We start from the raw sequence: 105,051 nt of genomic DNA, 5'->3' as shown, positions 1-105,051 counted from the left end.
CATTTCCGCATGCAACCCACGAGCCCGTTACCAGACCCGCAGTTTTGGACGGGGATAGTTTTTGCGTCTAAACCAGTGGCGTAAGCCACACTATATAAAAGCGACTTCTTGTCGCACCATAATGAATTTTATCAGAAGCAAAGGGTGTAGAATTAAAAACTCTACACTCTTAATTATTTGTACATTAAATTAGTAATAACTACAAAGATAATTCCCATTGTTCTTCAATAAGTTCTTTATTTGATAAAATTAGATTCCTGGTTTCAATTAATCGAAACCCTTTATTCTCATAAATTCGCCTTGCAGCAACAAGCTCGCTATTGGTCCAGAGAACAACTTTTTTATAGTTTCTCTCCTTACAAAAATCTATAGCCGTTTGAACTAATTGTTTACCTAACCCAGTTCCTCTTAAACTAGGATCGACAAGAAACAGGCCTAATTGAGCTACATCTTCACTGACACTTTTTATACTTATTGATCCTTTTGGGCATCCATCAATATCTAAAATCCAAATATTCTCTAATGAGTTATTTGCCTTTTTAATATATTGATTCACACTATTAGAGACAAACTTTTTAAATGATAAATCGTAACTATACTCTTTATTGTAGATTTTGTAGTGAGAATCGATTATATAATCCTTATCATTTTCCTTAAAATTTCTTATCATATCTTCACCTTTTTAATTCAAGTCTACCTAATATAGACCTAAAAATATATGTATACCACATACAAAGTTAGTTAACGTAATGTGATTTACCGGAAATCACATGTAAAAAAGCCCTTTTATTAAGGGCTTTCACTTGTTTACTCTTATATATTTAATGTTACATTTTGGGAGCTTCCATACCAAAATTCGCCCATTCTTCTTTTGATGGTCCATAAATACCTGGAACGGGTAATCCTGCCTGTCTCATAAGAACGGTCATTTGTCCCCGGTGGTGGGCTTGATGTTGTATTAAAAACATTAAAAGTAACCCATTTGGTATTTTTTGACCCAAAAAGTCTATTCGTTCTTCTAACGTTTTGTCGATCCATTGAGTTTTTAATGCTTGTACAAATGCATCACTTGCTTGCTGATAGCTGTCTGCTATAAACTGAGCCGTAGTAGGAACAGGCCAATCTTCAGACGGTGCCTCAAACGTTAAGTTAGTATTTGAAGCAATTATGTGAATGGCAGCTACTGTATGCCAAGCAATACGTCCTAGAGTCCAATTCTGTGAAGTGATTTCCTGTTTAAGAGACCCATCAGTTAAATTTTTTAGTAGTCTCTGGGTAGCATTTGCTTCATATTCCCAAGATTTCAAAAAACTATCTAAACTTTGAAACATAAAAATCCCCCTTTTGTTTATCCTTTTAATTCCATTTTAACAATAGTTGTATTATAAAACATTATGTATAAGACGTTCATTCCTAGTTTACATAAAACGTATTATGTATAAGTTATTTATCTAAAAACAGAAAAAAAGCATATCAGAATAGTAGAGGAATGTCTTTTTTATTATAAAAAATATACGATTAGAGCACTACTACATATTCTGCTTGTGACTCTTTTTGACCCATATATTCTACATAAGAAACTTTTTGTCCTACTTTTAAAGAGTTGGTGTTATGAATAGAACTAAAATAAACAAATAGGTCTTCACCACCATTATCAGGTGAAATAAATCCAAAACCTTTTTCATCATCAAAATATTTTACTGTGCCTGTTTTACTTTCCAATATAAATAATCTCCTAAAAATTTTATTTAGCAATTAATTATATATGAACACAAAAATAAAATGCTTTATGTAACTAAAAAAAGCCCCATACGCCAAGGGTTTTTTCTATTTTGATGATGAATACCCTATACATTTTTAGTTACCATAATACTAATTATCGGAAATTACATGCTGAAAACCTTTTTTTGTTAAGAAAAAATTCATATCTATTAATAAGTTAGTAAATATTATCCAAGAGGTGATAATGTGGATAAGAATAAGTTAAAACTCACATCTTCTGAAATAGGGACACTATGGGGAGAGTATGTAAACGGAACAATGACGGATGTAGTAAATCGATATATGTTCTCTATTATTGAGGATGAGTCAATAAAGACCATTTTTGAAGATGCTATCAAGACCTTCGTAAACCAAAAAAAACAAATTGTAGCTTTTATAGAAAACGAAGGGTTTCCAGTTCCAATTGGATTTACTGAGTCTGATCTTAATAAAGGTACCAAGAGATTGTTCACGGACATATTCTGCTTAAATTATTTACATATCATGACGTTACATGGCTTGCTAGGACATACAACCTCATTAGGTGTTTCTGTCAGAGAAGACTTACGCCACTTCTACGATTCATGTGATAATGATGCTAAAAGGATGTATCATCAAACGATTGAATTATTACTTGAAAAAGGGGAGTTTCAGAGGGACCCTTATTTTTATCCTGCTACGAACCCTGAATATATTTCTAGCCAGGATTTTACGGATGGGTTTTTCGGGAAAGGCAGACGGTTAACGGCATTAGAAATTATAAGTATTTCTTTCAACCTTAAAAAAAGCATTATGGCTAAAACTCTTTCTATTGGATTTAGCCAGGTCTCTCAATCAAAAGAAGTAAGAAAATTTTTAGAGGATTCGGAGAAAACAGCTGATGATCAAATACAAGTCTTTTCAAAAATAATGCACGCAGATAATTTACCAGTTCCTAAATCGTGGGAGACAGAAGTAACAACTTCAACAGACTCTCCTTTTTCTGATAAATTAATGATGTATCATATTGGTTTCTTATTCCAAGCTGCACAAGCGTATCACGGAACAGGTTTAGCATCAGCCATGCGAATAGATCTTGTAGCTGCTTACGAAAGTGTTATTCTAAAGAATTTAATGGTAACAAAAAAATGGTTTGATATTATGGTGAAAAATAAATGGTTAGAACAGCCACCACTTGCTCCTAACAGAAAAGAAATAGCAAAAGAAAAATAATAAAATCTAATATTTTGAGCGAACTACTCAAGAAGCTGTAAAATTTCCATCCTTTAATGAAATTAATATAGCAGAAAAAACTCCCTTCCGCCTGTGGAGTTTTTTCTGTTTTTAACCTTATATGCTATACATGTTTAGTTAACGTAATCACAGTTATCGGAAACAAAAAGCTTCTAAGAAGGACCTTCTTAGAAGCTTTTTATTACTTACACTTTGAATTTCTTGATAAACCCATTCTAGTAGCATACTTGGATTTTTTTGTTGTAATGCTAACTAAACAAACAGCAGCCACTATTGTGAGTAAAGAAAAACTTGCAATTAAAGTGACTAATCCATTCCAACCGAAGTTACTATAGACGAACCCACTGGTCGTTCCATTAATACTTGATCCACTGTAATAAAAAAATAGATATAGCGATGAAGCTTGTGCCTTGTCATGTGTAGATACTTTACCAACCCACCCACTTGCAATAGAGTGTGATGCAAAAAAACCAAAGGTAAAAACAGCAATCCCTAAAATTTTGATCCACATAGTTGTGTTTAATGTGATACAACTACCCATTAACAAAATAATAAGAGAAATATATAATATTTTCCCTTTTCCATGTTTATCTGAAAGAGATCCCATCCATGTAGAACTAAAGGTACCGACGATATAAACAATAAATATAAATCCAACTAGTGTCTGACTCAAATTATAAGGTGGTTTAATAAGTTCAAAACCAATATAGTTGTACAAAGATGCAAAAATACTACTTACTAAAAAACCAATGATAAAGATGCAAATAAGGGCTGGTTTTTTAAGGTGGTTAAGTAGTGATTTTATAAGTTGTGTGAACACGAATTCTTTAGGTGTAAAATTGGTGGAACGGGGAAGCAATAACCAAAAGATAAGACTAGATATTAATGTAATAGCCCCAATACCAATTAGACCTGCATGCCAATTGATATAATCTGTTAATGTCCCAGCAATAATACGCCCTGACATCCCCCCAATTGAATTTCCACTTATATATAAACCCATTGCCATTCCGAGACTTTTAGGCTCAATCTCTTCACCTAAATAAGCCATTGCAACAGCTGGAAGTCCTGCTAACACAATACCTTGTAATATCCTTGTTAAAATCAACAAATGAAAATCAGGTGATAGTGCCGTTAATATAGAAAGAATAGAAGACAATGCTAAAGATAATGTCATAATGGGCTTGCGTCCAAACACCTCCGATAAAGAACCAGAGATCAACATACTGACTGCTAAAGCAATTGTTGTCGAGGAAAGCACTAAACTTGAAGTAGCTGGTGAAACCTGAAACTCTCTTGATATTTCAGGTAGTAAGGGTTGTGTTCCCCATAGTATAGCAAAGGTACTGAAACCACCTGCGAATAAAGCTAAATTGACTTTCTTAAAAGCAGTGGTTCCACGTTCAATATAACTCATTTTTATACAAACCTCTCATTTTATATATAAATTTCTATCATATCTTATCTAATAACAGCAAGTAGGATAAATTAGTAGTGGGATTTTCAAAATAGAGAAGGCTGTAAAGCTTTTTTTCAAAATCGCTTTACAGCCCGATGACTCCCTCATTTACTTAAATAACAGTTAATTTATTGTATCGTATCGTTAATCAAATCCTGTTAGGTTAACAGGATTTTTATTTAGAGAATTTTTTAATACCAGGTTTTATAAAGTTACGTTGTTTGATGCTACTATGGCATCTTTAATTTTAGTTGCAAGACCGTACATTTGTTCAGATGGAACAGAACATGCAGCGATACGAATTCCCATCGAAAGTGGTGCTACAAATATCTTTTGATCAATTAACCGATCGCTCACGTCTTCTGGCTTTTTGCAGGGGATTGTAATAAAAAAGCCAGAATAATAAGGTAATACTTCAAGGGCCACTTCCTTAGCTTCGTGAAGAAAAATATCAGCCCGTTCTTTAATTAACATATTATATTTTTCTCGTTCAGAGTTAACTTTAGTTAAAAGAAAATCATCGTTATAAATAGTAGCAAGCAAGGACATACAGCCACGGTTTACATTTGACCATCTGGCACGACTTGTTACTAAAGTCACGTTTTCAAACTCTTCAATTGCAGCTTTATCTGATGATACGCCAATTAATGCACCAGTTCGTTGACCATATGCAGTAAATCCTTTAGACATGCTAAAAGCAAACGTTACAAGTATGTTGGAAGGGAGGTTACCAAACTTTTTCATAAACGAACGTGCTTGAATAGGATTCGATGTATAATCAATGTACGCAATATCAACAACTAATGTAATAGTTTTCGTAGTATTGTGAGATTCCTGTACAATAACTTCAAGAATCTCCTCCCATTCTGTGTTAGAAATACTGTACCCCGTAGGGTTATGGTTAGGTGAATTTAAAATAACGACTAGATAATCCTGTTCTAAGAGTAAATTTTTAATTGACGTAGAGAATGATACTAAATTAAACTTCATTTGGTCATTTAATAATTCGAATGTTTGTAGAAACCTTCCAGTTTCCTTACATATAGTTGTATATGGAGTCCAATACCAATCATGAGTTAATATCGTATCACCAACGTTTGAATAATTCCAAATAGCGTTAGAGATGGCTCCAGCGCCTCCGGCACTAGCAACTGCACGTATATATGCATCTGGTGTATACTCGCCAAATGTATGTTTAATGGCAGCGTCTAAAAAAGTTGGAATACCAGCAACCGGACTATAGCTAATCATCTCTTGAATCGGCATTGTACGAAATTGCTCTTCTACAGTTGGTAGGCAAATTAATGTTCCAGTATCATCTGTAATAGCACCCATTGAAGCATCTACTACATTTTCCTTACCGTATTCAATGCTTGCTTGTTTAGCAGCCATACCTGTACCAAACAGTTTATCAACATACACTTTTCCTTGAGCATGAGGGGCAACTCTAGTTTCCATCACACAATCTCCTTCTATTTTTTTGATTGTTGGATACTAAAAGATCTATAACTAGTTAATCCAAGATTTCGCATCCTTTTTTATGGAGCATTTCATCTATCCACGTTCTATCCCAAGTTCCATTTTTAATATCAGCCATGACCTGTTCTTCTTTCGCTACTGTTTCAAGTCCTCTCTCTAGAACCTTCGGCGCATCCTTAGGATTAATAACTACAATTCCATCTTGGTCACCAACTAGAATATCTCCGGGATGAACAGTTACACCTCCACAAGATATGGGTGTATTAATTTCACCTGGTCCATCTTTATATGGCCCAGCTGGCGTTACACCTGCTGCATACACAGGAATAGTCATGTTTCTAATATGATTCACATCTCGAATAGCTCCATCGATTACAAATCCTGAAATTCCTCGTTTTTGAGCCCAGGTAATCATCAATTCTCCAATTAAAGCATTACTTGTATCACCTTTTGCTTCAACTACGATTACGTCTCCTGGAGAAGCCATATCAATTGCTTTATTCAGCATTAAATTATCTCCAGTTCGAGTTTTTACTGTAAAGGCCGTTCCAACAAGTGATGCTGAGTTATAAGCTCTAATCTTATCTCCCATACAAAATGTACGATTCATCGTATCCGCAATATTAGATACGGGAATGTTGGTAAAAGAATCAATTAAATGTTTAGACGGACGAGAGATATGTTGATAAATTCTAAATCCGACATTGCTCATGGTATCCTTTTACTCTCCTTTTGTTTGTAGGCTGTGATAATTGAAATAAGATCGTGCTTCTTTTAAGCTCATCCCTTTTTCTGTTGCTAAACGAATTTGATGTTCTGCTCCCTCAATTTCAATTGCAACTGCAAGCACTTTTTCTTCTATCTCTTGAGGTATAACTACAACACCATCAGCATCACCAACTATAATGTCGCCAGGACGAACACGAATATTAGCAATAGATACTGCTTCCCCTATAGAATCTACTTGTACTCGGTCTTTACCCGTTCGCATATAACGGCTAGAACTAAACACTGGATAATCTAATTCAAGAATGCGATTAGTGTCTCTGCAAACGCCATCTATGACGGTACCTGTGATTCCTTTATGTTTTGCTACTCCTGTCATAATATCTCCCCAAACTGTACAGTCGAGGCGACCTTGATTATCAATAACAACTATCTGGCCTGGTTTTACATCATCAATAAAATCTCCTACAGTTCCTTTTTCAATAGATACTGGACCATATTTTACAGTGAAAGCTCGTCCAGCAATTTTCCATGAAACAGAATTAGACTGAATACCAAAGCATTGGCCGTCAATCCCTAACTTATCTAATGCATCAGAAATCGTTGAAGTATCTATTTTGGTGAAAGATTCAATAATAGGTTCCATAAAATTAATTCTCCTCTTTTACTGGTAGCTAACACATTTTTTATGTGGGGTGAAATTTCATTTTTCTCGTTTTATATTAGAATATAAGGGGAATTCATCTCAAAAATTGTTATTTAAGCATTTTTTCATAGTTATATTTTGTATCTACTTCTAGCATAGACGCACCATTTCTAATTTCTTTTATCATGTCTTCTTCTTTTTGAAAAAGTACTTCTGCTCTTTGTAGAACCTCTTCTGTTTTCTCTTGAGGGACCACTACAACGCCACTTCTATCAGCCATTACAATATCTTTAGGGCGAACTTGAACTCCTCCAAATTGGACCATTATATTTGTTGCTTCTTCTATCACTCTTCCTCGAGCTGTTGCGACAACAGGACCTCTTGCATACACACTGAAGTCAGCTTTAACATAATCATCTAAGTCACGGCAGGCTCCATCGATGACAACGCCAGAAACTCCTTTTGCTTTAGCTCCGTTTGCCAAAATGCCTCCCCAACATGAAACATCCAATCGTCCACTGTTGTCAACGAGAATAATATCTCCTTCTTTTGCAGCTTCAATAGCATGTACGCCTAAGTGGTTAGGACTTTTAGTAAGGCCTGCAGAAACTAGTTTTACCGTAACTGCCTCTCCAACGATTTTCTTGCACCCTTCCCACGTCGGGCTAATTCCATAAGTAGATCCCTGTAAACCTAGAGCATCTAGTGCATCGGATACATTAGTAGTTGATAATTTTCTAAACCTTGCGCGGTACTCTGCATTCATGTTTTCACCTTCCAACTAATTTTTATAATTTATTTAATAAGCAAAAGCACTCTACAAATAAGAAAATAATTTTGCTTATATAAATAGTTCTTTTATAAAGTTACTGCCGAATTCAGCATATTAGGTTAATTTATTTTCATCATCTAAGTGAACATGTTTTTCTGATAATGTTGAATTCTATTTCTCTGCGTTCTCTTGAAAGTTAGCAATTGCATTCCACATTAACGAAGGATTGGAATACATAGGGAAATGACCGCAGTTAGGGATTTCTTCTAAACGAACACCTTCTGATTGAATATGATTAAGATATGTTAAATGATTATTTTGTTCACCGTACATAAACATTTTAGGAAAAGGGAGACCAAGGAACTTGCTCATTAAATCAGCATGATCAGATAGATGAACCATGGATTCAAAAATCCCTCTTACAGCTCCTGCTCGAACCTTATGTCTGAGGCTTGAAGCATATAAAGCACTTGAATATGCTGGTGTATGGCGTGTGCGTTCAATAAAATGTTCAAAGAATTCTTCTGCATCATCATAAGGGTATTGAATAATCTGTCTGCTAAGAAAACAGTCTTCTGGTGCAATATTACCTTCAATATTAGTAAAGCTTACTACTCTATCTGGGTATTTATGGGCAATCATTAAAGCTGTAAGTCCACCCATCGAATGGCCTACAAGGTGAAAACGTTTGAAATTAACGCGTTTGATTACTTTCAACGCAACGTTTTCTAGAAAAGGAATAGATATCTGAGACAAATCTGAACAATAGCTTTCTCCACACCCTGGTGCATCATATGCAAGAAATGGATGATTAGAAAAAGACGAATACCGAACAATGTCAGCATAGTCTTCTTTAGTTGACCCGAAACCATGTAGGAAAACAATCGGACAAAGTTCACCACTACGATGAATAGCTGAAATACGTAAATCAGTGCCATCTAGATTAAATGAAAATTGAGAATGACTAAATTCTTGTTGCATAGAGATGCTCCTTTACTTCTAAATTCAAACTTTTAAAACGTAAGTATTTTATTTATAAAGTTGCTATAAAAAGAGGATATACAAGCTCTTAAAAGTAATTTCCCCCTTTGAAAATAAGTTTATCAGGGTATAATATATATGAAAAATACTTATTTCATGTAATATATATACGATTTATATATAAATGAACGGAAGTGTCTTGTATGGATATAAAACAATTGATTTACTTTTTGACGATAGCTGAGGAAGGTAATATTAGTAAAGCAGCAGAGAGACTTCACATGGCTCAGCCACCTTTAAGCCAACAACTAAAATTATTAGAAGAAGAGCTTGGGGTTATACTATTCGAAAGAAATACTCGCAGAATGAAAATTACAGATGCAGGACAACTCCTACAGAGTAGGGCTCAGCAAATTATTGAACTTATGGAAAAAACATCAAAGGAATTGAATGATTTAAAAGAGGGATCCCAAGGAGTACTTTCTATAGGCACAATTTCTTCAGCAGGTGAAACCTTAGTTCCTATAGTAGTGCAAGACTTTCATAAAGCCTATCCTGGTGTTGATTTTCGTATTAAGGAAAGTAGTACATTTGAAATTCTTGAATTAGTTAAACGGGGAGTAGTGGAAGTTGGGGTTATTAGAACACCATTTAATTTAGAAACATTTGATTATATTAGTCTTCCAGAGGAACCGATGATGGCAGCTACAATGGATTCATTGTTAGACATGAATAAAACATCTATGAATTTAGATGAATTAAAAGGAAAACCATTACTTTTTCATAATAGGTATGCAAATAATATAGAAGAAGCATGCAAAAAATCAGGATTTGAACCCAAAGTGAAGTGTAGGATAGACGATACAAGGACAATGCTCAAGTGGGCAAGTAATGGGATGGGAATAGCCTTAATCCCTCGAGATATGATGGACTTGATACCAGATAGTAACCTTCGTTTTATTGAAATTAAAGAAGAGGCTCTTGCAACAAAGATAATTATAATATGGAAAAAAAATCATTACCTCTCTACACCAGCTAGGCATTTTTTAGAGTTCTTCAAGTCAAAAAAACTTATTTAGATAATTAGTTCTTTATTAATTAATTTACTTCTATATTCATAAACAGACTTTTCTTTATCAAGAAAAGAGTGAGTGCACAGCACATAAGTATGAAATTGAAAGGTGAAAAAAGAGCGTAAACCCAATAAATAATGCAGGGTTTACGCTCTTTTTTCTAATATTTTTTATATAAATTAGCATTTCTACTTACATATACAAAGATATTCTTCAGCTTAAAATTAATATTATGTTTATTAGGTTTGTATCACATACCAATAAGTATTAATACCTAAAGATAAAAAAGATTGTTATAAGTAATAAACTTAATTTGGTAATCATTTCGCCTATAATTAAAATAAGTTAAAATAAATGTATGATGTGTTAAGAGAAAAGAGGGAAAGGGAATGAAACCAACAATATATGATGTAGCAAAGGAAGCTGGAGTATCAATTTCAACCGTTTCTAAAGTATTAAATAATACAGGGAGTATTGCAGAGAAAACTCGAAAAAAGGTTAGGGATACCATGCATAAGTTAGACTATCAACCTAGTGTGGTAGCATCCGTCAAAAAGCGTATTCAAACTATTGGGCTTTTGATACCTAATATTGCAAATCCTTTCATGTCAGAGATAGCAAGAGGTATTGAAAATCATGTTAAAAAATTCGGTTTTAGTTTGATGATTTGTAGTACGGACAATAATTTAAAAAATGAAATCGAATACATTTCTATATTAAAGCAAAAGTACATAGATGGTATTATAATTGCTACAGGATTAAAAGAGGATAAAGCTATTAAGGAGCTCCTTAAGGCTGAGATTCCGGTTGCATTACTTTCGAGAGATGTATCTTCGCTTGCTGTGGATGCAGTGTTAGTAGATGATTTTCTAGGAGGGTATGAGGCTACAGAATACTTGATAAGCTTAGGACATAAAAGAATTGCAATGATTACTGAAGACATTAAGTTTCCGACGATAGGAGCAAGATTTGAGGGATATAAGCAAGCGCTTGAGAAAGCAGGATTGCCATATGATGAAAGTTTAGTGTCTCTCAATAATACTTCACTTGATGAAGGAAAACAGTCTACACGTGAACTTCTACATTTGTCTGTTCCCCCGACAGCTATTTTTGCCTCAACCGAATTTCTTGCGATTGGAGCAATACAAGGTGCGCGTGAACTTAAGATAAAAGTTCCGCAAGATCTATCAATTATTGGGTTTGACGACACTGTCCTATCGACAATTTGTGATCCTCCTTTAACTACAATAGCTCAACCTATTCATGAAATGAGTAAGAAGGTTGTTGAACTATTAATAGAGGAGATTGAAGATTCAAAGGAGACGAAGCAACGAATCGTTTTATCTCCAAAATTAGTGGTTCGTGCATCTACTTCTTATAATAAAACGACTACATGAATGTAAATAAAATAATTAAACCTTGCAGTAATTAATACTGTTATCAAAGTTTAAAGTTAGATATTTATGTATTGAATAATCAATTTTTAGGAGTAAAAAAGGCTACACAGCTTGCTTTGAAGCTGTGTAGCCTTTTTTGCTATCTTTTTTAAAAAGAAAAAAATCAATAATATTAAATCATAAGAACATTCATATATATCTTCCAAAATATCTATAGCGAATTTAGCTTATTTGAGATGGTCTTGTGCTTCATTACCCCAACTAACGACGTATTAATCTATTCGCTATATGTCTTTACACTTCTCTAAAATCTTCGTTTGATATAGGTAAAATATTGCTAATTATTCTATGTAATAAAATTTATTTTACTCAAAAGATATAGTTATTTATGGACAATCCATTTAAAGCTTTCCTCTTAATTTTATTAATTTGTCGTGATAACTACTTATTGACTTTAAGGAAACTTCAAAAGGAAAGAGCTTTCCTTATTTTTAAGAGTGTCTGAATTTAGTTTACTAATACTTATAAAAAACATACAATTGTTTTACTATTGTTAAGGTGCTTAGAAAGGACGTTTAATCTGGAAATCCAGTTATAAGGTATAAGTTCGTGTTATTATCTAAATTTTTAAAAAAATATTGACAATAAAAAAACTAGAGGATAAACTCATTATCAAGGAAAGTACTTTCCTTACTTGTTAGCCTACTAATCATAAAAGGGTTGGTTAAACCAAAATATGAAAGCGCTACAAAAAAGAATAGCAAGAGGAAGGTAACTTTATTTAATCTTAAGGGGGAAGAAAGATGAAAGAAGTTAGAATTGGTCTGGTTGGTGCAGGACGTATGGGAAGTTTTCATGGAAGAACGGTTGCTCGTAAAATCTATGGGGCAAAGCTTAACGCGATTGCTGATCCAGTTTCGGGAGCTGCTGAAAGACTTGCGAAAGAACTCGGAGTACCAAAGGCATATACAGATCCAATGGAAATGTTCCAAGATCCACATATTGACGCAGTAGTTATTGCAGCTCCTGCTCGTTCACATGCTGATCTTGTTGTTGCTGCTGCTAATGCAGGGAAAGCAGTTTTCTGTGAAAAACCAATGGCAATTACCTTAAAAGAAGCAGATAAGGCCATATTGGCAGCCGAGGAAGCAAACGTTCCCTTACAAGTAGGCTTTAATCGTCGTTTTGCTTCAGATTTTAGAGCTGCTTATAACGATATTGTGGAAGGGAAAATAGGAACTCCACAATTATTGAGATCATTGACACGTGATCCAGGTTTAGGGGATCCTACTCCAATTCCAGAATGGACGATATTCTTAGAAACGTTAATTCATGATTTTGATGCTCTGCTCTATTTAAATCCAGGTGCAGAACCAATTGAAGTTTATGCAGTAGCTGATGCACTTGTACGTCCAGATTTTAAAGATAAAGGTCTCCTTGACACTGCTGTTGTTAACATCCGTTTTGATAATGGGGCAATTGCAACAGCTGAAGCAAATTTCCAAGCAGTTTATGGATATGATGTTCGCGGTGAAGTATTTGGTTCAGCTGGAATGGTGACAGCTGGATGTGTTCAACAAACAAATATGATTCGCTACACTGCAGAAGGAATAAGTAGCGATACATACCGAAGAGACACTGAATTATTACATGATGCTTACGTATCAGAACTCACTTCTTTTGTAGAATGTGTGCGTAATGAGAGTACTCCTTATGTAACAGGTAAAGATGCTCGCAGAGCTCTTTCAATTGCACTTGCTTGTATTGAATCTGTTAAGACAAATGCACCAGTGAAAATTAAGGAAAGTGTACAGTTGATTTAATTAAACTATCTTAATTACAAAATTACTATTTTATCTGACCTAAAAAGAAAGCGATATCATTAGGGGTTTGATTCTTCTTTTTAGGTTTAGATTTCTGAAATACATCACTTCCAAAATAAATTAAATGTGTAAAAAGGAGAATAGAAATGAAATTTTCAATTTGTAGTTGGACTTTTGGAGATATTCCTTTAGAAAAGACAATGGAGTTTGTTGCAAAAACTGGGTATGACGCAATAGAAATTAGAGCTGCAGTAGATGACTATAACTGGTGCGATATTAAAAAATTAGCGAAAAATTTAAATCTAGAAATAAGTGGTTTGACAGGCGACACTGGTTGGCCAAACGAAGAACAAGATTTAGCTAATCGAAGCGAAGATAACCGAAAAAAAGCAGTCGCATACTTTGAAAGGCAAATTGAAGCTGTTAAAGAGGTAGGAGCAGAATATTTAGTTGTTTGTCCTTCTGCGGTTGGAAAAACAGCTCCAATGGGCAACAATGGAGAGGATTGGAAATGGGCCATTGACTCTGTACAAAGATTAACGAAAAAAGCAGAGGAATTAAATATTACTCTTGTAATAGAGCCTTTAAACAGATATGAGAGTTGTATTGTTAATACAGGAGCCGATGCTACAAAATTTGTGAAAGAAGTTAACCACCCTAAAGTGAAAATGTTACTAGATTCCTATCATATGAACATTGAAGAACGAGACCTTGAATTTCCTTTTTTAGATGCACAGGACAACCTGCATATTCTTCATGTAGCTGATAGCAATCGAAGAGGCATGGGGCGTGGACTCCTTGACTTTAGACCATTTATTTCTGGAATACAAAAGATAAACTTTGATGGATATGTTGTAGTAGAAGCAACAGCTCCTGGTCCAAATCCTTTTCAAGCGAATAAAGGAGCTAACATGAATATGATTTATACATTCGCTGAAGAAAGTTTATCGTTCTTACAAAATAACTTCAAGCCTGTGAAACAACTCTAAATAGTATTTCTTTACTAAAAAAGATTCAACTAAAGGGGCGGATGGGTGGACCATGAATAAACAAAAAATGTATAGGTGGGTAATTTATTGTTTTGGTGCTTTAGGTGGGCTTTTATTTGGTTATGATACAGGAGTTATTTCAGGTGCTCTTCTTTTTATAAAAAAAGACATGGGGCTAACACCTTTCCTTGAAGGGTTAGTTGTAAGTGGAGTTTTAATTGGTGCCCTTATCGGTGCGGCTTTTAGTGGACCTGTAGCCGATAAATATGGAAGAAAGAAAACAATTATTATGTTAGGTGTACTATTTACAATTGGCGCAATTGGAACAGCTATTTCTCCTAATGTACATACTTTAATTGCGTTTCGTATCGAACTGGGAATAGCAGTTGGAGGAGCTTCAGGTATTGTCCCTCTCTATTTAGCTGAAATGGCTCCAGCAAATATTCGTGGTAAGGTTTCTTCATTAAACACGATTATGAATGCTCTGGGTATTTTTATGGCCTATCTCGTAAATTACATGTTTGCAGCTTCAGAAAATTGGCATTGGATGCTGGGGTTAGCCGTTGTTCCTTCTGTTTTATTGATGTTAGGGATGTTTTTTATGCCTGAAAGTCCAAGATGGCTTTGGCAGAATGTAAGTGAAAATGAAGCACGCAGAGTATTATCTCTGACAAGATATTCACACCAAGTAGAAGAAGAAATAAGAAGTATAATGCAGATAAAGACTGAGAAAAAGGTCAATTTAAAACTACTTTTTGCACCTGGCTTACGTTCTGTTTTATTTATTGGGATCGGCATTGCTATATTTCAACAGATCATTGGAACCAATACAATTATCTACTATACACCAACGATTCTAAGTACAGCTGGATTCGGTTCCACAGCAGCGATTGCTGGAACAATAGGTATTGGAGTTTTTAATATTTTGTTTACGATTCTTGGAATGCTCCTTATTGATAAAATTGGGCGCAAAAAGCTATTGTTAATTGGAAACATCGGTATGACAATTGCTCTTGGTACACTTGGAGTTGGTATGGTATGGGTGGAAGTGCCGGTGTGGCTGTTACTTACTTGCCTTTCTTTATTTATTGTTGCGTATTCAGCGAGTTGGGGTATGGTCGTATGGGTCATTCTTGGTGAAATCTTCCCTATGAATGTGCGTGGCGTGGCAATGGGGGTAGCAAGTACAGCTTTATGGCTTTCAAACATCGTCATCTCGATGTCATTCCCAGTACTTGTAGAGGCTGTTGGGGTAGGAGTTCTATTCTTAACATATGCAGTTATTGGCGTTTTCGCTTTCCTCTTTGTTATGAAATATGTTCCTGAAACAAAAGGTCGAACGCTAGAAGAAATTGAATTAGAGATAGCATTTAAAAATAAACAAGCTGTTAGCTAATATAGGTTGATTGCCTACCAGAAATAGATTCAAAAATTAATAAGAGAATTTAAATTCTGAGTGAAAATGAGTCACGCCTTGTTATAAGATGTGACTTATTTTTGTATTTATAGAATCCATTATGGCAACTAATTTTGCATCGAATGATCAGTTATATGGAAAACGAAAGTTAATTTCCACAGAGAGCATTTCCCTGCGTATTAAATGCAGGTGTTTGATGTTTTTCTACCTTTATTTAATAACTTTAAAGAGGCAAATTTATTAATAATTATCTATGCAACTACCTTTTAATAAAACCATTTTTAAATAAATCGTACCATTCTTCTAATTCTTTACCTTTTAGAACACCTAATTTATTTAATATGTCTCTTGAAAATTCTAGTGCACCACTTCCATTAGCCGTAATTAGACAGCCATCGCTAACAGATTGCTCTTCTATATAGTTTTTATCCCCTCGATAATTAGGTGCCCCTTCTTTTAAATATGGTAATGAATTTCCTGTATGTTTATGTTGTTCAAGAAATCCATACTTCCCTAAAAAGGTAGTTGCATCGCAAATCGCTGCAACCGGAATATTATTTTCAAGACAAAAACTTACAAGCTTCTTTACCTGATGATTTTTCTCTTCTCTCCATCCAGTGCCACCAGGAATGATTAGCATTACGAATTCCAAGTTAAAAGAAAAGTCTTGTAAGCTGTAATCCGGAAGAACAGTTAATCCTCCCATTGAAACTTTAGGATTGTTGTCAATCGCAATTGTCTGAAGTTGAAATCCTGTTCCCGGTTTATTTAACTCGGCGGTCACATAACTGGCTTCCCAATCCGCAAACCCATCTGTAATGAAGACCAATACTTTTTTCATTTATATATCCTCCCTAATTCTTAATTAGAGATATAACCAATTACATTATCAATCTCCTAATTTAATTTACCACATTCTTCATATTCCATAAAATAGAAAACTCACCTTCCGTAAAAGTATACCTTTACGAACCCTACTATTTTCCATTAGTTCATGAATTAAAATATGTTTTAAGTATAAAAACTTAACTATCTAAACCCTAGAACCCTCATTCTATGCTCTTAATTGGATATTACAGGAACAATTATTGTTATATGGTGAAAATCCAGTTAATGTTAAATGAAGACTTAGCAACTTAGAGGGATAGGTCACTACATAATTGCAAAGATATAGATATAACAGTACTTTAAGAAAGGCTTTACTTGTGGATATAGAGGCAGCGAGAGAACGTATGATTAGAGTAGGGTTAGAAGAAGGATTTACTAGCCATAATACAATTGTAATCAGTCAATTAGTTGATAAATTATTGAATGAATTAGAGAAGATTACTTCAGCTGATTAGTTTTGTTCTTAATATAAAAAAGTAAAAGCAACCTCAGCTCTAATGGCAATTCGAGTGAGGTTGCTTTTTAAGGTAACTCTATAACCGTAGATAAATAATAACATATTTTTGCCATAACGACTATCTTTTCCAGAACGAGCATATATATAAAAGGCGGACTTTTTATATATTCTTTTTTCACTTATCCTTCTGAGAAAGCCTTTCATATCAAGGATGTATAGAAAGCTGCATACTCGTAAAAAAGAACCCTTAGCTGAACCCTACAGCAAGGGTTCTTTTTTACGGTTGGTTCCTAGAGGCAGTATTACGCTAACTAACTTAGTATATGGTATACAACTAAAAAACAGAAAAGGTGTTTATTGAAGGAGAAACCTACTCTTGAGTAGTTTTTATTCTTAAAAACGTAAGACTCTTTTTTAAAGTTTTCAAACACTACCTATACGACATCAATATCCAATAAGTATGTTAAAAAAGGATGAGAGCCTAACTATCCCTGAGCTTGTGCTTTTCTTTATAATACCTTGCATATAGAATGACTATTGTAAGCCAAAATCCACTAATAAGGTATCCGCCAATAACATCACTTGGATGGTGTACACCTAGATAAATACGACTTAACCCCATCACTAAAATTACAGTGATTACCATTGAAGTCAATAGAACTTTCATTTTTTTATTTTTTACATGCATCCACAAAATGAATAAAATTAAACCGTAGAGAACCAAAGTATTCATAGCATGCTGGCTTGGAAAGCTGTGTCCATCGACCTCTACTAAATGCCGCCCGTTTGGTCGTGAACGACTTAGTAGGGGTTTTATTCCTTCTCCAAGTAATCGCTCCCCTAGCATAGTAACAATAAATAAAACAGACATAAGACGATCTTTCATCACAAAATAAAGGTAAAATAACACTAACAGCGATACACCAATAATAAAGTAGGTTGATCCAATAAAATCAAGAAACTTCATTACTTTTGTTAAGAAAGAAGAGTGATTTTTATGAACGGTGGATAATAACCACTGATCAAATTTATCCATTTTTTCTAGTCTAACTAATATGGAAATCATAACGAAGCTGCTAAGTAATATTAGCGCCATAATTATAGATAACTTGAATCTAACTAAAGTTCTCATGTCAGCACCTTCGGATCTATGTTAGTAATAACAATGTGTCGGATAAGAATGTTTGTTCTCGTATGTCTTAAATAAAAGATATTCATTCCACTTCTATGTAATTAAGTCATTGATGTTTATTCTTTTTGATTATTAAAAGCTTTATGTAGTAAAAACTACAATATCGTACCATAGAGAAATTAACACAAAAATAGTTATAAAAAAGAAAGAAGTAAGTTGGGTATATATAATTTATACACTTTATTATAAGAAATGCTGATTTAGTTGAACTCTTCTTTAGTTAATAAACTTTCTTCTGCGAACGTTGACACCCCTAATCTTTCTGTATATAAGTCAATATCAACCGCATAAGGAGGTCTCTTTTTTACTTCTATAAATATCTTTCCAATATATTCTCCCACCACCCCAATACTTATTAACTGTATGGAACCTAACAGCCAAATAGAGATAATTAGAGAGGTCCATCCTATACTCGTATGACCTAATAACTTTTGAGTAAACGCATAACAACCTGTCATCACACTTATAAAAAATAATAAGCAACCTAAAAGAGTAAAGGCTCGAATAGGAACCACACTAAATGAGGTAAGACCATTAAATGCGAATGAAACCATCTTTTTCAAAGGATATTTGGTTTCACCGGCTAAACGTTTTTTTCGACTATATGTCACTTTTGAGGACTTAAATCCAATTAAGGGGACAATTCCTCTTAGAAACAAACCTGCTTCTTTATAACGCGAAAGTTCTTCAATAGCTCGCTTGCTCATTAAACGATAATCTGCATGGTTATAAATAAGGTTGATATTCAACTTTTGCATAAGACGATAAAAACATAAAGCAGTATTTCGTTTGAAAAAAGTATCTGTTTCTCTGCTATCGCGTACACCATATACAATTTCATCCCCCTCATGATACTTTAAGAGGAAACTTCGAATCACAGAAATATCATCTTGCAGATCCGCATCAATCGAAATTACACAGTCCGATTTAGCTTTAGCTTTTTCGAGTCCGGCAAGAAGTGCTTTCTGATGCCCTACATTGCATGATAGCTTTAGTCCTGTTACATAGTTATTAATTGTGCTCTCCATCGCAATTAATGACCATGTACGATCTTTACTACCGTCATCTACAAATAATATCTTGCTATTAGCTGAAATTAACTTTTCTTTTCTTAAATCATCTAAAACAGAGGATAGTTGCGTAATGGTGTCTTTTAATACTTCTTGTTCGTTGTAACATGGCACCACTATTGTTACTAAGGGCAGCGTTGGCTTCAATTTTTATACCTCCTATATTACTTGATACAAGTAAATCTTCCACGCAGATTCTTTATGATTAAATTCTTTCAAGAGCGCAAGGTTATTATCTTTCGCGTTCAAAATAGGAACCGATGAAAAGATATAACGACCACCCATTTCTTTAAATTGATTTGTGTTTAGCTGCAAATGACGCACTTCTATATTTTGATCTTTTGTGAACTCGTATGTTTTACCGAGTTCATTAACAAAGATGTAACAGCGACTTCCCCATTCATCATAATATTTTCTTAGTTGCTTATTTTTTTCTAACTCTTTTGCTATTATCTTTCGAAATTTATACTTGTATTCAAGGGGATATACATTGTTATAGGTATCTAGTGTGTAAAATCCATTGTATTGCGAAATAGCTGGATGGAGCCCAATACTTGCTACTCGGTACGAATCTTGAGGATCCCCTATATATTCTTTTATATCTTTGAACTGTTTTGTAGCATAAAACTCCTTAAAAGAAGGAGAATGAAAATAATGGCCATAAAGAAGTTCTTCGTTAAAAAGGAGAAGTGTTATGATTTGGCTTATAATTGCTATAGTAGCCAATTGCCTCCAAAACTTTCCTAGTGACCATAGAATATAACAGGCTAAGCTGAAACTAAGGTAAATAACAATAATTCGTAAGAAGTGAAACCTCGCAAAGTTAAATGTATTTAGAAAGCTGATCTTTTCTTTGAGAGGAATCCATAAATTATTAAACCAAAAAGCGTACCATATCGATAAAGCAACATTTAAAAGAAATAAAAAAATAAATATTTTGTTATGTTTTATCTTCCTCTTAAAAGCTAATAAAATAAGCGTCAAAAATAATATTGGAAGAATAACATGGGTATGGACAGTCATAACATGTGTATGCCCTATGACAAAGTTTTTAAGTGAAAGGCGCATAGAATGCCAAAAATCATGTCGTGAGGATATAAATTCTATTCTATGATTTGGCTGTTCTGAGATAATCATTGAATAGACAAGGCGATACTCAATTAAAAGGTAGAGGGAGGTCATAAACATAAGGCTGAATAGAAATGGCCAATTCCACCTTTTTTTTCTAATCAAGTCGTAAATCCATAAAAAAGAAATCGCTACTAAAAAGAAGAAAAAGCCAAGTACAAAGCTTGAATAAAAGGGTAAAAGGAAAAGAGCGACCCATTCTTTCCATGAAAAATCTCCAGAACGGATATTCAAAAATGCCCATAAAGCAAGAGGGTATCCTAATGTACTTAACATGCCTGAAGGCCAAAAGGGGGTAAGTGCAAATGCAAGTGAAACACCAATACGAACAAAGTGGGCATCTTCATGCTTAATAAAGTGCTTCTTCAATAGTAAATACATTCCACCAAAAGCAGCTAACCGAGTAATCGTTTGGCTTAAAGCGTAAGCAGTCATAGAAGGAAAGAGAGCATGAAGCCAAACGATCCCACTGAATGCCGTCCCGAACGCATCACGTGGTAATCCATTGATAATCTGAGGGATTGTAGAGTGAAGGCCACCAAATATCTCACCACTTTCAGCTAGCACCTTATACCAAGCAATATTAGAATCTAAATTATCATGAACACGTATGTGAGCATTTTCTCCTAATACATACATAGGAAGAAAATAAAGAAAAAGCAATACAAGTGCACTGATGATATAAATTTTCTCTTTTCTCTTTCCTGTTGTAGTCACTGACATCTATTACACATCCATTGAATTATTTTTAAAGCATATTGATTCTTTTTGGCGATTCTACTCATCCAAAATATTTGTTTGTTAATATTCCCATCCTTATAACGAAAATGTATTTGAGAGAAAGATTTTGAAATCAACATGAGACCATACGAATAAAACTCCTTAATCATTAAGGAGTTTGACCATATGCACAGAATATTTGACTGCTAGTTAACTTTAATTAGACCTTTTTATCTTTGTGCGCCATCCTGCCCATGCTCCTACAAGAAGGCCCCCTAAAGTATCTGCAATTAAATCAATCATTGTATCTTTATTTCCACCGCCCTGTAAAGTCATTCCGAAAAGTTGATCTGAGCTAAATTCGTAAATTTCCCATATCACGCCTCCAAGTGCAGCAAAGGAAAAGGTAAATAAAAAAACAAACCATGCTGATATATACTCTCCTGCACTTCTGTGTATTAATCGTTCATATAAAGCGATTCCTGCAAAAGCAAGGATAGCTCCACTTATTAAGTGTAAAAATGTATCCCACCATCCTAAACCATACCAACCTAAAATTGAACCTAGGTACTGTGAACAAAATAAAAAAATTAAGTAGGAAATGATGATAGGCAAGTTAAATTTAAGCTTAGTAAAAAAAGCTAATAAAAGTGGAATTAATCCGCATGCAAAACCACCTAGTGCAACCAGGGTCTTAAAGGATTCATCGCTTACATAGTAAAATACTGCTAAACATCCCATGAAAATGACGTAAATCAAACTAAATAATATAACCAGCTTACGTTTCATTTCAACACCCCTTATATTATTTATAGTTTTTCTCGTCGTTTCATAGAATAAATAGCAGTTAAAAGACCTGATATCATACCTATAATCATGTCATACATAGTATCTGTATTTCCTCCTGATTGCATAGTGTGAGTAAAAGTTAAATCACCCAAAAATTCGTAAACTTCCCATAAAACTGTAGCGTTTACTGAGATTGAAAGCACAAATAAGAAAATAACCCATTTGGAAATTCTATTTTGTATGCGTGTAGCTATAAACAGCTTATAAAGAGAAACCCCAACAAATCCCATGAAGATTCCTTTATAAAAGTGTAGAACAGCATCCCACCATTTAAAGCGATTATAAAAATCTTCAATTGACCCTAGAAATAGTGAGCAAAAAAGAAAAAGATAATACCCCACTATAATAGGAATAGGGAAGAGATTAACCTTCTTAAACAACAACAAAATTGGTAATGCACTTGCCATCACGCCTCCCAATGCTACCTGCCAACGAGAAGAATCTCCTTTGCTTAGATAAAAAAAGAGTAAAACAAGCATAAATATAATAAAAGATATACTAAGAATTAGGATTATTTTTGATTTCAAATTTTCGCCCCATTTGTCAAAAAAGTTCTTCTAATAAAAACTATATAGCTAGTTCTTAAGCTCCAAGGAATCAAGTTTTCTCTATATTTTTTGATAAATAATAAAGGGATATACTCTTATTGACAAAATTTCGAAATTTGTACTGGAATGTGTAGAGAACAAAAAAGAATTCTTTATGTCAAAAGTGAAAATATGAGTATTTTTAGGTACTGAAAAAATCCCTGATGTTAATTAAAGAAGGTTTATTATCTTTTTAAGATATATATGGAAGAAAGAGGGTGGGGGACCGTCGGTAATTTTGTTTAAATATGAACTTCCTTTTCTTATAGACGTTATCCACTAGTTTGTTTTAGACATCATTTGTAGCTCTATGCGGGCTTGAATAAAACACTGTTAGATCAATGATGTCTAAAATTCTATGTAAGGGAAAAATGATAAGGCGAGCGAGCCCTTGTGTTTCAAGGGTTATTTTTTGTGATGTGTTACGGAAAGAGTGATTATGTTAACTACACTCGTATACGATATACAATTCAAAAAGGAGAAAAAACTATCTTGGTTGGAAGATAGTTTTCTCTAGGTACAATATAGTTGTTGTTAGGACGATGTTTTGTGACATTATTAGTAGTTTACTTAATATAGTCAGTAACTATACATATTAAAAAAGAAAGTCTACTTTTTAGTTCATTTATAAAACCATAAAGTTAATTTGGATAGCTTTATATTTATTAGTTTTACTACTAATTTACAGTGTATATCTTTTTAAAAAAAGAACACAATAAATCTCTAGAATGGGGATTATATTTGAGAAAGGATTTATTTATAAATGAGCAAAAAAACCTCTGAATATGTCATATTCCTTTTGTGGTTTATTTTTCTGTTTACTCTATGGGCACTTGTAACGTTGTTAGAAGGTACAAATGGACAATGGTGGTCTATTCTTCGGTTAAATCCAGAAGTACCTGAACCATTTGCTCTGGAATTTTCGTATCTGAAAATAATCATTGCAGCTATTTTGTCTTTCATGCTGGCTTATTTTATAGTTTTATTGCTAAGAAAGAAATAAAGGCTCTATTTATCGTATAGAAGCTGTATAGAAGCCTAGCGAAGACAGTAATAGTATTGCTGAAATTGTGTGCAGCATCTACTTTATTGGAATGAAACGTTGGAAATTAGGTATCAAAAATCTCATGTCAATACTGTACCTTCTATAGAAAATAATCAGACCTTTATTGTACTAGAGAATCAAACATTTAATGACTTAAAAATCGATTATTAGGGGGCTTGTTACAATGGTCAAGTCTATTAACTAAAGAAAAAGCTCTAAGTAGCGTAAATGGTTTTTTTGAAAATGTAAATTTAAGGGGAATAACGGTAAATATCTCTACTCATAATGCATATCACATTGGACAAATAATTTATATTAGAAAACCGAAAAATAGCTGGAAAGTAAAGGGCGGGAAAGAAAAATCAAAAGCAGCCAATATAATATATGGCTGGCTTTTTTATTATGTTTTTTTAACAGAGAAAGATTTTATTACTTATTAACATTAAACTTTTTGGTGTGAAAAAAAGATAATTGATGATATATGCTTTTCATAAGATGATGAAACATAATAATGCCTAATAGAAATCTGGTCTATGTCTGTACATTGTTCTTAATTATGTTCTAAGCTGACGTTTTCTTTAATGACTTATTGCTTGGGGCAAACCAACCGAATAGAGCTATGCCAACTAATACTCCATAGAAGATTAGTGTCCAGATAGTACTATGTGGAAAATGAGGGTCTAGAACACCTATATCTTTATGAGCAAGAGTAATAACAGCAAGTTTGACACCTACCCAGGCAACGATAGCATAGGCTGTGGTTTCTAACGCAGGTCGCTTCTCAAGGAGTTGCACAAACCAGGTCGCTGCAAACTTAATTAAGATAAGTCCCGCAATCCCTCCAAGAACCACAACTGCAAACTGTCCACCATCCATACCGCCGATGTCACCAAGTTCGGAATCCGGAAGACCAAGGGCTAGAGCAACCGCAGCTAAAATGGAGTCCACTGCAAAAGCGAGGTCAGCTAACGCAATTTTTCCTACTGTAGGCCAGAAACCTTTTACAGCAGACTTTTTTACATCATCGTTATGAATATTCTCATTATCTTTCCCAAACCGGGCCTTAATCACATGCTTTAAACCTAAATACAGAAGATAAGCTGCTCCTACTGCCTGTATCCACCAGACGTTTGCGATAAATGAAATGGCAAAAAGAGCTGCAAATCGAAAGATAAAGGCCATAAGAATTCCGTAATTAATCGCTCTTTTTTTCTGATCGTCGGGTAAATGTTTGGCTATAATTGCTAGTACAAGAGCATTGTCAGCCGATAATAATCCTTCTAAGCCGATTAGAATTAACAATGCCCACGCGTATTCGAGCCAAATAGATTCCATCCACCTTCCCCCTTTCTAAACCTAAATCTTTTATGCTAAATGTTTACAATTATCAATACGATTTATCCAAACATATGAGAATTATCCTTTCAGATTTAAGTGGTCACTTTTCTTTGCAAATCTCCTCGAAACCACATCACAATCAACATAAAGATGAACACATAACGAACCTTTTGTGAAATTAATATCATCATCATACCTAATACAGAATAACGACTAGCTAGCTGATTGATTATCCTGAATATTTTATAATCTACCTGGATTTTCTCCTTCATTTTTAGATAGACATACTCTTCTCTCCTAACGAAGAACCCATTACATGATCAATGCTCTTATGATAGTAAGAAAGGAATCAAAAATAACTATTAAGTCATTTCGTATAATGGAGAGATAAACATATATGAAACCTCCTTAATCTATAAGGAGGCCTCTCTTTTTAAAACATAAAAAATTGCTTTGTTATTTCTCATCATTTTTCTTTAACGATTGTTAGGGAATACTCTTCGAACGGTTTCAGTAAAGTCTTCAAATAGACCATTTCTTGTCGCATCTTCATTAATTCGGTTTCCGTATCCTTCCATACGATTTACGAAATCAGGATCAGATGACACATACACATTTCGAATATCTCGATCTGTAGCTTTTACTTGATCTGAAACCTTCTTTTTTAAAGGGTCGTTTACTTCTCCGTTTGCTCCATTCTTTAAAACAACAGCCACGTATGCATTTCGGTTTGTAACAATCACATTCGCAGTCTCTACTTCATTTAATTTAGCAATACGATCCGCAGCTTTATCAGCTACCTCTAATCGTGTCTGATTATTATTATCTACATTATTATTCTGAACACCGTCAGGTTGAAATCCCACGTCTCGTAAATCATTGTTGTCACGAGTGTTTTGTGCTTTTTGTTCAGACGGTTCCTCAGTTGGATCAGGCTCAGCTTCATCCTTTTTATCATTACAACCAAAAAGAAATCCTACTGATAAAATAGCTGATAAGAGTCCCAATACATATTTTTTTGTCTTCATTCTTTCTTCACTCCTTCTTATATACGTATGTGTATTAAGATTTACATTGTTTTTTAAAATAATTACAGGAAATACCTTGAAAATTCAAGGAGGAATAAACTTTTGTATATTGAGCAAACTACTCGTGATAGTAAAGTTTCACTCTTGAAAGTTTGACACGTAATAGAAAAAACCACTGACTAGGCTCAGTGGTTTTTTCTGTTTTTTAATTGAATTTTTTTAGGAGACGGTTATGTAGCTTTGAAAGGATAAGTAAAGCAAGAATTGTACCAACTAAGGTAAGGAACATATCCCATTGTGCATCCCACATGTCTCCTTGCATACCTAAAAAGCTTTTAGTTATTTTTCCTTTCCTTGTTATTTTAGAAGATAACCATTCGATGATTTCGTACAAGGAGGCGATCGCAAGTGAAATACTTGTAGAGATGACCAATAACCAATAACCTTTGGTCATTGGTGTTTTCCGTAATAATATTTCTCTTATTACAATTACAAACAAGCCTTTTAGAAAATGTCCAAAACGATCGTAGTGATTTCGATTAAAATGAAAAATATCTTTTGCCCAATTAAAAAGAGGTACTTTTGAATATGTATAATGACCGCCAACGAACATGATAAGGGCTAGAATTGTAATAATGATATAAGAGAGAGTAGTGAGGCGAAATTTATTGTATGTTGCAAGGACAATCATTAGTCCGATAACGGCAGGGCTAACCTCCAATATCCATATCAAGTACCCTGCAGGCTTGATAACTGACCAAATAAAAACTGCAGTAACAATCAATAGTAAAAATAGATGAAGTGTTCTATTTTTGTCTCTTCTCAATTTTTTCACTCCTACAGAGAGAGTTTTTACTTACAGTATTTGAAAAAAATAATTCTATATACAGAGTACTTAGAGCTATTTTCCTTAGAGATGTAGCGACATTACCTCTAATAATGAAATTACCACCTCTGACAATATGTTCATCTTTTACATTGTATTTAATTTTACCTGGTTGCAACTTAAAAGGATTTCCTCTCCTTCATTTTATAAGAGAGAAAATCCTTTTATATTGTATAATCCTTTATTTTACGTAAAAGGATAGAAACAAATACTGAAATTTAGTTATTGCCCATTTGTTGTCGATTGAGAGCTTTGGCTCTTCATATCTTGATTACCCATACCAGAGAGAGGAATCATATTTTGAAGTTGTCCACCACGCCCTGTCATCATACTATAAGCAGCAGCACCGATCCCGATAGAAGCGACAATAGGCAATACTTGTATGTTATTTTTCATAATCCAATCACCTACTTTCATTAAATTACACGTATGCGCATCTATAGGTTCTCTGCTTTTACCTTTTTTCACACTAGCAAATCATTCATGCTTTTGCACCAATTAATTCCTTGTAAAAAATTAATACAATTTGTCTTCAAAAGTCATACTATCATTGTGTTTAAAGCATAGTAGTATATGCTCATTGATTTAGAAGGCCAGAAAATTCATTATCATCGGAGTAATAATGATCATTACAAAAGAACACTGTAAAAATCATTACATAAGCCCCCATCAGAGAAATGGACACTTTCGATAAAGTGTTACTTGAACTCATTGCTTCTACGAACCCGACTTTAAATATGTTCATTACAAACAACACATGCCATACTTAATGCTAACATCAAAATAATCAGTGTTACTTGTACCAATATCGTCAACTCCTGTTTTAATCTACGGGTGAACGCTTATTTACTTTCGATTATTACTTAACAGTTATTTCTTTTGCTGCAACTTTCGTGTTTCTAAAAAGGTATACTTTTACGGACTTAATTATCGGAAAATCCCTCAGCATCAAAATGAAAAGTTTTTAAATATATATAAAGCAGTTGGAAACTAATACTTCTTACTGCTTCGCATATTAGAGGGTTGATACACTCTTACCTCTTTTGGGAAAATTAATCACCTTATTCTCACTAATAAATGTCGATCCTAAAAGAAGTGCGCCACCTAGTATTTAAACAATTGTCATATGTTCTCTTAGGATAACTGCAGAAATCAATATGGCTACAAATGGATCTACGTAGCTTATAGCTATACTTTGGACCTTTAACTTCTCCATACCTGAAAAAAACAACCAAAATCCACTACCAGTGTTTACAATTCCTAAAATGATTATAAAAGGGACGGACGATCTGGATACTCCAAAGATACCGAATCCTTCCGTCAAAAATACATATAGCAAGAGCAGTAAAGCTGTTATTCCAAGTTGGATGATTGTAATCTCTAACCTACCCATGAAGCGAATAAATTTATTTAGTAACATCAATGCAGCTGCGAGTAATCCTAAAAAAATCCCAAGTAAATCTTCCGTTCCAGAGGCACTTACACCGTTTCCAACAATCATTAACATACCTATTATCGCTATACCGATACACATAACTTTTTTGAGAGGTAATTGTTCTTTAAGGATAAATGGTGAAAGGATCATGACGAAAACGTCATTTTATTAATTAAATTTTCTTGACATAAAGTTCAGTTTAATAAATAATAAAAGCAATCCGACGACTATGTCGTCGGATTGCTTTTATTATTTATTGGGTGGTGCTAATTATGAAAGTGACAATTTTGACGTTAGGTAGTAGAGGAGATGTACAGCCTTATATTGCACTTGCTCGAGAAATGATTAAGAATGGACATGAAGTAGTCATTTGTACAGGTGCGACGTTTCAACATTTTATTGAAGAAAATAAGGTTTCTTTTCATCCAGCTTCAGCTGATTTGATGGCAATAATAGAGAGCGAGGAAGGAAGAGATATACTTAATGGTAAAAGGCTTTCACCTTTTAAAATAATAAAATTTTCAAAAGAAAAAATTGCTCCATCCTACAGAAAAAGTATGGATGATTTTTATCAGGCTTCACAAGGAGCAGATCTAATCATTTATCACCCTAAAGCTCTTGGTGGTGTTGATATTGCTCTACACTGTAATATTCCTTGTATTTGCTTACCGCCAGTTCCAATTATGTACCCAATTACGGAGTTTCCAAATTTCTCTTTATCGTCAAAAAAAAGCTTTGGTCCTACATTAAATAGATTGTCTTACAAGGTAGTGAAGTTTAGTGAGTTACCTTTTATGAAAGAAATCAACGATTTTAGAGAAAAAACGTTAAAATTACCAAAAAGAAAAGCCGGACTTTACACTTATGACATAAACGGATCACCTATTCCTATACTCTATCCAATTAGTCCTTTTCTTTTTAAAGAAGTAGATAGCTGGAAAGATTCTGTCTTTCTCTCAGGCTTCTTCTTTTTAGATTCAAAAGAAGAGACGCTACCGAATGAGATAGAAAACTTTCTGGAAAAAGGCAAGAAACCTATTGTAGTATCATTTAGTTCTATGCCTTTAAAGAATCCATCAATTTTTAAACAAAAGTTGTTTCAAGCATTAAAAGAGACGAACAATCGTGCAATAGTGTTAACAGGAACAAGTGGTATGAGGTTTAATCAAGAAGAGAATATACTCGCCGTTGAAAAAGCACCTCATAGGCTTTTATTTAAACGTGCTAAAGGTATTATTCATCATGGAGGTGTGGGAACAATGTCTGAAGCCTTATTGAGTGGTGTCCCACAAATTATCATTCCGTTTACAGTGGATCAACCGTTTTGGGCAAATCTCCTCTATAAAAAAGGGTATTCCATAAAACCTCTACAAGAAAAAAATCTCGAAGTGTTTGAATTGGTCCAAGCGTTAGAACAAGTAGAAAATAAAAAGTATATTGAAAATGCTCAAAAAATAAAGAGCATCATTCAATTGGAAAATGGTATACATCGATCAGTTAAATATATAGAAAGCGTAGTAGACAACATAAAAAAGGAGTAAAATATGCCTAAATTAACATTTTTTAAACTTACAGAGGAAAAGCAGAAAAATCTTATAGATGCGGCCATCTATGCATTCTCTAATTATTCGTTTAATGAGGTCAAAATATCAACAATTATAAAGGAAGCAAACATTCCAAGAAGTAGTTTTTACGATTACTTTATCAATAAAGAAGATTTATTCATGCATCTTTTATCTATTATTAAAGAAACAAAGCAAACTTATATGGCTCCATACTTACAGAATACCTCTTCCTCTTTTTTCGATAATTTTTATAATCTATTGAAAGCAGGAGCAATATTTGCAGCCCGGCATCCTGAGTATGAAAAACTATTATATAAATTATATGAAGATAAACAGCTTATGCATAATTTATTAGAAGAAAATCAACAAAGTGTTGTTAGCGTTTATGAAGAAATGATTAACAGTGGAATCAATTCAGGAGAGTTAAGAAAAGATCTTGATGCGAAGTTTGTCTCTAAGTGTATCTATCATTTATCAATAAATTTATTTGTAAACGAATTTAATGAAAGTAAGGAGGAAAGCCTAAAGGGTTATTTTGATGAACAAGCTGGAAAATTACTTTCTTTATTGAAAGATGGTATGAGCCTTTTATAAGACAAGGATCCAGACAATTTATCCATTAATTTATAGGAAAATATAAAAACTCCTTCTAAAGCAAATACATTAAGTCTAGAGACAAGTAAAGTTTAGACTTATTTAAGTATTATCTTATAAAGTTTTGAAATATCATTAAGTACAAAGTCCGTAAAAGTATACTTTATTGAACACTCCTTGAGCACCAATGCACACATTTTGTGTTAGTTTTTGCTGAGAGAAAGAGTAACTTTAGGGTTGCTCTTTTTTTTGTTAAATGTTATAATTTCCAAAATATAAAAATTCTACATGGTTTTAGTTTTGTAAGATAAAACTTATCGGAGAACCGCCTTACTTTTGTAGGGCGGTTTTTTCGTGCTATTTTTTTGGATGGTATCCGAGGTTTGCATTTACTTTTCCAGTTAGTCCATCGTTTTCAGCAGGAATTTTATTTCCGACAGATTGGGGTACATCTACTGGTTGGATACTTCCACCGTTTGTATCATAACTATTGCTATGATTGTTATTATCATGTGTTTGATTGAAACGGTGTTCTGGCATAAAAACACCTCCTAGTTGTATTACTTGATTGCGCTTTTTATTATTCTGATGGTTCTGATTTATATATGCGACCACAAGCTATCTTTGCTACAGCGATGCCACCGTCAGCCATTATTCCTTCAATTCCAGCACCATCAAAAATACTACTATCGTTAGCACATTCAACAGAAACTACAGCAACACAATTAGAATAGTTTTTATTTTCTCTTTCACTTTCACTATAATTTTTAGCTCTCTGATTTGCAATAGCGTTAACCTGTTCGCGTGCGTGCTTTCTAGGGTTAAATCCTCCAATAAGACCATCCTCAAACATCCCAGCAAAGGGGAGCATAAAAATCACTTCTTCCATTTTATTATTCACAAGGTCCAGAAGCATAAATTCGTCCACAAGCTATCCTTGCTGCAGGAAAGCCGCCTAAGGCACCTAGCCCTGCTCCTGCAGGTCCCCTAAGAGCAGCACCAGCTACCGCAAATCCAGCAGCTAACGCAACTACACAATCACAGTAATTTTTATTTTCTCTTTCACTATTACTGTATTCTTTAGCTTTCCCATCAGCATTATCTGTTACTGATTTAAAATCATCTGGATTTAAGTCTACTCCAAAATATTCTCCTGTAGAAACTTCTCCGGTTAAAACCTTGCTTGGATCAAGAGACCTAGCTGCTCTACGAACTGATCGAGGAGGTCTAAGTCTATCTCTTAATGACATTTAATTGACCTCCTAAACGTATTATTTGATTTGTGTTGAAGAAAATAAGAGGTAGTATGAGGAAATTACTAATACAACTACTCACGAAAAGACTTTTAATTTTGCGTATGAGTTCGCTAGCAACACGATTTTAGGCAAAAAAAGAGCAACTGTGATTATTTCGGCTGCTTTTAGTAGAGCTCATACATATTTGATGTATGAAATAAGCTATTTTCATCATATTTTTCGCATATAGGCAATTTTTTATAGGAGTTAACATATGTATAAAAGACAGCTTTTTTATACATTCTTTCTTTATCTATACCTCTGAGAAAGCCTTTCATATCAAGGGTGTATAAAAAGCTGCATAATTCGTAATAGGAATCTTTTTGAAACCCTTACTCCCATGAGGGTTCTTTTTGGTTTGTATTCCGGAAAGTCACATTATGTTAACTAAAGATGTATAGAGCATTCATCTCTAAAAACAAAATGCGTAAACAAATGTAAAGTATTATTTTTTTGTAAGGAGATGTATTATATGTCTAATTATAGAAAAAGGATGTTCCGAGGAGCAAAAATCGAAGATTGTATTTTAGATTTTATTGATATGGAAAAAGAGCTCACCAGGTCTATAAAGGTAACTGCAGGCGATGAGAGATTATTATTATCTGGCATGAGTAAAGCTTACCGTATGATTGTAAATCGTTTAGTAAGAGAATTCGATTATTCTAAGGGGGGAGTCGCTATGGATATAAAATTAACAGAGTTAATAGAGTCATTAGAAAAAAGAGCCTTAGATGCAAAAGAAAAAAGTAATTTTAACGAAATCAATATTTTAAAGGGTGGATTTTATGATGAAATTCCTGATGAGGCAAAAGAAGAAATAAAAAAAATACCTCTAGAATTACAAAAAGGTCTTTTTGAAGGTATGTCTATTGCATATGAAAAAATAAAAATTGATCTAGGATTGATTATTAAATCAGAAGACGTTGATAAGTTGAGCCATACAGAGAGGTTATCCGTAAATTATCAAAGAATGGCGGACATGCTTAAAGAAAAATTTGAGCTTGATAAGACTGATTATAGAAGTGGATATTTGCAAGGTGAAGCTTCTGCTTATCAAATGGTTGGAGAAGAGATACAGATGATTTTTCACATGGACGAATAGGAAGAAATTAGTTTATACCTAAGGAGGAGCGAGCCTATGCACTTTTTAAGTTGGTATGACTGGATTACTCCAACAAACCCTTATGCTGCACTATTGTTAGGGCTGATTTTTATAGCCCTTTTAGCTTTTATTATTTGGTTTCAGACTAAAAGTTGGAGCACACTCTTTATAAGCTTAACAACAGGTGTACTAGTAGTTCTTATAGGAGTAATAATACTCAATAGCATAGGATGGTATAATTAATTTGATAAAAATATATAAAAACACCTAATGATTTAGTTAGGTGTTTTTGTTTTTTTCAATAATTAGGATTATGTAAATTTAATTCGAGAATAATGTAACATATATATTGAATTATGTAACATATATGTTACACTTAAATCGGGAAGGAATTGGTTTATATTGAAAAACAACGTAAAAATATTTCGTGTACAGGCTGATTTAACTCAGCATCAATTAGCTGAAAAAGTTGGTGTTACTCGTCAAACCATTAGTTTAATTGAAAAAGGAAAATATAATCCTACATTAAAACTTTGCTTAGAAATATGCTATGCAGTCAATAAAACCTTAGATGAGATTTTTTGGGTTGATCAGGAGGAGATTTAAATGAAAGTAATAACAGATGAAAGACTTGTTATCAAAAACTTAAAAAATATTCGTTTTGCGTTTGCTTTTCAAACTTTGGCACTTGTGGGAATTATGATATACGACGGGATTACGAAAGGATTCAATAATATTACCAACAATCCTATATGGCTAGTCTTGATACTTACTAGTGTTATATTAGGTTATTTGAACTTAAGTATTTCTGTTGACTCATATGAAAATGAGAAACAAACTAGAAAAATGCCTTATTACTTATTAGTATTATGTTGTTTAGTTGTCGGAGTTATTTTTGGCTTACTAACAAAGATAACATCTGATAATAGCTTGGCTGATAGTATAATAATTGGTTCAGTTATATTTTTATGTTTTTTAGGAACTTTTTCATTTGGTTATTTTTTAATAAAAAAACGTTCTAAAGATGATGAAGAATAAACATAAACACTTCCTAAAATTTGTTTTATGTTAACTAATTCTACATGTTGTATAAAGATTATCCACTTCTTATTTTGAGTCTCTTAACTGTTAAGAAATAGGTGATAACTGGATTATTTGCCCTAAAACTTGAGAAGTAGAACTATTAGGATAAAAATTAGTATCGTATAGTATTAACCACTCAAGGGTACAAAATTTTACTCTTTGCTTACAATACGCTGTTAGTAATTTGTTGGGAGTTATTTAACAAAAAAGCTTCTAATAGTAAGAGCTTTTCATCCTTTTGTTCACCTCTTTGACTGCATGTGAGTCAACCTGATATGCCGATAAATAGTGCTCTCTATAATACTATTTATCATGTCTCTAAATCTTCTATGTATAAGGAAATATATAGTTCCATAAAAATCTCAGCAGAAGCAATTAAAGAACTCAACAGTATCGAATTATAAAACTGCAAATTGTTTTCTTATATAAGAAAGTGGTATTATTAGATAAGAAAATAAAAAAGTCTACCTATAGGAAGGGTGGCAAGGTTTTTTATGTTAGATGAAAAAAATCATCCAAGAGAAGGAAAAAGAGGACGTCCTCTTGATTTGTCGCGTAATAAAGTAATACTTGAAACAACTTTAGACCTATTAGCGGAAAATGGATATGACTCCTTAACAATAGATGCAGTTGCTATCAAAGCAAAAGTGGGAAAAGGGACCATTTATAGACGTTGGTCTTCTAAAATGGACCTTGTCATTGACGCTGCCACTTTAATGAGCCCTTTCGAGATATCAGTAAAAGAACTGAATACAAATCAAGACTTGAGAGGACAGCTAATTGATTTACTCACGCTATTCTTTCAGCAAGATAATGAAAAATATCAGAAAGCCACTAGTGCGATTTGTAATGCTGTTAACGAACAATTAGAACAAGGTATACGCGAGGCTTTTTACTGGCGTTACAGAAGTGCGATTGAATCGATTCTCGAGCCTTATATAAAGGAAAATTCAATTACTGATGATGATTTAGAACTCATGGCAGATATTGGCCCTGCACTACTTATGTATAAAATTCAATTTAAAAACCAATCTAATGATTCTCATTACATCGAACGAGTTGTTGATAAATTAATGATGCCTCTTGTATCATTGAAAAAAGTTTAAACAATTCCATATAGAAGAAAATTATAAAACCGAGCACATATATGATATGTGCTCGGTTTTATAATTATTAGTACTCGATTCCATCAAATATCTCTAAATGACTTCTTTCAAAACGTCCAAGTTTATGAAAAAACTGTATAGAGTTAAAAATCATATCGTACATACTTATAAAATTAAGATTTACTACCATTTAGTCCCATAATTCATTTTGCCGTGATTCTTTTGGGGGAACCTATCTGTTTAACTAAACAGAGTCGTTGTTTTTATTAATAATCTTATTTTTCGAAAAATCTTTCTATTAATTCTTCTACTGTTGGTATGTCTTTTATGATGTCGATACCATTATTTACAGAGATTATCCCTTCATCGAATTTCCCTTCTAACATTCCAGTCCTAAAACCACCTGTGATGTCCGAAGATGTATCTTCATTATTCTCATGTTTTTTGAGAATTATTTCTGCCTTTTTGGTTAGTATTGAGCGCAATGTTTTTACGATAAATGCCATATCCTCATGGCCTGAATCTAGGATTGCTTGTTTCGTTTCTATTGCTGATGGCGCTTCTTGTGTCGCAATAAATCTTGTCCCAATATAAACGCCTTCTGCTCCCAACGCAAAGGCTGCTTTTACTCCACGCGAATCGTTGATTCCACCTGCTGCTAACACTGGAATATTTACTGAATCAACCATCGTAGGTACCACTGTAAAGGTACCGACAGATTTTACTGGTAAACCTCCTCCTTCATCATATCCCGTAGCAACTAATAAATCTGCGCCCATTTTCTCTGCTACTTTCATTATTTCGGGTGTTGGGGTTATTGGTCTGTATATGATTACTCCATTATGTTCTTTTATTTTATCGAACAGTACTTTATTTGCTTCTCCTACAATTGCAAAATATTTTATGTTTTCCTCGAATGCTACTCTCAATAATTCATTATAGAAAGGATTATCTTTATCTCTTTCTTCTCCACTTGAAATAATATTTAATCCAAATGAACTACTTGTTAATTCTCTTGTTTTTCTTATTTCATTTCTCATTCTTTCTGCGGTTTCTTTTGGATCACTCGTTAATGTTTTTTGTCCAGCATTTGGCCCTAATATTCCTAATCCTCCTGCATTTGCTACTGCGGCTACTAATTGTGCATCTGTATTCCATGACATAGGGGCTTGTATTAATGGATATTTTGTATTTAATATTTCCGATACTCTATTTTTCATGTTGTTTTTCACTCTCCAAATTCTTGATTTATAGAACTAAGAAGTTCTATAAATAAATCTTAGCAAAGAAAATTACGGTACGCAACATTATCGTATTTAAATTTTTTGTTTATTAATCAAATCATAGATTTTCTTATCTAGGTTTCAATAATTGATTTCATTACTTTGTAATATGCCATTATTTAGAGTTAACAAATGACCTATAAGACGTGAAAAGAGCCTGAATTCCTTAGAAACAGGCTCTTTTTGGCTTAAATATATACTTTTTTTGCTTCTACGTTTAAAGGCAAAATATAAGCTTCCTTCATAAGACTTATCTATCTCTGGTTAAATCTACTGCCTTCTTCCTTTAAGTCTCACGATTCCTTCAATTTTGCTAAGCTGGTGTTTTTTAAAAAGGTGAAGTATTTAAAAGGTTATTTATAACTATCTATAGTCTGTATATGATTAGAATTTTTGAGGAGTTTCCTTCTAGTATTGATGTTTAGTTAAGTAAGCTATGAATAAGAATGCCATAATTTATAAAGCCGATTACATAATAAGATATGTAATCGGCTTCAAAATTCGGTTCACTATTTCAGTAATTACACTTGTTTTAATAGGATTGGCATCATTAATTTATCAACAACTCGTTCGATGTAATGAGAATTAGTAGACTGATTTCTAGAGTAAATATTATACATAACTAAAGCAGGGCCAATATCTGTAATGAGCTCTATATCGTCATCGGTAATATGATTTTCTTTTACATAAGGATCAAGCATTGATTCAATAACGTTCCTGTAGCGCGAGTAAAAAGCATCACGCAGCCCTTTTTCTAATTCTTCATTACAAGAAACACAATTACAAATTGCATTCATCGCTTTCTGATAATTTTTATTATCTTCCAGGAGTAACAGAGAAAGCAGCTCAATCAATTGTCCTCTCAGATCTTGATTTTTATTCAATTTCTCTTTTGCTATTTCGAAACGACTCATCGAAATAGCAGCGTCAAGGACAAGGTCCATTTTAGAAGACCACCGCCTATAGATTGTTCCCTTTCCCACTTTTGCCTTTGAAGCAACCGCGTCTAATGTTAAGGAGTCATACCCGTTTTCTGCTAGCAAATCTATAGTTGTTTCAAGAATTACCCTATTGCGTGATAAATCTAGAGGGCGCCCTCTTTTTATTTCTGTTTGTTGCTGTTGTTCATATATCATAAAATTCTCGACACCTTTCCTCTAGGTTAACGTTCTCATTTACATACATAATTATAGCATTTTTATCATACATTACGATAATGTTGCGTTCCGTAATTATCTATGCTATGATTTTACGGAACTTTAAAGTTCCATATATAAAAGATGCGGGGGAATCACATATGTCAACATCGTCCAGTAATAATTTTACAAAACGAAATATGGTAGCGAGAGTATTGGTTATCGGCGCAACTGGAAATGTGGGGTCACAAGTAGTCAAAGAGTTTGACAAAAATGATGAGGGTGTCGTCATTCGACTTGTGACAAGTCGTCCAGAAGTTGCTAAAAAGTGGCGGGCAGAGGGCCGTGATGCCGCCGTACTTGACCTTAATTGACCTGATACCTTCGCTGCAGCTCTAGAGGACGTGGACCGGGTATTTTTGCTAACTGGTTATACTTCTGACATGTTGTATCAAAGTAAAAAATTTGTTGATCCATCGGTCAATGCGAGAGTGACTCATATCGTCCATCTGGGTGTATTCACTTCGCGTCAGGATTTTATACCGCATTTTAATTGGCATGACCTTGTAGAAACCTATATTGAAGCAAGTGGAATCGCTTGGACACATCTTCACCCCAACGTGATTGCTGATACAATCTTTGCTTTTGCTTCAATAACCGAAACACATTCTTTTCCAGTCTACTGGAGTGACATGCCGCAAGGCTGGGTATTCGCACAAGATATTGCTGCTATTGCTGCTGCCGTGTTACGAGAGGGTCCCAAGAAGCACGGAAATGCTAATTACTGGTTGAGCACGGAGGTGCTGACAGGTCCTGAGGTCGCTGATATTCTAACTGAGGCATCAGGAAAAGAGATTAAATTGTATTACACTTGATTCTGCGGACTCGGAAGCGTATGCTGCTCAGATTACAACTGTTCCTGAGCGCGCCTATATGGAGAGCGCTGCTATAACCATGAAATTAGCTGCAGCTGGTCAAATGACCCTTCAGACTGTTGTTCACGATGACGTCTTAACAGTTCTAGGTCGTCGTGGGATTACCATGGCAGAATGGGGACGTCAGAACCTTTAAATAACGCTTTTAAAACGTGACGATGAGACAATTGCCCTATCTTTAAGAAGACCGCATATTTTGATTCAGCGTATCAACCATGAATATCAACCAACCTATATCTTATAAAGTATAGGTTGGTTGATGAGATATATACCGTATAAAAAAGGAGATAGGATTAATATGAACAAACAACAAAAAGGTATGGAAAGTTCTCGTATAAAGACTATACCCATTATTACATCATTTCTGATTGCCGGATTTATTGGTTTGTTTAGTGAAACAGCTTTAAATATGGCATTAAAAGATTTAATTTCTGGCTTTGGTATTCATGAAACTACTGCCCAGTGGCTGACAACAGGATACCTATTAACATTAGGAATTCTGGTACCTATTTCAGGTTTTATTCTTCAACGATTTACGACTAGACAGCTTTTCATAACGTCTCTTATTTCTTCCATCATAGGAACGTTTATTGCAGCTATCGCACCAACGTTTGGTGTACTAATGGTTGCTCGTGTAGTACAGGCAATTGGAACAGCTATACTTTTACCACTTATGTTTAATACTATCCTTGTTATCATTCCACCTCATAAACGTGGAAAATCAATGGGGATTATTGGGTTAGTCATTATGTTTGCCCCGGCTGTTGGGCCAACCGTAACAGGTTTAATTTTAAAAACATTAACATGGCACTGGATCTTCTGGATTTCGCTTCCATTATTAGTGGTTGCTTTAGTGTTTGGAGCTTTTTTTGTGCAGAACGTTACTACACCGACAAAGCCAAAAATCGATATAGTTTCGGTTGTTCTTTCAACGATAGGTTTTGGCGGAATTGTATTTGGATTTAGCAGCGCTGGTGAAGGTGGAGGCTGGGGAAGCTTACAAGTTATTCTATCTATTGTCATTGGAACTATCGCATTAATTGCGTTTTCTGTCCGTCAAACGAAGATGAAAGAGCCAATGCTAGACCTTAAAGCCTTTAAATATCCAATGTTTACAATTGGTCTTCTATTAATCTTAGTCTGTATGCTGATTATGCTTTCTGCAATGATGATTTTACCGTTGTATTTACAAACATCATTAGCTTTATCAACCTTTACAGCTGGTCTTATGCTTCTTCCTGGAGGAATTATTAATGGCATCCTTTCACCAGTTATGGGTGGACTGTTTGACCGTTTCGGCCCTAAATGGTTAGTTATCCCTGGACTTGTGATTGTAGCCGGCACAATGTATGGTTTTTCAACGATAACGCCGGAAACTTCAACAGGGTTTATTGTTGCTTTACACATTGCGCTTATGATATCTATTTCGATGATTATGATGCCAGCTCAAACGAATGGTTTAAACCAACTTCCATCTGAACTGTATCCTCATGGAACTGCTATCATGAACACCTTGCAGCAGGTTGCTGGTGCAGTTGGAACAGCTGTTGGTATTTCTATTCTTTCATCGGGTTCAAGAAGATTCCTTGAAAATGTATCAGATAAAATGGATCCGTTAAATCAAGTTCTTGCTTTTAACAACGGTGTTCAAAATTCTTTCATCTTTGCAGTTGTTGTCGCCATTGTTGGATTAGTGATTTCATTTTTCATTAAAAGAGTTAAGCTCAAAGAGGAAGCTAATTAACTATACACAATTGATTCTGTACAATAGCTAAAAAAAAGACTTCACAACTAGTGGAGTCTTTTTTTTAAACAATTAGTTTTTTAGTAAATCTATTACTCCTGTTTCTGTGATTTGACTATTCTTCATCATTCAACACTTGAAGGGTAATACTTACAGGTGTCCCACATAATAAAACGCGAATAAATAGTGTATACATTTACTCAGTTGAAAGCCTCACGAATATATAATTGTTCATTCTAAGCAACCGTATTTATTATAAGAAGTCATACCATTTTTATAAAATCAATTCGGTAATATTGAGTTCTATAATAAATCCTGTTATACTATTTACGGAACTGATTGGTTCTATATGTAAATATAGAGGCTTATTATAAAGAAATATTAGCCTAATAGGAGGAACTGAAGTATGTTAAATGAAAAAACTGAGAAGAGCAGAGAGATAGCCAAAAAGTTTCTGGAAACTTTATTTAAGGGTGACGTTGTAGGAATTGGAAACATGTTTGAAGGAAGTGATGCCGGATGGAAAGTATTAGGTGATAACCAAGGGTTTCCTGTTGCTCGTAAGTACGGTCCTAATGAAATCGGTGACTTGATCAAGGCGGTTAGCCCAGCCGCAGCACGAGGCGGTAACGTTGACGTACTGGGTGTGTTCGCAGATGGCGATAGAGCCTTTGTCGAAATTCATGTAAAAGGGACAAGTTTTTCAGGAAAGTCCTATGATAATCGAGTGCTTTTCTCGATTCATACGGGAGAAACAGGCATATTACTAATTGAAGAATATCTGGATACCCGTCATCTTCATGAATTGCTTTTCGATACGAATGCTGAATAAATAGGCTTCTCATATGGCGTAAGACAGAAATTCCCTACAGCTTTCCTTAAAGTGATTGAAAAGCTTGAATAAGCGTAAGGAATAGTAAACCGAAACTAGAAACCGAGCACCTAATATATGTGCTCGGTTTTTAAATGTTTAATAGTAATATGCGTTAAGTACTTAACTTAATTAATAATAAAGAAAGAATTCAAGCGTGAAGATCTTAATTCAAAGTACTTTACAACGCTAGCTAAGCTAAGTGGAGATTATTTAAAGATAAATAGCATCAATTCACAAAAAAAGAAAATCAATATTAGCGATTTAGAAGCATCTTTCACATAGAAAGATTTCCCTCATAATAACCGTCTTTTTAGACTAATAACGGCTTACCTCGTGATTTTAAAATGCAGAGAACTATTCTCTGACGAAATTAATTTTTATTTCTCGTATAACTAACTCTTTCGATACAAATTTTATTATTTTAAAACTACAGAAAAAAGACCAATTACAGAAGAGAAATATTAATTATTGTTTAGTGTTTTTGGAATTAAGCACTTTCTAATTTATTTCATGATTTTGTATAGCATATAGTAGAAATATCTAGATCTTTCTATTGCGTAATGACATATTATCTTATACTAATACAAAATTACAAATAGATATTATTTATATCTTATATGTAAATATTACAACTAACTTATATAAAATAATGTTTTATCTTTTACTCTAACTGACGACAAATTACGTATTTTTCTAATCATGAGATATAGATCATATAGTTATATAAAAAATGAGGTAAATTTAAAAGATATAATTTCTTTTATATAAAAATAATTATATTTTATCAATAAAAGTAATAGTTAACGTATTTTCTTAAAAATAGTGTTAGTCGTTACATATGTTGTAGAAAAAGCCTATATTTGTCGTCACTAAGTGTAAATAGTACAACTAATGATTTTAACGAAATACTTTATCATTTACTTAACTTAATGTGGTTAATTCTATCGGTATCAATAAAGTCTATATATTTTCTATATAGACTTTACCAATTCATTCTTATACTGAAGCTGAAACCTTTTGTTTTTTTCGTAAGCGTAAAAAGCCAGAAGCTGTTAAAACACCTAAAATAACTAAACATGTACCTATCACTTGAGGTAATGTAATAAGAGCACCGGTTAAAATAGAAAGGATCATGGTGACTACTGGAACTAAATTAAAAAATAAAGACGTATTACTCGCGCCAATCGTAGCCATTCCCTTATTCCACCACAGATAGCCTAATACACTTGTAAATAGAGCCATAAAGAGAATAGCTCCCCAAGCTGACCATATAACGTGAGACAAAGGCTGAGGGCTTGGTAAAAAAACTGTTAAGATTACAAGACAAAGAGAACCAATGATCATTGTATAAGTAGTGGTCTCCATTGAAGAACTACCCTTCAAATATTTTCTTCCTAATACACCATATAAAGCCCAACATAGGTTCCCTGCTAAGATAAGTAAATCACCTTTAGAGATGGATAGTGTTTGAATAATTTCCAACGAACCTTGCGTAAGTACAAGGATAACGCCTACTAAAGCAAAAGAGATACCCAGCAGCTGTTGTTTTGTGATTGGGTTCTTTAAAATAAAATAAGCAAAAAGTGCAGTTACCAGAGGATTAGTTCCCATAATTAGGGCCCCGTTTAAAGGGGACGTGTATTGCATTCCTAAAAAGAAAAAAGCATTGAACCCAAAAATTCCTACGATGCCGAGTAAGATATACATTTTCCAATGAACCCTAATGACTTTTAACTTCATTTGTTTTTGTAATCCTAATATAAGAACCATAACGAGTGCAGCAATCCCAAACCGCCATGCTGCAGCACTTGCAGGGGAGAAATACTGAACGGCATACTTAGCTAGGTTGAACGTAGCACCTGTAAATATAGCGAAGCCTATCAACATAAGGTATATTCTACTTTTCATCTTTCAAGTCTCCAATCATTGTTTCGTACGCCTCTAATTTCTCTCTTGTCACCTTCATAACAGTTTCAATCTCTTGTTTTTGCTTCTCTAAAAGAAGTAAGTGTTTGTTTAAAATATCCGCCCTCGTTTGAATCTTTTTTAATTGAATGGCTGCAGAATCAATATTTTCCAGGAGACATCCGTCTTTTAAAAATTCCTGGATATCTTCCAAAGACATCCCTGTTTGTTTTAACATTTTCATAAATTTGAGAAGGCGAATTTCACCTTCCGTATATCTTCTTTTTCCACCTTTTCTTAATGGTGAAGTTAATAACCCAATCTTTTCATAATAACGTAACGTATGAGCTGTGAACCCTGTTTTCGTAGCAACTTCAGATATACTATACATTTCCATTTCCTCCTTTCTTTACATGTTACAACTTAGAGTTAGCTCTAAGTCAACGATTAATTTGTAAACAATAAAAAAAGCCCAGATTTTTTCTGAGCCTCTTCGTTTAATTAACATAATGTAATTTATCGGCCACTAAACATTCAGTTTTCTAATTCATGTCATTCTTTATAGAATCGATAAAGTTAAATGCAATATTGGAAAGTTCATCTTTTTCTCTTGTACATAACGAAATAGGATTTTTTAAATTAACTTCTTCTACATGTACAATTGCTACTTGCTCTTGAGCTAAATGCTCATTCGCTTCAAGCGAGGACACAAAAGTAACTCCATATCCTGCAATCACTGTTCTGATTGTTTCATTCAATCCATTAATTTGTAATCCGATAATTGGCTTATTGACGTTGTAGACCTTGCAGAGAGAAAATAATTTTTCTCTTGAAGAACTGCCTTCTTCACGAAATACAAAAGGTTCCCTTACAATTTCAGATAATGTAACTTTCTTCCCAGCAAATTTATGATTTTTATGTACGATAAACAACATTTGATCTTCAAACAGTTCATTACTGGTGATTAATGAATTAAATTCCCTTCTACCGCCTATCAAAGCAATTTCAGCTTGGTAATTAATCAAATAATCAATTGCTTTACTAGAATTAGTAGTTGTTAATTCTACCTCTACTTTGGGGTATTGCTGTTTGTAGAGTCCAATCCATTTAGGCAGTAAAAAGTTCGCAGGAAGATATGTTGCGACAATACGTAGCTTTCCAGCTGTACCATCTCTGTATTGTTTAATAGAAGATTCAATCTCACATTCAAGAGAGAATAATCTTTTAGCGTGCTTAGCAAGTTGTTCACCAGCAGGAGTTAAAAAAATTCCTCTCCCTTTAGGAGATACTAAAGTTAAATCAATTTCTTGCTCTAATTTTTTTATCTGAGCTGTCACTGCCGGTTGGCTTATATTCAATTCTTCAGCAGCACGGGTTACACTTCTTTTTTCGGCTACCGTGTAAAATAATCTTAAAGCATGAAGATTCATATTTCGCTCCTTTAATCATAAATAAAAGTTATTAATACTAAATAAATATATATTAGATTTATAAAACTTCTTCCTTTATTCTAAAACTATAAAATGTAGTACTCAAGAATATTTCTTAATAAAGAGGTGAGAAGGGGATAGAGACTTCCCTTATAAAAATGAAATTAGTATGCATTGAATGCAGTAAATCAATTTCTTATGATCATTTTAGTTATCACTGTGAATGTGGTGGATTGTTTGATATCGTTCAGGACTTTCACAACTACGATGCAGAGCGATTAAAACGCTTATTTAATGAGCGTCTCTCAGAATGTATGACTCCTTATGCTAGTGGCGTATGGAGATATAAAGAATTAATCTTTCCTGAGTTACCTGAAGAATGTATTGTGACAAAATATGAAGGAAACACAGGGTTATATACGCATCCACTAATTCAAGATTATATCGGTATGAGAAAAATCTACTTAAAAGCACAGAGCGAAAACCCTAGTGGCTCATTTAAAGATAATGGAATGACCGTAGCTGTTTCTCATGGAAAATCCCTAGGGTATAAAAAATTCACTTGTACTTCAACTGGAAATACCTCTTCATCCTTAGCTATGTATGCTTCCATAGGAAATTCAGATTCTTACATTTTTGTCCCTAATAAGGATATATCGATGAACAAAGTACTACAAACGATCGCATATGGTGCTCATGTATTTAGTATTCCTGGAACGTATGATGATGGGATTGAATTTTTAGAGAAATATAGTGAAGATTTAGGTTTATATGTTTGTAATTCAATTAATCCGTTTAGAATAGAAGGTCAAAAAAGCATTATTTATGAGATTGCTCACTACCTAAATTGGAACCTACCAGATTGGATTGTTGTACCTGGTGGAGCTTTAAGTAACGCAACGGCATTAGGTAAAGGACTACATGATTTATTTACACTTGGATTGATAGATAAACTTCCGAGGATTGCAATTATACAGGCAGAAGGGGCGAGCCCATTTCACCAAATGATAGATCAGAAAATGAAAGAACTTATGCCTGATGTATCTCCATACACCAGAGCTTCTGCATTGAATATTGGAAATCCACCAAGCTGGAAGAAGGCAAAACATGCTCTAAAAGAAACAAATGGAATTACAGCTTCCGTATCGGACACCGAAATTCTTAATGCAAAAGCTATTATAGATAGCAGTGGGATTGGATGTGAGCCAGCCTCTGCAGCTACAGTTGCCGGATTGAAAAAATTAGTAGATCAGCAGAAGATTGATAAGGATGAGACCGCATTATGCATTCTAACAGGAAATATTTTAAAAGATACAGATGCTTTAAAGGAATATCATTCTGAAGATAATATGGTTGCAACTTTTAAAAATACACTACAAGCAACTTCCTTAGATTACAAAACTATTCAAAACTATATATAAATCCTTGTAATGATTCAGAAACCTCCTGTTACTTTCTCAGGAGGTTTCTGTGTACTGCATACCATATAATATAATCTTAGTTAAGTCGGGTAAGCGAGGGGCATCACTGCCCCTGACTCCCCTAAGAACCGTACGTGAGCCTTTCAACTCATACGGCTCAAGCCTCCCATTGCAGGTCCATTTGTTGTCGTATCCTCATCACACACCATATCGGTAAGTAAAACGTACGCCGACGCTCCAAGTGGAGGTATACATAACAGTACGTTTCTTTCGTCAGAAGATAGCCACAACCTTATGTTCCTACGAGAGACCAATGAGAAGTCAGCTCCCTTTCGGGCCTATCATGGGCTTGTCCGTAAGGACGATAGTATCCATCCAGTTATACAGTTTCCTGCTTTCCTGTTCTCTTTCGAGATAATGGCATTTGCTTTCTCTCATATCCTTTACCCTCTGCCACATTGTTTGACTTTACAGTCATCCTACTGTTTACACAGATGGCAAAGGGCTTACCAAGTTTCGCATCTTATAGATACGACGAGGTTAGGTGGGTTCTTTACTCCGGGCAAGATACGGGACGCGTCACAGCAGCTTTATGAATCTGCTTTTCCTCTTGCCAATACCCAGGCAAATCTGTGCACGATCCTGAGCTAATCCTGACGAAGCTTACAAACCTTCACTAATGTTCACCATACTCATCTTCCCCTAGCAGTGTTCCGAGTCGTGCACTGACTCTCTGTTTCCGCATTTCCGCATGCAACCCACGAGCCCGTTACCAGGCCCGCAGTTTTGGACGGGGATAGTTTTTGCGTCTAAACCAGTGGCGTAAGCCACACTATATAAAAGCGACTTCTTGTCGCACCATAAAACGGATTATCGGAAACCTTAAAACATAGGGTCTTTGAATTATAATTCAAAGACCCTATGTTTAATAAGAAGATACATAATACCAGTTCTTATGTACTTTTTCTATTTGTTTAAAATCCCCATCAAAATCGCTTTTTGAAGGTTTATTATCATTTGGGTCATATACAAATCCTGAGAAGTTGTCTAGCATCCCACGGTATGTAAAGAAAAGAATTGAGTTAGTCTTTCCCTTAGTTTCTAATACGATGTCGCCCCCACCTTTAGACAATTGAGTATACTCTTTAGGTAATTGAATAAGTGATGGGCTATCAGATACATTTGGTTTAATGACACCATTTTCTATTTTAGTTGCAACCTCTTCTCTCTTATCTTGATGTATTTTAAAGTTCATATCTAGGTTGACTTGAGTAAAGGGAAAGAAAACCCATAATGCGATAGTAATGAGCTGAATAACAAATGGCTGCCAATTTCTATTTTTAAAAAGATGAATTAATGCCCATACAGTCATTATGATAAAGAATGCATATACAAATAACCAAATAGGTAACATTAAAAATTCGGTTATAATATCAACCAGATCCCACTGGAAAAAAGACACTAGAATAACTAACAAACTACTAAATAACGATAAAAGCAACAATCGACTAAGTTTCACACATTTTCCTCTTCCTGAAATAATTCTTTTTTAACCTTAATTATATATCAAAATCCCTATAAAAACGTATGTATACTTCATACATAATTAGTTATCGTAATGTGAGTTATAGGAACAAAAAAGAGCTTAGGATATAAAATCCTAAGAAACATAAAACTCTCACTTTTCCCTCAGAATAGAAATAATGTGTTGATCAGGTCTTACAACTACAAACAGAAATTTCATATCATTTATCCTATATAATGATTTTTCATCAAGAAGCACTAACTTAGCATTCAGAGGAACGTTTAGGGAATACAGAAGTTGTTGAAACAGTTCTTCTTCTTTCTCCTTATAGCTCTTTCCTATAGAAAAGATCGTATATTCTAATCCTGTAAGTGCTAATGGGTTAAAATTCGATTGATTAATTATGTAGGGAATTCTTTGGCCAAGTATCCAACCTTTTGCCCTTTTTTGTTCAATCCATCCATTTGGAATATGACGATCCGTTGCGGAGATAACAGGCAAAGATTGACGTAAAAGAGCCTCTTTTTCCAAAGCAGCCTTTCCAATTTCAGCTACTTTAGACAGGACATTTTTTAGCAAAAAAGAACGTCCTGTAGCTATTATGGGATTTCTCATAGACATATTTTTGAAAATTATCGCATTATTATCTTGAATCTCGTTTGCTGCCGCATATTGCTCGTTAGAATAGTCTTGAAGAAAAAGAAAGGATTGTGGGTGATTTTTCATGGCAAGGGCTAAACGCCAGCCTAAACGCCAAGCACCTAATATGCCAACCATCATTCCAGCTCCAGCTGATGGCCCCATTGCATGAGCAGCATCACCTGCTAAAAGCCAACGGCCTTCCCAGTAAGTTTCTGATTGACCCTGCCCTAATCGAAAAGAGCTTGCCCATAGAAAACGATAAATAGCAGCATTGGGGAGTTTTTCCTTCAAAAGCTTAGAGGCAAATTCTTTAGAAGTCACTTCTTCTCGATCTTCCCCTTCGTTGATTCTATAAATAAGACGCCAACATCCCGGGGCAAAGTAGAAAAATCCATATGGTCTCTTTGGATCAAGCACTATATTAGATAATTCTTTATCGAGATCACAATCCATCTCAAAATCTGCTACAGCAGAGTATGTTCCATAATCTCGCCAATGTTTTTTAATATTTAATTCTTCACGAATTTTACTTTTAGAGCCGTCACACCCTACTCCCCAAGGCGCACAAAGGTCATATACTTGATTATTATGAGTTATCGATACAAAAACTTGGTTAGAATTTTGATTTACTTTAGTAACTTTATGTCCTCGACGAATATCCACAAGTCCTGTTGCTCGAGCTTTCTCTTCTAAAATAACCTCGGTTTTATGCTGGGGAATTTGAAGAGAATATGAATATGGACTTTTTATATTTTTGAAGGACCAGGTTAAAAGCATCTGTTTGGTACTTTCGAATTGATGATAATACCGAATAACACCTTCTCTTAAAAAATCTTGTTCGATACCTAACCAACTTAGAAATTCCAGCCCCCTAGGCATCCATGTAATTGCCCTGGATTCATTTAAAACAGTAGGTTCTACCCTTTCTTCTACTATTACTGAAGAAATTTTATATTTTGCTAGAACAAGTGAAAGAGATAATCCTACAGGTCCCCCTCCTACGATAAGAACACTATCTTTTAAAACTTCCATCTTGAGACTCCCTACTAGCTAATATTAAAAGCAGAAAGATTCTATTGTGCATATCCACTCTTCTTTATTAGCTCTTTTTATTTTCATTATATTTCCATTTTAACAAAAATTCCATTCTAAATCAGGCTATGTATGATATACATCTTTAGTTAAGTAGGGTAAGCGAGGGGCATCACTGCCCCTGACTCCCCTAAGAACCGTACGTGAGCCTTTAACTCATATGGCTCAATCCCCTCATTGCAGGTCCATTTACTGTCGTACCCTTATCACACACCATAACGGTAAGTAAAACGTACGCCGACGCTCCAAGTGGAGGTATACATAATAGTACGTTTCTTTCGTCAAAAGATAGCCACGACCTTATGTGCCTACGAGAGACCAACGAGAAGTCAGCTCCCTTTCGGTCCTAGCATGGGTTTGTCCGTAAGGACGATAGTATCCATCCAGTTATACAGTGTCCTGCTTTCCTGGTCTCTTTCGAGACAATGGCATTCGCTTTCTCTCGTATCCTTTACCCTCTGTCACATCGTTTGATCTTACGATCTTCCTACTGTATATCACAGATGACAAAGGGCTTACCAAGTTCCGCATCTTATAGATACGACGAGGTTAGGTGGGTTCTTCACTCCGGGCAAGATACGGGACGCGTCACAGCAGCATTATGAATCTGCTTTTCCTCTTACCAATACCCAGGCAAATCTGTGCACTATCCTGAGCTAAAATTTACGAAGCTTACAAACCTTCACTAATGTTCACCATACTCATCTTCCCCTAGCAGTGTTCCGAGTCGTGCACTGACTCTCTGTTTCCGCATTTCCGCATGCAACCCACGAGCCCGTTACCAGGCCCGCAGTTTTGGACGGGGATAGTTTTTGCGTCTAAACCAGTGGTGTAAGCCACACTATATAAAAGCGACTTCTTGTCGCACCATAATGTTTTTTATAGGTAGTGCCAAAATATACGATCTGTTGTATCTCTATTTCATCTATTTAGTAAGTTCATTTTCAATTCCACTAATCATCTCAAATGCTCCGTCAGACTTATTAGAGCAAACCACGATTTTGAGGTCATTGTTGGGATAAAATACAGCTCGAAAGTTAACGCCTGGATCATATCCCATTAAGACATACTTTAGCACCTTTTCTTTGTCCACTTTTATCCATACGCCATATCCATAACAAGTCGTATCATCGATTTGAATTTGAGGAGTGAGCAAATACTTTGTCATCTCTTCATTGAGTAATTCATATCTCGTTAAAGATTCCCATAACTGAACCATATCTTTCGCAGTTACGTATGCTCCGCCATCTGATCCACCTTTTGCTGGAATAGAATATATATTTGTTTTCCATGTATTATTTAAGTCTTCAATATATCCAAGAGCTACTCTTCCTGGTAGCAAGTCCATCTCAAAATAACCCGCATCCATGGAGGCTCGTTTAAATATATGCTTTTCGACGTAGCTGCTAAAGGTTTGTTTACTTGCTTGTTCAATAATTAAGCCTAACAAAATATATCCAGCATTATTATAATGAAATTTACTCCCAACAGAATGCTTCATAGGTTTCTCTTTAAAAAGTGGCAAGAAGTCCTCTAACTCTCTTACTTTGTACATTGGACTTTTAATCCACAGTTCCTCATAATTGTCCATGATTTCTTCATCAAAGTAATCTGATATTCCAGAAGTATGAGTTAGTAAATGATGAACAGTAATTGTAAGATCAAGATGAGGAATATCTATATTAAGACAATCCTTTACACGAGAATGTAAGGAAAGTTTTCCTGCCTGAACAAGCTGACAGATGGCAATAGCAGTGAAAATTTTACTCCCTGAAGCAATACTGTATCGAGTATCTGACTGGTTTTTTATTTTTTCCGAACGATTGGCAAATCCGTAACTTACATTAGCTAAAACTTCTTTTTCTTGTTGAACGTATATGGAACCTGAAAAATTATTTGTCTTATGAATATCTGAAATTTTCTCTGTTAAATGACTATTCATTATAGTTCCTCCTCAAAATATAAAGAAAGTACGACTCCACATAGCAAAACAATTCCTTTTTATACCATATTATAGATAATAGGAAGTTAAATTACTATGTATATGTTACTTATTACTAGTTTACCCAATTCAATTTTTAAGAATTTACCAAAAGGAAACTATGTCTAACAAGGATTCACTTTTATTAGAGATAGAATAAATAGATATAACTTACAAGAATATACAAATTACTAGATTTGCATATAATTTCCAATTAAACTATGAATGAAGTCATTATACAGGGAGGAAACTATGAAGAATCAAAAAGTGAAATGGTGTTTTCTAAGTTTTATAGTAATGTGTTTTCTATTTTGTACTTTAACGCCCCCGACATTTGCAGACACAAACGAAAAAGATGTGGAAAAGTGGAAACAATGGATTAAAACCAATTCTTATCCCTTAGAGACTACTAAAAATTCGAGGAAAGACCATTTAAAGTTCTTAAAGAAAGTGCTAAAAGGGAAACGTATTGTCCAATTAGGTGAAACTACACATGGATCAAATGAAATGAGCGCCACAAAAGTGGAACTCATTAAATACCTCCACGAAGAATTAGGGTATGATGTTCTAGCCTTTGAATCTGGCTTTGCAGAGACTAACAGTGCATACCGTCAATTACATGATTTATCTTCTACAGAGCTTATGAAACGCTCTATTTTTGGTGTGTGGTATACACAAGAGGTAGCAGATCTATTTAAATATCTCCAAGAACAAGAAAAAAAAGGAGACCCCCTTACATTAACAGGGTTTGATATTCAGGTAATGGGCAACCTTTTTACGAAGTCGACCTATGACTGGATCAAACAAGTGGACTCTTCAAAGGCTGATTTGTTTAAACAAGCTGAAGAAGGAATGATGAAATTACAAGATCAAAAAACAGAAGACGATTTTGTTGAGAAACAAGCTATAATTAATGAACAGTACAGCAAATTAGAGCGTTTTGTTAAAGACCATAGAAGGGAATTAGCATCTTTAAGCCCCCAACGAGAACAGGATGTAGATATCTTGCAACAATCTTTAAAATTAAGAAAAGAGACACTTATGAGATATGCATTACCTAATTGGAACGTTGCCCATAGCATACCTATTTATGATGCGGAGAAACATCCAATGGTGGTACGGGATCAAATGATGGCTGAAAACCTTGAATACCTTGCAGAAAAAATGTACCCAACAGAAAAAATAATTGTATGGGGACATAATTATCATGTACGAAAAAATAACTCTAAAGTGAAATATGCGGAATATGGGCAAAACTTCCTCAATAATATGGGTGATTACTTACCTGACAGCTTTAAAAGACAAACCTATACCATTGGTATTTATGCTTATTCTGGAGCAAGTTTAGATAGTTTCGATAATAAAACGGTTAAACCTGTAAACGAAGAGAAAGACCCCACTGGCTTAGAAGCGCTGCTTAAGTATGGGAATCACTCTTCCCTATTCGTTGACTTTCTTCATGCCCCATATAATAAAAGAACATCCTGGATATACACGCCTCGCATTGCCCTTTATTGGGGGTATTTAAAGGAGGAAATGATATTGAAAGAACAGTACGACGGAATTATTTGGATTGAACATATCACGCCAGCTAAAATCATTTAAGTTTTTAAGGTGATAGTTGTTCGTATAGACTCCTTCGTTTAGTAGAACAAACAAGCGAAGGAGTCTAATTTGTGTTAGCAGTAACTTATTTATGTCTATATAACTTTTTTAATAAGCTTATATGGGCTTGGTGATACCGACTATGATCTGCTATATGCCATATACCCCAACGAATGGTTGCTGTTTGTCCATTTTCGTATGAAATGATCTTGGTTAAATCTTTTTCCGATAACTTGATACACTCTAAACGAAACATCATTTGAACTTTTTCATAACTATTTATTAAATCGACAATTGTTGTGTCTTGTACATGAGGAAGTTGGCCTGTCCGATCAATCAAAGGACCATATTCTTTTTGAACACCTAATGGTACAGACTGATTCCTAAATCGATAAACCCAATGTAAGTCAACAACGGCTAAATGTCTTAGTAATTGTGCAATACTATTCATCTCATTGTTTGCTCCTTTAAAGAATAATTCTTCTTGATCCACATCCATTACTAACAGCTTTAATCGCTTATAAGTATCAGCCACGGTTGCATATAAAAGAGCTACTGAAGGTTCCATTTCATCATCTAACTGTAGGTCCATTAACAAATTAATTGCTCCCTTCTTTATTCAATTTCTTTATGATTAAACTTTAACACACATAAAAAAATTGAAGTAACTACTACATACATTTATAGTTACTATATTGGATTTTATCGGTAGTTAAGGTATCTATAATCCTCCATACTTTATATTCTTGTTGTATGAGTCATAAAAAAATATATATGCGTGCGTCAACTCTAGCTTCTGGTGAGAGCCTAAAAAATTATGACATCTTTGTTAACAACAAGGTCTTTCTTTTCTTTATCTCGAAATAACCTAATTGTAGAAAAAAATGGTAAAGGAGACAAAGTCTTATGCAAAAAATAAAATCCTCTCTTATAGATCACCTACGTGGTTATACAAAGGAAATGATGAAAGATCTAAATGTGCCAGGGGCAGCAGTCGCAATCATAAAAGATGGAGAAATTATTCTTTCTGAAGGATTTGGATACCGTGACATTGAAAATAAAAAACCTGTTACAACAAATACGCTATTTGCAATTGGTTCATCTACAAAAGCTTTTGGGACGCTTTCCCTAAGTTTACTTGCCCAGCAACAAAAATTTAATTGGGATAAACCTGTTCAAACTTATATTCCTACTTTTTCACTTCATGATCCTCTAGTAAGCTCACAAACTACATCTCGTGATTTGGCCTCTCATCGTTCTGGTGTTAGTCGTCATGAACTGCTATGGTATGGATCATCATTAACACGAAAAGACATCGCGGGAAAAATTCAATATTTGGAGCTAGATGCACCATTTCGTACAAGCTTTTTATATAATAATTTAATGTATGCAACGATTAGCTATATGGTAGAAGAAATTACAAATCAGACATGGGAACAGTATGTAACGGAACATATTCTGCAACCTCTTCATATGGAAGATACAAATTTCTCGGTTACTACTTCACAAGAAAAAGATGATTACGCACTTCCATACATTGAAAAAAACGAAGATATAGTCAAAGTCCCATTTCGTAACATCGATACAGTTGGTGCTGCGGGCTGCATAAACTCAAATATAGAAGATATGGCCAAATGGGTGCTATTCCACTTAAATCAAGGGAGAGTGGGCGAACATGAACTTATTACATCTGATATGTTACAGCAGATGTATCAACCGCATATTCCAATTCCAGATGAACCACTTTTATCTACATCAGAAACAACACTAAATTGCTATGGACTTGGCTGGTTTATTAGTGCATATCGGGGTTATAGAGTAATCCATCATGGTGGGAATATTGATGGATTTTCAGCACTCGTATCTTTTATACCAGAGGAAAATGTCGGACTTGTTATATTAACAAACACTGGTACAACATTATTACCATCTTACCTTGCAAATCAAATTTATGATGAGCTTCTGGAGCTAGATGCAATTGACTGGCATAAAAGAGCTGTAGAGGATACAGCTAAATTTAAAGAAATGATGAAAGAATTAGATAAGCCTCTTCCACAAGTAAAAGAGACAACCTTTACACATACAGTAGAAGAATATACAGGGATATTTGAGCATCCTGCATATGGGAAAATTGAAGTGTATAAACAAAATGATACATTATATTTAAAATGGGAATCGGTTGATCTAGAGATGAAACATCATCATTACAACACGTACACAACGAAGTGGAATCTTTCTCATACAGAAATGAATGTATTAATTGCCTATGAGATGGACATAGAAGGAAAGTTATCACAGTTTAAAATGCATTTACCATCCATGTTGAGTACAAAACCGATTGTGTTTAGTAGAATTGCAGATAAAAATTCATAAAATTAAATATAAAACTTACGATATATCAGTTTTAATGAAAAGAAAGTATGAGCCAGGACGTAAATCTAGCTCAATACTTTCTTTTTACTTTCTTATACGGATATAGAACTAAACAGTAGTATTCAACATGATTTTTCAGAAATCATTGCTTTAGTAGATAGTTAAGTCGGGTAAGCGAGGGGCATCACTGCCCCTGACTCCCTTAAGAACCGTACGTGAGCCTTTCAACTCATACGGCTCAAGCCTCCCATTGCAGGTCCATTTGCTATCGTATCCTCATCACACACCATAATGGTAAGTAAAACATACGCCGACGCTCCGAGTGGAGGTATACATAACAGTACGTTTCTTTCGTCAGAAGATAGCCACAACCTTATGTTCCTACGAGAGACCAACGAGAAGTAGGCTCCCTTTCGGGCCTATCATAGGATTATCCGTAAGGACGATAGTATCCGTCCAGTTATACAGTTTCCTGCTTTCCTGTTCCCTTTCGAGACAACGGCATTCGCTTTCTCTCGTATCCTTTACCCTCTGTCACATCGTTTGATCTTACGATCTCCCTACTGTATATACAGATGACAAAGGGCTTACCAAGTTCCGCATCTTATAGATACGACGAGGTTAGGTGGGTTCTTTACTCCGGGCAAGATACGGGACGCGTCACAGCAACATTATGAATCTGCTTTTCCTCTTACCAATACCCAGGCAAATCTGTGCACTATCCCGAGCTGAAATTTACGAAGCTTACAAACCTTCACTAATGTTCACCATACTCATCTTCCCCTAGCAGTGTTCCGAGTCGTGCACTGACTCTCTGTTTCCGCATTTCCGCATGCAACCCACGAGCCCGTTACCAGACCCGCAGTTTTGGACGGGGATAGTTTTTGCGTCTAAACCAGTGGCGTAAGCCACACTATATAAAAGCGACTTCTTGTCGCACCATAAAACATTTTATAGGTATCTACAAAAATAAAAAAGAAATTTATTGTAATCGACCTTGTATGTAATTAGGGATCTATATTGAGCTCATTAAATGAAAAAAGTATTCGGACTTCTGAGTTTTATTTAAGCTATACCATGAATCTAATGTATTTGGTGCAAATACATCTAATTTTTTTAATACGTCCCTCGCGAATTCTAGAGGTGCTACTCCTGAAGCAGTAATCATGTTATCATAGGATACTACAGGTCCAACCTCATACAATTTCTCCCCTTTATAGTTGGGACAGACCATTTTTGTATATTCTAAGTTATTAAGCGTATGCTTTCTAGAATCTAAGTATCCACTATTTGCAAGGGCATCAGTAGCACCACAAATTGCAGCTACAATAGTACCAAGCTCTAAAACTTCCCCAACTTTTTTCAATATAGGTTGATGAATCTCCTCACTCCATGTATTTCCTCCCGGTAGAATTAAAAGATCTTTATCCAAAAGAGTGCACTCATCAAGAGACATATCCGGCTGTATACTCAGCCCTCCCATTGTTTTAATAATTTCTTTATTAACTCCTACCGTCATTATTTTTAAAGGGGCTAAACCTTGTCTGAAATATCTTCCTGAATTTAGTTCGGCAATTAAATATCCATATTCCCAATCTGACATTGTGTTAAATACATAAATATAAACTTTTTTTATTTGCATATTAAGCCTCCAGAACTGACGTTCTCTATATTATACCATTTTAAATACATATATTTATAAAAAATGTTAAAATATGTAGAAAACACTTAAGGAGAATTACATATGAGAAAAGATTTTAGCAATACAGCGTTAATTGTCATTGATGTTCAAAGAGCTTTTGAAGATGAGAAATGGGGCACAAGAAATAACCTTAACGCTGAGGAGAATATCCAAATTCTTTTAGAGATATGGCGAGAAAAAGAATACCCAATTATACATGTCCAGCACTTATCTGATAACGATCAATCCATTTTCCATCCCAGTAAACAAAGTTCAGATTTCAAAGGTATTGCAGTTCCAGTTAAAAACGAAACAATATTTAGAAAGAAAGTAAATAGTGCTTTTATAGGAACTGGACTTGAGGATCATTTAAAAGAAAACAAAATAGTAAAAGTAGTAATAGTAGGATTAACAACTCCACATTGTGTATCAACTACTACTCGAATGAGTGGTAATTTAGGGTTTGAAACGTATCTAGTATCAGATGCAACAGCTGCATTTGCAATAAAAGGAGCAGATAATACATATTATTCAGCTGAACAAATACATAATGTGTCATTAGCAACTTTAGATGGTGAGTTTGCCAAAGTTTTAACAACTGAAGAATTGATCAGAAAGTTAACTTTGACTGAAGCAATACAATCATAAGAACTTTATTTTACTGTATATCTAATACAAAATTAGTTACCATAATGTGGGTTATCGGCAATGAAAAAAGGCTATAGATTTTTCTATAGCCTTTTTACTCATTTGGTACGTATTCTAACTTATCATTTCATTTCGGATGATCTTAAAATCGTTTTCACTTATCTCTAAATGACCCAATCGAAAAGAATAACCCCAATACCTTTTATTTTTAATGAAAGAGAGCTGCGGAATTAAAGGATGAATGGATGTTTCTGTACAATTCATAAACTCTATGTTTCTTCGAAAGGGGATAAAACCATCTTCCATATCAAATTGAAAAATATAATCATCAACCACTCGTCCTAAGGCTGTAAATTTTTGATGAGGAGCACTTTGCTTAAACCATATCTTTGGAGAATAATAAATGATCCAATCGCCTTTCTTCATCTTTTTTAAAGGGGCTTCCTTGCCATGGCACAGTTGAGCAAAATCACCATCAACACTCTTCATCACATGATCTCGAGAAGCCACTCCAATCCAATACCTTATGTTGTTTTGCATGTACATCAACACCCACAATGATTGGATGAATGCTTATCTAGATTTAATGTTGAAACAGGAAAGTTCATCTCCTGCCATGCCGCAATCCCTCCCGTTAACTCTTTTACTTGATATCCTTGTTCCAATAAAAACTTGGCTACTTTAGCAGCCGTATTGCACCAAACATCCCAACAATAAACGATAATCTCCTTGTCTTTTGGAATCTCACCTAAACGATTGACTATTTCTTGTTCAGGTATGATATAGGCATCCTTAATGGTTACACTTCTTATCTGCATAGGACCATTTCTAACATCGAGTAAAAAGTATGTATCTGGATTCATTTTCTTCAATTTCATATAATCCATAGGGCTTATTGTTGCTTGAAGACGTGCATTAAAATAATCAAGTGCATTCAACTTGTATAACCTCCTGTTTTCTACAGTGACTTCCAAATTCTAATCAAAAAATCTTTTAATAATTGTCTTTCTTGCTGGTCTAGAGGGGCTAATACCTCTGATTCGATATGGGTTAGAAACTCCCAACGTGAATTCAATACTTCTTTACCTTTTTCCGTAATCAACAGACTGTAGGACCTTCTATCATTAGGATTCTTGGTTCTCTCCACCAATCCCAACGTTTCCAAATGATCAATATGACTGACCATAGTTGTTCGATCAATTTGTAGGTTTTCAGAAATATCTTTTTGTGATGAATAGGGATTTTCCTCAATGAATAAAAGAACCCCATATTGTCTGGAATTGATGTTGAAGGGGAGCAATCCTTCAGAAAATTTATTTTCCATTTGTTGAAGAGCCTTCCCAAGTAAAAAACCATAAGATTGATTCCATTTGTTCAATTATTTCTTCACCTCTTTATATTATCAGTAAAATATATAATCAGTATAACTGACTATATTTTAGAAAACAAGCATTAATTATTTATAATGGCAACAGTGAACCATATTAAAAGTAATAGTATGTAGTTTACATAAAGTCCCTTCTAGAAACAAAATAGCCTATACGACTCTATATATTACCTTGTCTAATTCCAATGAGATAGGTATCTATAAATAGTTGTCGAACTAATTAATACTCCCCTTAAAAAAGAGCCAAAGTGAAAAAAATATAGTAAACGGAGGAATTAGTTTGCAAACTATGTTTCATTATAACTGGTTGGTTAGAGAAGAATGGTATCAATGGTGTGAGAATATTCCCCTAGAGGAATTGCTTCGGAAACGAACAGGAGGAGTAGGAGGAATATTGCATACTCTCTTTCACATTGTTGATGTAGAGTGGAGTTGGATTCGTGTTCTTCAGGGAAAAGATGATTTCCAGGAGAATTTTGAGGAATATCAAAGCTTAGAAAAAGTTCGCCAGCTAGATACAAACTTTCAGTTTGAGGTAAGAGAGTTTGTTAGGTCTTGGAATGCAGAAAAAGAAACGAATATTCTTTATGATCCACAACCAGACGGAAGTATAGCAACTGACACTTGGGGAGAAGTTATGCGTCACGTGATTGCTCATGAAATACATCATATTGGACAATTGTCGGTATGGGCTAGGGAGATAGGGAAGAAACCAGTTTCAGCCAATCTTATTGGTAAAGAACTTAGTCATACATTGCCCAAAATTTAAATTAATGAACTTTATTGATAAAACTCATGCTTGTAACTAAGAAAGTATGAGATTTCAATTTTCGGCATATTCTAGTATATATAATAAGTTTCACTAGTTAAGGCAGGAAGGCATTCTTAAGAATGCCTTCCTGCCTTAACTACACTAAAAATTCGTATGATATGCCCCACTAATTTGTCTTTTTTAGTTTCCATAAAACCAATTATCGGTACTCAATAATATTGAAAAACAAATAAGCCATATAGAAATATGGCCTATCTCTAACCAATTGTTTATTTATCCAGGTAGCTATTTATAAGAATGTGTCTCATATCGGTTTACGGAAAGAATAGCACCATTTATTATAATCAAGTTTTTCCTCATAAAATCTGTGTGCATTGGTTCGTTGAATTCCTGACTCTAGGGCAACAAATTCAGCTCCGTTTGCCTTAGCCCATTTTTCTATATGGCTTAATAGTTTATAACCATAACCTTTGGAACGGTGTTCTTCACCTGTTACTAGATCATATACAAAGACATATTTTTTATTATAAAAGTTTACTTGTAAGCCCACTCCCGTTAATGCCACAATTCTGTTTTCATTATATAGAGCAAAAAGCTTGTATCCATTTTGTTTCATCTGTTTTAGAAGTTCTAAATAACCTTCTTCTGTTAAATCTGTACGTAATTGCTTTAATATCGGGAATGCTTCTAAATATTGATCATGGTCAATTAACTCTATAATTTTTTCTGTTGAAGCTATCATAGGTTATCCCCCTCATTACCTAAACTATAATTTTTTAAGTACATATATATAGCTTAAAGTATTGCTGATACCTAGGGTAGGGTCAGATTTAATATAATTTATACTGTCACTTTCTAGTTACCATAATCAACATTATAAGAAGCAAAAAACCTGTATTTAAAAATACAGGTTTTTTCATATTACTCTTCAAAATATCTATTTAAAACTCATTATTTTAAAAAAATCATTCATTTCCTACCTCTATAATACCACATTTTTGTATTTTTTTCCAGTCTAGTATTTAAATCTTTTTTCAATAAAATACAGAATAGGATTGGTATTTATATAAAAGAAATGGGGGAAGAATTTGAAGGTAGCTAGTGGAGTAGAAGTTATAGAATTAAAAATTGAAGCTCTTGGTAACCAGATTGTATTAAACCCTACGTTAGTTTGGGATAACAAGATGTCCATTTTGATTGATACTGGAGTACCTGGACAGTTAAATCAAATAAAAGAAGCCATAGCTAAAGCTGATGTTCGTTTTGATACACTCAAGGCAATTATTTTAACACACCAGGATATTGACCACATAGGGGGCGTTCCTGAACTTTTAAAGGAATCAAATAATCAGATTATAGTATATGCACATGTGGATGATAAACCCTATATTGAAGGAGATTTGCCACTCATAAAAACCGATACTAGCCGGATGAGTAAAGAAGAATTAGCATCCCTTCCGAAAGAAGTTAAACATTTATATGACAATTCCCCAAAAGTTAAGGTAGATGAATTATTAGAAAATAAACAAAACCTTCCTTACTGTGGGGGAATTGAAGTTATCTATACTCCTGGACATTCCCCAGGCCATATTAGTTTATATTTGAAACATTCAAAAACACTAGTTGCTGGAGATGCTATGGTGATAATCGATAATCGACTTCATGGACCAGTTAAACAGACTACTCTTGATATCAAAACAGCTACAGAATCTTTAAAAAAGTTCTTAGACTATGACATCGATACAGTAATTTGCTACCATGGAGGAGTTTTTAAAGGGGACCCAAGGCCACATATTTTAAAAATATTGAACGAACAACTAGCATAAGTGCTAATAAATTCCTATGCAAACTGGTCCTATATATAGGACCAGTTTATATGGTGTAGCTTATCGGAATAAAAAAAGAAAGAAATATTATAATCAAATATTTCTTTTTTAGAATAGGCCAGAACCTTTTATAATCTCTTTTGTAGAAAGAAGCGATGCTTCATAAATATTACTGCCAGTATTTTTTAAAAACGCTTGAACAACTTCATAACCTACAGCATATCCAGCACAAAAGGATAAGCCTACTGGTTGATATCCTTCCTGTTTAGCAATTTCATCACCAAACATATAGCTACTAACTTCTGCAAAACCTTTTGTGTTTAAGGCTTCTCCAATCACGTAAATAGAGTATTCTAGGTCTTCCTTGTCCATGCTCGTAACCCAAGGACCTAACTGCTCTACACCATATAACTCTTTTGCAAAGGAATCAGCTAAACCTTCTATTACTAAATAATCACCTACTGTTACATTTCCATGATCCCAATCAAAATAAGAAAAACGAATATTATGATGAAACTCATGCGCAATAACAGCCGGAAGTTTAGGTATATTATAGCTATTTGGATAGACAGTTATCGTAATATATCCTGGTATGCCACCGAATCCAGAATATCCTTTATGAAGGTGTAGCTTTATTGGATCTGCAACATATAGACCTACTCTTATTTTTTCTGCCTTTATTTTTAAATTATTTTCTTCAATCTTGTCTATACAATTCTTCATCGTATCATGTACAATACTGGAAACTTCATGCTTTTTTAAACCAGTTAACGCTGCATCAATTTGACTATCATTAGATAAATCCGCGTATCCGAGCATTTTAGTAGCCATAATGACATCATATCCATTTTCTTCTCTTGCTTTTAAAGGGACATTTATCAAACTCCACATGGGTTCGAAAGGCCTCATCATTGTGTAACGAAAATAATCCTCTTTCCTGTCGACATCAGAAATCATTTGTAATTTCTCGTATTGCTTTAGTGTATCCACTACCTCAAAATACATTTTCATAAGCTCATTACCTCTCTCTCAAATATCTATCTATATATGCTCTTACTTATAATGTAAGCTATGACGTAGCGTGAGAGTCAAAGAGTAGTATATGAATCTAATTTATATAACAGAAATTATAGGTAGTGAAAAATAAAGATAAGACTGAATTTACGCCTTATCAACTTCAATAAAGTACTTTTTATTACACAAATCGTGAGAAAACGAAATGAACTTTCTACACTCCATGGCTCTTTTCAATCTAGACGGATAGAAAGAAGTTGATTGAGGATTATTACGTAGACGTAATCCTTCTTTTAATAACAAATGCCATCTTTGTGGAAGAATTTCTTCAGCTTTTCTTGCTCCCTCCATCTTAGTGAAGATTTTCTTAGCTTCTAGTGTGCTCAAAATTCTACTAATGGTTAAGATACAAAATTCAACCATGTCATCAAATATAAAGATAAATCTGTTCTTAGCTTTATTTATCCAATAGGTATTCATGTTGTACTCCATATTCTTAACTACTTTAATCCAGTTTGATTGAAAATTTAGTTCGGATATTTCTTTTCCATATACTTTTATTCCGTATTGCTCAACCATCCACCACGTAACGGCATTTATATCCCAATACCCTCTTTTAATTTTTCCATTTGAACAGTAAAGATAAGGAGGTAACTCTTCATTAGTTTTACCTATCCCTTTCATTGGGATATAGACCCCATCCATTCTTTTTCCTAAAGAATTTATATTTAACTCTTTATGTATAGCTTTTAAGTTGTTGCTTTCTTCTTGAGTTAAATTCCTTTTTAATACAGTTACAAAATCTATATCACTTTTCTTTTTATCAAATCCATTTAGTGAGATAGAACCGTATAAATAGATCCCTACTATAATATCATTTGAAAATTTGCGTTCCATATGCTTTATATAATTATTTAAACAAGGCCTTATTGTTTCAGGTATTTTATCCAATATTCTTAACCCCTCTCCTATATTCATAGCTCTTAATTTAAGTAAATAGAAATGGTTAAACCTATAGTACAATTTAAGCTATCATAAACAGTGTAATTTACATTTTTTTGTATTTTATTGGATATTTTTATATATTATTTATAAATTGAAAAAGAAACATTAAATAGAATTAAGGTAGGGATGAAAAATGAGTTTATTAATAGTAGCTGCTATTATCATTTTATCTGTCATTGCAGATTATTTTATTTTTGACTACGACAATAAGAGATGGGGCTGGCTAAAAGGGTATTCTAAACCTGTAAGAATAAGTATTATTAGTTGTTACTTAATCATGTCATTTATTATTTATTGTGCTTTGAGCCTTAAATATATCTCTTAAGGTTTAAGGCTTTTTTTATAAATGTGATGTACATTTCTTATTTACGTAATCACAGTTATCGGAAATAAAAGGACTTTAACTTTTAAAGTCCTTTTATTTAGTGACTTATAGAAAGTTATAATAATTATTTCTTTTCTCGGTAAGCTGAACAGTGTTCATCAGAAATACGATAATTCTCTTTACCTGTTGAAGCTGCTACTTCAACTAATTTATGCCCTAATCTGTCCCATACCGCAAGTGTATTTAAAGATACCCATGTTAAATCTCCCCTAGCAAGACGAAAAGAATTATACTCATTTTCTGTAGTTACTAATACCTTTTTATAAGAAAAATGCTTCTTCTTTAGATTCTTAATTTCTAAAATAAAATCTAACATGTTTTCTTCTCTAGGTACTTGAATAATCCGAGCTATAAATGTTCCATTCGGATTTTTTTTAGTTTTATAAACTTTTTCTGTTTCTATTTTTAATTCTGGCCGTCCCCTCATATTTGCTCCCCCATATACTAATCAAAAAAAAGGTAATCTAATTTTAGCATAGGAGCTGTATACGATATACAAAGGTAGTTAACATAATCACGATTATCGGTAGTAATAAAGTCTATATATTTTATATATAGACCTTATCAATTCATTCTTATAATGAAGCTGGAACCTTTTGTTTTTTTCGCATGCGTAAAAAGCCAGAAGCTGTTAAAACGCCCAAAATAACTAAACACGTACCTATTACTTGAGGTAATGTAATAAGTGCACCAGTTAAAATAGAAAGGATCATGGTAACGACTGGAACTAAATTAAAAAATAAAGATGTATTACTTGCACCGATTGTAGCCATTCCTTTATTCCACCATAGATAGCCTAATACACTTGTAAATAGAGCCATAAAGAGAATAGCTCCCCAAGCTGACCATGTAACGTGAGACAAAGGCTGAGGGCTTGGTGAAAAAACTGTTAAGATGACAAGACAAAGAGAACCAACAATCATTGTATAAGTAGTTGTCTCCATTGAAGAACTACCATTCAAATATTTTCTCCCTAATACACCATATAAGGCCCAACATAAGTTCCCTGCTAATATTAGTAAATCACCTTTAGAAATAGATAGTGTTTGAATAATTTCTAACGAACCTTGCGTAAGGACAAGAATAACGCCTACTAAGGCAAAAGATATACCCAGCATCTGTTGTTTTGTAATAGGATTTTTTAAAATAAAATAAGAAAAAAGTGCAGTTACTAGAGGGTTAGTTCCCATGATGAGAGCTCCGTTTAAAGGTGAAGTGTATTGCATTCCTAAAAAGAAAAAGGCATTGAACCCAAAAATTCCTATGATGCCAAGTAAGATATACATTTTCCAATGGGTCTTAATGGTTTTTGATTTTATTTGTTTTTGCAATCCTAATATAAGAACCATAACAAGTGCAGCAATCCCAAATCGCCATGCGGCAGCACTTGCAGGCGAGAAATAGTGAACAGCATACTTAGCCAAATTGAACGTAGCACCTGTGAAGATAGCAAAACCTATTAACATAAGGTATATTCTACTTTTCATCTTTCAAATCTCCAATCATTGTTTCATACGTCTCTAATTTCTCTTTTGTCACATTCATAACTGTTTCAATCTCTTGTTTTTGCTTTTCTAGAAGAAGTAAGTGTTTGTTTAAAATATCCGCCCTCGTTTGAATCTTTTTTAATTGAATGGCGGCAGAATCAATATTTTCTAGGAGACATCCATCCTTTAAAAATTCCTGGATATCCTCTAAAGACATCCCTGTTTGTTTTAACATTTTCATAAATTTGAGAAGGCGAATTTCACCTTCTGTATATCTTCTTTTTCCACCTTTTCTTAATGGTGAAGACAATAACCCAATCTTTTCATAATAACGTAACGTATGAGCTGTAAACCCTGTTTTCATAGCAACTTCGGATATACTATACATTTCCATTTCCTCCTTTCTTTACATGTTACAACTTAGAGTTAGCTCTAAGTCAACGATTAATTTGTAAACAATAAAAAAAGCCCAGATTTTTTCTGAGCCTCTTCGTTTAATTTACATAGTGTGCGTTCTAGGTAGCAAAATAAAGGCACTTAATATAAGTGTCTTTATTTATTATCGCTTTTATTCCTTATAACTCAAAATGTAAATTAAATGGTTCATCCGGAAGTTTTGCACTATATTCTTCATTTGTGGTTGGAATTGAATCTCCAACGGTATCAAATACGATACCATCAACCCAGACTTTTCCTTTTCCATATAGTAATATTCCAAATGATATGACTGTACTTTCCTCTGGTACATCTAATACAATCGAGTATTGGTTCCAGTTTGTTGTACCTTTAAGTGGACGATCTTGCATGTTATCAAAAGATAAGACTTCTTCATATTCCCCATCAATTCGCATCCACAACCCAGCCCAATTTACTACGTCTTCTGTTTTAATAAACCCTGATAAGCGTAGTCTCTCTCCTTTATACATTGTTGCTTTAAACACTTGCATCATCGTTGCAAAACCTCTTGCATCGTCCTTTTTAGACATAATATAACCAGATGCTTTACCTTGATGAGCAGTTTTATAATCAACACCCATCTCATAATCTTGTGGATCAGTACCAGATGGCATCCAACCTTTTGGTAATAATGAATTTTCCATAACTACTTCCTCCTCAAATAAGAATACTTTTTTTGCATATTTTCGATATTTGGCAGGGGGCATTTGATAAAGTTTTTGAAAAGATCTTGTAAATGCCTCTTGAGACGAAAAGTGATAGTGAAATGCAATATCTAATATTCGTTGATTTGTGTTAACCAAGTCACTTGCTGCATGTGCCATCCTTCTTACTTTTATATAATTAGCAATGCTCATACCCGTAATTGATCGGAAAATTCGATCGAAATGAAAAGGAGAATAGCCTATATACTTAGAAATGTCTATTACTTCTAACGGTTCGCTTAAATTCTCTTCAATATAATCAATCGCTTTTTGTACAAGTTCTACATAGTTTTTATACACTGTTCTCTCCTCTCTGTGACCTATTACCATTAATTTACTATATATTACTTGCTATTTTTTGATTATTTTTGCGTTCTTTAATTTATAGGCATTTGAAAAATCTGTATTTAGTATTAAGTAAACTGAAAGTATGAGCTTAAGAAAGTTAGCATATTAGCAGTGATTAGCACTAAAAAGATCTTATAGATATCTATAAGATCCTTTAATTCCTTTCTTCCAATTGCTGTTTTAATATTTTTTTGAACTCCTGAGGATTATCTACACGGATTGCCACTTGTTCATATTTCTTTTTGATACCCATAAATAGGGTTGCTTCCATTGGAGACTTTAATTTTAAAATGATATCAGGATAAACTTTTTCGAAGTCACGTGCTATAAACTCAATTGTTGTTTTAGAAATTTTTTGCTCTAACGTCTCAGTATCTACTATTAATTCTTCGATATCCTTAAATCCTATCTCCATACGTTTTGCTAAACCAAGAGAAAGATAGATACGATTATGTTGTATACGTAAAGGATTAAACCTTAATGCTTGAATATCGCCTAAAAAGAAAACAATTGAATAGATATTAAGTACCAATAAAATTAACGATAAGATAATTGATTTACTATGTAATAACCAATGGATACCTAATGTTTCAATTACAACAGCATGAATAATCATGATTTGAAACGTAATAAGACTTGAGCGTTTGTAAATAGTAAAAGTATTAGTTTTAGAATTCGGTTGTTTCTTCCATGTGCCAAAGGCATAATAAAACATCATCATTTCTGAACAAATGATTTGTATAATAGGTTTTTTAGGGAATCTTTCGTTTATAACATAAGAGAAAGAAAATAAAAGTGGTAAGGAGCTTGTCTTTACCTTTTCAATCATGTCAGGTAAATTTTTAGCTAGCATGAACAATAATGAAATTTCAAGTAGAATTAATAAAGCTTCTACTCCAATACCTAACCACATAACTCCCTTAAAAGAAGATAAATATTCGATTGGAATTATAAACCGTGTAGCCATAAGGCCGGTTGCCATTAACACAATAAAATACTTCCAGCTGAACTTACGCTGCCAAGCTAGAAATAGTAAGGGAACAACAAGACTTAAATCCAAAATAGAACCTAATACTACTCCATTGAAATTAGAAGACGAGGAATGAATTTCAAAAGGAGAATGATATAACAAATAATTTGAGCTTAATACTAACAGTAACAAGAAAAGGGATAATACAGACACTGAATTTTTCTTAAGTAACAAACAATTCACCTCATTTTTTAGTTCTTCAAATATATTAATTTCCTGTTAATTCCATTTTATCAATGATGTTGATTTAAATCACTAGGTATGTGTTATTCATTTTTAGCTAACATAATCACAGTTATCGATAGAAATATTGTTTAACTAAGAAAAGAAATTAACTCTTTCTTAACTCACATTAAATCCGAAATAGTCTCCCATAAAGACAATTACAAATAATAATTCTCCCATGAGTACAATAAAATCCAATCTTCGAGACTCTTGAATTTTTTCTAAACTAAAATATGAAATATAAAGGCGCAAACCTCCAAGTATAATGGAAACAATAATAACAAAAAGATTTTCAGTAATAGCTATTGCAATGAGATAAATGAGCCATTTAAATATAAAGACTCCTACTATCCTTAACATAAATAAACGCCATTTGCTTAACTGAATAATATCCCTTACTTCAATAGTTTGAAGGCCTTTTCGTATCTTTTTAAATTCAAATAATGCCTCTAGATTATTCCACAATAAAAACAACCCGAAAATTAGCAGATATAAATCGTTAATGCTTAAATTAAAAAGACTCAAATCCATTCCCCCATCTAAATAGCAAAGTCCTTTTTATTCTCAAGGGCTTGTTAATACTTAAATAAATCTGTGGATTAGCTTTACCCAACCTAAGTAAGAGATTCCTAAAATAAAAGCCCAAAGAAATGCTATACGAATACTTCTAGGTATAAAAATCCATAGCTTTAACATGTTCCAAAGTAAGTCATCTTTATCAGATTTTTTCATTCCCTTCACCTCAATTATGTTATATCGTTTATTTTTTACATTTTGATAAATACTTCCAATATCTATTAAATCATAATTTTTACCTTTTATTCCATCAAAAGGTAAAGTATCGTATGGAAGAAAATGAATATTATATGCATTTATAGTTAACATAATCACTCTTCAAGGAACCAAGAAAGCAAAAGAACCCTTACAGGAAAAGGGTTCTCTCGTGGGTGCCTTTAATCGGATATGCAGCTTTTTATACATCCTTGATATGAAAGGCTTTCTCAGAGGAATAGATAAAGAAAGAATGTATAAAAAGACTGTCTTTTATACATATGCTTGTATGGAAAAATATAGTCTATATAGAAAAAATATATTATTATGTATCTGCACATACATTTTATAGTAAAAAGCCACTTGTCCTGCAAATACCGGGTGGCTTTTTATTTTGCTTTTTTAATAGAAGTTAAGTTACCTATAGAGTATAATTATGTAATATTTTTATAGATTTAGGAGAGTGTACGGTATTGAATTCTTGGAGAGTAACAAAGTATAACCCTTTACATAGAAACGACGAGGGAAGTTACCTTTATGATGATTGGACTTCTTTTCATGAAGTAGGAAACAAGGTTAGCTTATCCAATTATTTAACAATAGAAGAAGCTTATATTCACGCGATTGTAGCTTTTATGAACGATATGAACATTAATACAGTTTATATACATGCTTTAGAGCTTTCCTCAGATGAAATACAAAACCAACATGTATCTGACTTTACGTCAAACCTATGGATTGGAAAAGGGATTTCAATTGAAGAAGTTAAAGAATTAGCTAAACTAACCCTAAGGGAGGCAGTTTGGTGTAAATTAGGGATTAAAAATCTATTTTTTATTCATTTCGGATACGACTATTACATGTATATAGGGGCAAATAGCAATTGCTATGAAGCTCGTGAAAGCGTTGAATCATTTGGATTATATGTAGAAAAATTCGAATCACCTTATTAAAATAATTTATATCTATATTCGACACTTTGTTTGTTAAGTGGGCCAAAGCAAGTTGTAGTCAGTTAGTTATTTTAGGAGCTCAAAGCTGATAGTGAAGTAATAAGTTAAATGAAAAATAGCTAAAAATAAAGGAGATACTTCATGTCTGAGTATAGAGTTAAATTAAAGTGCATTCCATTTTTTGTGTTTATTATTTTGTTCCTGCAAGGCTGCGAAGACTCATTAAATAAAAAAAGTAGTCGTGAACAAGAAGAAACTACCTTAATAGAAGATATAGAGGAAGAGGAAGAGGCCATGACAACCGTCTATGATAAAGCTAAATAGCATTATGAAGGAGATTTCCCGAGTAACTTGAGTGAAAAGCAGGCATTCATTCATACTGGAATGTATCTCGGTTGGATTATTGAAGAAAACTTATATAGCAAAGAATTTGAAGAAGAAGCTGCGCAGGAGATTATAAAGTTTAAACAAAAGAACATGACCGGAACTGAAATATATATGGAATGGGATGGCGTCTTTGCCAGCGATATGCTGAATGCGGAAGGAAGGGCCTTTACAAAAGATTATTTTGATTTTGATAAAGGAACTTATTTATATGATTATGAAGCTATATTTCCTCATATAAAATCCCTTTATGAGGTAGAAGATACGTGGAATAATTATGAGGCTATTAATACAAAGATTAATGAGCGTTTTGATACTTGGCAGCATACAAACGAAGAAAATAAAGGTGATAAGTTATTTACGGTTGATTCATATATAGGTTCATTAAAGAAAACACTTGAACAAAATGAAGATAAGTTAATTAACAATATCGAAAAAGTACATACTTTTCATTATTATAAGGGCATTGATTTACTGGACTTTGAAATCTTCATTCAGCCATTTGATTTGTCTATTATGATGTTTTCTATGGACAATGAAGCGAACGAAGTTTTCTATGAAGGAAACAATCGTGCCATTTTTTCAGGTAGTTATGAGCTACTTGAAGAGTTTGAATACTATGAGCTAGCCGACGAGCATTCAGATGAGTTTTGGGATTTTTATGAACAAAATGAAGAAGAAATATCTGCTGCTGAGAAAGAATTGATTTCAAACTGGTTTATTTCTTGTTGGAATAAAGCTGACGATAATAGAATAAAGCTGCCTGTTTATCTAGACTTTCATGATGATATAGAGTCTTTTGATTTAAATAAGAACAAATGGATCGATAGTGAAGACAAATGGTCTGACGAAAATAGTAACTAACTTCATTGTACAGGTGAAAAGAAGCCAAACTACTGTAGTGGCTTCTTTTTAATATACATAATCACATTCTAAAAAATGAAAAATTATATGTTCGTAAACTTATACATTTTTAGCTACCATAATATTGTTTAAGAATAGAATTTAATTATCTACATTATTAGCATTAAATGTATCTTTTTTAACATTTAATATATGGCCACTAATATTAACTGTTTTGTTATTTACCCATTTAACTTTGGCGGTTTCTTGAGGATAATTCCAATAGATATTTTTCCTTTTATTAAAAACCTTCTTTGTATAAGTCACTTCTCCTCTAATAGCAAAAGGTGTAGTCGCTCCACCACTTGAACGATAAATCTTTACTATGTAATCACCGTTAGGAGATGTACTTTGAGAAATATATTCTCCCTTTGGAGCAAATTGTAGATAACTAGGAGCAAAAAGAAACCACCAAACAAATCCTATAACTAGAAGAGGGCTTAATGTAGCCAAACATACTATATAACGCTTTTTCAATTTCTAACCTCTATTCAGATGAACTAAATTATAATTTCGTTTCTATCTGATTATATATCAGAATTGACTTAAAAAATCATGAATATAATATACATTCGTAGTTAACATAATGTGCGTTATTGATATAAAAAAAGGAACACTCTATGATGGGCGTTCCTTTTCTCTAATCTCAATTTTATTTAAAATACTTGTCCATTCTTTGCTTTAAATCTTCATAATTTTCATCGGTGGCTCGTTCGAGACCATATGTAAGAACATCTTTCGCTTTCTTTTTCTCATTAGCCATTAGGTAAAAATCACATACTCTTTCATAAAATACATCTTCCTCATTCAAAGCCATCTCAGCTGCTGTATTCCAATCTATAATCTGTTCATAATGAGGAATACCTATATTTATTACATTTTGAACAAATTTACTAAACTCTTTTTTATCTGACTTTTTATTGTGAAGTGTAAAGTGTTCTTCATTACCTTCTAACCAGTTAGGAATATTCCAATCTGTGCTGGCAACAATTACATTATTAGCTAACTGAGTATCCCAAGTTTGCTCATACCATTTCCTATATTCATTTGACGATACATCCCACATAGTCCAAAAAAGCATTCATCTTGGGAACTATACTGACTAATACAAAAAGATAAACTTAAATTGAAATGCCCTGTCTTTCTAGAGAATTTAGGTGTGCTTTTGGCATATTTAAAGCCTAAAGGCTCTAAGAGAGGAAGGAGATCAGTTTTAATATAAAAATTAAGTAAGTCTTTTGGTTTCATAATTTCTCCTCGATTAGATGCTAAAGTTGATTTCCATTGGGTAGCAGCATGTAGCTAAAATATTCTTGAAAAACACCCGTTCCTTTGAGGCTATTCTTAACAGTGGTAGAATGCTTTTCTACTGCGTTACTATAAGCCGAATTTCTGGATGGAGTTCGTCCGGAAAGGTAAATAAGTTCTATAAATGGATCTTCTTTGTTCAAATTGAAGGATTTATTAATCAGTGATTCACCGAACTCTTTCGTTTTATCGTAATCTTCTCCAAAGTATTCTGGAAACAACTCAATCATAAAACCAAAAACAGCATTAAAAAATGCATCTTCTTTAAAATGGATGATTCCATAATGATAAAGTTCCTGCAGCAATTCTTCATAGTCATCATAATCACTTTCTTGTACTTTACTCGTGTTTTCTACACCCCATTCTACAACTAAATACCAACACAAAAAGCTAAGTTTGAGAAAAACCTTTAAGTCCTGAGGGTTTTCTTTCCAATTATGATATAACTTATCCCTTGCTGCATTCCAATCAGATTCTTTTTCCAACTGATCAGTATCTTTCAGTTCCCAGTTTTTCATAGATTACCTCCAATTTTCTTTTAGTCTCCTACTATAGATATTTTTTGGATTTCATAATTACTCAATATTCTTATTAATTCGCTCAATGCTGGATGATAATCTCCAGGGATAAATATTTTTATGTTCTCTAAATCCTTTATAAATTTATCAATTTCGTCTCGATCAAATTCTACGTTAGTCAAATAGTAATCTCTAATTTTTCTCAGATACAAATAACTTCCCCAGTTATTATTTGTGTGAAATAGAGCATCATGTAATGACTCTTCAATTTCTTTAAAATCAAGATACCGATCTTCTTTACCGTACATCTCAATATCAAGTCCCATGTGCTTCCCTCGCTTTCTAATTAATTTATCCAACTAAAGTAATTATATCGCTTTATAAATAAGTATCCTCTAATTAAATTTAATAAGGATAGCCATGATAAAAAAGTTCGCAAAAGTATACCTTTACGAACTTTTATTTTATATAAGAAATCTATCATTTTTATCGTTCGTTTAAGTTTTAAAATAAATTACGAACGTACGCTTAAATACAATCATTTTTACGAACGATTTTTGTAGAATAAGAAAGAGCCATACAGAATGAATGTAAAAATGAAAATTATTAGTACCCAAATGAGGCTGCCATGTAAATAATAAAAAAATTCATACCTGTTAGAGGTATGAACCTTTTAAACATATAATTAGTTACCAATGGGGATTTTTTATAATAGAATTAATCCAGCTATTAATAAGACAGCGCCAAGCATAATACGGAATCCTGAAGAAGATACTGGATCAGTTACTATATCAGATGCTACTGCTAAAAAAACTAAAGTTTTTTTAGTCTTTCCCTTTGTGTTTTTATCTTTTACAATTATTAAAATTCCTGAGATTAATAGATACAAACCAACTAGTAAAACTAATATAGGTATAAAAATTATTTCCACCTTCTTTTATGTATTATAGTGTATTTATTTTCTATGCTTTTTATAACGTAAATAGCCCTTTGTGTATGTACAAACAAACCTTTAGAAAACATCTAATATTGCTCCAATAATAATTGCTATTAAAAAATATATTAGGAGACTAAATGATAGTAAATATTCTCTAGTTTCTTTGTTATATCTCCACTCCATAAAGATTCGGAAACCTAGATAACATAAACAGAAAATAATTAACATGACCCACATAGGAACTTGATCAAAAGCAATAAAGAGTATAATAAAAACAACATAAAAACTGTTTTCTACCCATTTATGCCACTTGTTTACGTAATTTTTTTCGGTGTCGCGGTCATCTTTAACATTTAATTTTATAGCAAGGTACTTTGTAAGAAGGGACGCTACTAACAATAGTATTAATAGGTATAAAAATGTTTTTAGCAATAATATTCAACTCCTGTTTAAAATACATTTAATAGAGTGCCAACTCCTATAGAAGCTAAATAAAAGAAGAAGAAAATAACGGCTAAAAGGTGTTCCTTCGTTTCTCTTGCAAATTTCCATTCCATAAATATATTAAATCCCTGATAAACAATACAAAAAGCAACTAAAATAATCCACATAGGGACTTGATTATAATAGCTTAGGAAAAATAAAAATATTATATATAGTACAACTTCTATTCTTCAGTGCCACTTGTTTACTTTTTTTCTGTAAATCTCTGGATTGGTTTCTAAGCGCATCTTTTTCCTTAAGTATTTTTCAACATAATGAGACATATAAAACGCTACTATAATAAAAATCAAAAATTTGTACATAAATACCTCCTAATATCCAATAATATCATTTTTTTCTATTTTAATTAAATTAATCCACTTGCTATAGAATTAATTATATGACTTAAGACATGTTTCATTGAACAGTAAGAGGAGGCCTCACTCGTGAATAAAGATATAGTAGCAATCGAAAGTGATAAAATTGCGTTTTACAAAGATTTAAAATATATGTTACTGGGGGAAATGATAGAATAACAAAATTAACTGTTTAATAATAATGTGGAAAGCGAACGAGCTCTTATGTATCAAGAACTTGCGTTTTTTTAGGGTTCCGATAATTCAAACTTATGTAAACTCGAAAAGAAGAAGCCTGTATCTAAGGAGATACAGGCTTCTTCCCATACTGTTTAGGAATTTGTTCATTTGTCCTTACGAGGCCCTTTCGTTACGTATATCGGTTCATAACCAAAGTGCCTTGTGTAAGATACGAATATCTACTTTCAATTTGAGGCAATACGTTTGTCGAAGTCGCTGTTAATTCTTTCAAAACTAATCAGTCCCTTCTTAAAATAAGTATTTACCTTTTTACAACAGCCAATAATCTTAATGACGTTGTACTATATGTCTACCACATGTTTTAAAGTTAAAACGTTAATCCAACAAATTTTATGTGGATTTTCCCTTCATAATAAAACGGTTCGTTTGCGTTAAAGAGCAGCAGGTACGGATACGAATTAGTATTTTCGAACTTTTTTATTGATACTATCTTCTGTATTATTCATAATAGATTCGCCTTCAACATCAATAGTCGGTAGGGATTTATCAAGCCATTTAGGTAAATACCATGCAGACTTTCCTAAAAGCGTCATAACTGCAGGCACAAGTGTCATTCTCACCACGAATGCATCGAATAACACTCCAAAAGCCATTGATAAACCTGTTGATTTTATTGTTGAATCCTCTGCAAAAATAAAGCTAGCAAAAACTGAAATCATAATTAGACCAGCCGCCGTTACTACTGGACCACTATGTTTCAGACTCGAAAGAATGGATTTCTTTGCGTCTCTCAGATGTGTATAATCTTCACGCATGCGACTCACAAGAAATACTTCATAGTCCATTGCTAAACCAAATAAAATACCTGTCGTTAAAACTGGCATGAAATTTAATAACGGACCAGCTTCAGGAATACCAAAGAAATCAATAAAATGACCATCTTGTAATACAAAAACAGAAAATCCTAAAGTAGCGATTAAAGTCATTAAAAATCCTAATACAGCTTTGATAGGTACAAGAATGGAACGAAAGACAACTAAAAGTAATAGTAGAGCAAAGATAACAATTAAAGCTGCAAATTGAGGTAAAGCTTCTGAAAGTTTATCAGAGATATCAATGTTAACAGCAGTTGATCCTGTAACCATTAATTTTACTTTTTCATCTTTTTTTGTATTTTTTTCCTTTTCTCGAATATCATTAACTAGATCTTTCGTTTTAGAGTCATTAGGTCCCGTTTTAGGTAAAACAGTTACCATTGCAAATTTGCCAGATTGATTTGGAGTAGGGAGAGATACACTAGATACATTTGGCAAGTCACTTAGCTCTTTTGCCACCTTTGTAAAGGATACTTGTGTATCTTGACTTTTAGATCCATCTAGTACAACGACAAGAGGTCCATTTATTCCGTCTCCAAAGCCTTCTGCCATTAAATCGTACGCACGTCTTTCAATAGTTTCTTTTGATTTCATTCCATTATCAGGTAAACCTAGTTCCATATGAAGAACTGGAGAACTAATAATACCCGTGACAATTAAACATACTAGGACGATTTGTACAGGATAACGAGTAACAAACCGTCCCCATTTATTTGAATCCTTATTTTTTTTAACTACAAGAGACTTTTTAGAATCCACTTGTTTTTTTCGTTTAGGACTGAGGCGATGACCAAACATTCCTAATAGGGCAGGAACCAATGTAATGGAGACTAACATGACAATTAACACCGTAAAAGCTGCCGATAATCCCATTGATGTTAAGAATGGAATACCTACTACAGATAATCCACACAGGGCGACAATAACAGTTAATCCTGCAAATAATACTGCACTACCAGCAGTCGCAGTAGCACGAGCAATGGATTCTCTTACATTAAGCCCCTGGGCGAGCTGTTGGCGATGTCTTGAGATAATAAATAGTGCATAGTCAATTCCAACTGCTAAACCAATCATACTCGCAAGTGACAAACTTGTGGCTTGGACAGAGAAGAAATTTGAACTGATTAGAATTCCCATAGCACCGATACCTAGGCCTATAATAGCCGTAATAATTGGTAATCCTGCTGCAAGGAAAGATGCGAAAGTAAAAACTAAAATACCAAAAGCGATAACGATACCTACTAGTTCAGATGTACCGCCAATTTTGACGTGTGAGAAAGCAACTGTACCACCTATCTCCGTTTGAACACCATTTTTCTCAGCTAATTTTGCAATACCTTTTATCTTATCTTTTGAAGCATCCGTTACTTTATCTGCACTTACCTTATACATAATCGTTGCATAACCGATCTTTTTATTTTTACTGATTGTTCCTGCTTGGTAAGGATTTGCGATAGATTCAACGGCTTTGTCGTTAAGAGCAAGATCTAATGTATCTTGTATTTTTTTATGCGTAGAAGGTGATTCTAAGTTTTTCCCCTTGGGTGCTTTAAAGATAAGTTTGATTTGTCCACCATTATCATCACTATGTGGAAATTCCTTATTTAATACGTCCATTGCTTTTTCTGCTTTTGTTCCAGGAATCGACATATCATCATTAAATGTTATGCCCATAGTTCCTACTCCAATTGCTGCAACTATTAGGATGGCTATCCATCCAAAAAAGACTTGGCGGCGTTTTCGAGAAGCCCATTCACCTAATTTATAAAGATACTTTGCCATACAATCTCCTTTCATTCTTCAATTCAATATAGTAAAACATGATGTAAACAACCTTATTCCTTAAAATAAAAGGAGGTTGTTGTGAATACTTTTTTATTCTAATAAAAAAGTAAACAAAAAAAATCGTACATAAGGGCAACCTCCCTATGTACGTTTGGGCAACTCTCTATGTACTTTTCTAATTTTAAGTTAACGATGAAGGATTCCTTGGTCAATTGCAACTGCTACAGCCTCTGACCTTGAAGCTACCCCCAACTTTGTATAAATGCTTGTCAGGTGGGCTTTAACGGTGCGCTCTGCAATTCCTAAATCCAGTGCAATCTTTTTACTCGTCGCTCCACTTGCTACCGTTTGCAGTATACTTAGTTCTCTTTCTGTAAGAATGGACTCTCTAACAGTTGGTGAAGGTGATAAATTAGGTCGCTTTTCTTTATAAGCAAAGATTCTTGATGTAATTTCTGGTTGTAAAAGCGTTTCTCCTCTGATGGCAGATTCAATTGTTCTGAATAAATTTTCTCGACTTGTATCTTTTAATAAATATCCCTTTGCACCTAGGCTTAATCCTCGAATCATTAATTCATCCTCATTGTACGTTGTGAGAATAATAATAGGGATAGTTGAATTTTGTTCTTTTAGCCTTTCAATAGCTTCAAGACCACTCATTTTTGGCATGTTTAAGTCCATGAGAATCACATCTGGTTGCAAATTCTCAATAAGATTCAGTGCTATAGCTCCGTCTTCTGCCTCCGCGACTACTTCATAGGTATCACTGGTTTCTAAAATTAACTTTAAGCCTTCCCTCACAACAAAATGATCATCTACAATTAAAACTTTATATTTCACATTTATTCTCCTTTTGGTATCAGTACTTCTATCTGAATTATAGTTCCTTCTTGAGTTTTACTTTGAATATCTATGGTTCCTTTAAGTATACGAACACGTTCTTGCATACCAATTAATCCATAGTGACCTACTTGTTTACCGATTTTCTCTGAATCAAAACCTATGCCGTCATCTTTTATCTCTAGATATAAAATACCTTGTATTTTTTCTTCTATCGTTATCCATGCATGTTGAGCTTGAGAATGACGTGCAATATTTGTTAACCCCTCACTTATAATATGTTTGGCATGTTCCACAAACATTGAAGGCAAAGGCATTATAGCACCTGCCTTTAGTACAGAGTTTATTCCAGTTGTTGACCTAAAACGCTGAACTTCTTCCTCCACACTTTCTATAAACCCTATTTCCTCAACTGACTGTGTACGCAAGTCATCTATTGCACTGCGAGCATCGGCTAATGCCACACGTGCTCTTTCCATTGCTTGCTGTACAATCTCCTGGCCTCTTTTAACATTGTCATTACTCAAATGCGCATTAATCGCTTCTAGTTGCATAATGAGACCTGCCAAACCTTGAGCTAATGTATCATGTAAATCACGCGCCATTCGTTGACGTTCATTTGTAAGAGTCAACTGCTCTACTTTTTGATGGGCAAGCTCTAGCTCATGAAGAGATGTTTGAATACGAACTCTAGCCTGTACTTGCCTAAAAAACATAACAGCATATCCTACTATACTTATTATGAGAGGAATCATAATCATTAGATAAATAACTAACAAATGCAAATGTCCCATTAGAATAGTAGTAAGACACATTAAAAGAATACAAAACAAAGAAACCATTATTACTTTGCTTATTTGATAATAAATTCCTACGCTTTGTCCTATCAAAAGTGAATATAGTCCAATAAGTGCTGGTTGAAAACCATCAGGCATTGTAAGACCACAAAGAAAGGCTAAGCTTCCTTGAACAACGATATAAACCCAGGGTCTAAACATTTTAAAAACTTTAATAAAAGAATTTAATACAAAATATAAAGAAAAAAGAAACGTAAATAACAAGCTGTTTAACAACATGGGATGAGCTAATGTTTGAAGGATCATCGTAGCCGAATACGTTAATAGCAACCATGTAAAAATGGGTAGTCTACCTGCAAGAGACTGTTGTGAATCATAAGGAATCTTAGATATGGGCGGAGTATGTAGAGGATCCATCTTTCCCATTACTTAACCCCCTTTTCATTTGTTTAAATTAGGATTTCCTTTTGATATATACAGTTACACTTCTCTAATAGTAAATGTCAATTAATTTTAATGCAATTTTGTATCACAAAACTTCTATACTGATTAATCAAAAGTTGTTATTGAAGAAAGGGAAATTAGAGAATTTATTTTTCATCAATAACATAGCAATAATCGGGAAAACTTTAGAGTTTTTATTGAATATATGAAATCGTTCTTCGCTTCGATTAAGGTTATATGAAGGAATTCTCCTCTTATGTTCTCTTTAGACGTATAGACATAGACAACTTAGAGCCTCTAGTCCATTTCATGAAAAAGGTAACCAACTGGGACAACCTACAGCATATAACAACCCCTTACTTCTTACATAATCAGCTACCCCTTACCTACTGAGGTAAGGGGTCTTTTGTATTTTTCGATTGGACAGGCAAGCTTAATGCAGTAGCTTCATAGTATCTAAGGAATCACTACTTCACTTATTAATCAGTATCTATTTATATAATGTTACCGCATTGATAGTAGATTTTTATTTTTCTATACAAAGATTGCTCTGAGTCTCTTTATTCTGTTTTCGTTTAGATAGAACGTTGTCACCAACAATTACTACGACAGAAATGGCAAGGGCAAAAGCCCCAATCCAAGGAATATAATTCAACAAACCATTTTTGACAGCAATACCACCAATACCAGCTCCAGCTGCCATTCCAAGTTGTCCAGAAGCACTGTGTAAGCTAAGCACAATACTTGCTGCAGCAGGAGCAAGGTTTATAAGCTGAAATTGTATTGGCGTGCCGGAAGACCAAGCTGAAAGCGCCCAGAAAATAAGCAATACATAGAAAAGAAAAGCAAATTGACCGATAAACGGGAATAGCAATAGTGCAATAGCATGGAGTAAAATTCCTCCAGTTAATGTGCGGAATGATCCCCACTTATCTGTACTAAAACCTCCTAATTTGGATCCAATAGCGCTAGCAATACCAAATATAAAGAGAGCTGTAGTTACCCCTTGATTGCTCATTCCGAATGTATTTAAGAAATACGGTGAAATGTACGTAAATACAACGGAATATGAACCTAACCATAGAAACGTGATGAGCAAGTATGCTGAGATACGTGGTTTCATAAGAAATTTAAACTGCTCACGCAAAGGTACAGGTTCTTCAGCAACTGTTTTTGGTATAGTAAATAACGTTAAGGCGGATAAAAGTAATCCTACTACACCAAGCCCAATGAATATTACATTCCAATCATAATGCGAAGCCACAACTCTTCCTATAGGTACCCCTACAACCAAAGCAGTACTATTCCCCATAACAACTGTAGCAATCGCACCTCCCTGCTTTCCTGGAGCTGCTAAAACTGCAGCAAGGGTTAGAAGCGTAACTTGAATAATGCCGGCACTAAGGGCAGAGATGATTCTAGCTGCCATTAGCATTTCATAACCTGTTATAATCGCAATAAGAATATTAATGACAGAAAAAACGGTTAAAGCATAGACAAGAAGTTTTTTTCGTTCCAGTCGAGCAGTCATAGCAATTAGAAAAGGTGTCCCTGCACCAAAAGCTATTGAGAACACAGTAATTAGCTGTCCTGCAGATGAAGCTGAAATGTTATTGGCCTCAGCAATTCTGTCTAAGATTCCGGCAATAACATATTCTGATGTACCATTAAGAAAACTAATGATAGCTAACAAATAAATTTTCCACATATTTGACAAAATAAATCACACCTTTCGTTTTTGTATTTCTGTATTTCCGGAAATATAGATTTAAGTTCATAAATTAACCGAGCGTTTGAAAAATTAACTGTAAAGAGCTGATTTTTGTACATAGACAAAGTGACCTTTACAGTTTCTTAAAAAATATTTTATAAAGGTGACATACCATGAATTTAACGCGCTTATGATAACGATAGGTGATTTGCTTTAGCCTTTTTGTCTAAAGTACTAGTAATGGATATACTCAGAATTTAGATGAGGATACCTATCAAGCAACTTAGCCATAATCCAGACAAGAAAGATCATACCTCTTATTTCTATATTTCTATAAGTACAGAAATATAGAAATAAGAGAAATTACTCCATCACATATGGAGCATACTTTCCAATCAACTCACGGTCTAGGCTGTAGTATATATATGTGCCTTCTTTATAAGTACTCAGAAGTCCGCAATCAGTTAATTGTTTTAAGTGATGGGATAAAGTTGATCCAGCAATTGATTCAAGTTTTATCCCAATATCCGAACAACATAAATTTGCTTCATTAGCAAGCAAACGAGCAATTTTTAATCGGGTTGGTTCACCGAGTGCTTTATATATTTTTGTCGCCTGCTGTAACTTCGAGTTATCCTCCATTGTTATCACCTCCTTTCCTGAATCAATTAGACACATCATATGAGTACAAGCTAACCTTATAGTTGCAAGAATAGGTTTATTTCACAGATAACCCCTCTTCTTTAGCATGAGCTGGCTTAGTGATTTTCCATCCCAATAACATAACAATGAAACCTAAAAGTATAAGAAGATATAATGTCGGAACGAAGCTTCCTAGACAATCATGAAGAAAGCCGATTATAAATGGGCCCACTGCACCAATCATATATCCAATTGCTTGAGTCATTGCTGACCAAGTACTTGCTTCCATAGGGGACGATGCCTTATCTATTGGTAATAATAAAGTTAGCGAGACAAGACCACCACTACCAACCCCTAAACATATACTTGAAACAATAGGTGTCACGTTTGTAAAACATAAAAGGGATAAGCCAGTCATTACACTGAGGGTAAAGATTGTAATCCAAAGTCTTCTACTTGGTAGCACCCTCAAGAGACTAGGCAATAAAAGAGTAGCTGGCAACTGTGCAATCATAGCTATTGTACCTACAAGACCACCAAATGCTGACGTCCATCCTTTTTCCTCTACGATGGCTGGTAGCCAAGCTGCAAAACAATAAAACATAAGAGTTACAAGCCCTACAAAAGAGGTCAATAACCACGCCTTTTTATTTTTTAATGGTAAGGAGGCATTTCTTTTTTGTGCTGCTGTATGTGTATGAGAATGTTTAATTACCATAAACCAAAGTGGAACAGCGAATAGAGCAAGAATACTCCAGAATGCTAATCCGTTTTTCCATGAATTATTGAGCCAGTGTTGAAGTGGTGTCGTTAGCCCAATAGAAATGGATGCTCCCACTACCATTGAAGTAGAATATATACCTATCATGGATGCTGCCTTCTCCGGAAAGTGACTTTTAATGAAACCAGAGAGTAAAGGACTTACAATCCCAATTCCCGCGCCAATCAATAAAGCCGTTATCAATAGATAGATTGACGAATTTGTAAAGACACGCAAAAACGTTACAATACCTATAAAAGCGATAAAGAATGTGATTGTTTTCTCTGATTGATAGCGATTTGCTAGACGACCAGCGAATAACGAACAAAAACCAAAACATAATAAAGGAATAGATGTAAGTAGACTAGCCGAAGCAGAACTCATACCTAATTCCTTTGTTACTCCGTGCAAAACTGGACTAACTGAAGTTATACCAGGCCTAAGATTAAATGCTGCTAGTATGAGTGCAAATAGAAATAATTTATTGCGGTTGATCACTCTAATTACCTCCGATTAATTTCTTGAAGTTTAATTCTTTCTCATGGTACATTAGGTTCTAACATAAATGAAATGCATATTAATTATATGGGAGATAACAAAATAGTTATGAACAAATCGCAAATTGAACTTATTGTTCGAATATCAGAAACAGGAAGTTTTACAAAAGCTGGGGAAGAGCTACATATGACACAACCTGCGGTAAGTCGTACCGTAGCAACAATTGAATCGCAACTAGGAACAAAGTTAATTGAAAGAGATAAGAAAAATGGGTTATTTTTTACAGATGTAGGAGAGCGTGTATTAGTTATTTTCAGAAAGGTTCTGAGTGAATTACAAAAAGTAGATGAATTAGTTGCAGCTGAACAAGGGTTAGAAATTGGGAAGGTACACATTGGAGCTTACCGAACTGCTTGTACTAGATTTATTCCTAAAATCATACGTGCAATGGAGAATCAATATCCTGGTCTAGAAATCAAACTTTCGGAAGGGAGTGTAGATCAAGTTAAAGAGTGGTTACGTTCTAAATGCATTGATGTAGGAATTATTATTCCTCCTGATAAAGATTTCGATACCGTACCTTTAATGAAAGATCAACTGATTGTACTTATGCACTCAAGCCATCCTTTATATCAGAAAGAAACAATAGGTATTCCCGACTTACAAGGTGAAGATCTACTAATTGGAAAAGGGGGTTATGAGGTACAGGTTCATGCTTTATTCAAAGAGTATAACTTGACTCCTAAAGTACGGTTTGAAATGGATTATATAGAGACAGGATTAAGTATGATACAAGAAGGGTTAGGAATTACCATTACAACTAAAAAAAATATTTGGTCGTTGCCAGACCAAGTCGTTTTTCGTGAATTAAAACCAGATACGTTCAGAGATATCAATATAGCAGTGCTAGATATTAAAGATATATCCAAAGCAACAGATGCCTTTATTCAAACAGCTCTTACTCTTTTTGCTAACAAAGATGTTTAAATTCTAAAACAGCAAATTTATAGGACATCCTTTGCGGGATAGTCCTATAATCCAACTAATATTTTACGGCTGTTAGTCATTTTCAAGCGCTGAAATCACATCGGCAACCAGATGGTCGGCACCAGCGATAAGACCGTCTGGATGATGTGACAGGCCCAATCGTACCACGACTAAGTGCTGTGATGGAACGATTACAACATGCTGTCCCATATTACCCATGGCGAAAAATGCATCACGCGGCACATCCGGCATCCCCCATGGAAGACCATACGGCGCGTTGCCACTAGTTGCACGGTTAATCCAAAATCCAGCTCCATATCCGGTATTAAGTGTCTGTGAGGACGAGTATTTAACCCATCCATTCGGCAGGATGCGATCAGTGCCTGCTATACCATCATTAAGGTACAAGAGCCCAAAACGAGCCCAATCACGTGCTGTTGCTAACATAGACATTGCACCGTTTGGAGTGCCGGTCGCATCAAACTCCAGCGTCAACTTTTTCATACCAATCGGTCCAAAAAGTTGACGCTGCGCAAACTGTCGTACATCCGAGGCCCGACCACCAACGGTGTCGCGGATGATGCGTGAGAGAAGGATATAATTGCCGTCGGTGTAAGCCCATTGGCTTCCAGGCGTAGCAACTAGTTTTGTATTCTCAGCGAAACCCGCCATGTCTCGTTCCATAAAGATCATTCTAGATGCAGGATCAAAGCCTGAACTAGTCTGTTTAAGAGCGAGACCACTTGTTTGGCGTAACAATTGATCTATCGTGATCTTGTGGCGCGGATCCTGTTTATTTTGCCATGCTGAAATTGGTGCAGATTGATCGACATTCAGTTTTCCTTCTTTGACCAAAATGCCAATAAGTGCGTTGGTTACCGATTTGGTCGCCGAAAATCCCAACAATTGAGTATTCATTCCTATGCCAGGAGCATAACGCTCGGCAACGACCTTACCGTCTTTGACCACGACGATTGCTTGGGTGCGGATATAGGGTGGTTGCTCATGATCTGCAAAAGCTCGGTCGAGTGCGGCGCGCAGTTGCTCGTTCCTAGGCTCAACAACTTCGGACCCAGCTATCTCGGGAGCCTGTGAATTCAAAGGGCCAAAAGGGGAATTAAAATCAGGGGTTGCAGCCAGATTTACATCCTCAGGTTTATGAACCAACATGCAACCTATTCCCTCACCGTACACCGCCTGAGTTTTGTAAAGTCCCGCAATTGTCGTTGTTACTTCGTGTTTCTCACGGTTAACGTTGAAGCGAATTAAACGACTAATATACTTAATAGCACCTTGGGGCTTGACCATATCCGTGTAAACTCGATTGGGATTAAGACCCGATACAAACGCTCCAGAACAGATTTCCTTGCTGGCAAAACCCGAAGCAACCATCAACGGTTGATAAAGCACAACTCCTAAGCAAGTGGATAATGCCAACACGATTACGATAGCAAGCAACAATAATCTACGTTTAATTTTAATTTTAGAATGAATCGACAAAGGATTAATTTTCCTGAGTTTTATAAATGTTTCGAACAAGACCTCACACTCCATGTATACACCGTATACAAAATATTGTATGGATCGCTCCCCTATATACGTCGAGTAGCTTCCTATTTTCAGTATATAAAAGATGAATGGATAATTTAACCTTTTAAAAGTAATTTGATATAAAATTCAGAAATTTTTTTAGTTATAAGTTAAAGAGTAAAAGATGATTTTCAGTTATATATCTTAAGACACACCTTTCTATACAAACAAACGTTCAAACAAAAATATTAAATGATAAATAAGAAATATTTATTTGTAAAAAAATATTATAAAATTATTTTTATACATTAAGTAACAGTAACTTTTATCTTATAGATAATAGAAAAGAGTGATCAACCTGGAAGAAATAAAGGAGCAAGAAATCGATCTTGATAAAGTGTATGACTATACTGAATTTCCGGATAAGGTTAGTGGCCGGTGCGATAACTGCAACTCAGCTTACTTCAAAAGTTCTGTAAAAGGTGGCGTTTTCTTACGTGAATGTAGAGAATGCGGAATGAAGAAGAGTATATAAAATAAAAATGTGTAGTTTCAATATATAGTATCTGGTCCCTTAAGAACTCAAAGGGGCCTATATCTGTTTTTATTAAGTTTTACTAATAGGTGTTTGAGTTGAAGTGAGGAGGTTAAGAGCATTCAGATATTATGGTTTAGGCTCAATGTAAGAAGGAAACTCAGAAGGATGATGTGTGTCTATTACAAGTAATATATAAATAAACATAATCAATATAATACTTATCGCAATTAATGCAATGAAACGGAGAACCTTCTTGATTTTTTTATGTCTGCGGAATTGATAAAGATCAATAATATTATTCATATGAATCCTCCTACTCTTATTTATTTTAAAAACATATAATAAAAAAGGAAGATAAAACCTCCTCACTTATAACTCATAAGGTAGTTTTATCTCCCACTATACCATCATTTCACCTTTATTATACTCATAATTTAAAATTATCTGTTAATTTAAGCGTTAGTAACATAGTATACAACCTGGAAAATTAGATAATCTAATCATTATTATCTAATTTAAAAATTCATATGATATCCATCTTAAAAACAGAAAAACTACTGTTCCTCTTTAAAGGTATACTTTATCTTAATTGGGGTATGGAGGATTAAGGTCTTTCGAGGATAGATAGGAAATACTTAACATAATCTAAGACCATTACTCGTGCAGAATGGAGATGAAGGGTATGTGGAATACAAATAAAATACCTCGAGAAGAAGGAATAGATCACAGTTTGAGCCTTATAAGAGAAGGATATAGGTATATATTAAACAGACGTCAGAGTTTTAATTCTGATATTTTTGAGACCCGATTGCTTGGAAAGAAAGCAATCTGTATGGGAGGAAAGGAAGCAGCAGAAGTTTTTTATGACACTGAAAAGTTCCAAAGAAAAGACGCAGCACCAAATCGACTCGTCCAAACATTGTTTGGCAAGAATGGTGTTCAGGCTTTAGACGGAGAGGCTCATAAACATCGTAAGGAAATGTTTATGTCGATTATGTCGCCTGATGGAATTAAAAGCCTAATCAACATTACAAAAAAGCAGTGGGAGATAGCTATAGATAAATGGATACAGATGGATGAGGTTATTCTCTATAAAGAAGCAAAGGAAATTATGTGCAGGATAGCCTGTGAATGGGCTGGTGTACCGGTACAAGAAAAAGAAATTAGGGAACTGACAAAAGATTTGGGAGCGATGTTTGAATCGCCAGCTACAATCGGTCCAAACCATTGGCTCGGGAGAAATGCGCGAAATCGAGTGGAAAAGTGGATGGGAGAACTAATTGATGAGGTTCGTAGTGAAAATACGAATGTCTCCCCTAATACCATATTATACAGATTTGCGCAGTATCGTGATTTAGAAGGGAATCTTCTGGACACTAATACTGCTGCCGTAGAAGTAATAAACATCTTGAGACCAATTGTAGCGATTTCTATCTTTATTAATTTTATTACCCTGTCATTACACCATTTTCCTGAGGAGAAGGAAAAACTTAAATCTAGAGATAAAGAGTATGCACATATATTTATACAGGAAGTTCGTCGCTTTTATCCATTTTTCCCGTTTGTCACGGCATTGGTAAAAAAGGATTTCACTTGGAATAACTACAAATTTGAGAAAGGTACATTAACTTTGCTAGATCTTTACGGTACAAATCACGATCCTAAGATTTGGGACAATCCTGATGTATTCAATCCTGATCGGTTTACAGGATGGGAAGGAAGCCCATTCAGTTTCATTCCACAGGGTGGTGGTGATTACTTTATGGGACATCGTTGTGCAGGTGAGTGGGTCACTCTTGAAGTCATGAAAGTGAGTCTTGATTATCTAGTACATCGAATAGAGTATGAGATTCCTGACCAAGATTTAAGTTTTAGCATGGTCGATATGCCCTCTATTCCTCATAGTAAAATCATGATTAAAAGTATTAAAAAAACGCTTTAATTTAATAAAAAGAGGAGCCACTTTTGGCTCCTTTTACTTTTTTAATGAAAATCCACATCAATTTTTTTCGTGTTATCTTTTGCTAGTTTAGGCATTCTAACCTGTAGAACACTATTTTTGTAAGATGCATATGTTCTTGTTTTACCTCATTTGTTCGAGTAGTGGATCTACTAATACTTAGTATAGCTTTTACCTGCTATTTATAAAGGGTAGAGGATTTTTCTATGTGAATCATTCATCATCATTAAGATTAAACATTGCGCTATTATCTATATTGTTTAGAATGGTTTTTTTATCTAATTCATTAGGTGTAGTTTCGGATATTTCGTTACCTCTTTCTGCAATTCGAGAATTACCATTCTTACTTGGTATTTTCTCTTTTTCAGGAGCTTGATCTGACATAACAGTCACTTCCTACATATATTATTTGAATTGAAATATAAGAAGTATGAGGAAAGATAAAGAAGTAAAAATCAGTGCTAAAATAAATGTTCAGTTAGTTCTATTTACTAAAAGGGACCATCGCTTATTAATGTTCCTAATTGTTAGGTTTAACAATTCCCTACATGTTGAGTTACCGATGCCCCAATACTTCCACCATGGTTTGCATAATTATGTGCATCTGCTAAGGATTGAGCTTCTGTTCTAGTTGCATAACATCTAGACCTCCAATGTGGTGCACAAGAAGTACAATATGCTACAAATGAAGTTAATACTCTAGGTTCAACTACAGTTGATTGTTCAATTTGTTCATTTGAATTATTTATTTCCATGCTAATACACCTCCCAATTATATTGTGTGACTTTATGCATATAAAATAACAGGTAGTATGTGTGAATCACTAACATTCTGTAAAGTTGATATAAAGCTTTGTCTATTATCGCAACCCATTAGTTCAGAACCATCTTAACAATTTTTAGCCCTAGCACCACCATTAAAAGTCATAGTAAGACTCTTACATGTTCCAGATAGTATTTCTCGTCAAGCAAGTCATGTTGTTCCATTGTATACGTAACGACTAATTATTTATTCGTTTCTGCACATCTGCATAACTCCAAGATAAACTTCTGATTATCTTTTGAATTTTTTGCTCATATTTTTAAATATTAATCCTTCTTAAAAGGTCCCTTTATTAAGAAGGTAACTTTTTTGGATTTCTACCGATGAGAGACATGATTTTAATTAAGGTTGAACAGATAAATACGGATTAAACTTACCTATATCATTTTTTGTTATTACTTACTCTAACAAGAAGAACAGATATTTTTTACAAGCTGTATAAATAAGGAGGTTTTAGTGAGTACTGCCTCTCATAAAGTGTTTTTTTTATCCTATACTAAATAGGCACGAACTTTTAAAAGGGGTGTTAGGTAAATGGCAAAACGTACAAAAAAGAACGATGCTGATCAAAAAAATAAAAAAGGTTTTGATTCAGCAGTAATTAATTCTGAGTTCAGCCATGAATTCGGAAGTGCTGCAGCAAATAAAATCCATAAGGATAAAGCCAAGAAAGAAAGAGCTTCTAAAAATAGTGGACAGTGTAGAGGCGGTCTATAAAATAAAATTCCAATCAAGAGAAGGCATTAGCCTTCTCTTTCTTAGTTTAATCTTGCTCTAATACTTGAGAGATGCAACTTACAATACTGTTACCACTTACTCTTAATACTTTATATCCCTGTTTTTTCAAATAGGCATTTAGATTAACAGCATAAAGTAGCAATTCTTTAGGAATTCCGTTAGTTTTTAATTTAAATATTATTTGCATTAGAAAACAATATTTAAATACCAAAAATAGTTAATTTCATAGATGTTGACTTCCACGAAATTATGAAGTAAGATAGTTTTTGTAGCTAGTAAAACCAAAATGAATCACTTAATTGCTAGCACCATTTTCACACGCGGGTGTGGCGGAATTGGCAGACGCGCTAGACTTAGGATCTAGTGTCTTATGACGTGGGGGTTCAAGTCCCTTCACCCGCATTTTTCATTTCATATATGTGCGGAAGTAGTTCAGTGGTAGAACACCACCTTGCCAAGGTGGGGGTCGCGAGTTCGAACCTCGTCTTCCGCTCCATAATTATTGGCGGCATAGCCAAGTGGTAAGGCCAAGGTCTGCAAAACCTTTATCACCGGTTCAAATCCGGTTGCCGCCTCCACATTCTAATCGAGAACTTAGAAAGGACCTTTAGCTCAGCTGGTTAGAGCAGACGGCTCATAACCGTCCGGTCGTAGGTTCGAGTCCTACAAGGTCCACCATTGAACCTGAAATACGGAGGAATACCCAAGTCTGGCTGAAGGGATCGGTCTTGAAAACCGACAGGGGTGTCAAAGCCCGCGGGGGTTCGAATCCCTCTTCCTCTTCCATTATATCTTTATTATTATCGCGGGGTGGAGCAGTCTGGTAGCTCGTCGGGCTCATAACCCGAAGGTCGCAGGTTCAAATCCTGTCCCCGCAACCATTTTTATTGGGCTATAGCCAAGTGGTAAGGCAACGGACTTTGACTCCGTCATTCGTTGGTTCGAATCCAGCTAGCCCAGTCATTCATGTTAACTAAGAAAAGGCTCTACCATTTTTAAGTGGTAGAGCTTTTTTGTATATATTTCGATTTCATTTTACTCTTTATACAATTTGCAACATACGATTCATTATGATATTGCTCCTGATCCTTATTAACTTCTACTTTGTTAATCGAGCATATTTTTATCTCTTGTCCATTTCATGAAAAAGATAAGCCATTAGGCCAACCCCTAACATATAAAAACCCATTACTTCTTACATAATCAGCTACCCCTTACCTACTGCGGTAAGGGTTCTTTTTTATTTTTCGATTGGACAGGCAAGCTTACTGCAGTAGCTACATAGTATCTAAAGAATCTTAACTTCATTATCTACTTAGTATCTAGTTCAATATCGCTACCGCGTTAATACAAGCTCTATGTGCGTAATGACGCCCTTCATGGAACCTGTAAGGGAGCTGAGCCGAAGAGGCGAAGGGGGCGACAGGATGCGTTGAGCTGAAATAACAGGAACGTAAAAGGCCCAAAAATAAAATGATTGAAAGAAGGTACCAGCATGAGAAGAACAAAAGGAGTTACCTTTCCAAAAATCTTTCCTCCACCTCACAAACCACCTCTCACGAGATCTCGTCCCTTCAAGGCTTATTCCTTTGTCCCATTTAGTCCATTAGCCATGCTTGACCCCACTATTCTGACCATAGGAGGCATTGTCTTAGGAATCGCTATTATCGAACGAATATTAGAACGATGGGGTGTCATCGATCTCTCTGACCAGTTTGCGAAAGTGATGCGGTTTATCCTGCCTGTCACCTTTTATGGGGCCTTATTTTACTTTTTTGCGACCTTTATGTTTTAAGGAGGAATGTTGATGTTTGAGAAACTCAAATTGCGTGGCCAGTTGATTAAGGCGTTTCGTACAGCAGAGATTTATCGGGTCATAAAGCGTGGGGATCGTACCTCCTATCAATTTCCGAAGATCCATCGGATCGATCATCAGATCACCTACACTCGGTATGCTTTTTCCTTACTGAATGGCATTGATCCTGAACTTCTAAATAAAAAAAGATGGGCCTTACGACAAGTATTAGGCAGCAATATTGAAATAAACGGCAGCTTAAAGAACTTTAGTATTACCGTTCATCACAAAAGCCTACCTAAGATGCTCCATTATAATTATAAAGTCATTCATCCTCATATTGAGAAAATGGAGCTTCCGGTATGCATTGGTCAAGATATCTATGGAAACCCTGTTTCATGGGATTTTGCGGATTTAGAAACGTTACTGATTTCTGGCGAAATTGGAGCTGGAAAAAGCAGTCTCATGCGTGTGATCCTCACAACCTGGATAAAGTACACCTCCCCTAAAGACTTACGCTTAGTGTTAGTCGATCTCAAACGAGCTGATTTAGGGCTGTTTCATGGGATTGAGCATGTGGATGCGCTTTGCTTTGAGGCCAAGGAGATGAGAAAACCTTTTGCTTTATTACGAGCTGAAATGTATCGAAGAGGCGATTTATTGTTAGAGCATGGCGTCACACATATCAGCAGGCTTCCTTTTAAGCTACCTCGTATCGTTGTGGTAATTGATGAAATTCCATCGTGAAGAGAGAAACGGATCTCGTAGAGATGATTCAACAGTTTGCGAGTCAAGGCCGTGCCCTGGGTGTTCACACTATTATCGCGATGCAGCGTCCTGACGCTGATTTGTTGAATTCAGCACTAAAAGCAAACTTACGGGTTCGGATCTCTGGAAGGCAGGCCGATGCAATAAATGCGAAAGTAGCCGGAGTAATTGGCGCAGAAGAAATTGATGCTGCAGCTAGGGGGCGCATGAAAATTAAAATTGATGAGGTCAAAGAGTTTCAAGCTTATTTCTTAGATGAAGGAGCTTGTAAGGAAATACTTTCGCCTTATAAAACGCTCGTGAAAGATCCTGAACCAGAACTAGAAGTAGTATCACAGTCCATCTTTGGGTTATTAGAGAAGGAGGAGCAGCGATGAGTTTCCGTTTATCTCAACGTGATAAAGACATCATAGCGTTTATTAACCAGTTTAGAGCTGTGGATCGAGACTCATTAGTTGACCTATTCTTTAAACAGCTTAAATCGCCCGTAAATGCATGTAATAGCGTGATGGTACGTTTATATCGGTTAGGACTAATTGAACGCACACAGCAGTATTCTCCTACGGTCTACTTACCTGTAGATGCCAAAATTAAAAAGAACTCGCAGAAAATACTACATTTCCTTTCGATTCTAGATGTCTATAAACAAATGTGGACGTATAGCGCGCCTAAACAGGTCATTGTGGAGGATAAACCTACTGGACGAAAAGGAGGCATCGAACCAGATTTGTTTTGTATCTTTAAAGGGTCCCCTTTTTGGATTGAAATTCAAAGAAATCAATATTCGGAGCAGAAAATGCAGGATAAGATTAATTTATACGAGGAGTTGTTCTTTTCAGATGAGTGGAAAGCATTACATTGGCAGCCAGAAGATCGACCAGCACTCTTCCCTTCCGTCATTTTGATTACACCTGTTCGGTACGCCGTATCTTCTGACCACATCCGCCTTATACAAGTGGGAAGCATTCATGAATTAATGGAGAAGTATAAAAGTTCTGGGAAACACCAAAAAGAAGGAAGACCAAGAACCCCAGCGTCGTCTGGTGAAATTAAAATTAATCTCACGTAATCACAAATAACATAAAAAGCTGCCTCAACACAGGGAATGAGGCAGTTTTTCTAATTTCACACTCGTTGAAATGTGAATGTTACAGCAATTAAATAATACCAAATTTATGTAAAATTTTCTATATTTTTTATGGAGATTACAAAAAGAAAATGACTATTCAAACCCTTTTCCCTGGGTTTCAACCCTTTAAGTACGCATTATTAACGATACCCCACCTTTATTTTATATTGGGTGTTGAAATAGAAGGATAATACATTTATTGTTAAATAGGTTGACGAATTGACACTTTTAGTAAACGGGTGGGAGAGATATTGCACGAGGATAAGGGTGTTTCTTTATAAATAAAAAACAATCGCTTTCTCACCGCATTGGCCTAGCATGAGAAAGCGATCGCTTTTTAGTAAGTGGTGATTAACTTACTAATCGACTTGTAAATTATAAATAATTTGGATAATAAAGTAAAGGTATTTTTGTACCTTTACTTCCATATAAAAAAATACCTCAGCAATAAGCCAGATAGCTTTTTATATGGAATGCTAATTATAAAGTACCAAAATATAACCGCAAGTAAACAATAGCACATTTTTGCCATAAGGACTAATGGTTAGGTGCACTGGCATATGTATAAAAGGTAGTTTTTTTATACATTATCCTCTCGACTGGTGAACGAGAAAAATCAGTCCTATCCAAGATGTATAAGAAACTGTATATCCAATAAAAAACCCTTCTGAGAACCCTTATCTATAAGGGTTCTTTCGCTAGCTTGGTTCCTTTAAGAGTGATTATATTAACTAAAGATGTATAGTATATACAGCGTAAAAAGAGAAGAAACCACCTCAATACTGAGGTAGTTTCTTTTTGATACAATCGTTTAACGAAGGGTTGAAGCTTTTCAGCCTCTTGAGTAGTTTGTGCAATAAATAATATAATATATAGTGAACTTCAAAAGTTAGCTAGAAGATAATAAAAATATTGAACGATTTATTTACCTCATTGTATTTAAAAAGTAATTTCATTCTATGATTCTTCCCTGGATTATAAAACCTTCTATATCGTATTTTTAATAAAGTTGCCCTTGTTCACTAGACATTGTGTGTGAAACTTTCATACAGTTAATTCGTATAGATTATATGAGAGGATACTACGGAGAAGAAAAAAGAAACAAATGTGTTAAAGGATGCGGTTAAATCCTTTGCGTTAGATTTACTGGGAAGAGATTCCTAGTTTAATTTCACAATTTGTAGTGTATAATGAGACTACCTTGTAACAAATTCTTTTTTATCACACAGATGCTCCTGGCAGAGCGTCTTTTTTATTTACCCCTATATGGAAGCAACCGAAAGCTAGGTCGTTATAAGTCACAAGCCCGACTATGGTGTTGGAATTGATTCATTGGAATCTCCCATTAAGCTGTAACCAATAAGGGCGATTTTTATAAATTCACCGAACTTTCAACCTTCACCGATTTCATACTCTCATAGGTCTCTTCTTTTACTTTTTTTAATGCTTTTTCAACTCCTATAGACTAACTCATTACTCCTCTTGATTTCTTTATGAGAGCTTTAGAAGCTCCTACAAGAGTGTTGTTTTAATAACCGATTCGTTTGAAACCCACTCCTGTTGTTACATTGGCTTGCTTAGCCCTTTTGAGATATTTTTTATTTAGGATGATGTTAAGTATATTCGATGTAATTCTGTGATTTGACCGACCATGATTTCCATTTTTATCTCTCCCTCAAAAGACTTTTTCTTGGTTTTAGCCATCTAATTAATTCTTTTCTAAATGAGCTATCGCAATAATATTTTTTCACAACATACAATTCGATTATTTTACATTAGTGGTATAATAAGATAACCTTTTAATTTTTTTGCAAACATTCCATATATAAGTATATAATGTAATCTTTAGTACATAGCGCAAGGAGTAACATAATGAATAAACGAACTAAGAATGAACGATCATATGGATGTTTTGTAAGTTTTATACTTTTATATATTGTAGTGGGTTTAATATACATTACAATTACCAACTTATAACGAAAGGTTCGTTGAAACTTTTTGTCTCTTAACAGTTTCTTTTCTTGAAATTTCCCTCTCCTAATTATTATCAAAAGATTCTCTTCCCTCCCTCACTCGCTTATTTACCTTATTTTTTAATCTCAACTTAGGAGATTTAAATTATGTCCGAAGGCAATTGAAAATAAAAGTTTTATTATTTCTGGTATTAGGGAGGACAAGGAGGATATGAGCAAAAATATATTTAATAATGGAGAAATAGTAATTATAAGAGTATCTAATGAATTAATTACAACCTTAAAAAGTCATTATGTAAAAAACATGAAAAGATACTCTTATCCAGTCGATAAATACCCAAGTACTTTTTACTTTGAAGAAGAATTAATGAAACGTGGATAACAATTACTATTGAATAAGTTTTGGTAAAAAGAACTTTTAAAATAAAAACAGACTCTGAGGAAAGAGTCTGTTTTTACTATGGTTTTTATGCTTTACGTACGTTTGTCGCTTGTGGGCCACGTTGCCCTTGTTCGATATCAAAAGTCACATCTTGACCTTCATCTAAGGATTTAAAACCTTCCCCTTGAATAGCTGAGAAGTGAACAAACACATCTTCCCCATCTTCACGCTCGATAAATCCAAAACCTTTGTCAGCATTAAACCATTTCACTTTACCATGTTCCATTTTGTTGCCTCCTACAATATAGAAAATAAACCAGATTATGATTAAACCTAGCTTATTTATTATATTATCCCAATAAAGGCACCTTAAACTTAAATTAAATGGATCTTTCTAAGGTTCTTTATCATTACTAACTCCCCTAAAAGATTATTAGGAAATGACTATATGCATAATCTGAATTTTTTTGTAAATAAAGAAAACAAAGTAAGACTGTCGTTCAGTACATCTATGATGTAGGTTATTTAATAGAAATCATTTTTTCTCATATTCCAAAGGTAATGGGGAGAAATCATTTTTTGTAACTATTTGTTTAAAACCTACATTCCTATCCTCTCTTTTTTCTAATAAATCTATAATTTCTTTACATAAATGAATTCCCTTATTCAATAATTCAATTTCTTGTGACATTCGATTTGCTCCCCCTTGAATGTATTTATAAAAGATATTACGTAAACTGAAAAAAGTCTTTGAAATGGTATAATCGTATCGTTATGAAAGGATTAGATTGAAGGGGCAGAGCATATATCCAGCAGCAAAGGCAAATAAATATTTAATTTATAAACTTATATCACTTTCTGAAAATCAAAACAAGGAACCTTTCTTTTCTATGTATGTGATAAGAAAAAGCTATTTGGAATAATCCTAGAACTTTTCTATCCATTGTAGTTACGCGAGGTTATTTAACATCTTATTTTAATTCCTTTCCTGCCTTAGAGGAGGCTATTCTTGAAACAGGAATCAGCGTTGTATCACCCGTTTGAAAATGTGACCTGTTCGTTTTGTACGCTTTCGAACTTCAAATATACGGAAGCTAATTAATTGGATTTTTTCTTCTTTGGCACGTTCTGCAGTAATTATTCTGAATACTACATTCACAGCTTTTGTAGAGTTCCTCTGTGTTAAATCTGCTTCTATTGCAATGGCTGTGATTAGTTTCATTTCATTCATAGTCAAACACTTCATTTCATTTGTTTAAGCAATTACATTTATATTAGGGGAATAACCTAGCTTTTATGAATTTGGTCTTTTATAAGATTAGATATAAGTAGGTAAATACCTTTTTTCAGTTGATGAATATAAAAACAACAAAAACCTTTACGTAGGGAACTCTTCTTACCGATAAAATCCATTATGTTAACTAAGGTTGTATAGCATATACAACTTAAAATAGAAAAACCTACTGCTCCTGAACAGTAGATTTTTCTTTTAGACTATTCATAGTACACAATGAAGAATTGAGAATGAACATCTCTCCATCTTTTCAATAGTGTGTTCAATTAGGATATAAATCATTCACATAAATGTTTCACCAGTTACGAAACATTTATGTATAGAAAATGATATATCTCGTATCAAAAGCAGGCTTAATCCTGCACTTATAGCCTTTAAAGCTATCCTATAGTTAAGAAGTACGTATTAGTTTTGTGAGGGCTCTTGATGCAAATTATGAAACTGTTGAACAGCTTCCGTCATAGATGGTGTATTCAACATCTTTAAGATATTTCTTCTTTGATTCTTAATCGTGCACTCTCCTTTATGGAGAATGTCTTGTATTTCTAAAATAGAATGACCATCAATAGCCAGAGCAAAGGCTTCTTGTTTTGCCTTAGTTAGTTGTTTCATAAATACTTTCTCTTTCAAGACTTTTCATCCTTCTTCTACACTCTCCGGCCGAGCAACTTCATCATCTAAATCAGAAGCTACGCGTAAGATATTTTCAATACCCATTAGTAGTTTTTCATTTTGATCCATGATAAGACCCTCCTATTTTTTAAGGGCAACCCATGTTATAATAAAAGTCCTTACGAGTTCTACATGGGGTGCTTTCCCGGCAGGGAAAGTGCCCTTTTATTATTTAGTTTGGACTTGCATTATTTATAATAAAATTTGATTAAAAATCCTGTAGATAACAGGATTTTTTTGTTCGATAATAAGACTATTTTATTGAACAAGAAGCGACATAGAAACAAAACTAGTGGTTTTAATTTACCTTACGAATTCTGTTCTATTATTGCTATACTAAGATTCGGTGAGTTTTTAACAGACTTAAATGTTCATCATGAAGAAGGAGAGAATTGAATGGTTACAACAGAAATCCAAAAAAAGTTTGCTGCAAAAGATTTAGAAACTGATACAACAATTGTTGAACAACTAGCGTATTATCGAATATTAGCCCCACTAGAAGTGAAATCCCTCTTATCTCATCTTAATTCAAGTGTAAAGAAGTCTATTTCCCTCGATTTTAAAAAATTGAAAAAGGAAGATTTAGAGCCTTTATGTCACACATTTGTAGAAGATGTAGACAAACAGCAAAAGCGTTTTATTGAAGTATCCGAAAAAAAAGGATCTACTCCTTACAAAGTAGATTTTGTTGACATGCAAAAGGAAGATTTTAATTTATTTGAAGGGATGATCCACGTATATGGTATCCCAGACGACGGTATTAGGTTACCAGTGGAGAAAGCTAAGTCAGATGAGTTAAAAATTAGAAAAAAAGAAGTGGTTTATATGAACAGTGAATCCACCCTTGTTACTTACCAAATCATTAAAACAGAGAAAGGATTCAAGGTCGTTATAGAAGATACTTTAACATTGGATTTTGATAGGAGAAAGAAATCTGGTCTATTCCATCTAGAAAGAGTAAAAAGTCTTGGTTCCTATATGAAATGTTTACGATTATTAAACTATTACATACAGCGCAATAAGTTTCCTTTTCAATCCTTACAGTTATCTGGTGGAACATTAAATGTAAGGGGACACCTTCAACAAATTGAGGAAGAGATTGAATCTTACAAAGAACTGATAGATATTTGCACTCAAATTGGAATAAATGAAGATTATATATTTCATGATAAAGAAGATTTACCTTCCCTATTCAATGCTATAATCAATATCTTTAAAAATAAACAATATAGCTTATTAAATATTCATCAAGAAAAACTAGAAAAACCGGAGATAATCAATATTGAACTTTCCAAATATGTGAAACTAGCATTAGTGTATACAGACGGATGTTTCCTTAACCTTTATAGTGAAGAAGCATTAAAAATAACGGGGAGAGATTCGTCTATAACAGATGTAGCTAGTAACCATGGGCAGGATAATGTTGAGCCTGTTATGTTACCTGATAATAAGGAAAATTATGACCAAAAAGTAAGCATTTTCGCTTCTCGGAAAATTGAAGAAATGGTGAAAGATACAAACTTTGATTTCGAAATAGTAAAATTGTCTTTTGCCGATGAACATCATGATATACAAGCTGACTTGACAATTACTAGTTCTTTAGGCTATATAGATTTTTATGATAAAACCCTGGATGATAATTATTTAGAACTCGCTCTTAATCTAAACCAACGATACTTAGCTGAGTTTCCAGAAGATGATATTGCAAAGGTTAATATTTATCTCATTAAACTCACACAAGGCCATGAATTATCCGAAGATGAACAAAATGATCTTTACGACATAAAAGCAAGAGCAGAAATGAATAAAGAGCAAACAATATGTTTTGCATGTGAAGTTTTGTTGAAAAATAAAGTAAAAGCGAAGAGAATATTTGCTACTCTTCCTGGTGAGGAAAAAGAAGAAATCATGGAATTCCCAATCTACCGTTTTTATCAAAACTTAGAGTAGTATGTTCATTTTCTTCTGTATATAGATTGCTAGTAAACTTTTGTAAAAGCTCCTTTTTAAAAAGCTTTTGTCCTTAGTACAATAAATAAGCCCTATTTGCCTATGATAGGGCTTATAAATTAAAAAAGTCCTCTACTTTAACCTTTGAATCAAGTTTTTTTAAGATATTCATTACTTTTTTTATGGTCGATCCTGATGGGATATAATTTGAATCATTATAAATTTTACTGACTGTATGTCTATTTAAATTAGTTGCTTTCACTAATTTGGTTTGAGTATAGCCCTTGCCTATTAGGTATTTTCCTAATTTACTTTTTTTGGTTATTTTAGGCATACTAACACACTCCTTTTTATAAAGGATGGACGCATTTAAAGAAAACTATACATTTTTGTATAAAAAAACAGGCAAAAATCTTAATCTACAACATATAATAAACTACAAAACAAAAAGTATATAAATATTGCTTATGCAGAGTTAGAATAATGTCGATATTTTTGTCATAATCATATAGCATGAATACAGTTAAGACCGCCTTATACACTGATACATAATGGGCGGTCTTTGTTATAGATATTCTTTGAAATTGAACTTTACACAAAAAAACCTTTTCCTGTAGGTAGAGGAAAAGATTTTTTTGTGTAAATATTAGATAAATAGATAACACCATTCTAGCAAATCATTTTTCAAAAAAGGTTTTTAACCACTTATAAAAACTCCTCTTTTGTTGTTGAGCTTTTTTTAACGCCCGAATTTCGCGAGCCATTGAAATTAATTGACGTTCGCGTTCTTCAAATTTTGCATCGATATAGCTTTGTATCTCTTTCATCTGTGCTTCGAGTGGTTCTAAGGTAAGGGTTTGTTTTTTGTTAGAAATGGGACTCGGAGTATCTGGAACTAAGTTGAATTTTTTTGCAACGGTTATAACGGCTTTTTCTAAGGTCATTTCGGGATGGGCATACATTTTTTTTAGTTCATGAAAGATGGTAACGTCGTCATTTGTATAAGCTAATCTACCTTGGTTTTTAGTAAACTGCACACCGATTTTGGCAAAATGGAAGTTGTATTTTCGTATAGTTGCTATAGGCAAACCAAGTATATCGGCTAATTCTTCGGTGGTATATGCTGCTTCTGCGGTTATGACTCTCAACATATGATCACCTCCTCCTATCAAGAGAACTATTCTAGGTATATACATAAAAACCTTCAAATAATAAGAGGAACATATTTGGTGTTTTGTCATTTTTTCGTTAATGTATCAAGGAACAGTTTGAGTTGAAGGTAGGATAGTACGTTCACCTATTTATTTCATGAATTAAATAGGTGCCATACTTCCTCCTTGCAATGGTCTCTTCTGCTTTAGCTTCCTTCTGTAACCACTTTTCATCTTCGTTCGCATTTTTTCAATTCATGTTTTATTGTTAATAATTCACAGACTAGTATTCTCATAGCCATGGAATAATCCAAGTCCTCGATATTAGGTTTCTCTTTTTTATCTTGAGTCAGGATATTCTCCCTCTACATCACTCCACTTTCACTTTATTTACTTTTGATATTCATAGACAACAGGAACTTGATCCATTTTCACCGTTTTGGCCACAACATAACGACGGTATCCATCTTTTAAGATCTTTGACCCTTTTTCAATCGTCAACGGCTCATCTAAGCGCCCTGTACGCTTCACAAAATCGATAACCTTTTGCGTTTTTTCAGCGTTTGGGCGTGTCTTTAAGAACTCTTCAGGTACGATGATATCATCGAAGTTCATGAGATCCTGTGTTCCTTTAGGTTGATTCGGTAGTTCCTTCTTTGATGACGCAGCCTTTTTCTCTTGAACAGGTGTCTTTTTTGCTTCTGGCTGTATCATTTCAGTTTCCTTCTTCTGTTCTTTTGCTACAGGTTGAGAAACAGCTGCTTGTTCTTCTTCCTGTTTAGTAGATTCCGAGTTCTTTTGTGCTTGAGAAGGCGCAGAAGCTTCTTGTTTAGGTTCTTTTTTCGCATCCGACTCATTCTTCTCTTTGTCGTTTTTATTCGGTAGAACGGTAATTTGGAAACAGATCACCCCTACCTCACCAGGGCATTCATCAATCGGAATATCTAAAGTTGGTTCCCCTTGAATTAAGATTTTTTCATGCATAATACTCTTTTTTGTTAGTCCCGTTTTATTAAATGCTTTCTTCGCAACAAACACCGTATACGAAATAAAGGTACTCTTCTTTAATCCTTTAGGCGCAGATGGTGACCCTTTTTCACGCATATCAAAGGCAACGTAGCGATCATATTCTCGTAGTGGTCCTGTGGCTGATCCGGTTAAGGTAATTTTATGTGGCATAATAGTCTCCTCCTGCGTAGATTTTTAGTTGTTGTTTATTTAGAACACAGTTCTAAATAAACATAATCTATTAAAACATCAGCTTCTAAGAGATTTCTAGTTTTTTGATTAGGAAGCTGTGTCTTTTAACTGGTTATGTTGACGCAAACATTCTTGTTCCTCTGGCGTTAAAGCTTGTCCTAAGTCATGTTTTACCTGAGTTATCTCCAACAAGCTATACGTGGAGCTGTGCTCCTCTAGCAAGTCCTCTTCTTCTGGTGTTAGCTCTTGTCCTAAATCTTGCTTTAACTGAATCATTTCAAGCTGTTTATCCAAAGACACTTCTTCCTTTTGGGTACCCTTTTCTTGGTCCTGTTCAGCTTTTAACCAATCAGGAACCATTTCTTTACGGATAATATGTTTTGGTGCAGCTAATGTTGTTTCTTTGCTTTCGTTATGTATAACTTCTTGTTGATGTGCGTATACTGATGAATAATCCTGCCCTTTAGGGTTTACCAATTCGTAGAATTGATTTTTCGCAATTTGATAGATTAATCGACACATATCCCGTAGGGATAAAGGGTTGCCTTGTTGATTGGCTTCATGCACATATTTATCTAATCCAACAATGGTTGAATACGCAATCTCATGTACTTGCTCTTTCTCAATCTTAATCTCTGTATCTCGTTTTACGGCTTTTGCAGCATTTTGAATACGAGCATAAAAGTCTTGTAGTTGATGACCATATTTACCTGCATAGACTTGATTGACTTTCTTAGGCACACCTTTGATATAAGTGAATGACTGTGAAACAGATATTAAATGATTATTTATATGATTTACAGGTAAATCAAGGTTAATAAAGGCATCAGGTGATTTATCGGCCTCTAAGCTTGGTGTATCAACGTTTTCATCACTTTCTGGATGCGTCACAGGACGTGTCACAGGAGTGGTCATTTCTTCTTGCTGAAGCGTTTGTATACCTGTTGTATCATGAGCAAAAAAGATTTCGTCGCAAATGTGATGAAAGTTCTTATGGCTTTTAAGGATAAATACATAACTATCAGGATGAGTACCTGTTGCATCTTCTTTAATGTAACGTGCCACAAGTACAAACGGAGTCGCTTTTAACGAGCGTACAAAACGAGAAACCGTACTTTTGGAAACATTAAATTTTTTCATAAGCGTTTCAGAACGGATCGCTTGAATGCCCGTAGCCACTAGGTTATAGATGACATGATCGAGCATTTCCATTCTCTTTTTAGGAAATTCTTTATGTATAGCAGATTGTTGTTGTTTAAAGTGGGTACGAAGACTTTCTAAAAACTCTTCTTTCTTTTTCCGAAGGGTGGACTTGTGGGTCCATAACCATTTGAACCGTCCATTGAAGGTGTCTACATCTTTTAAATAGCAGGTTAATATCTTTGTCATTTGTTCATCGTCTCCTTTAAGGAACACAAAAAAGACACTGTTTCCCTGGAAAAAGGAAAACAATGCCTTGATTTTGATGAACTAAGCCCTTGAAATAGATGTCAATTTCATATAAAATAAAAACATAAGTTTTATTTTATAGAAAAACTAAATCTATTAACAAGAGACTTCGACAAGTGTTTTCCCTACCGTAAATAGGGTGAACGGTTTAAGAGTGTTGACAGCACTTCTTAAACAGTTGAAGTCTTTTTTCTATTCCGGTCCTTTTTGTTAGTTTTATTATAGCGTTAACTAGTCTCATAATTCAATAAAAATTAGCAAAATATATAAAAACGAGTATTTTAGGCTAAGCTTTTTCATTTAAATAATAAATAATTTAAAAATTATTTATTATTTAAATGAAAAAAATCTTTCCCTCTACTCTCAATCAGTATGCAAAAGTGTAATTTTTAGTTTCAATAAAAGGGATTTCCTAACTGACATTACTTAAAAGAGGCATTGCCCTTAGTTAAGCTGAATTAACTAAGGGCAATGCCTCTTTCATTTTTTATATTTCACTAAAATTAGGTTAATCATTGATTTTGTTTTATATCATACTCTCTTTCAAGTCGGTCTACTAAGTGTTCACTTATATAATCTTCGATGAAAGCACGTTTTTTATTATGATTTTCTTCCCTTTTAAAACTAAACAGACCAGTTTTCACAGTTGTAGTCCGTTCCTCTTCGGGTAACATACCCCATTCTTCAATTGCTTCTTTTTTTAATTTGTTTCTAATTTTCAATTCGTTTAGACGTTGCTCTTTTTCCAAGATTCTTTGGTTGTTTGTAGTGGTAGATGTTTCAGGGAGCGCCTTTAGTACATCTTGAAATTGAGATAAAATTGTTTGATTTGTTTGTCCACTTTGTTTCATAAATGTTGTTAAAACTTGAACCATAGAATCAATTTTTTCAGTTGCCTCTGCTAATTGTTCTTCTAAATTCACTATTTTCTTCTCAAAAACTGTTTTCATAGGTTCATTTTTTTCTAACATCTCCGATGTTGTTTCTCCATTAAAATGTGAACGGATTTGCTTAATAGAGTAACTATGTTCTTCTTTTAATCTCTTAGCTTCAAGTAACATATCAATCTCTTCTCTTTTGAAACGACGATGACCACCTTGAGTCCGAATTCCTTGAATATTAAAGTCCTCTTGATATCTTCGAATTGTTTGATCAGAAAGCCCAGTAAGTTTTATTACTTCACTTAATTTGAATTCTTCCTCAGTTTGTTTCAAATTAACCCCCTCCTCTTCTCAATTATAATAACAATAAATTTGTTGTTATTATAACAGAACTGACATTAAATTTTGAGAGATTTAATGATGGATTTTGTGTTAGATTTACAGCTTCTTTTGTTATTTTTAATAGAATAGGCAATTCAAAGTTTATTATAACAAAGTTCTTAAGGAGACTAAAGAGATGGAATCTGACTATGAATCTGTAGTAAGTAACTGTTAAGTTTAGGTTTAAGGAGACTAAAGAGATGGAATCTGACTATGAATCTGTAGTAAGTAACTGTTAAGTTTAGG

106 protein-coding genes, 7 tRNA genes and 5 pseudogenes are annotated in these 105,051 nt (G+C 34.1%); 46 read left to right on the top strand and 72 right to left on the bottom strand.

All coding sequences use genetic code 11. The features are described 5' to 3' along the window. Positions 1-199: 199 nt before the first annotated feature. From ACN6NE_RS28825 to ACN6NE_RS28815, 3 genes are all read right to left on the bottom strand, one after another. Positions 200-670 (bottom strand): GNAT family N-acetyltransferase, encoded by a 471-nt coding sequence (locus ACN6NE_RS28825; RefSeq protein ID WP_136790393.1) that lies wholly within the window; start codon positions 668-670, stop codon positions 200-202. A 157-nt stretch (positions 671-827) separates the two neighbouring features. Then, positions 828-1,331: a DinB family protein gene (locus ACN6NE_RS28820; RefSeq protein WP_474328777.1), complete on the bottom strand. Its 504-nt coding sequence runs from the start codon at positions 1,329-1,331 to the stop codon at positions 828-830. A gap of 187 nt (positions 1,332-1,518) precedes the next feature. After that, positions 1,519-1,722 carry a cold-shock protein gene (locus ACN6NE_RS28815; protein WP_474328775.1) on the bottom strand — a complete coding sequence of 68 codons (204 nt, stop codon included), beginning with the start codon at positions 1,720-1,722 and terminating at the stop codon, positions 1,519-1,521. Positions 1,723-1,968: 246 nt separating this feature from the next. On the opposite strand from ACN6NE_RS28815, the gene ACN6NE_RS28810 reads away from it, so the two are divergent. Next, the gene (locus ACN6NE_RS28810; protein WP_474328773.1) at positions 1,969-2,973 is read left to right on the top strand and encodes a DUF3231 family protein; all 1,005 of its coding nucleotides are present in this window, start codon (positions 1,969-1,971) and stop codon (positions 2,971-2,973) included. Positions 2,974-3,175: 202 nt separating this feature from the next. On the opposite strand, the gene ACN6NE_RS28805 is transcribed toward ACN6NE_RS28810, so the two are convergent. From ACN6NE_RS28805 to ACN6NE_RS28780, 6 genes are all read right to left on the bottom strand, one after another. Further along, a complete protein-coding gene (locus ACN6NE_RS28805; protein ID WP_474328771.1) occupies positions 3,176-4,411 on the bottom strand; it encodes an MFS transporter in 1,236 nt (411 codons plus the stop codon). A gap of 246 nt (positions 4,412-4,657) precedes the next feature. Then, positions 4,658-5,911 carry a pyridoxal phosphate-dependent aminotransferase gene (locus ACN6NE_RS28800; protein WP_474328770.1) on the bottom strand — a complete coding sequence of 418 codons (1,254 nt, stop codon included), beginning with the start codon at positions 5,909-5,911 and terminating at the stop codon, positions 4,658-4,660. 55 nt (positions 5,912-5,966) lie between these two features. Next, positions 5,967-6,644: an RraA family protein gene (locus ACN6NE_RS28795; RefSeq protein ID WP_474328768.1), complete on the bottom strand. Its 678-nt coding sequence runs from the start codon at positions 6,642-6,644 to the stop codon at positions 5,967-5,969. A gap of 9 nt (positions 6,645-6,653) precedes the next feature. After that, a complete protein-coding gene (locus ACN6NE_RS28790) occupies positions 6,654-7,304 on the bottom strand; it encodes an RraA family protein (protein WP_129707831.1) in 651 nt (216 codons plus the stop codon). 109 nt (positions 7,305-7,413) lie between these two features. Next, the gene (locus ACN6NE_RS28785) at positions 7,414-8,070 is read right to left on the bottom strand and encodes an RraA family protein (RefSeq protein WP_474328765.1); all 657 of its coding nucleotides are present in this window, start codon (positions 8,068-8,070) and stop codon (positions 7,414-7,416) included. Positions 8,071-8,247: 177 nt separating this feature from the next. Then, positions 8,248-9,057: an alpha/beta fold hydrolase gene (locus ACN6NE_RS28780; protein ID WP_474328763.1), complete on the bottom strand. Its 810-nt coding sequence runs from the start codon at positions 9,055-9,057 to the stop codon at positions 8,248-8,250. A gap of 203 nt (positions 9,058-9,260) precedes the next feature. On the opposite strand from ACN6NE_RS28780, the gene ACN6NE_RS28775 reads away from it, so the two are divergent. From ACN6NE_RS28775 to ACN6NE_RS28755, 5 genes are all read left to right on the top strand, one after another. Beyond that, the gene (locus ACN6NE_RS28775; RefSeq protein ID WP_474328761.1) at positions 9,261-10,136 is read left to right on the top strand and encodes a LysR family transcriptional regulator; all 876 of its coding nucleotides are present in this window, start codon (positions 9,261-9,263) and stop codon (positions 10,134-10,136) included. 383 nt (positions 10,137-10,519) lie between these two features. After that, positions 10,520-11,527, top strand: a complete 1,008-nt coding sequence (locus ACN6NE_RS28770; RefSeq protein ID WP_474328759.1) for a LacI family DNA-binding transcriptional regulator — start codon at positions 10,520-10,522, stop codon at positions 11,525-11,527. Between the two features lie 803 nt (positions 11,528-12,330). Further along, on the top strand, positions 12,331-13,350 hold the full coding sequence (locus ACN6NE_RS28765; RefSeq protein ID WP_474328757.1) for a Gfo/Idh/MocA family oxidoreductase: 1,020 nt from the start codon (positions 12,331-12,333) through the stop codon (positions 13,348-13,350). 146 nt (positions 13,351-13,496) lie between these two features. Then, a complete protein-coding gene (locus ACN6NE_RS28760) occupies positions 13,497-14,339 on the top strand; it encodes a sugar phosphate isomerase/epimerase family protein (protein WP_474328755.1) in 843 nt (280 codons plus the stop codon). Between the two features lie 52 nt (positions 14,340-14,391). Then, positions 14,392-15,735 (top strand): sugar porter family MFS transporter, encoded by a 1,344-nt coding sequence (locus tag ACN6NE_RS28755; RefSeq protein ID WP_474328753.1) that lies wholly within the window; start codon positions 14,392-14,394, stop codon positions 15,733-15,735. Positions 15,736-16,015: 280 nt separating this feature from the next. On the opposite strand, the gene ACN6NE_RS28750 is transcribed toward ACN6NE_RS28755, so the two are convergent. Beyond that, positions 16,016-16,597: a type 1 glutamine amidotransferase family protein gene (locus ACN6NE_RS28750; protein ID WP_474328751.1), complete on the bottom strand. Its 582-nt coding sequence runs from the start codon at positions 16,595-16,597 to the stop codon at positions 16,016-16,018. 364 nt (positions 16,598-16,961) lie between these two features. On the opposite strand from ACN6NE_RS28750, the gene ACN6NE_RS28745 reads away from it, so the two are divergent. Further along, a complete protein-coding gene (locus ACN6NE_RS28745; protein ID WP_474328749.1) occupies positions 16,962-17,099 on the top strand; it encodes an aspartyl-phosphate phosphatase Spo0E family protein in 138 nt (45 codons plus the stop codon). 483 nt (positions 17,100-17,582) lie between these two features. On the opposite strand, the gene ACN6NE_RS28740 is transcribed toward ACN6NE_RS28745, so the two are convergent. From ACN6NE_RS28740 to ACN6NE_RS28720, 5 genes are all read right to left on the bottom strand, one after another. Continuing rightward, complete coding sequence (locus ACN6NE_RS28740) at positions 17,583-18,167, bottom strand: phosphatase PAP2 family protein (protein WP_474328747.1); 585 nt, start codon at positions 18,165-18,167, stop codon at positions 17,583-17,585. Between the two features lie 326 nt (positions 18,168-18,493). After that, on the bottom strand, positions 18,494-19,510 hold the full coding sequence (locus tag ACN6NE_RS28735; RefSeq protein WP_474328745.1) for a glycosyltransferase family 2 protein: 1,017 nt from the start codon (positions 19,508-19,510) through the stop codon (positions 18,494-18,496). A 12-nt stretch (positions 19,511-19,522) separates the two neighbouring features. Further along, complete coding sequence (locus ACN6NE_RS28730) at positions 19,523-21,214, bottom strand: DUF6044 family protein (RefSeq protein ID WP_474328743.1); 1,692 nt, start codon at positions 21,212-21,214, stop codon at positions 19,523-19,525. A gap of 213 nt (positions 21,215-21,427) precedes the next feature. Further along, positions 21,428-22,000 (bottom strand): DUF2238 domain-containing protein, encoded by a 573-nt coding sequence (locus ACN6NE_RS28725; protein WP_474328741.1) that lies wholly within the window; start codon positions 21,998-22,000, stop codon positions 21,428-21,430. A 20-nt stretch (positions 22,001-22,020) separates the two neighbouring features. Further along, complete coding sequence (locus ACN6NE_RS28720; RefSeq protein ID WP_474328739.1) at positions 22,021-22,587, bottom strand: DUF2238 domain-containing protein; 567 nt, start codon at positions 22,585-22,587, stop codon at positions 22,021-22,023. Between the two features lie 823 nt (positions 22,588-23,410). On the opposite strand from ACN6NE_RS28720, the gene ACN6NE_RS28715 reads away from it, so the two are divergent. Both ACN6NE_RS28715 and ACN6NE_RS28710 read left to right on the top strand, forming a co-directional pair. Beyond that, positions 23,411-23,650, top strand: a complete 240-nt coding sequence (locus tag ACN6NE_RS28715; RefSeq protein ID WP_053488435.1) for a hypothetical protein — start codon at positions 23,411-23,413, stop codon at positions 23,648-23,650. Positions 23,651-23,681: 31 nt separating this feature from the next. Further along, positions 23,682-24,036, top strand: a pseudogene (locus tag ACN6NE_RS28710) (DinB family protein); the annotation flags it as partial. 217 nt (positions 24,037-24,253) lie between these two features. Here the strand turns inward: ACN6NE_RS28710 and ACN6NE_RS28705 are convergent. From ACN6NE_RS28705 to ACN6NE_RS28685, 5 genes and pseudogenes are all read right to left on the bottom strand, one after another. After that, the gene (locus tag ACN6NE_RS28705; protein WP_474328737.1) at positions 24,254-25,027 is read right to left on the bottom strand and encodes a TerC family protein; all 774 of its coding nucleotides are present in this window, start codon (positions 25,025-25,027) and stop codon (positions 24,254-24,256) included. Between the two features lie 479 nt (positions 25,028-25,506). Next, positions 25,507-26,058 (bottom strand): YhcN/YlaJ family sporulation lipoprotein, encoded by a 552-nt coding sequence (locus ACN6NE_RS28700; protein WP_474328735.1) that lies wholly within the window; start codon positions 26,056-26,058, stop codon positions 25,507-25,509. Between the two features lie 205 nt (positions 26,059-26,263). Next, a complete protein-coding gene (locus ACN6NE_RS28695) occupies positions 26,264-26,893 on the bottom strand; it encodes a DUF2238 domain-containing protein (RefSeq protein WP_474328733.1) in 630 nt (209 codons plus the stop codon). Between the two features lie 273 nt (positions 26,894-27,166). Continuing rightward, on the bottom strand, positions 27,167-27,340 hold the full coding sequence (locus ACN6NE_RS28690; protein WP_452631661.1) for a hypothetical protein: 174 nt from the start codon (positions 27,338-27,340) through the stop codon (positions 27,167-27,169). A gap of 619 nt (positions 27,341-27,959) precedes the next feature. After that, a pseudogene (locus tag ACN6NE_RS28685) lies at positions 27,960-28,538 on the bottom strand (EamA family transporter); the annotation flags it as partial. 113 nt (positions 28,539-28,651) lie between these two features. Between ACN6NE_RS28685 and ACN6NE_RS28680 the strand changes: the two are divergent. After that, a complete protein-coding gene (locus tag ACN6NE_RS28680) occupies positions 28,652-29,920 on the top strand; it encodes a glycosyltransferase (protein ID WP_474328731.1) in 1,269 nt (422 codons plus the stop codon). A 3-nt stretch (positions 29,921-29,923) separates the two neighbouring features. Further along, positions 29,924-30,538, top strand: a complete 615-nt coding sequence (locus tag ACN6NE_RS28675) for a TetR/AcrR family transcriptional regulator (protein ID WP_474328729.1) — start codon at positions 29,924-29,926, stop codon at positions 30,536-30,538. Between the two features lie 357 nt (positions 30,539-30,895). On the opposite strand, the gene ACN6NE_RS28670 is transcribed toward ACN6NE_RS28675, so the two are convergent. Genes ACN6NE_RS28670 through ACN6NE_RS28660 form a run of 3 tightly spaced genes read right to left on the bottom strand, consistent with a single transcriptional unit; the run spans position 30,896 to position 31,788 of the window. After that, a complete protein-coding gene (locus ACN6NE_RS28670) occupies positions 30,896-31,078 on the bottom strand; it encodes a hypothetical protein (RefSeq protein ID WP_129703728.1) in 183 nt (60 codons plus the stop codon). A gap of 40 nt (positions 31,079-31,118) precedes the next feature. Further along, positions 31,119-31,427, bottom strand: coding sequence for a hypothetical protein (locus ACN6NE_RS28665; protein WP_474328727.1), 309 nt, complete (start codon positions 31,425-31,427; stop codon positions 31,119-31,121). Positions 31,428-31,431: 4 nt separating this feature from the next. Next, complete coding sequence (locus ACN6NE_RS28660) at positions 31,432-31,788, bottom strand: hypothetical protein (protein WP_474328725.1); 357 nt, start codon at positions 31,786-31,788, stop codon at positions 31,432-31,434. A 517-nt stretch (positions 31,789-32,305) separates the two neighbouring features. Between ACN6NE_RS28660 and ACN6NE_RS28655 the strand changes: the two genes are divergently transcribed. The 5 genes from ACN6NE_RS28655 to ACN6NE_RS28635 all read left to right on the top strand — a co-directional run bounded on the left by ACN6NE_RS28655 (position 32,306) and on the right by ACN6NE_RS28635 (position 35,124). Next, the gene (locus tag ACN6NE_RS28655) at positions 32,306-32,935 is read left to right on the top strand and encodes a hypothetical protein (protein ID WP_474328723.1); all 630 of its coding nucleotides are present in this window, start codon (positions 32,306-32,308) and stop codon (positions 32,933-32,935) included. A gap of 36 nt (positions 32,936-32,971) precedes the next feature. Next, on the top strand, positions 32,972-33,178 hold the full coding sequence (locus ACN6NE_RS28650) for a hypothetical protein (protein WP_043977124.1): 207 nt from the start codon (positions 32,972-32,974) through the stop codon (positions 33,176-33,178). A 159-nt stretch (positions 33,179-33,337) separates the two neighbouring features. Then, complete coding sequence (locus ACN6NE_RS28645; RefSeq protein WP_033580110.1) at positions 33,338-33,541, top strand: helix-turn-helix transcriptional regulator; 204 nt, start codon at positions 33,338-33,340, stop codon at positions 33,539-33,541. Further along, the gene (locus tag ACN6NE_RS28640; protein WP_474328721.1) at positions 33,542-33,973 is read left to right on the top strand and encodes a branched-chain amino acid ABC transporter substrate-binding protein; all 432 of its coding nucleotides are present in this window, start codon (positions 33,542-33,544) and stop codon (positions 33,971-33,973) included. It abuts the gene before it with no gap. A gap of 539 nt (positions 33,974-34,512) precedes the next feature. Then, complete coding sequence (locus ACN6NE_RS28635; RefSeq protein WP_129703621.1) at positions 34,513-35,124, top strand: TetR/AcrR family transcriptional regulator; 612 nt, start codon at positions 34,513-34,515, stop codon at positions 35,122-35,124. Positions 35,125-35,399: 275 nt separating this feature from the next. On the opposite strand, the gene ACN6NE_RS28630 is transcribed toward ACN6NE_RS28635, so the two are convergent. Further along, the gene (locus tag ACN6NE_RS28630; RefSeq protein WP_129703623.1) at positions 35,400-36,344 is read right to left on the bottom strand and encodes an NAD(P)H-dependent flavin oxidoreductase; all 945 of its coding nucleotides are present in this window, start codon (positions 36,342-36,344) and stop codon (positions 35,400-35,402) included. A gap of 584 nt (positions 36,345-36,928) precedes the next feature. Next, complete coding sequence (locus ACN6NE_RS28625; protein ID WP_129703624.1) at positions 36,929-37,543, bottom strand: TetR/AcrR family transcriptional regulator; 615 nt, start codon at positions 37,541-37,543, stop codon at positions 36,929-36,931. Between the two features lie 161 nt (positions 37,544-37,704). Between ACN6NE_RS28625 and ACN6NE_RS28620 the strand changes: the two genes are divergently transcribed. The 5 genes and pseudogenes from ACN6NE_RS28620 (at position 37,705) to ACN6NE_RS28600 (ending at position 41,054) form a co-directional block, all read left to right on the top strand. Then, positions 37,705-37,917, top strand: coding sequence for a hypothetical protein (locus ACN6NE_RS28620; protein WP_474328718.1), 213 nt, complete (start codon positions 37,705-37,707; stop codon positions 37,915-37,917). A 21-nt stretch (positions 37,918-37,938) separates the two neighbouring features. After that, positions 37,939-38,418 (top strand): annotated as a pseudogene (locus ACN6NE_RS28615) (NmrA family NAD(P)-binding protein); the annotation flags it as partial. Between the two features lie 58 nt (positions 38,419-38,476). Continuing rightward, a complete protein-coding gene (locus ACN6NE_RS28610) occupies positions 38,477-38,614 on the top strand; it encodes a hypothetical protein (protein ID WP_407818455.1) in 138 nt (45 codons plus the stop codon). Positions 38,615-38,776: 162 nt separating this feature from the next. Continuing rightward, entirely contained in the window at positions 38,777-40,222 is a 1,446-nt protein-coding gene (locus ACN6NE_RS28605) for a DHA2 family efflux MFS transporter permease subunit (protein WP_474328716.1), read from the top strand. A 406-nt stretch (positions 40,223-40,628) separates the two neighbouring features. Beyond that, a complete protein-coding gene (locus ACN6NE_RS28600) occupies positions 40,629-41,054 on the top strand; it encodes a nuclear transport factor 2 family protein (RefSeq protein ID WP_407818512.1) in 426 nt (141 codons plus the stop codon). 1,038 nt (positions 41,055-42,092) lie between these two features. On the opposite strand, the gene ACN6NE_RS28595 is transcribed toward ACN6NE_RS28600, so the two are convergent. The 3 genes from ACN6NE_RS28595 to ACN6NE_RS28585 form a co-directional block, all read right to left on the bottom strand. After that, on the bottom strand, positions 42,093-43,004 hold the full coding sequence (locus ACN6NE_RS28595; RefSeq protein WP_474328714.1) for a DMT family transporter: 912 nt from the start codon (positions 43,002-43,004) through the stop codon (positions 42,093-42,095). Continuing rightward, positions 42,994-43,392, bottom strand: coding sequence for a MerR family transcriptional regulator (locus tag ACN6NE_RS28590; RefSeq protein ID WP_230185746.1), 399 nt, complete (start codon positions 43,390-43,392; stop codon positions 42,994-42,996). The genes ACN6NE_RS28595 and ACN6NE_RS28590 overlap by 11 nt, the downstream gene beginning before the upstream one ends. Before the next feature lie 151 nt (positions 43,393-43,543). After that, complete coding sequence (locus ACN6NE_RS28585; protein ID WP_474328712.1) at positions 43,544-44,431, bottom strand: LysR family transcriptional regulator; 888 nt, start codon at positions 44,429-44,431, stop codon at positions 43,544-43,546. Between the two features lie 158 nt (positions 44,432-44,589). Here ACN6NE_RS28585 and thrC point away from each other — a divergent pair, with 158 nt between their 5' ends. Beyond that, positions 44,590-45,852, top strand: a complete 1,263-nt coding sequence (gene thrC, locus ACN6NE_RS28580; protein WP_474328710.1) for a threonine synthase — start codon at positions 44,590-44,592, stop codon at positions 45,850-45,852. Positions 45,853-46,777: 925 nt separating this feature from the next. Here the strand turns inward: thrC and ACN6NE_RS28575 are convergent. The 3 genes from ACN6NE_RS28575 to ACN6NE_RS28565 all read right to left on the bottom strand — a co-directional run bounded on the left by ACN6NE_RS28575 (position 46,778) and on the right by ACN6NE_RS28565 (position 51,053). After that, positions 46,778-47,371: a hypothetical protein gene (locus ACN6NE_RS28575; protein ID WP_474328708.1), complete on the bottom strand. Its 594-nt coding sequence runs from the start codon at positions 47,369-47,371 to the stop codon at positions 46,778-46,780. 159 nt (positions 47,372-47,530) lie between these two features. Further along, positions 47,531-49,051 carry an FAD-dependent oxidoreductase gene (locus ACN6NE_RS28570; RefSeq protein ID WP_474328706.1) on the bottom strand — a complete coding sequence of 507 codons (1,521 nt, stop codon included), beginning with the start codon at positions 49,049-49,051 and terminating at the stop codon, positions 47,531-47,533. Between the two features lie 985 nt (positions 49,052-50,036). Continuing rightward, complete coding sequence (locus ACN6NE_RS28565) at positions 50,037-51,053, bottom strand: serine hydrolase domain-containing protein (RefSeq protein WP_474328704.1); 1,017 nt, start codon at positions 51,051-51,053, stop codon at positions 50,037-50,039. Positions 51,054-51,344: 291 nt separating this feature from the next. On the opposite strand from ACN6NE_RS28565, the gene ACN6NE_RS28560 reads away from it, so the two are divergent. Beyond that, on the top strand, positions 51,345-52,697 hold the full coding sequence (locus tag ACN6NE_RS28560) for an erythromycin esterase family protein (protein ID WP_474328702.1): 1,353 nt from the start codon (positions 51,345-51,347) through the stop codon (positions 52,695-52,697). Between the two features lie 85 nt (positions 52,698-52,782). On the opposite strand, the gene ACN6NE_RS28555 is transcribed toward ACN6NE_RS28560, so the two are convergent. Beyond that, positions 52,783-53,289 carry a DinB family protein gene (locus ACN6NE_RS28555; RefSeq protein WP_474328788.1) on the bottom strand — a complete coding sequence of 169 codons (507 nt, stop codon included), beginning with the start codon at positions 53,287-53,289 and terminating at the stop codon, positions 52,783-52,785. A gap of 314 nt (positions 53,290-53,603) precedes the next feature. Here ACN6NE_RS28555 and ACN6NE_RS28550 point away from each other — a divergent pair, with 314 nt between their 5' ends. Continuing rightward, positions 53,604-55,070 (top strand): serine hydrolase, encoded by a 1,467-nt coding sequence (locus ACN6NE_RS28550; RefSeq protein WP_474328700.1) that lies wholly within the window; start codon positions 53,604-53,606, stop codon positions 55,068-55,070. 1,015 nt (positions 55,071-56,085) lie between these two features. Here ACN6NE_RS28550 and ACN6NE_RS28545 read toward each other — a convergent pair. Further along, positions 56,086-56,712, bottom strand: coding sequence for a type 1 glutamine amidotransferase family protein (locus ACN6NE_RS28545; protein WP_474328698.1), 627 nt, complete (start codon positions 56,710-56,712; stop codon positions 56,086-56,088). A gap of 102 nt (positions 56,713-56,814) precedes the next feature. Between ACN6NE_RS28545 and ACN6NE_RS28540 the strand changes: the two genes are divergently transcribed. Beyond that, positions 56,815-57,399, top strand: coding sequence for a cysteine hydrolase family protein (locus tag ACN6NE_RS28540; RefSeq protein WP_057242156.1), 585 nt, complete (start codon positions 56,815-56,817; stop codon positions 57,397-57,399). Between the two features lie 114 nt (positions 57,400-57,513). Here the strand turns inward: ACN6NE_RS28540 and ACN6NE_RS28535 are convergent, their stop codons facing one another. From ACN6NE_RS28535 to ACN6NE_RS28525, 3 genes are read right to left on the bottom strand one after another with little or no spacing between them, the layout of a single operon-like run. Next, a complete protein-coding gene (locus ACN6NE_RS28535; RefSeq protein WP_474328696.1) occupies positions 57,514-57,939 on the bottom strand; it encodes an EVE domain-containing protein in 426 nt (141 codons plus the stop codon). A 5-nt stretch (positions 57,940-57,944) separates the two neighbouring features. Then, positions 57,945-58,337 (bottom strand): rhodanese-like domain-containing protein, encoded by a 393-nt coding sequence (locus tag ACN6NE_RS28530; protein WP_474328694.1) that lies wholly within the window; start codon positions 58,335-58,337, stop codon positions 57,945-57,947. 20 nt (positions 58,338-58,357) lie between these two features. Beyond that, positions 58,358-58,777 carry a MarR family winged helix-turn-helix transcriptional regulator gene (locus tag ACN6NE_RS28525; protein ID WP_016766047.1) on the bottom strand — a complete coding sequence of 140 codons (420 nt, stop codon included), beginning with the start codon at positions 58,775-58,777 and terminating at the stop codon, positions 58,358-58,360. Positions 58,778-59,066: 289 nt separating this feature from the next. Here ACN6NE_RS28525 and ACN6NE_RS28520 point away from each other — a divergent pair, with 289 nt between their 5' ends. Next, the gene (locus tag ACN6NE_RS28520; RefSeq protein ID WP_016766048.1) at positions 59,067-59,555 is read left to right on the top strand and encodes a DinB family protein; all 489 of its coding nucleotides are present in this window, start codon (positions 59,067-59,069) and stop codon (positions 59,553-59,555) included. Between the two features lie 307 nt (positions 59,556-59,862). On the opposite strand, the gene ACN6NE_RS28515 is transcribed toward ACN6NE_RS28520, so the two are convergent. Continuing rightward, positions 59,863-60,300 carry a GNAT family N-acetyltransferase gene (locus tag ACN6NE_RS28515; protein WP_098548171.1) on the bottom strand — a complete coding sequence of 146 codons (438 nt, stop codon included), beginning with the start codon at positions 60,298-60,300 and terminating at the stop codon, positions 59,863-59,865. Positions 60,301-60,646: 346 nt separating this feature from the next. Between ACN6NE_RS28515 and ACN6NE_RS28510 the strand changes: the two genes are divergently transcribed. Continuing rightward, positions 60,647-61,384 carry an MBL fold metallo-hydrolase gene (locus ACN6NE_RS28510; protein ID WP_474328691.1) on the top strand — a complete coding sequence of 246 codons (738 nt, stop codon included), beginning with the start codon at positions 60,647-60,649 and terminating at the stop codon, positions 61,382-61,384. 108 nt (positions 61,385-61,492) lie between these two features. Here ACN6NE_RS28510 and ACN6NE_RS28505 read toward each other — a convergent pair whose 3' ends face one another. The 9 genes from ACN6NE_RS28505 to ACN6NE_RS28465 all read right to left on the bottom strand — a co-directional run bounded on the left by ACN6NE_RS28505 (position 61,493) and on the right by ACN6NE_RS28465 (position 68,923). Next, a complete protein-coding gene (locus tag ACN6NE_RS28505) occupies positions 61,493-62,395 on the bottom strand; it encodes a DUF2268 domain-containing putative Zn-dependent protease (RefSeq protein WP_474328689.1) in 903 nt (300 codons plus the stop codon). 150 nt (positions 62,396-62,545) lie between these two features. Further along, positions 62,546-63,349 carry a nucleotidyltransferase domain-containing protein gene (locus tag ACN6NE_RS28500; RefSeq protein WP_474328687.1) on the bottom strand — a complete coding sequence of 268 codons (804 nt, stop codon included), beginning with the start codon at positions 63,347-63,349 and terminating at the stop codon, positions 62,546-62,548. Between the two features lie 503 nt (positions 63,350-63,852). Then, complete coding sequence (locus ACN6NE_RS28495) at positions 63,853-64,215, bottom strand: hypothetical protein (protein WP_474328685.1); 363 nt, start codon at positions 64,213-64,215, stop codon at positions 63,853-63,855. A gap of 148 nt (positions 64,216-64,363) precedes the next feature. Beyond that, complete coding sequence (locus ACN6NE_RS28490; protein WP_474328683.1) at positions 64,364-65,275, bottom strand: DMT family transporter; 912 nt, start codon at positions 65,273-65,275, stop codon at positions 64,364-64,366. Beyond that, positions 65,265-65,663: a MerR family transcriptional regulator gene (locus ACN6NE_RS28485; protein ID WP_098621784.1), complete on the bottom strand. Its 399-nt coding sequence runs from the start codon at positions 65,661-65,663 to the stop codon at positions 65,265-65,267. Before ACN6NE_RS28485 ends, ACN6NE_RS28490 begins: the two co-directional genes overlap by 11 nt. Before the next feature lie 187 nt (positions 65,664-65,850). Further along, positions 65,851-66,765 carry a helix-turn-helix transcriptional regulator gene (locus ACN6NE_RS28480; protein WP_474328680.1) on the bottom strand — a complete coding sequence of 305 codons (915 nt, stop codon included), beginning with the start codon at positions 66,763-66,765 and terminating at the stop codon, positions 65,851-65,853. Between the two features lie 172 nt (positions 66,766-66,937). Next, on the bottom strand, positions 66,938-67,987 hold the full coding sequence (locus ACN6NE_RS28475; RefSeq protein ID WP_474328678.1) for a beta-carotene 15,15'-monooxygenase: 1,050 nt from the start codon (positions 67,985-67,987) through the stop codon (positions 66,938-66,940). A 168-nt stretch (positions 67,988-68,155) separates the two neighbouring features. Continuing rightward, complete coding sequence (locus ACN6NE_RS28470) at positions 68,156-68,563, bottom strand: hypothetical protein (protein WP_474328676.1); 408 nt, start codon at positions 68,561-68,563, stop codon at positions 68,156-68,158. A gap of 57 nt (positions 68,564-68,620) precedes the next feature. Beyond that, positions 68,621-68,923: a hypothetical protein gene (locus ACN6NE_RS28465; protein ID WP_474328674.1), complete on the bottom strand. Its 303-nt coding sequence runs from the start codon at positions 68,921-68,923 to the stop codon at positions 68,621-68,623. Positions 68,924-69,282: 359 nt separating this feature from the next. Between ACN6NE_RS28465 and ACN6NE_RS28460 the strand changes: the two genes are divergently transcribed. Next, the gene (locus ACN6NE_RS28460; protein ID WP_129703955.1) at positions 69,283-69,762 is read left to right on the top strand and encodes a hypothetical protein; all 480 of its coding nucleotides are present in this window, start codon (positions 69,283-69,285) and stop codon (positions 69,760-69,762) included. Positions 69,763-70,056: 294 nt separating this feature from the next. Beyond that, a pseudogene (locus ACN6NE_RS28455) lies at positions 70,057-70,470 on the top strand (DUF7832 domain-containing protein); the annotation flags it as partial. 681 nt (positions 70,471-71,151) lie between these two features. Here the strand turns inward: ACN6NE_RS28455 and ACN6NE_RS28450 are convergent. The 13 genes from ACN6NE_RS28450 to ACN6NE_RS28390 all read right to left on the bottom strand — a co-directional run bounded on the left by ACN6NE_RS28450 (position 71,152) and on the right by ACN6NE_RS28390 (position 83,204). After that, on the bottom strand, positions 71,152-71,526 hold the full coding sequence (locus ACN6NE_RS28450) for a DUF5412 family protein (RefSeq protein WP_474328671.1): 375 nt from the start codon (positions 71,524-71,526) through the stop codon (positions 71,152-71,154). 175 nt (positions 71,527-71,701) lie between these two features. After that, positions 71,702-72,115, bottom strand: coding sequence for a hypothetical protein (locus ACN6NE_RS28445; protein ID WP_474328669.1), 414 nt, complete (start codon positions 72,113-72,115; stop codon positions 71,702-71,704). A gap of 202 nt (positions 72,116-72,317) precedes the next feature. Then, positions 72,318-72,875, bottom strand: a complete 558-nt coding sequence (locus tag ACN6NE_RS28440; RefSeq protein WP_474328667.1) for a hypothetical protein — start codon at positions 72,873-72,875, stop codon at positions 72,318-72,320. A 20-nt stretch (positions 72,876-72,895) separates the two neighbouring features. Further along, entirely contained in the window at positions 72,896-73,201 is a 306-nt protein-coding gene (locus tag ACN6NE_RS28435) for a hypothetical protein (protein ID WP_474328665.1), read from the bottom strand. Between the two features lie 380 nt (positions 73,202-73,581). Continuing rightward, positions 73,582-73,806, bottom strand: coding sequence for a hypothetical protein (locus ACN6NE_RS28430; RefSeq protein ID WP_474328663.1), 225 nt, complete (start codon positions 73,804-73,806; stop codon positions 73,582-73,584). An 81-nt stretch (positions 73,807-73,887) separates the two neighbouring features. Then, positions 73,888-74,211 carry a DUF4181 domain-containing protein gene (locus tag ACN6NE_RS28425; protein WP_474328786.1) on the bottom strand — a complete coding sequence of 108 codons (324 nt, stop codon included), beginning with the start codon at positions 74,209-74,211 and terminating at the stop codon, positions 73,888-73,890. Positions 74,212-74,261: 50 nt separating this feature from the next. Further along, positions 74,262-74,465 carry a DUF4181 domain-containing protein gene (locus ACN6NE_RS28420; RefSeq protein ID WP_474328784.1) on the bottom strand — a complete coding sequence of 68 codons (204 nt, stop codon included), beginning with the start codon at positions 74,463-74,465 and terminating at the stop codon, positions 74,262-74,264. Between the two features lie 845 nt (positions 74,466-75,310). Next, positions 75,311-77,509, bottom strand: a complete 2,199-nt coding sequence (locus ACN6NE_RS28415) for an MMPL family transporter (protein WP_474328661.1) — start codon at positions 77,507-77,509, stop codon at positions 75,311-75,313. A gap of 189 nt (positions 77,510-77,698) precedes the next feature. Continuing rightward, a complete protein-coding gene (locus ACN6NE_RS28410; protein ID WP_474328659.1) occupies positions 77,699-78,352 on the bottom strand; it encodes a response regulator transcription factor in 654 nt (217 codons plus the stop codon). Between the two features lie 2 nt (positions 78,353-78,354). Continuing rightward, positions 78,355-79,575 (bottom strand): sensor histidine kinase, encoded by a 1,221-nt coding sequence (locus ACN6NE_RS28405; RefSeq protein WP_474328657.1) that lies wholly within the window; start codon positions 79,573-79,575, stop codon positions 78,355-78,357. 544 nt (positions 79,576-80,119) lie between these two features. Then, positions 80,120-81,301 carry an MFS transporter gene (locus ACN6NE_RS28400; RefSeq protein WP_474328782.1) on the bottom strand — a complete coding sequence of 394 codons (1,182 nt, stop codon included), beginning with the start codon at positions 81,299-81,301 and terminating at the stop codon, positions 80,120-80,122. Positions 81,302-81,667: 366 nt separating this feature from the next. Then, a complete protein-coding gene (locus ACN6NE_RS28395) occupies positions 81,668-81,946 on the bottom strand; it encodes an ArsR/SmtB family transcription factor (RefSeq protein ID WP_098622546.1) in 279 nt (92 codons plus the stop codon). Positions 81,947-82,022: 76 nt separating this feature from the next. Continuing rightward, positions 82,023-83,204 carry an MFS transporter gene (locus tag ACN6NE_RS28390; protein ID WP_474328655.1) on the bottom strand — a complete coding sequence of 394 codons (1,182 nt, stop codon included), beginning with the start codon at positions 83,202-83,204 and terminating at the stop codon, positions 82,023-82,025. Positions 83,205-83,312: 108 nt separating this feature from the next. Between ACN6NE_RS28390 and ACN6NE_RS28385 the strand changes: the two genes are divergently transcribed. Beyond that, positions 83,313-84,191 carry a LysR family transcriptional regulator gene (locus ACN6NE_RS28385; protein WP_474328653.1) on the top strand — a complete coding sequence of 293 codons (879 nt, stop codon included), beginning with the start codon at positions 83,313-83,315 and terminating at the stop codon, positions 84,189-84,191. A gap of 72 nt (positions 84,192-84,263) precedes the next feature. Here ACN6NE_RS28385 and ACN6NE_RS28380 read toward each other — a convergent pair whose 3' ends face one another. Next, complete coding sequence (locus ACN6NE_RS28380) at positions 84,264-85,730, bottom strand: serine hydrolase domain-containing protein (protein WP_474328651.1); 1,467 nt, start codon at positions 85,728-85,730, stop codon at positions 84,264-84,266. Between the two features lie 349 nt (positions 85,731-86,079). Here ACN6NE_RS28380 and ACN6NE_RS28375 point away from each other — a divergent pair, with 349 nt between their 5' ends. After that, positions 86,080-86,256: a DUF8096 family protein gene (locus ACN6NE_RS28375; RefSeq protein ID WP_474328780.1), complete on the top strand. Its 177-nt coding sequence runs from the start codon at positions 86,080-86,082 to the stop codon at positions 86,254-86,256. A 129-nt stretch (positions 86,257-86,385) separates the two neighbouring features. Here the strand turns inward: ACN6NE_RS28375 and ACN6NE_RS28370 are convergent, their stop codons facing one another. Then, positions 86,386-86,562 (bottom strand): hypothetical protein, encoded by a 177-nt coding sequence (locus tag ACN6NE_RS28370; protein WP_165351771.1) that lies wholly within the window; start codon positions 86,560-86,562, stop codon positions 86,386-86,388. A 379-nt stretch (positions 86,563-86,941) separates the two neighbouring features. On the opposite strand from ACN6NE_RS28370, the gene ACN6NE_RS28365 reads away from it, so the two are divergent. Beyond that, positions 86,942-88,201, top strand: coding sequence for a cytochrome P450 (locus ACN6NE_RS28365; protein ID WP_474328649.1), 1,260 nt, complete (start codon positions 86,942-86,944; stop codon positions 88,199-88,201). A gap of 231 nt (positions 88,202-88,432) precedes the next feature. On the opposite strand, the gene ACN6NE_RS28360 is transcribed toward ACN6NE_RS28365, so the two are convergent. Both ACN6NE_RS28360 and ACN6NE_RS28355 read right to left on the bottom strand, forming a co-directional pair. Continuing rightward, entirely contained in the window at positions 88,433-88,603 is a 171-nt protein-coding gene (locus ACN6NE_RS28360; protein WP_165351770.1) for a hypothetical protein, read from the bottom strand. Between the two features lie 149 nt (positions 88,604-88,752). Further along, positions 88,753-88,974 (bottom strand): hypothetical protein, encoded by a 222-nt coding sequence (locus tag ACN6NE_RS28355; protein WP_129710659.1) that lies wholly within the window; start codon positions 88,972-88,974, stop codon positions 88,753-88,755. Between the two features lie 602 nt (positions 88,975-89,576). Here ACN6NE_RS28355 and ACN6NE_RS28350 point away from each other — a divergent pair. From ACN6NE_RS28350 to ACN6NE_RS28290, 13 genes are all read left to right on the top strand, one after another. After that, positions 89,577-89,759 carry a hypothetical protein gene (locus ACN6NE_RS28350; protein WP_129710658.1) on the top strand — a complete coding sequence of 61 codons (183 nt, stop codon included), beginning with the start codon at positions 89,577-89,579 and terminating at the stop codon, positions 89,757-89,759. A gap of 341 nt (positions 89,760-90,100) precedes the next feature. Continuing rightward, positions 90,101-90,182 (top strand) — tRNA-Leu (locus ACN6NE_RS28345). Between the two features lie 19 nt (positions 90,183-90,201). Continuing rightward, positions 90,202-90,276, top strand: a tRNA-Gly gene (locus ACN6NE_RS28340). A gap of 8 nt (positions 90,277-90,284) precedes the next feature. Beyond that, positions 90,285-90,358 (top strand) — tRNA-Cys (locus ACN6NE_RS28335). 23 nt (positions 90,359-90,381) lie between these two features. Further along, positions 90,382-90,458 (top strand) — tRNA-Ile (locus ACN6NE_RS28330). Positions 90,459-90,473: 15 nt separating this feature from the next. Further along, positions 90,474-90,566 (top strand) — tRNA-Ser (locus ACN6NE_RS28325). Positions 90,567-90,584: 18 nt separating this feature from the next. Beyond that, positions 90,585-90,661: transfer RNA gene (locus tag ACN6NE_RS28320), tRNA-Met, on the top strand. 7 nt (positions 90,662-90,668) lie between these two features. Continuing rightward, positions 90,669-90,740 (top strand) — tRNA-Gln (locus ACN6NE_RS28315). A gap of 535 nt (positions 90,741-91,275) precedes the next feature. Further along, positions 91,276-91,575: a hypothetical protein gene (locus tag ACN6NE_RS28310; RefSeq protein ID WP_474328646.1), complete on the top strand. Its 300-nt coding sequence runs from the start codon at positions 91,276-91,278 to the stop codon at positions 91,573-91,575. Between the two features lie 12 nt (positions 91,576-91,587). Continuing rightward, entirely contained in the window at positions 91,588-92,322 is a 735-nt protein-coding gene (locus ACN6NE_RS28305) for an FtsK/SpoIIIE domain-containing protein (protein ID WP_474328644.1), read from the top strand. After that, positions 92,319-92,720, top strand: coding sequence for a hypothetical protein (locus ACN6NE_RS28300; protein WP_474328642.1), 402 nt, complete (start codon positions 92,319-92,321; stop codon positions 92,718-92,720). The genes ACN6NE_RS28305 and ACN6NE_RS28300 overlap by 4 nt, the downstream gene beginning before the upstream one ends. After that, positions 92,717-93,412: a hypothetical protein gene (locus ACN6NE_RS28295; RefSeq protein WP_474328641.1), complete on the top strand. Its 696-nt coding sequence runs from the start codon at positions 92,717-92,719 to the stop codon at positions 93,410-93,412. The genes ACN6NE_RS28300 and ACN6NE_RS28295 overlap by 4 nt, the downstream gene beginning before the upstream one ends. A gap of 2,244 nt (positions 93,413-95,656) precedes the next feature. Next, the gene (locus tag ACN6NE_RS28290) at positions 95,657-95,827 is read left to right on the top strand and encodes a hypothetical protein (RefSeq protein WP_474328639.1); all 171 of its coding nucleotides are present in this window, start codon (positions 95,657-95,659) and stop codon (positions 95,825-95,827) included. Positions 95,828-95,912: 85 nt separating this feature from the next. On the opposite strand, the gene ACN6NE_RS28285 is transcribed toward ACN6NE_RS28290, so the two are convergent. The 4 genes and pseudogenes from ACN6NE_RS28285 to ACN6NE_RS28270 all read right to left on the bottom strand — a co-directional run bounded on the left by ACN6NE_RS28285 (position 95,913) and on the right by ACN6NE_RS28270 (position 97,733). Next, positions 95,913-96,113, bottom strand: a complete 201-nt coding sequence (locus ACN6NE_RS28285; RefSeq protein ID WP_474328637.1) for a cold-shock protein — start codon at positions 96,111-96,113, stop codon at positions 95,913-95,915. Between the two features lie 249 nt (positions 96,114-96,362). Beyond that, positions 96,363-96,518, bottom strand: a complete 156-nt coding sequence (locus tag ACN6NE_RS28280; RefSeq protein WP_474328635.1) for a hypothetical protein — start codon at positions 96,516-96,518, stop codon at positions 96,363-96,365. 417 nt (positions 96,519-96,935) lie between these two features. Beyond that, positions 96,936-97,049, bottom strand: a pseudogene (locus ACN6NE_RS28275) (HU family DNA-binding protein); the annotation flags it as partial. A 477-nt stretch (positions 97,050-97,526) separates the two neighbouring features. Then, on the bottom strand, positions 97,527-97,733 hold the full coding sequence (locus ACN6NE_RS28270; RefSeq protein WP_240702648.1) for a helix-turn-helix transcriptional regulator: 207 nt from the start codon (positions 97,731-97,733) through the stop codon (positions 97,527-97,529). A gap of 456 nt (positions 97,734-98,189) precedes the next feature. On the opposite strand from ACN6NE_RS28270, the gene ACN6NE_RS28265 reads away from it, so the two are divergent. After that, the gene (locus ACN6NE_RS28265) at positions 98,190-99,743 is read left to right on the top strand and encodes a DUF4365 domain-containing protein (protein WP_474328633.1); all 1,554 of its coding nucleotides are present in this window, start codon (positions 98,190-98,192) and stop codon (positions 99,741-99,743) included. A gap of 112 nt (positions 99,744-99,855) precedes the next feature. On the opposite strand, the gene ACN6NE_RS28260 is transcribed toward ACN6NE_RS28265, so the two are convergent. From ACN6NE_RS28260 to ACN6NE_RS28240, 5 genes are all read right to left on the bottom strand, one after another. Further along, positions 99,856-100,077, bottom strand: a complete 222-nt coding sequence (locus ACN6NE_RS28260) for a helix-turn-helix domain-containing protein (RefSeq protein WP_129707770.1) — start codon at positions 100,075-100,077, stop codon at positions 99,856-99,858. A gap of 343 nt (positions 100,078-100,420) precedes the next feature. Next, positions 100,421-100,894: a MerR family transcriptional regulator gene (locus ACN6NE_RS28255; protein WP_165351713.1), complete on the bottom strand. Its 474-nt coding sequence runs from the start codon at positions 100,892-100,894 to the stop codon at positions 100,421-100,423. Positions 100,895-101,284: 390 nt separating this feature from the next. Further along, on the bottom strand, positions 101,285-102,073 hold the full coding sequence (locus ACN6NE_RS28250; RefSeq protein ID WP_474328631.1) for a ParB N-terminal domain-containing protein: 789 nt from the start codon (positions 102,071-102,073) through the stop codon (positions 101,285-101,287). 108 nt (positions 102,074-102,181) lie between these two features. After that, entirely contained in the window at positions 102,182-103,483 is a 1,302-nt protein-coding gene (locus ACN6NE_RS28245; protein ID WP_474328629.1) for a replication protein, read from the bottom strand. A 572-nt stretch (positions 103,484-104,055) separates the two neighbouring features. After that, positions 104,056-104,757, bottom strand: a complete 702-nt coding sequence (locus tag ACN6NE_RS28240; protein WP_129709734.1) for a helix-turn-helix domain-containing protein — start codon at positions 104,755-104,757, stop codon at positions 104,056-104,058. Between the last annotated feature and the right edge of the window lie 294 nt (positions 104,758-105,051).

The organism is Priestia sp. 53B2 (assembly GCF_056099005.1).
This window is presented reverse-complemented; position numbering and strand designations above follow the sequence as displayed.

What these genes read in the sequence shown, in the direction of transcription:
- ACN6NE_RS28825 (WP_136790393.1), bottom strand. Translation starts at nt 670, where the DNA reads ATGATAAGAAATTTTAAGGAAAATGATAAGGATTATATAATCGATTCT.
- ACN6NE_RS28820 (WP_474328777.1), bottom strand. Translation starts at nt 1,331, where the DNA reads ATGTTTCAAAGTTTAGATAGTTTTTTGAAATCTTGGGAATATGAAGCA.
- ACN6NE_RS28805 (WP_474328771.1), bottom strand. Translation starts at nt 4,411, where the DNA reads ATGAGTTATATTGAACGTGGAACCACTGCTTTTAAGAAAGTCAATTTA.
- ACN6NE_RS28800 (WP_474328770.1), bottom strand. Translation starts at nt 5,911, where the DNA reads ATGGAAACTAGAGTTGCCCCTCATGCTCAAGGAAAAGTGTATGTTGAT.
- ACN6NE_RS28795 (WP_474328768.1), bottom strand. Translation starts at nt 6,644, where the DNA reads ATGAGCAATGTCGGATTTAGAATTTATCAACATATCTCTCGTCCGTCT.
- ACN6NE_RS28790 (WP_129707831.1), bottom strand. Translation starts at nt 7,304, where the DNA reads ATGGAACCTATTATTGAATCTTTCACCAAAATAGATACTTCAACGATT.
- ACN6NE_RS28785 (WP_474328765.1), bottom strand. Translation starts at nt 8,070, where the DNA reads ATGAATGCAGAGTACCGCGCAAGGTTTAGAAAATTATCAACTACTAAT.
- ACN6NE_RS28780 (WP_474328763.1), bottom strand. Translation starts at nt 9,057, where the DNA reads ATGCAACAAGAATTTAGTCATTCTCAATTTTCATTTAATCTAGATGGC.
- ACN6NE_RS28775 (WP_474328761.1), top strand. Translation starts at nt 9,261, where the DNA reads ATGGATATAAAACAATTGATTTACTTTTTGACGATAGCTGAGGAAGGT.
- ACN6NE_RS28770 (WP_474328759.1), top strand. Translation starts at nt 10,520, where the DNA reads ATGAAACCAACAATATATGATGTAGCAAAGGAAGCTGGAGTATCAATT.
- ACN6NE_RS28765 (WP_474328757.1), top strand. Translation starts at nt 12,331, where the DNA reads ATGAAAGAAGTTAGAATTGGTCTGGTTGGTGCAGGACGTATGGGAAGT.
- ACN6NE_RS28760 (WP_474328755.1), top strand. Translation starts at nt 13,497, where the DNA reads ATGAAATTTTCAATTTGTAGTTGGACTTTTGGAGATATTCCTTTAGAA.
- ACN6NE_RS28755 (WP_474328753.1), top strand. Translation starts at nt 14,392, where the DNA reads ATGAATAAACAAAAAATGTATAGGTGGGTAATTTATTGTTTTGGTGCT.
- ACN6NE_RS28750 (WP_474328751.1), bottom strand. Translation starts at nt 16,597, where the DNA reads ATGAAAAAAGTATTGGTCTTCATTACAGATGGGTTTGCGGATTGGGAA.
- ACN6NE_RS28740 (WP_474328747.1), bottom strand. Translation starts at nt 18,167, where the DNA reads ATGATTTCCATATTAGTTAGACTAGAAAAAATGGATAAATTTGATCAG.
- ACN6NE_RS28730 (WP_474328743.1), bottom strand. Translation starts at nt 21,214, where the DNA reads ATGTCAGTGACTACAACAGGAAAGAGAAAAGAGAAAATTTATATCATC.
- ACN6NE_RS28725 (WP_474328741.1), bottom strand. Translation starts at nt 22,000, where the DNA reads ATGAAACGTAAGCTGGTTATATTATTTAGTTTGATTTACGTCATTTTC.
- ACN6NE_RS28715 (WP_053488435.1), top strand. Translation starts at nt 23,411, where the DNA reads ATGAGCAAAAAAACCTCTGAATATGTCATATTCCTTTTGTGGTTTATT.
- ACN6NE_RS28705 (WP_474328737.1), bottom strand. Translation starts at nt 25,027, where the DNA reads ATGGAATCTATTTGGCTCGAATACGCGTGGGCATTGTTAATTCTAATC.
- ACN6NE_RS28700 (WP_474328735.1), bottom strand. Translation starts at nt 26,058, where the DNA reads ATGAAGACAAAAAAATATGTATTGGGACTCTTATCAGCTATTTTATCA.
- ACN6NE_RS28690 (WP_452631661.1), bottom strand. Translation starts at nt 27,340, where the DNA reads ATGAAAAATAACATACAAGTATTGCCTATTGTCGCTTCTATCGGGATC.
- ACN6NE_RS28680 (WP_474328731.1), top strand. Translation starts at nt 28,652, where the DNA reads ATGAAAGTGACAATTTTGACGTTAGGTAGTAGAGGAGATGTACAGCCT.
- ACN6NE_RS28675 (WP_474328729.1), top strand. Translation starts at nt 29,924, where the DNA reads ATGCCTAAATTAACATTTTTTAAACTTACAGAGGAAAAGCAGAAAAAT.
- ACN6NE_RS28670 (WP_129703728.1), bottom strand. Translation starts at nt 31,078, where the DNA reads ATGCCAGAACACCGTTTCAATCAAACACATGATAATAACAATCATAGC.
- ACN6NE_RS28665 (WP_474328727.1), bottom strand. Translation starts at nt 31,427, where the DNA reads ATGGAAGAAGTGATTTTTATGCTCCCCTTTGCTGGGATGTTTGAGGAT.
- ACN6NE_RS28660 (WP_474328725.1), bottom strand. Translation starts at nt 31,788, where the DNA reads ATGTCATTAAGAGATAGACTTAGACCTCCTCGATCAGTTCGTAGAGCA.
- ACN6NE_RS28655 (WP_474328723.1), top strand. Translation starts at nt 32,306, where the DNA reads ATGTCTAATTATAGAAAAAGGATGTTCCGAGGAGCAAAAATCGAAGAT.
- ACN6NE_RS28650 (WP_043977124.1), top strand. Translation starts at nt 32,972, where the DNA reads ATGCACTTTTTAAGTTGGTATGACTGGATTACTCCAACAAACCCTTAT.
- ACN6NE_RS28640 (WP_474328721.1), top strand. Translation starts at nt 33,542, where the DNA reads ATGAAAGTAATAACAGATGAAAGACTTGTTATCAAAAACTTAAAAAAT.
- ACN6NE_RS28635 (WP_129703621.1), top strand. Translation starts at nt 34,513, where the DNA reads ATGTTAGATGAAAAAAATCATCCAAGAGAAGGAAAAAGAGGACGTCCT.
- ACN6NE_RS28630 (WP_129703623.1), bottom strand. Translation starts at nt 36,344, where the DNA reads ATGAAAAATAGAGTATCGGAAATATTAAATACAAAATATCCATTAATA.
- ACN6NE_RS28625 (WP_129703624.1), bottom strand. Translation starts at nt 37,543, where the DNA reads ATGATATATGAACAACAGCAACAAACAGAAATAAAAAGAGGGCGCCCT.
- ACN6NE_RS28620 (WP_474328718.1), top strand. Translation starts at nt 37,705, where the DNA reads ATGTCAACATCGTCCAGTAATAATTTTACAAAACGAAATATGGTAGCG.
- ACN6NE_RS28610 (WP_407818455.1), top strand. Translation starts at nt 38,477, where the DNA reads ATGGAGAGCGCTGCTATAACCATGAAATTAGCTGCAGCTGGTCAAATG.
- ACN6NE_RS28605 (WP_474328716.1), top strand. Translation starts at nt 38,777, where the DNA reads ATGAACAAACAACAAAAAGGTATGGAAAGTTCTCGTATAAAGACTATA.
- ACN6NE_RS28600 (WP_407818512.1), top strand. Translation starts at nt 40,629, where the DNA reads ATGTTAAATGAAAAAACTGAGAAGAGCAGAGAGATAGCCAAAAAGTTT.
- ACN6NE_RS28595 (WP_474328714.1), bottom strand. Translation starts at nt 43,004, where the DNA reads ATGAAAAGTAGAATATACCTTATGTTGATAGGCTTCGCTATATTTACA.
- ACN6NE_RS28590 (WP_230185746.1), bottom strand. Translation starts at nt 43,392, where the DNA reads ATGTATAGTATATCTGAAGTTGCTACGAAAACAGGGTTCACAGCTCAT.
- ACN6NE_RS28585 (WP_474328712.1), bottom strand. Translation starts at nt 44,431, where the DNA reads ATGAATCTTCATGCTTTAAGATTATTTTACACGGTAGCCGAAAAAAGA.
- thrC (WP_474328710.1), top strand. Translation starts at nt 44,590, where the DNA reads ATGAAATTAGTATGCATTGAATGCAGTAAATCAATTTCTTATGATCAT.
- ACN6NE_RS28570 (WP_474328706.1), bottom strand. Translation starts at nt 49,051, where the DNA reads ATGGAAGTTTTAAAAGATAGTGTTCTTATCGTAGGAGGGGGACCTGTA.
- ACN6NE_RS28565 (WP_474328704.1), bottom strand. Translation starts at nt 51,053, where the DNA reads ATGAATAGTCATTTAACAGAGAAAATTTCAGATATTCATAAGACAAAT.
- ACN6NE_RS28560 (WP_474328702.1), top strand. Translation starts at nt 51,345, where the DNA reads ATGAAGAATCAAAAAGTGAAATGGTGTTTTCTAAGTTTTATAGTAATG.
- ACN6NE_RS28555 (WP_474328788.1), bottom strand. Translation starts at nt 53,289, where the DNA reads ATGGACCTACAGTTAGATGATGAAATGGAACCTTCAGTAGCTCTTTTA.
- ACN6NE_RS28550 (WP_474328700.1), top strand. Translation starts at nt 53,604, where the DNA reads ATGCAAAAAATAAAATCCTCTCTTATAGATCACCTACGTGGTTATACA.
- ACN6NE_RS28545 (WP_474328698.1), bottom strand. Translation starts at nt 56,712, where the DNA reads ATGCAAATAAAAAAAGTTTATATTTATGTATTTAACACAATGTCAGAT.
- ACN6NE_RS28540 (WP_057242156.1), top strand. Translation starts at nt 56,815, where the DNA reads ATGAGAAAAGATTTTAGCAATACAGCGTTAATTGTCATTGATGTTCAA.
- ACN6NE_RS28535 (WP_474328696.1), bottom strand. Translation starts at nt 57,939, where the DNA reads ATGCAAAACAACATAAGGTATTGGATTGGAGTGGCTTCTCGAGATCAT.
- ACN6NE_RS28515 (WP_098548171.1), bottom strand. Translation starts at nt 60,300, where the DNA reads ATGATAGCTTCAACAGAAAAAATTATAGAGTTAATTGACCATGATCAA.
- ACN6NE_RS28505 (WP_474328689.1), bottom strand. Translation starts at nt 62,395, where the DNA reads ATGAAAATGTATTTTGAGGTAGTGGATACACTAAAGCAATACGAGAAA.
- ACN6NE_RS28495 (WP_474328685.1), bottom strand. Translation starts at nt 64,215, where the DNA reads ATGAGGGGACGGCCAGAATTAAAAATAGAAACAGAAAAAGTTTATAAA.
- ACN6NE_RS28490 (WP_474328683.1), bottom strand. Translation starts at nt 65,275, where the DNA reads ATGAAAAGTAGAATATACCTTATGTTAATAGGTTTTGCTATCTTCACA.
- ACN6NE_RS28485 (WP_098621784.1), bottom strand. Translation starts at nt 65,663, where the DNA reads ATGTATAGTATATCCGAAGTTGCTATGAAAACAGGGTTTACAGCTCAT.
- ACN6NE_RS28480 (WP_474328680.1), bottom strand. Translation starts at nt 66,765, where the DNA reads ATGGTAATAGGTCACAGAGAGGAGAGAACAGTGTATAAAAACTATGTA.
- ACN6NE_RS28465 (WP_474328674.1), bottom strand. Translation starts at nt 68,923, where the DNA reads ATGTTAACTATAAATGCATATAATATTCATTTTCTTCCATACGATACT.
- ACN6NE_RS28445 (WP_474328669.1), bottom strand. Translation starts at nt 72,115, where the DNA reads ATGTGGGATGTATCGTCAAATGAATATAGGAAATGGTATGAGCAAACT.
- ACN6NE_RS28440 (WP_474328667.1), bottom strand. Translation starts at nt 72,875, where the DNA reads ATGAAAAACTGGGAACTGAAAGATACTGATCAGTTGGAAAAAGAATCT.
- ACN6NE_RS28435 (WP_474328665.1), bottom strand. Translation starts at nt 73,201, where the DNA reads ATGGGACTTGATATTGAGATGTACGGTAAAGAAGATCGGTATCTTGAT.
- ACN6NE_RS28415 (WP_474328661.1), bottom strand. Translation starts at nt 77,509, where the DNA reads ATGGCAAAGTATCTTTATAAATTAGGTGAATGGGCTTCTCGAAAACGC.
- ACN6NE_RS28405 (WP_474328657.1), bottom strand. Translation starts at nt 79,575, where the DNA reads ATGGGAAAGATGGATCCTCTACATACTCCGCCCATATCTAAGATTCCT.
- ACN6NE_RS28400 (WP_474328782.1), bottom strand. Translation starts at nt 81,301, where the DNA reads ATGTGGAAAATTTATTTGTTAGCTATCATTAGTTTTCTTAATGGTACA.
- ACN6NE_RS28395 (WP_098622546.1), bottom strand. Translation starts at nt 81,946, where the DNA reads ATGGAGGATAACTCGAAGTTACAGCAGGCGACAAAAATATATAAAGCA.
- ACN6NE_RS28385 (WP_474328653.1), top strand. Translation starts at nt 83,313, where the DNA reads ATGAACAAATCGCAAATTGAACTTATTGTTCGAATATCAGAAACAGGA.
- ACN6NE_RS28370 (WP_165351771.1), bottom strand. Translation starts at nt 86,562, where the DNA reads ATGAATAATATTATTGATCTTTATCAATTCCGCAGACATAAAAAAATC.
- ACN6NE_RS28365 (WP_474328649.1), top strand. Translation starts at nt 86,942, where the DNA reads ATGTGGAATACAAATAAAATACCTCGAGAAGAAGGAATAGATCACAGT.
- ACN6NE_RS28360 (WP_165351770.1), bottom strand. Translation starts at nt 88,603, where the DNA reads ATGTCAGATCAAGCTCCTGAAAAAGAGAAAATACCAAGTAAGAATGGT.
- ACN6NE_RS28355 (WP_129710659.1), bottom strand. Translation starts at nt 88,974, where the DNA reads ATGGAAATAAATAATTCAAATGAACAAATTGAACAATCAACTGTAGTT.
- ACN6NE_RS28350 (WP_129710658.1), top strand. Translation starts at nt 89,577, where the DNA reads ATGGCAAAACGTACAAAAAAGAACGATGCTGATCAAAAAAATAAAAAA.
- ACN6NE_RS28310 (WP_474328646.1), top strand. Translation starts at nt 91,276, where the DNA reads ATGAGAAGAACAAAAGGAGTTACCTTTCCAAAAATCTTTCCTCCACCT.
- ACN6NE_RS28305 (WP_474328644.1), top strand. Translation starts at nt 91,588, where the DNA reads ATGTTTGAGAAACTCAAATTGCGTGGCCAGTTGATTAAGGCGTTTCGT.
- ACN6NE_RS28295 (WP_474328641.1), top strand. Translation starts at nt 92,717, where the DNA reads ATGAGTTTCCGTTTATCTCAACGTGATAAAGACATCATAGCGTTTATT.
- ACN6NE_RS28290 (WP_474328639.1), top strand. Translation starts at nt 95,657, where the DNA reads ATGAGCAAAAATATATTTAATAATGGAGAAATAGTAATTATAAGAGTA.
- ACN6NE_RS28285 (WP_474328637.1), bottom strand. Translation starts at nt 96,113, where the DNA reads ATGGAACATGGTAAAGTGAAATGGTTTAATGCTGACAAAGGTTTTGGA.
- ACN6NE_RS28280 (WP_474328635.1), bottom strand. Translation starts at nt 96,518, where the DNA reads ATGTCACAAGAAATTGAATTATTGAATAAGGGAATTCATTTATGTAAA.
- ACN6NE_RS28270 (WP_240702648.1), bottom strand. Translation starts at nt 97,733, where the DNA reads ATGAAACAACTAACTAAGGCAAAACAAGAAGCCTTTGCTCTGGCTATT.
- ACN6NE_RS28265 (WP_474328633.1), top strand. Translation starts at nt 98,190, where the DNA reads ATGGTTACAACAGAAATCCAAAAAAAGTTTGCTGCAAAAGATTTAGAA.
- ACN6NE_RS28260 (WP_129707770.1), bottom strand. Translation starts at nt 100,077, where the DNA reads ATGCCTAAAATAACCAAAAAAAGTAAATTAGGAAAATACCTAATAGGC.
- ACN6NE_RS28255 (WP_165351713.1), bottom strand. Translation starts at nt 100,894, where the DNA reads ATGTTGAGAGTCATAACCGCAGAAGCAGCATATACCACCGAAGAATTA.
- ACN6NE_RS28250 (WP_474328631.1), bottom strand. Translation starts at nt 102,073, where the DNA reads ATGCCACATAAAATTACCTTAACCGGATCAGCCACAGGACCACTACGA.
- ACN6NE_RS28245 (WP_474328629.1), bottom strand. Translation starts at nt 103,483, where the DNA reads ATGACAAAGATATTAACCTGCTATTTAAAAGATGTAGACACCTTCAAT.